Source organism: Streptomyces sp. NPDC005931 (genome assembly GCF_042871235.1).
Taxonomy (GTDB): Bacteria; Actinomycetota; Actinomycetes; order Streptomycetales; family Streptomycetaceae; genus Streptomyces.
The window spans coordinates 1-113032 of sequence record NZ_JBIAIG010000017.1; the positions used below are offsets into that span (position 1 = coordinate 1).

The window sequence follows — 113032 nt, forward strand, 5'->3', positions numbered from 1 at the left end:
AGCCGAGACCCGCGAGGTGCTGATCAGGTCCCTGGCCATGCTCCAGACCAAGCACGCCGACCTGCCCTCCCGCAAGCACGGCAACCCCCCGCAGTAACCCGGCGGACCCATCGCGGCAACCCCGCGGACCTTTCTTCCAGGGAGACTGACAGCCATGAGCACACCTGACATCCGCGTCGAGAAGGGGCACGCCGAGCCCGAGGAAGTCGCCGCCATCACGGCCATCCTCCTGGCGCGCGCCGCCTCCCGGCCGAACGAGGCTCCGGCCCACCGAGGCCGGGCCCGCGCGGGCTGGCGCCGCCTGGAACGCGAGCCGGGCTTCCGCGCCCCGCACAGCTGGCGCTGACCCGACCATGCGAAGAGGCCCCTCCGGGAAGGAGGGGCCTCTTCGCGCGTGGGCCGACGCGGCACCGCCGGGGGCGCGGGGGCGCCGGCCGGCACCCGCACCGCCGCGCGGGGCGAGGATCCGCGACCCACCAGGACCCGGGCACGCAGCAGCCCCCGGGCACGCAGCAGCCCCCGGGCAGGCAACAGCCCCCGGGCACACAACGGCCCCCGGCAGCCGATGGCCGCCGGGGGCGTCGCGCAACCCGGATGAGCGGTCCTACCGCAGCCGCGCCATCAGCGCGTGCTCGACGAGGGTGATCAGCGTCGACTTCGCGTCCGCGCGGTGGCGGGCGTCGGTGGTGATGATCGGGGTGTCGGGGCCGATCTGGAGCGCCTCGCGCACCTCTTCCGGAGCGTAGGGCTGCTGTCCGTCGAAGCCGTTGAGGGCGATCACGAACGGCAGGCCGCTGTTCTCGAAGTAGTCGACGGCGGGGAAGCAGTCGGCGAGCCTCCTCGTGTCGACGAGGACCACCGCGCCGATGGCGCCCCGCACCAGGTCGTCCCACATGAACCAGAAGCGGTCCTGACCCGGCGTACCGAAGAGGTACAGGATGAGGTCCTGGTCGAGCGTGATACGGCCGAAGTCCATGGCGACCGTCGTGGTCGTCTTGTCTCCGGTGTGGGTGAGGTCGTCGATGCCCGCCGAAGCAGACGTCATGACGGCCTCCGTGCGCAGCGGGTTGATCTCCGAGACGGCGCCGACGAACGTGGTCTTGCCCACGCCGAAGCCGCCCGCCACCACGATCTTCGCGGAGGTGGTGGAGCGGGAAGGACCGCCGCTAGAGCTTGCGAAGTCCACTGAGCACCCTTTCGAGCAGTGTCACGTCTGGCTGGCCGCCGGCGTTCTCGTCGCCGCCGGGCTGATGGATGGCGACCAGGCCCGCCTCCGCCAAGTCGGCGACGAGGATCCTGGCCACGCCGAGGGGGATCGTGAGCAGCGCCGAGATTTCGGCCACCGACTTGATCTCACGGCACAGGTTGCAGATCCGCTGATGCTCGGGCAGCTGGCCCTGCATCTGGTGCGGCTGCGCGGTGGTGTGCACCAGCGCCTCGATGGCGAGCTGGTAGCGCGGGCGGGTCCGGCCGCCGGTCATGGCGTACGGACGCACCAAGGGGTTGTTCGACGACCCGGCGGGCGCCGGCTCGGGGGTGCGCCGCTGCGGCTGCGCGGGCTGGATGCGCGGTGAGTGCGGCTGGTCGTACGGCGACGGGCCGGGGCCCTGCGGTGCGTACGGCTGCCGGTGGTGGGGCGCGGAGGGGTAGCCGTATCCGCTCTGGACACCGTCGTTCTGGCCCTGGCCAGGGCCGTACGACCAATTGCCCGAAGACGAACCGCCTGGGGGTGTTGCCACTTTCTCCTCCTCCGACTGTGCCGGGGCACCCATCACTGTGGAGCCGCGTCCCGAAACCTTACGGGCACGGGACGCCAAAACGCACCGTTCGTCTGTCAGTTGAGAAGGCTCCCTTGGAGCTCCGCACGAAGATCCGGCGTCAGGACCGTACCGGCCCGGTCCACCAGAAGGGCCATCTCGTACCCAATGAGGCCGATGTCGGCCTCCGGATGTGCAAGGACCGCGAGCGACGAACCGTCGGAAATGGACATGATGAAGAGGAATCCCCGCTCCATCTCCACAACCGTCTGGTTCACGCTGCCGCCCTCGAAGATCCGGGAGGCGCCTGCCGTCAGAGACGTCAGACCGGAGGCGACGGCCGCGAGCTGGTCGGCGCGGTCGCGGGGAAAGCCTTCGGACATCGCCAGAAGGAGTCCGTCGGCGGAGACCACCACCGTGTGGGACACCCCCGGGGTGTTGTCCACGAAGTTGGTGATCAACCAGTTCAGGTTCTGTGCCGCCTGGCTCATCGGGCTCACACTAACGCTCCTGGTTGTAGGTGCTGTCAGGACCGAAGCCCTGGCCGTTCGTTTCACTGCCTGCGTTGCGGCCTCGCTGGACGCCGCGCCGCAGGTTGCTCAGCCTGCCCCGGACGTCCTCCGGGGCGCGGGAGACCTGTGGGCCTCCCTGAGGTGTGGTTTCGGCGGAACCCTCGACCAGATTGGCCCTGGGTACCCGCCGCGGCAGGCCGGAGGAGGTGACCCCGCCCGCCTTGGGCTTCCGGAGCGCGGAGGCCTGCTGCCAGCGCTCGTCGTTCGCCGAACGCCAGTGGCTGTCGCCGTTGTTCTCCGGAGTGGAGGCCGGCGGCTCCTGCTGCGTGGTCCGCGCACCGCCCGAGCCGTTCACACCGCTCGCGGTGGATCCGCGGCGGGGAAGCCCGGCGTCGGTCAGCTCGTGGCCGGCGGAGTGGGCCGGTTCCGGACGGTCGAAGCCTACGCTGTCCTGCTCACCTGCGTCAGCGGCCTGCGCAGATTCCGCTTCCGGGGCATCCGCAGGGTACTGGGCGGGGTAGCCGTTGCGGTAGCCGTCCTGCTGCGGCCAGTCGTCCTGCTGGCGCCGCTCGGCGAAGGAGGGGAAGCTCTCGGTGGCGGAGGAACCCGCCGTCGAGTGCTCCTCCCGGGCCTGCTCCGCATAGGAGGGGTCCGGGTAGCCGCCGTGCGACGAGAAGGTGTCGCTCCGGGGCGGGGTGCCGTTCGGCGCGTAGTACTGCTCCTCGTACGCCTGCTGCTGCCGCTCCTCGTAGCCGGCCTGCTGCCCGTTGTCGTACGCCTGCCGGTCGTACCCGCCGGTCTGCTGCTCCTGGTAGCCGCTGCGGCCGTCGTCGTAGCCCTGGCCGCCGTTGTCGTAGCCCTGGTCCCCGTTGTCGTAGCCCTGGCCGCCCGCGTAGCCCTGCGGGGCGGCGAACTCGTCGGGGTACGCGGGTGCCTCGGGGTTCTCCCGGTCGTCCGGTGAGGAGGCGCCGGGCTGGTGGTGCGCCTGGGCCTCCAGGGCCGCGCGGCGCCCCTCGCGCATCAGGGAACGGCCGACCGGATCCAGCCCGCGGGCGTCGTCGGGCACCTCCGAGTAGCGGCTGTCGTCGAAGCCGAGCTCGGCCGCGGTGCGCAGCGGCTGCTGGTTGAAGTCCTCACCCTGGAAGTTCTGCTGCGGGATGATCTGCGAGACGGTGAACTCGTCGCGTTCCATCTGCTGCTCGCCGCCACCGCCGTGGGTGATCGCGTCCGGCAGCATGACCAGCGAGGTGGTTCCGGCCTGCTCGCCCGAGGGGCGCAGCTGGACACGGATGCCGTGCCGGTCGGACAGCCGGCCGACCACGAACAGGCCCATGCGCTGCGAGATCGCCGCGTCCACGGTGGGCGGGTTGGCCAGCTTGTGGTTGATGTCCGCGAAGTCCTCGGCGGTCAGGCCGATGCCCTTGTCGTGGATCTCGATCATCACGCGGCCGTCGGGGAGACGTGTCGCGGTGACGCGGACCTTGGTCTGGGGAGAGGAGAACGTGGTGGCGTTCTCGAGCAGCTCGGCCAGCAGGTGCACGAGGTCGGTCACGGAGCGGCCGTGGATGTCCGCCTCCGGCACGCCGGACAGCTCGATGCGCTCGTACTGCTCCACCTCGGAGGAGGCGGCGCGCAGCACGTCGATCAGCGGCACGGGCTGGTCCCAGCGGCGGCCGGGCTCCTCACCGGCGAGGACCAGGAGGTTCTCGCCGTTGCGGCGCATACGGGTCGCCAGGTGGTCCAGCTTGAAGAGGTTCTCCAGCTGGTCCGGGTCGGCCTCGTTGTTCTCCAGGTCGGTGATCAGGGTCAGCTGGCCCTCGATCAGCGACTGGTTGCGGCGCGAGAGGTTGGTGAAGATCGCGTTGATGTTGCCCCGCAGCAGCGCCTGCTCGGCGGCGAGCCGGACGGCCTCGCGGTGGACCTGGTCGAAGGCCCGGGCGACCTCGCCGATCTCGTCCGTGGAGGTGATCGGGATCGGGGCGACGCGGGTGTCGACGCGGCCCGGATCGGTGCGCGAGAGCTGGTCGACCAGCATCGGCAGACGCTGCTCGGCGATGCCGAAGGCGGCGTTGCGCAGCTGGCGCATCGAGCGGCTCATCTGGCGGGCCACCATGCCTGCCAGGATGAACGCGGCGAGCAGGGCGACGACGACGGCGGCACCGGTGATGTAGGCGTCGCGCTGGGCGTCGTCGGCGATGTCGGCGGCCTCGGCCACGGCCTTGTCGGCCATGTCCGACTCGATCTCGCGGTAGCCGTCGAACTTGAGGGTGTTGACCGCCCACCAGTTGGCGGGGCTGACGCCCCGCGCGGCGAGCTGCTGGCGCGCGGCCGGGTCGGTGCTGTCCAGCCGGGCGAGCTCGGAGACCAGCGTGACCGGGTTGGAGGGCGGCGGCACGTAGTCCGGGTCCTGGGCCTTGGCCTCCCTGGCCATGGCCGCGCCCTCGGTCTTGATCCGCGCCTCGGTGTCCTTGAGCTTCTGGGCGTCCGCCGCGGTGCCGCCGCCGATGTACTCCTGGACGGCGATGCCCTCGAGGTAGGCGTAGGAGGAGAGTGCGACGCGCTGGCTGGCGAGCTGGCCGTCGGTGGGGCCGGGCTTCACCAACAGGTGCATGCCGATGGACCGCTCCAGCGACAGGGCCGCCTTGGTCAGGGAGATCGCGTAGACGGTACGGCCGTAACTGGTGATGTTTCCGGTGCCGAGACCGAGCTCGTTGGCGAACTCCATGAGGGGGTGTGCGACGTCGACGTAGCCCTCCTCGGTGTCCACCCCCTTGAGCTTGGAGGTGTACGCGTCGGCGCGCAGCCGGGTCAGCTGGGGCTCGGCGTCGCGGAACAGCTCCAGCCGGCGCTCCAGGCCCGGCTTGGACGGCATCTCCTGCGCCGCCTCGTCGAAGGCGTCGGCGGCCTGGTCGGTGGCGGCGCGGGCCTTGGTGACGGCGGGGTCGTTCTTCTTGCCCTGGAGCAGCGGGGCCGCGGTGACGTCCCGCTCGTTGTAGAGGGCGTTGGCGTAGGTGAGGGAGGCCCGCACCAGACGCGCGGTCTTCTCGGCGTCCTCGGCCTCCTGCCAGGTGTCGATCGAGCTCTTCACCTGGAAGCCGCCCATGACGAGGCCGACCACGACGGGTATGAGCAGGATCGCGTTCAGACGTGTGGTCACCCGCCAGTTGCGCGGGGAGAGGCGGCCGCCGCTCGGGGCGGGCGCGGCCGTGGGCTCGGCACCGGGCACGGGGGTGGGCGCCGCTGTGCGCGGCGGCGGGGTGAAGTTGCCCCGGGCCGACGGCTCGGGACTGTTCTTGCTTCGCCTCACTCGACCAACAACCTCTCGGCGGTCGGCACCTTCGTCGTGCCGCAGTGTCTCAGAGCCCGGCATGCCATCGACTACTGAGTACGTCTTTGACTATTGGGCAGTTCAGGCATTCCAGCATGCCGACCTGCGCTCTTCCAAACAGTGGAGGGTAGGGATTCCGAGTGATGTAAGTCCCGGATAAAACGGTCAAAAAGAGCGAGCCCCGCCAAAATGCGGGGCTTTTGTGCGCGCAGCGATACCGCGTGACCGCGTCGCGTGTCGGCACCACCCGATTCCTCTGCCGAAACGTTATGAACACCTGGGCCGACCGTGTCCAAGGACGCGGCCGGCCCAGGTGCATCTACGACAACTGCCGTATATCGCTGCTGACTTGACGTCTCACACGGCTCTGCGCGGCTACCTGAGACGGGCCATGAGGGCATGCTCGACCAGCGTGATCAGGGCACTCTTCGCGTCCGCGCGGTGGCGGGCGTCGGTGGTGATGATCGGGGTGTCGGGGCCGATCTGGAGCGCCTCGCGCACCTCTTCCGGAGCGTAGGGCTGCTGTCCGTCGAAGCCGTTGAGGGCCACGACGAACGGCAGGCCGCTGTTCTCGAAGTAGTCGACGGCGGGGAAGCAGTCGGCGAGCCGGCGGGTGTCCACGAGGACGACCGCGCCGATGGCGCCCCGCACCAGGTCGTCCCACATGAACCAGAAGCGGTCCTGACCCGGCGTACCGAAGAGGTACAGGATGAGGTCCTGGTCCAGGGTGATACGGCCGAAGTCCATGGCCACCGTGGTGGTGGTCTTGTCCCCGGTGTGGGTGAGGTCGTCGATGCCCGCGCTGGCGGAGGTCATCACGGCCTCGGTACGCAGCGGGTTGATCTCCGAGACGGCGCCGACGAACGTGGTCTTGCCCACGCCGAAGCCGCCCGCCACCACGATCTTCGCGGACGTGGTGGAACGGCTGTCGGAGACCGCCCCGCCGCTAGAGCTTGCGAAGTCCACTGAGCACCCTTTCGAGCAAAGTCACATCAGGCGCGCCGGTCGTCTCGTCGCCGCCCGGCTGGTGGATGGCGACCAGCCCCGCCTCTGCGAGGTCCGCCACCAGGATCCGGGCCACGCCGAGCGGCATGTTCAGCAGCGCGGAGACCTCGGCGACCGACTTCACCTCACGGCACAGGTGGCAGATGCGCTGGTGCTCCGGGAGCAGCCCCATGAGCGCTGCCGGGTCGGCCGTCGTACTGATCAGTGCCTCGATGGCCAGCTGATAGCGCGGCCTCGTCCGGCCACCGGTCATCGCGTACGGACGTACCAGCGGCTGGTCGCCCTCGTCCTCGTACGGCTCCGCGTACGGATCATGAGAGGCGGTGGGCGGGGTCATGAATCCTCCGGGCGGGACAGCAAGTCGGTCAGTCAAGCCGTCTGACGGGGCCGGTGGGGGGAATGTGGCGGCCGGACGGTGATTTGGTGAGACGGGTGGTGCCGGGGCGGATCAGTGGAGCAGACTTCCCTGTAGCTCGGCGCGCAGGTCCGGGGTGAGGACCGCGCCCGCGCGGTCGACCAGGAGCGCCATCTCGTAGCCGACGAGGCCGATGTCGCAGTCCGGGTGCGCCAGGACGGCCAGTGACGAGCCGTCGGAGACGGACATGAGGAAGAGGAACCCCCGTTCCATCTCCACGACCGTCTGGGCGACATCCCCTCCTTCGAAGATCCGCGAGGCGCCGGCCGTCAGGGAGGTGAGCCCCGACGCCACGGCCGCCAGCTGGTCCGCGCGGTCGCGCGGGAAACCCTCCGACAGTGCCAGGAGGAGGCCGTCGGCGGACACGACGACCGTGTGGGACACCCCGGGGGTGTTGTCCACGAAGTTGGTGATCAACCAGTTGAGGTTCTGTGCCGCCTGGCTCATCGGGCTCAACTAACGCTCCTGCTGGTGAGTGGGGTGCGGGAAGCTGCCGGTCTGGGTGGACCCGGCCTGACGACCCTGTGCGATACCCCGGCGGAGATTGGTCAGCCGGCCGCGCACGTCATCGGGGGCGCGCGAGACCTGAGGACCGCTCTGGTGCGATTGCTGCTGAGCCGTGCCCGGGACGAGGTTCGCCCGGGGCACCCGGCGCGGCAGGCCGGAGGTGGTGACGCCGCCCGCGGCCGGCTGGCGGACGCGTTCGGCCTGCTTGACCAGCTCGTCGTTGGGCGAGCTGCGCCAGGCGGTGGAAGCGGACCGCTGGGGGCCGGTGGGCGCCTGCGGCTGCTGCTGCGGAGCGGGGACCGGAGCGGCGCCGTTCGCCTGCTCCTCCTGCCGGCCGCGGAACCAGTTGGTCTCCAGTGTGTCGTACAGCGGCGTACGGCCGTCACCGGGCCCGGAGGCAGGCGGCAGCGCCTCGGGCTCGTGACGGGCGGGTCGCTGCTGCGGGGCCGACGGACGGGGGGCGCCCAGGTCGGCTCCGCGCGTGCCGTTCGCCTGCGGCCGCTCGAACTGGCCGGTGGCGGCCGCATCGGCGGCGTCGCGGCGACCCGGGAGGGCGTGCCGGCCCGTGGCGCCGCTGTCCTGGCCCGGCACCGGGTACTGGCCGGTGGAGCCGTTGCCGTAACCCTGCGGGACGGAGAACTGGCCGGTGGCGGCCGGGTTCTGCGCGCCCTGCCGGTCCTCCTGGCCGCCGTAGACGTCCCCGCGGGCGAACTGACCCGTGTTCTGGGCACCGTTCACGCCGGGCCCGGCGTACTGGCCCGTGCCCGGCGAGACGCCGTAGGCGGGAGAGCCGGGGTTCTGGCGCTCGTCGTAGCGGGGGATCTCCGCCGTCGAGCCGGGACCCTGCCGGTCGTCGTACACCGGCGCGGCGCCCGTGCGGGAGGCGTCCGGCTCCTCGTGGCCGCGCGGGGCGTCCACCGAGGCACGCGGCACCTGCGGCTGGGCGTTCTCGTCGCTCCAGCTCGGCCCGCGCTGCTGGTCACCGCCGGGCAGCTCGGCCCGGGCGCCGCCGCGCGGCGGGAGCTGCGGGCGGCGGCCCCGCCCGGAGTCGCCGTTGCCGCGCTGCGGCGGCACCGGGGCCCGGCCGCCGGGGAAGGCGTCCTGGCCCTGCGGTCCGCCCGCCCCCTGCGTGCCGTGCGGGGCACCGGGCGCCTGGCCGAAGCCGGCGCCGGCAGCACCCTGGTCGTACGAGGCGGAGGGGGCGGGAGCCGGACGGCCCTGCGCCGGACCGGCGGGGGCACCCTGCTCGAACAGCGGCGCGGCGCTCTTGCCCTGCGGCCCGCGCGCCCCACCCGGGGCGCCAGGCCTGCCGCTGCCGTCCCGTCCGGGCAGCGCGGCCCGCGGACCCTGTCCGGCGCCGAGCCGGCCACCGCCGGGCGCACCGGCGCCGAGGGCACCGCCGCCGCCCTGGCCGGCACCGGCGGCACGCCGGGCGGCCGCGGCACCCGCGGCAGCCTGCGCGGCGGCGGGACCGCCGCCGGCACCGGGCTGACCGGGCTTGGGCTGGGGCTTCTTACCGCCCTGCGCGACGTCGACGGGCAGCATGACCAGCGCGGTCGTGCCGCCGGAGTCGGACGGGCGCAGCTGGATGCGGATGCCGTGGCGCTGCGACAGACGGCCGACCACGAACAGACCCATGCGGCGGGAGACGGAGACGTCCACGGTGGGCGGCGAGGCGAGCCGCTCGTTGATCGCCGCCAGGTCCTCCGGCGACAGACCGATACCGGTGTCGTGGATCTCGATCAGCACGCGGCCGTCGGGCAGCGCGTGACCGGTGACCTTGACCTTGGTCTGCGGCGAGGAGAACGAGGTCGCGTTCTCCAGCAGCTCGGCGAGCAGGTGCACGAGGTCGTTGACGACCCGGCCGGCCACCTCGGTGGTCGGCACGGAGGCCAGCTCGATGCGCTCGTACTGCTCCACCTCGGACGCGGCGGCACGCAGCACGTCGACCAGCGGAACGGGGCGGGTCCACCGTCGGCCGGGCTCCTCACCCGCGAGAACCAGCAGGTTCTCACCGTTACGGCGCATGCGCGTGGCGAGGTGGTCCAGCTTGAACAGCGACGACAGCTGGTCCGGGTCGGCCTCGCGGGACTCCAGCTCGGAGATCAGCGACAGCTGGCGCTGGATCAGGCCCTGGGAGCGGCGCGAGAGGTTGGTGAACATCGCGTTGACGTTGCCCCGCAGCAGGGCCTGCTCGGCGGCGAGGCGGACCGCCTCGCGGTGCACGTCGTCGAAGGCCGCGGCCACACGGCCGATCTCGTCCCGGGAGTGCACACCGACCGACTCCACGGACGTGTCGACGTCCTGCGGGTCGGACTCGGACAGCTGCTTGACCAGCTCGGGCAGGCGTTCCTGGGCGACCCGGGTGGCGGTGTCCTCCAGGCGGCGCAGCGAGCGGATCATGGAGCGGGCCACGACGAAGGCACCGACCAGCGAGACACCGAGCACGATGAGGATCAGCGCACCGGAGATGATCGCGTCGCGCTCGGTGGCGTTGCGCAGCTCGCGGGCCTTCTGCTCCATCTGCTCGAGCAGTGTGTGCTCGATGCTCTTCATCTGCTGGATCTTGACGGAGCTGTCGTCCAGCCAGTCCCGGTAGGAGCGCTTGCCCATCGAGGTGAGACCGCCGGACGACACCAGGGCGCGCCCGGCGTACTTGTCGCTGGCCTTGATCGTGTCGTTGCCGTCCTCGATCGTCACCAGCAGCTCGGCGGCGCTGTCCTCGCCGTAGATGCTCTTGAAGCTGCGCAGCTCGGACTTCTGGCTCTCCAGTGCCGACTGGGCGTAGAGCCGGTCGTTCTCGGAGAGGTCGCCGTAGGTGGTGTTGCTGGCCGGCAGGGCCGCGGCGAGCACCGAGCGCTGGATCGACGCGTACTCCTTGGCGGAGGAGAAGGCCGCCAGGGCACGGGTGCGCTGGATCATGTCCGGGTTGCTGGTCGCCTCCGCCATGTCCTGCGAGAGGTCGATCAGGTTCTCGATCAGACGGTGGTACGCCTCGACGGTCTGCGTGGAGTTGCGCTCCGACGCGTAGGCCGTGTTGCGGATCTTGGCGAGGTCGCCCAGGTCGCCGGCGAGCTGGACCAGGTTGTCGCGGACGCCCTTGAGGTTGCCGTCCTTGGCCGCTTCGTCGATCTCTTCCGAGCTGTCGATGAAGTTGTCCAGCGCGCGGTCGGTCTTCTCGCGGTAGCCCTTGACCGTGAAGTCGGTGGCCTTGCCGTTGTGGGCGAGCGGACCGGCGGACTGGTCGCGCTCCTCCTGGAGCGCGTGGGCCAGCTCGGTGGCCTGCTTGGTCATGTCCGTCAGCAGCTTCATGTTGTCGAGCTGCTGGATGTCGTCCATCGACTCGTTGATGCGCAGCGCGCCGAGCGAGGTGGCCGCGACCACCGGGAGCGCGAGCAGCGACACCAGACGGGTGGAGATCCGCCAGTTGCGCAGGGCTATTCGCGGCCCGGGTCCGGTGGGGCCCTTCGGCGGCTTCACGGCCGGTGCCGGCCCCGCGGGGTTGCCGGCACCGGGGCGCTCGGAGCCGTCGCCGGACGCGGCCTGGCCCGGGTTCTGGGCGTGCTGGGGCGAGGAGCTGACGGCCATCGGGCCAGTCCCGCCGTGCGGCTCCGGCTCCGCCGAAGCGCTGCCATCCCTCTTGAAACGTCCCTGCACTAGCGTCGCAACCTCTGGACCAGGCACCTCTCCGCGTGAACGGCGAGGCACGGTGTCGGCGTCATAGGGGCGCCCTGAATACGCCCCCGTGGTGGTCGTGAGTGACCGGCGCTGGTTCCCCCCATCTCGCCGCCACTCGGCGCGTCTGTGCGCCCCCTGTGCGCCGGCTCGATCCTGCGGCGGTTCCGTGGAATTCCAGCACAGTGCAGGATCTCCAACAAGGCCCGTGGGTCAGGCCGTGACATACGTGACACCGTGTGAGGGTCGAGTCACCGGACGTAGAAAGTGATCTCGTCCATATCGGGCGAATATCCGCGAGTCTCCAGGCAGCGGGAGGTGTCCCAGTCGCGATGATCAGGAGCGGAATGATGGCTTCAGGGGGCCAATGTCCGTTTCGCTGGGTTGGGGGGACGGTCCGAATCGGGCGAAATGTCCATCGATTCGTGAGTAAACTCACACGCGGATCTTGGCCTTCGGGCGCCGTTCGCGGGGAATTGAATGTTTAGCCTGACGCTTTACAGAGATGGCGAAACCGACAACTCGCGCCCCGCGCGGGGGTTCACCTACCCCGCCACGGCGCCCGTGAACAGGACAGGGTCAAGTAAACAGTGAAGACGACGCCGATGTTCCACAAGATCGCCAACCCGCGGCGCACGACGCTGGCTCACCTCGAAGCCGCCGACGAACTGCAGACGCCGGTCCAGCAGGAGCACCCCGTCGAACTCCCGACCCAGACTGCCAACCCCAAGCGCACCGTCCTCATGGATGTCCCGGTCGCGGCCGCCGCCGCGAGCTAGCACCCGGTAGTACGCGCGACGGCCGGAAAATGCTCACGGCCCCGCCGCACCGAGTTCAACGGCAGTCCCCCCGCACCCCAGGGGCGCCCCCCGACACGGAGGCGCCCCTTCTGCGTGCCGGGCCGGTGCACGGGGTCAGAGCACCGGGTTATGCGCAGGGCAGGGGCGCCGCGCCGCGTTAGCCTGGAGCGTCAGACTCCAGCCGACCGAGTCAAGGGGCCAAGCATCCCGTGCGCATCGCCAGATTCTCCATCGACGGGAACGTCGCCTTCGGCGCGGTCGAGGGCAGCCGCCAGGACGAGCTCGTCCTGGACATCATCAAGGGCATCCCGTTCGCGGATTTCGAGCTGTCCGGCACGAAGGTCCCGGTGAGCAAGGTCAGGCTGCTGCCCCCGGTCCTCCCCAACAAGGTGGTGGCCTTCGGCCGCAACTACGCCGAGCACGCGAAGGAACTCGGCAACGACGTGCCCGACGCCCCGTTCGCCTTCTTCAAGCCCGCCACCTCGGTGATCGGCCCCGGCGACGCCATCCAGTACCCCTCCTTCTCCCAGGAGGTGCACCACGAGGCCGAGCTGGCCGTGGTCATCGGCCGGATGTGCCGGGAGGTCCCGCGCGAGCGCGTCGAGGACGTCATCTTCGGTTACACCTGCGCCAACGACGTCACCGCCCGCGATGTGCAGAAGCGCGAGAAGCAGTGGGCCCGGGCCAAGGGCTTCGACACCTCCTGCCCGCTCGGCCCCTGGGTGGAGACGGACCTGGACATCGCCGCCGCGAGCGACCTGACCGTCCAGTGCACGGTCAACGGCGCCCAGCGCCAGCTCGGCCGCACCAGCGAGATGATCCACTCCATCGAGGACCTGATCGTCAACATCTCCGAGGCCATGACGCTGCTCCCCGGCGACGTCGTCCTCACCGGCACCCCGGCTGGGGTCGGCCCCCTCAACGTCGGCGACGAGGTCGCCGTCACCATCGAAGGCATCGGCACTCTCACCAACAAGGTTGTCAAGCGTGGCTAGCGCACCCGGCTCCCCCGTACGCGTCCGTTTCTGCCCGTCGCCCACCGGTAACCCCCACGTGGGCCTGGTGCGCACCGCCCTGTTCAACTGGGCGTACGCCAAGCACCACGGCGGCACCCTGGTCTTCCGCATCGAGGACACCGACGCGGCCCGCGACTCCGAGGAGTCCTACCACCAGCTGCTCGACGCGATGCGCTGGCTGGGCTTCGACTGGGACGAGGGCCCCGAGGTCGGCGGCCCGCACGCGCCGTACCGGCAGTCCGAGCGCATGGACATCTACCGGGACGTCGCCCGGAAGCTTCTCGACGCCGGCCATGCCTACCACTGCTACTGCTCCCAGGAGGAGCTGGACAGCCGCCGCGAGGCGGCCCGCGCCGCCGGAAGGCCCTCCGGCTACGACGGCCACTGCCGCGAGCTGACCGGGGCGCAGATCGAGGAGTACCGGGCGCACGGCCGCGAACCGATCGTCCGCTTCCGCATGCCCGACGAGACGATCACCTTCACCGACCTGGTCCGCGGCGAGCTGACCTTCACCCCGGAGAACGTCCCGGACTACGGCATCGTGCGCGCCAACGGCGCCCCGCTGTACACGCTGGTCAACCCGGTCGACGACGCCCTGATGGAGATCACTCACGTCCTGCGCGGCGAGGACCTGCTCTCTTCCACCCCGCGCCAGATCGCCCTTTACCAGGCGCTGATCGAGCTGGGCGTCGCCAAGTCGGTCCCCGCGTTCGGCCACCTGCCGTACGTGATGGGCGAGGGCAACAAGAAGCTTTCCAAGCGCGACCCGCAGTCGTCGCTGAACCTCTACCGCGAGCGCGGCTTCCTCCCCGAGGGCCTGCTCAACTACCTCTCCCTGCTCGGCTGGTCCCTCTCCGCCGACCGGGACGTCTTCACCGTCGACGAGATGGTGGCGGCCTTCGAGGTCACCGACGTCAACCCCAACCCGGCCCGCTTCGACCTGAAGAAGTGCGAGGCGATCAACGGCGACCACATCCGCCTGCTGGACCCGAAGGACTTCGCCGAGCGCTGCCGCCCCTGGCTCCAGGCCCCGTTCGCGCCCTGGGCCCCGGAGGCGTTCGACGAGACCAAGTGGCAGGCCGTCGCACCGCACGCACAGACCCGCCTGAAGGTCCTGTCGGAGATCACCGACAACGTCGACTTCCTGTTCCTGCCCGAGCCGGTCGAGGACGAGGCGTCCTGGAACAAGGCGATGAAGGAGGGCTCCGACGCCCTGCTGCGCACCGCCCGCGAGAAGCTCGAGGCCGCCGACTGGACCTCGGCCGACTCCCTGAAGGAGGCGGTCCTGGCCGCCGGCGAGGCCCACGGCCTCAAGCTCGGCAAGGCCCAGGCCCCGGTCCGCGTGGCCGTCACCGGCCGCACCGTCGGCCTGCCCCTCTTCGAGTCCCTGGAGATCCTGGGCAGGGAGAAGACCCTGGCCCGCATCGACGCGGCCCTGGCGAAGCTCACCGGCTGACCGCCCGGGACACCTTCCACAGCGCTTCCCGCACGGGGGCGGCGTCCGGTTCGGGCGCCGCCCCCGTCCCGCCCGTCGCGTCACCCGGCCGATCGCGTCCGAGCCGACCGGGTGCCGTACCCGTGGGGGAGCGCCTCCCCCTTGCCGCACCGGCCGCCCGGACGCGACTCGTCCCGGCCGTGCGCATGGACCGCGAAGGCGTCACCCCGTCGGCGGCACCGGCCTGCACCCCCGTGACGGCCGGTGTCCCGATCCGGCCCCGACCGGGGCAACCACCGTGAACCGGCCCCGGGCCGCTCCGTGCCGAGTTACGGTCGGACCATGAGCATTCGGGCCGTGGTCTGGGACGTCGACGACACCCTTTTCGACTACACCACCGCCGACCGCACCGGCCTGCGCGGCCATCTCGCCGCCGAGGGCCTGCTCGACGCCCACGAGAGCGTGGAGCACGCCCTCGCCCGCTGGCGGGAGATCACCGATCAGCAGTGGGCGAGGTTCTCGGCGGGCGAGGTCTCCTTCGAGGACCAGCGGCGGGACCGGATCCGGGTCTTCGTCGGCCGCGAGCTGACCGACGAGCAGGCCGACGCCTGGTTCCAGCGCTACATCCGGCACTACGAGGCGGCCTGGGCCCTCTTCCCGGACGTGCTGCCCGTGCTGGACGCCCTCGCCGCCAGCCACCGCCACGCGGTGCTGTCCAACTCCAGCCTCCACGTCCAGGACCGCAAGCTCCGCGTCCTCGGCGTCCACGACCGATTCGAGGCCATCCTGTGCGCGGCCGAACTGGGCGTGTCCAAGCCGGCGGCCGGCGCCTTCCTGGCGGCCTGCGAGGCGCTGGACCTGCCCCCGCGGCAGGTCGCGTACGTCGGCGACCACCCGGAGATCGACGGCCGGGGCGCGGCGGAGGCCGGGCTGCTGTCGGTGTGGATCGACCGCGGTGGCGCGTACGCGACGGTCGAACCGCCCGTGGGTCCCCGCCGGATCGCGTCCCTGGCCGAACTCCCCGCTGTCCTGGGCTCCGATACTCGTTTTGGAGCCCCGTCCACCTTCGGGTAATGTTCTTCCTGCGCCGCGGGGAGCGGGCCGGAAGGCCGGAACCTCGAAGCGCAGAACTAGAACGAGACCCCTCTGGGGCTTGCGTTCCAGTGGCCTATGGTGTAATTGGCAGCACGACTGATTCTGGTTCAGTTAGTCTTGGTTCGAGTCCAGGTAGGCCAGCTCGCAGAGCTCATCTGCACCCGCGGATCACATCCGCAAAGCCCCCGTTGTGTAGCGGCCTAGCACGCTGCCCTCTCAAGGCAGTAGCGCCGGTTCGAATCCGGTCGGGGGTACAGATCCTTCCCGCGAGGACAGTCGGGTAGCTCCCACTGTCGTCGACGCAGGATCGCTAGGGCCCCCGTTGTGTAGCGGCCTAGCACGCCGCCCTCTCAAGGCGGTAGCGCCGGTTCGAATCCGGTCGGGGGTACTGACTGGTCTAAACCATCATTGGTCTATGGTGTAATTGGCAGCACGACTGATTCTGGTTCAGTTAGTCTTGGTTCGAGTCCAGGTAGACCAGCTCGGACCTGCGGAAACGCAGCGTCCATGCCCCCGTTGTGTAGCGGCCTAGCACGCCGCCCTCTCAAGGCGGTAGCGCCGGTTCGAATCCGGTCGGGGGTACGAGTCCCAAGGGGCCTCCGCTTCGGCGGAGGCCCCTTCGGCGTTGACCCGCGACAGGGCAGGACCCGGACGTGACACGGGGGCGGGCCTGCCGCGGCGTTGAGGCGGGCCCGCCCCCGGTGGGACGGCGAGGAGAGACGGTCAGGAACGGCGCAGCGCCTCGGAGAGGCGGGCGGCGGCGTCGATGACGGCCTGGGCGTGCATCCGCCCGGGGTGGCGGGTCAGGCGCTCGATGGGACCGGAGACCGAGACCGCGGCCACCACGCGGTTGGAGGGGCCGCGCACCGGCGCGGACACGGACGCGACGCCCGGCTCACGCTCACCGATCGACTGGGCCCAGCCGCGGCGCCGTACGCCCGACAGGGCCGTCGCCGTGAAACGGGCGCCCTGGAGGCCCCGGTGCAGCCGCTCCGGCTCCTCCCAGGCCAGCAGGATCTGCGCCGAGGAACCGGCCTTCATCGTGAGCGTGGAGCCCACCGGGACCGTGTCCCTGAGGCCCGACAGGCGCTCCGCCGCGGCGACGCAGATGCGCATGTCGCCCTGGCGGCGGTAGAGCTGCGCGCTCTCGCCCGTGATGTCACGGAGGTGGGTGAGCACCGGTCCGGCCGTGGCCAGCAGACGGTCCTCGCCGGCCGCCGCGGCCAGTTCGGCGAGGCGCGGGCCGAGGATGAACCGGCCCTGCATGTCGCGCGCCACCATGCGGTGGTGTTCCAGGGCCACGGCCAGGCGGTGGGCCGTGGGTCGTGCCAGTCCGGTGGCCCCGACCAGTCCCGCGAGGGTGGCCGGACCGGACTCCAGAGCGCTCAGGACGAGGGCCGCCTTGTCCAGAACGCCGACGCCGCTACTGTTGTCCATGCAACGATACTTGCGTCTCACTCTGTGAAACGCAAGTTCAATTTTCCGTGGAACCCGCCACTCTTGAACCCACGAAGGCACGACGGCCCGTGGAGAGCGGGCCCGGCGGCGGACGCCCGAGGACACAGGCGTGCGGGCGCCGTCTCCACGAGATCTCTAGATGGGCCGGTGCACTCCTCTTGCCGGCCGGAGGGAACGCGATGGGTAGGACACTGGCGGAGAAGGTCTGGGACGACCACGTCGTCCGGCGCGCCGAGGGCGAGCCCGACCTCCTCTTCATCGATCTGCACCTGCTGCACGAGGTGACCAGCCCGCAGGCCTTCGACGGCCTCCGCAAGAGCGGCCGTCGCGTGCGGCGGCTCGACCTGACCATCGCGACCGAGGACCACAACACCCCGACCCTCGACATCGACAAGCCGATCGCCGACCCGGTCTCCCGGGTCCAGCTGGAGACGCTGCGCAACAACTGCGCGGAGTTCGGCGTCCGGCTGCACCCGCTGGGTGACGTGGAACAGGGCGTCGTGCACGTGGTCGGCCCCCAGCTGGGCCTGACCCAGCCGGGCATGACCGTCGTCTGCGGCGACTCGCACACCTCCACCCACGGCGCCTTCGGCGGTCTGGCGTTCGGCATCGGCACCTCCCAGGTCGAGCACGTGCTGGCCACCCAGACGCTGCCGATGGCCCGCCCGAAGACCATGGCGATCACCGTCAACGGTGAACTGCCCGAGGGGGTCACGGCCAAGGACCTGATCCTGGCGATCATCGCGCGGATCGGCACCGGCGGCGGCCAGGGGTACGTCCTGGAGTACCGCGGCGAGGCCATCGAGAGGCTCTCGATGGAGGCCCGCATGACCATCTGCAACATGTCGATCGAGGCCGGCGCCCGAGCGGGCATGATCGCCCCCGACGAGACCACCTTCGAATACCTCGAGGGCCGCCCGCACGCCCCGCAGGGCGAGGACTGGGACGCGGCCGTCGCGTACTGGAAGACGCTCAGGACCGACGACGACGCCGAGTTCGACGCCGAGGTCGTCATCGAGGCCGCCGAGCTGTCGCCGTTCGTCACGTGGGGCACCAACCCGGGCCAGGGCGCGCCGCTTTCGGCGTCCGTCCCCGACCCGGCTTCGTACGAAGACGCTTCGGAGCGCCTGGCCGCCGAAAAGGCCCTGGAGTACATGGGGTTGGAGGCCGGTCAGCCGCTGCGCTCGATCACCGTGGACACCGTCTTCGTAGGTTCCTGCACCAACGGCCGCATCGAGGACCTGCGTGCCGCGGCGGACCTCCTCAAGGGTCGCAAAGTCGCCGACGGCGTACGGATGCTGGTCGTCCCCGGCTCCGCGCGGGTGGGCCTGCAGGCCGTCTCCGAGGGCCTGGACGTGGTCTTCAAGGAGGCCGGTGCCGAGTGGCGGCACGCGGGCTGTTCGATGTGCCTGGGCATGAACCCCGACCAGCTGGCCCCGGGCGAGCGCTCCGCCTCCACCTCCAACCGCAACTTCGAGGGCCGGCAGGGCAAGGGCGGCCGCACCCACCTGGTCTCGCCGCAGGTCGCCGCCGCGACCGCCGTACTGGGCCACCTGGCCTCCCCGGCCGACCTCGCCGCCGCCGACACCCGTACGCCCGCTGGAGTCTGATCTGCCATGGAAGCATTCACCACCCACACCGGCCGGGCCGTCCCGCTGCGCCGCAGCAACGTCGACACCGACCAGATCATCCCCGCCCACTGGCTCAAGAAGGTGACGCGGGACGGATTCGAGGACGGGCTGTTCGAGGCCTGGCGCAAGGACCCGTCGTTCGTCCTCAACCAGCCCGAGCGGCAGGGCGCGACCGTGCTGGTCGCCGGCCCCGACTTCGGCACCGGCTCCTCCCGGGAGCACGCCGTCTGGGCGCTGCAGAACTACGGCTTCAAGGCCGTGATCTCCTCCCGCTTCGCCGACATCTTCCGCGGCAACTCGCTGAAGAACGGCCTGCTCACGGTGGTCCTCGAGCAGAAGATCGTGGACACGCTGTGGGAGCTCACCGAGAACGACCCGCAGGCCGAGATCACGGTCGACCTCGAGGCCCGCGAGGTGCGCGCCGAGGGGATCACCACCTCCTTCGAGCTGGACGAGAACTCCCGCTGGCGGCTGCTGAACGGCCTGGACGACATCTCCATCACGCTCCAGAACGAGTCCGACATCGCCGCGTACGAGGCGAGGCGCCCGTCGTTCAAGCCGCGGACCCTCACGGCCTGACCCGGCCACCCGGCGGCCCCACCGGACCGCCGGGAGGTCGAATTTCGGCCACCGCGACCCCCCTCCCGTACCCCCGATCTCCCCGATCGGGGGTACGGCCGTGTCTACGCCCCTTGCGCCCCGGGCGTCTCCTTCGGTCTCGCAACTTCCCACGTTACGACGGTGGTTGCCGGGGTACACGAGGCATGTACCCGTGACTTCCTCGGGTGTGCGGAAGGCCGTCCGAGGCGGCAGTTGCCCCCTGCGCAGGCGACAACTCGCCCTAGATGGCACAATCTGTGCATGGAACACGACGGCCAACTCGAGCTCTATGCGGCGGTCGCGGTCCGGCTCAAGGAAGCGCACTCGCGGGTGCGCGCACTGCAAGTCCCGGAGGGCGTACGGATGGCGCTGACCCGGAAGCTGCTGGTCATTACGGCCGCGGCCAAGCACGATCTCGCCGATGCGGCAGGGCGTCTGGAGCGGTTCACCGCGGACCTCGACGAGGGTCGATTCCCCGAAGAGGAACGCTGAACCAGTCGGGACAGTCGAGTTCGTTGCGGCACAAGGGTGATAAGCCCGTTTCGTGTTTGATTTGCGGTATATATCTGCCTAACGTGCGAAAAAGCTTGAACACTTTCGTTCTGGCGATGTCTCCGAAGGGGAAGACGTGAACAAGGCGCAGCTCGTAGAAGCGATTGCCGACAAGATGGGCGGCCGCCAGCAGGCCGCCGATGCTGTCGATCATGTCCTGGACGCCATCGTCCGCGCGGTCGTCGCGGGGGAGCGGGTCTCGGTCACCGGCTTCGGTTCCTTCGAGAAGGTCGACCGTCCGGCCCGCTACGCCCGCAACCCCCAGACGGGCGAGCGGGTCCGGGTCAAGAAGACCTCCGTTCCCCGCTTCCGCGCGGGTCAGGGCTTCAAGGACCTGGTCAGCGGCTCGAAGAAGCTGCCGCGCGGCGGCGAGGTCGCCGTCAAGAAGGCACCCAAGGGCAGCCTGTCCGGCGGCGCCGCCGCCACGGTGAAGAAGGCCGCCGCGAAGAAGACCACCGCCAAGAAGGCCGCCGCCAAGAAGGCCCCGGCCAAGAAGGCTGCGACCACCAAGGCCGCGGCGGCGAAGAAGACCACCGCGAAGAAGGCGCCCGCCAAGAAGACCACGGCGACGGCCAAGACCACCGCCGCGAAGAAGACCACGGCCAAGAAGGCCCCCGCGAAGAAGGCGACCGCCACCAGCGCCCCCGCCAAGAAGTCCACCGCGCGCAAGACCACCGCCGCCAAGAAGACCACCACCCGCAAGAAGTAGGCGGACGAAGCGGCGGCAGACGAGCGGTACTCACGCGCCGGGCCGGACTCCCAGACGGAGTCCGGCCCGCGGTGTGTCCGGGGGACCTGACCAGGGGCCCGCCCCCGGGCCGGTCAGAAGGTCTGGAGCGTGACCAGCGTGATCCGCCGGGCCTCGCCCTCGCCCTCGGTCTCGATGCGCACCCGCTGCCCGGGCCGCAGCAGCCGCAGACCCCCCGCGTCGAACGCCGGAGCGTCGAAGGGCACCGGGGTGCCGTCGTCCAGGAGCACCTGCCCGCTGCGGGTGGCGGGGTCGTACGTGTACGCGGTCGCCTGCATGCGGGCAGCCTACTGCTCGGGGATCAGCAGCCGCGCGGCGGCCGCGGCCGTGCGGGGCCCCACCCCGAGCGCCAGCGCCACCCGCAGATCCTCACCGGTGTCCACGTCCTGCCGTACCGAGTCCACCCCGTCCAGGCGGAGCTCCACGGCCCCCGAGGCGCGATGACGGGCCCGGGAATCGGTGCCGAAGGACGGAAGCAATTCCCGGTCCGCGGCGGCGGTCAACAGGGTCGTGCCGATTGCGGCGGCGTCCGGGAGAAAAGCGCGCGGGAATTCCGCCGCGGCCTCCAGAACACGGGCCAATTCCCGGGGGCGAAGGGCCGGGAGATCGGCGTTGAGGGCCGCCACCGCCCCCGCGCGCCCCGACGCCCGTGCCACCGCCGCCGCGTGCGCGAGGGCGGCGTTCAGGCCGCCGCCCGGCTCGTCGGCGACAACCGCGGCGCCCAGCGCCGCCAGCTCACGGCCGGCCAGCGCGTCGTCCGTGACGACCACCACACCCTTCACCGCCCGGCACGCCAGCGCCGCCGCCACCGTGTCCTGGGCGAACGCGAGCGCGAGGCCCGGCCGCAGGCCGTCGCCCGCCGTGTCCGAGAGTCTGCTCTTGGCCCGCGCAAGGGGCTTCAGGGGCACCACCAAGGTCCACTGCACGAGTGTTACGTCCCTCTCTTGTCGCGCTCATTGTCACCCGGGGCATCCGGCGTCCGGGGTACCGGGGCGTACGGTGTTCTCGACAGACCGGCGGCCCGGGGCGACACTTGTGCGGCCCGCCTGGCCTCCGGGTCCAGGCCCTAGAGGAAGGTGTCCTTGTGCCGCGCCGCAGAATCGGCTTCTGGTACCGCTTCGCCGCGGTGATCTGCAAACCGCCGCTGGTGGTTCTGCTCAAGCGGGACTGGCGCGGAATGGAGAACATTCCGGCCGAGGGTGGATTTATCACTGCGGTGAACCACAATTCGCACATCGATCCCTTCGCCTACGCGCACTTTCAGTACAACACCGGACGCGTTCCGCGATTCCTGGCGAAGAGCGGGCTATTCAACAAGGGATTCGTCGGTGCCGCGATGCGCGGAACCGGGCAGATCCCCGTCTACCGGGAGAGCACCGACGCGCTCAGCGCCTTCCGGGCCGCGATCGACGCGGTGCAGCGCGGCGAATGCGTCGCCTTCTACCCGGAGGGCACCCTTACCCGTGACCCCGACGGCTGGCCCATGACCGCCAAGACCGGAGCCGCGCGGGTCGCGCTGCAGACCAAGTGCCCGGTGATCCCGGTCGCCCAGTGGGGCGCCAACGAACTGCTGCCGCCGTACGCCAAGAAGCCCCGGCTCCTCCCGCGCAAGACGCATCACGTCCTGGCCGGGCCGCCGGTGGACCTCGACCGCTTCTACAACCGGGAGATGACCCCGGAACTGTTGAAGGAGGCGACCGAGGCGATCATGGCGGCCATCACCCGGCAGTTGGAGGAGATCCGCGGCGAGAAGGCCCCGGAGACGCCCTACGACCCGCGCCGGGAGCGGATCGAGCAGCGGCGCAGGACCAAGGCGCAGGCGCAGCGGGTGCGGGGCGGGCGGACGCGGGACGGCAAGGCCGCCGTGCGGGAAGAGGGGCTGGGAAAGTGAGCAAGCCGGTCAAGGCGGCCGTCTTCGGCACCGGATCGTGGGGCACGGCGTTCGGCATGGTCCTCGCGGACGCGGGATGCGACGTCGTGCTGTGGGGACGGCGCCCCGAACTCGCCGAGGCAATCAACTCCACGCGGACCAACCCCGACTACCTCCCGGGCGTCGAACTGCCCGCCGGGCTGCGGGCCACCACCGACGCCGCCGAGGCCGCGCGCGACGCCGACTTCACCGTCCTCGCGATCCCCTCCCAGACGCTGCGCGGCAACCTCGCCGCCTGGGCGCCGCTGCTGGCGCCCGAAACGGTCCTGGTGTCGCTGATGAAGGGCGTCGAACTCGGCTCCGCGATGCGGATGAGCGAGGTGATCGAGGATGTCGCCAAGGTGGGCGCCGACCGGATCGCCGTGGTCACCGGGCCGAACCTGGCCCGTGAGATCGCCGCCCGGATGCCGGCCGCCGCCGTGGTCGCCTGCCCCGACGAGTCCGTCGCCCGGCGGCTCCAGGCCGCCTGCCACACGCCGTACTTCCGCCCGTACACCAACACCGACGTCATCGGCTGCGAACTCGGCGGAGCCGTGAAGAACGTGATCGGGCTCGCCGTCGGTATCGCGGACGGCATGGGACTCGGCGACAACGCCAAGGGCTCGCTGATCACCCGCGGTCTCGCCGAGACCACTCGGCTCGGTGTGGCGCTGGGCGCCGACCCGCTGACGTTCTCCGGACTCGCGGGCCTGGGCGACCTGGTGGCCACCTGCTCCTCGCCGCTGTCGCGCAACCACACCTTCGGCACCAACCTCGGCAAGGGCATGACCCTCGAGGAGACCATCGCGGTCACCAAGCAGACCGCCGAGGGCGTCAAGTCCTGCGAGTCGGTGCTGGATCTGGCCCGCCGGCACGACGTCGACATGCCGCTGACCGAGACGGTCGTCGGCATCGTGCACGAGGGCAAGCCCCCGGTGGTCGCCCTCAAGGAGCTGATGTCGCGCAGCGCGAAGCCCGAACGACGCTGAGCGACCCCGCCTGTCGCACGCTGCCTCGGGGCTCCGCCAACGGGTACTCTCATCGCGATATGAGCACCGAGAACCTCCCCCAGAGCCCCGAGCAGCCGTCTCGCAAACCGCGTGTGGCCGTCGTGTTCGGCGGGCGCAGCTCCGAACACGGGATCTCCGTGGTCACCGCAGGCGCGGTCCTCAAGGCCATCGACCGGACGAAGTACGACGTCCTGCCGATCGGCATCACCCAGGACGGCCGCTGGGCCCTCACGGCCGACGAGCCCGAACGCATGGCGATCGTCGACCGGCGGCAGCCCAGCGTCGACCAGCTCGCGGAGTCGGCCGAGGGCGGCGTGGTGCTCCCCGTCGACCCCGCCAGCCGCGAAGTGGTCTACAGCGAGCCCGGTTCGGTGCCCAAGGCGCTCGGCGAGGTCGACGTCGTCTTCCCGATGCTGCACGGTCCCTACGGCGAGGACGGCACCCTCCAGGGCCTCCTGGAGCTCTCCGGCGTCCCGTACGTGGGCTCGGGTGTGCTCGCCTCGGCCGTCGGCCAGGACAAGGAGTACATGAAGCGGGTGTTCACCTCCTTCGGGCTCAAGGTCGGCCCGTACGTGGTGATCCGGCCCCGCGAGTGGGAACGCGACGAGTCGGCGGCCCGCAAGAGGATCGTCGACTTCGCCGGTGAGCACGGCTGGCCGCTCTTCGTGAAGCCCGCCCGCGCGGGTTCGTCGATCGGCATCACCAAGGTGGACGACCTCTCCGGGCTCGACGAGGCGATCGCGGAGGCCCAGCGGCACGACCCGAAGATCCTCGTCGAGGCGGCGCTGCGCGGGCGCGAGATCGAGTGCGGTGTGCTGGAGTTCGAGGACGGCCCACGGGCGTCGCTGCCCGCCGAGATCCCGCCGCCCGAGGCGCACGCGTACTACGACTTCGAGGCCAAGTACATCGACTCCACCCCCGGCATCGTGCCCGCCCCGCTGACCGACGAGCAGACGGCCGAGGTGCGCGAGCTGGCGGTGGCGGCGTTCGACGCGGCCTCCTGCGAGGGGCTGGTGCGCGCGGACTTCTTCCTCACCGAGGACGGCGAGTTCGTCATCAACGAGATCAACACGATGCCCGGCTTCACGCCCATCTCGATGTACCCGCAGATGTGGCAGGCCACCGGCATCGGCTACCCCGAGCTGGTGGACCGGCTGATCCAGGCGGCCCTGCGGCGCTCGACCGGGTTGCGCTGAGCCGGCCGGACCCCACCCCGCGGCGTGCTCCGAGCGAGAGGCACCTAGGAGGCGATCCCCTTCGGAATCGCCTCCTTCACGGCCGGGGCCAGGTCGATCAGCGTGCCCGTGCTGTCCCGCCCGTCGGTCACCCTGACCTCGACGTACGCCTCGCGGTTGGCGGTGGTGAAGCGGTGGACGCCCCCGTCCTGCTTCTCCATGAGCCAGTCGACGCCGTTCACGCCTCCCGGCACCGCGTCCGGGTCGTGGCCGTCGGCCACCCTGGGGTCGACCATCTTCGGCGGTCGCTCGACACCGCACCGCAGTATGATCGCCTCGCCGCCCCAGCCCGCGGTCAGTTCGGAAGCGGGCTCGGGATCGTCGCGACTCTCACCGTCCACCTTCGCCGGCAGGGCCTTGTCCAGGTTCCGGCACAGCTCGGTGACCTTCGCGTCCGGGCTGGGAACCGCCGTGGACGCGTCGTCGTCTGCTGAGGAGCAGCCCGCGGCGGTGATCAGCACAGCGAGTGCGGGCAGGACGGCGTGCCGGTGACGGAAGGAGTTCACCGGCACAGGGTAGACGGGGGCTACAGATGGACGACCGGGCAGGTCAGGGTTCGGGTGATGCCGTCCACCTGCTGAACCTTGGCGACCACCATGCGGCCCAGGTCGTCGACGGTGTCGGCCTGGGCACGCACGATCACGTCGTACGGTCCCGTCACGTCCTCGGCCTGGATGACTCCAGGGATCTTGCCGATCGTCTCGGCGACGGTCGACGCTTTGCCGACCTCTGTCTGGATCAGGATGTACGCCTGTACCACGGAACCTCCAGGGCGGCCACGAGGATCATGTGGGGAAAAGGAACGCCACGGTACCGCGTTGCCGCTCGCCGCGGGGAGACCTGCGGGAACCGGGCCTTGCGCGCCGGGGGTCGGGCACGAGAGAAGTTGACGGTCACTTCGACCGTAGCGAGCACACAGATGACTCGCGACCGGGCACGGACAGGGACAGAAGGGGAGAAAGGGCAATGAAGGGCACTGTTGGTGAGCTCGGGGAGTTCGGGCTCATCAGGGAGCTCACCTCCCGTCTCACCACCACCCCGGCGGTCCGGGTCGGCCCCGGCGACGACGCCGCGGTGGTCGCCGCGCCCGACCGCAGGGTCGTGGCCAGCACCGACATCCTGCTGGAGGGCCGGCACTTCCGCCGTGACTGGTCCACGGCCTACGACGTCGGCCGCAAAGCCGCCGCGCAGAACCTCGCCGACATCGCCGCGATGGGCGCGGTGCCGACCGCGCTGCTGCTCGGCCTGGTCGTCCCGGCGGAGCTGCCGGTGACCTGGCCCTCCGAGCTCATGGACGGGCTGCGCGACGAGTGCCAGGTCGCGGGTGCCGCCGTGGTCGGCGGCGACGTCGTGCGCGGTGACACCATCATGGTGTCGATCACCGCGCTCGGCGACCTGCGCAACCAGGAGCCGGTCACCCGGGCCGGAGCCCAGCCGGGCGACCTCGTCGCCGTGACCGGCTGGCTCGGCTGGTCCGCCGCCGGGCACGCGGTGCTCTCCCGCGGCTTCCGCTCCCCGCGTGCGTTCGTCGAGGCCCACCGGCGCCCGGAGCCGCCGTACCACGCGGGCCCGGCCGCCGCGGGGCTGGGCGCCACCGCGATGTGCGACGTGAGCGACGGACTGATCGCCGACCTCGGGCACATCGCCGAGGCCAGCAAGGTCCGCATCGACATCCGCTCCGGGGCGATCGACATCCCCTCGCAGATGAACGACATCGGGCAGGCCGTCGGCGTCGACCCGATGCAGTGGGTGCTGACCGGGGGAGAGGACCACGCGATCGTGGCCACCTTCCCGCCGGACGTGAAGCTGCCGGCCCGCTGGAAGGTGATCGGCGAGGTGCTCAACCCCTCGGCGCTGCCCCAGGTGACGGTCGACGGGGCGCCCTGGACCAGCAAGGGCGGCTGGGACCATTTCGGGGAGGTGGAGTGACCCCCGCGCCGCCCCGCGTGCTGACCGTCGCCGGTTCCGACTCCGGCGGCGGCGCGGGCATCCAGGCAGATCTGAAGACGATGCTCGCGCTCGGTGTGCACGGCATGAGCGTGATCACGGCGGTCACCGCGCAGAACTCGCTCGGCGTGCAGGGCGCCTGGGAGCTGCCCGTGGAGGCCGTGCGGGCCCAGTACCGCAGCGTCGTCGACGACATCGGCGTCCAGGCGGTCAAGACGGGCATGCTGGCCTCCGCCGAACTGGTCGAGGCGGTGGCCGAGTTGATCTCCGGCACGGATGTGCCGGTGGTCGTCGACCCGGTGGGCGTCTCCAAGCACGGGGACCCGCTGCTGGCGTCCTCCGCCCTGGACTCCGTCCGTACGGCACTGCTGCCGGTCGCGACCGTGGCCACGCCCAACCTGGACGAGGTGACGCAACTCACCGGTGCCCGGGTCGAGTCGGAGGAGGATCTGCGCAGGGCCGCGGAGGCGGTGCTCGGGTTCGGGCCGCGGTGGGTCGTGATCAAGGGCGGGCATCTCACGACCGGGCAGGGCGAGGCGGTGGACCTGCTGACGGACGGCTCCGAGGAGCACTGGCTGCGGGCGCCCCGCCACGACAACCGCCACACCCACGGCACGGGCTGCACCCTCGCCTCGGCGATCGCGTCGCACCTGGCGAAGGGCCGGTCGGTGCCGGAGGCGGTCGAGGAGGCCAAGCAGTACGTCACGGGGGCGATCGCCGCCGGGTTCGCACTGGGGGGCGGGATCGGGCCGGTGGATCACGCCTGGGCGCTGCGGGCCGGCTCCTAGCCACCCCCGTGGGGTGCGCCGGACGCGAAGAGCGGGTGTGCGGGAACGCGAAGAGCCGGCCCACACGAGGTGGACCGGCTCCTGCAGCGAACCAGCAGTGGCCGCGCGCTAGCTGAGCGTCAGCGCGAGACCTTGCCGGCCTTGATGCACGAGGTGCAAGCGTTCACGCGCTTCGGCGTCCCGCCGACCACGGTACGCACACGCTGGATGTTCGGGTTCCAGCGGCGGGACGTACGGCGGTGCGAGTGCGAGATGTTGTTGCCGAAGCCCGGCCCCTTGCCGCAGACGTCGCAGTTGGCAGCCACGGGTCACTCCAAAGACTTCAGATGCACTTACGGTTGATCCCGGCATGCCGGGATCAAGATCCAGACTCCAGGAGCCTTCGGATCTGAGTGGCGTTGCCAGGGGAGAGGCCCGATCGGATCGGGCAACCGGAGCAGCATACAACGGCTGCACCCGTAGAACGAAACTACCATGGCAGCTCAGGGGCCCGCCCCGGCCCTCTTCCGGTGAGTACGCCCCCACGGTCTACGCTGCGTGCCACGTCCAGCAGCTCAGGGAGGCGCAGGTGGCCCAGGTGCCGCAGACATTCTTCGATGCTCTCGCGGTTCGCACCTGGTGCGGTCTCGCGCTGGAGGCGCTGGGGCGGGCGCGGGCGGAGATCGACGCCATCAATGTCTATCCCGTGGCCGACGGGGACACCGGTACGAACCTCTATCTCACGGTCGAGTCGGCCGCGGCTGAGGTGGAAGCGGTCTTCACCGGACACGCGGCGGGGGCCGGTGCCGACGGGGGCGAGGGCGGGGCGGCCGGGCCCACGCTGTCGGAGGCCGCGCGGGCGCTGGCGCACGGAGCGCTGATAGGCGCGCGGGGGAACTCGGGGACGATCCTGGCCCAGCTGCTGCGGGGGATGGCCCAGGTGCTGGCGGGCGACGGGCCCTTCGGCGAGGGCGCGGTCAGCGCGGACGGGCGGGGACTCGGGCTCGCGCTGCGCCATGCCGCCGACTCCGCACGGCAGGCCGTCGCCCACCCCGTGGAGGGCACGGTCCTCACCGTCGCCTCGGCTGCCGCCGACGCGGCGGACAGGGCGACCGGCGACTGCGGCGTGGTGGCACGGGCCGCCCACGACGGGGCGTGTGCGGCCCTCGCGGCGACCCCGGCCCAGCTCCCCGTCCTGCGCCGCGCGGGAGTCGTGGACGCGGGCGGCCGTGGCCTGGTGACGGTGCTCGCGGCGCTGGTGGAGACCCTCACGGGGGAGCGCCCGCGCGCCGCGGCGGACATGGCCGACGGGACGCACGCGAGCGTGGAGGCGCATACGGCCGAAGACGTCCACGCGCGCGTGGAGGCGTGTGCGGCCGGTGGCGAGGGGGGAGCGGCGCGGTCGGGGCCGGCCTTCGAGGTGATCTACCTGCTGGAAGCCGACGACACGGCCGTGGCCCGGCTGCGGGAGCGGCTCGACGGGCTCGGCGACTCCCTCGTGGTGGTCGGCGGCGACGGGCTGTGGAACGTCCACGTGCACGTCGACGACGCGGGCGCGGCCGTGGAGGCGGGCGTCGAGGCTGGGCGGCCCCACCGGATCCGGATCACGCACTTCGGCGTCGGGGACGTCCACACGGCGGGCGGGCAGGAGCCGACGCAGGAGCGGGCGCAGCGGGCCGTGGTGGCCGTCGTGCCCGGTGAGGGGCTGGCCGGGCTGTACAGCGAGGCCGGGGCGACCACGGTGCTCGCCTGCCCCGGGGAGGAGCCCGCGAGCGGAGAGCTGCTGGAGGCCGTTCGGCGGGCCCACGCGCGCGAGGTGGTGCTGCTGCCCAACGACGCCGAGCTGCGCCACACCGCCGCCGCGGCGGCCGAGCAGGCCCGGACCGAGGGCATCCGGGTCGCCCTCATCCCCACCCGCTCGGCGGTCCAGGGCATCGCGGCGCTCGCGGTGCACGAGCCGGAGCGCCGGTTCGACGAGGACGTGGTGGCGATGACGTCGGCGGCGGGCGCCACCCGCTACGCCGAGGTCACGGTCGCCGAACGGCAGTCCTGGACCATGGCCGGCATCTGCCAGGCCGGGGACGTCCTCGGTCTCATCGACGGCGACGTGGCGGTGATCGGCCACGACGTCACCTCCGCCGCCGAGGCCGTCCTCGACCGCATGCTCGCGGCCGGCGGCGAGATGGTCACCCTGGTTCTCGGCGACGAGGCCCCGGACACCATCGCCCGTCACCTGGAGGCGCGGGTGCGTGAGCGCTATCTGGCGGTGGACACGGTGGTCTACCACGGTGGTCGTCAGGGGGCGCTGCTCCTGATAGGGGTGGAGTGAGCCGCTGCCGGGCGGTCTCGGTGGCTGGGGGCCCGGGGCGGGCCGCGGCCGTCGTCCCGGCGTGGTGGCGGTGGGGTGGTCGTGCCGGTTCTCGGCGACGAGGTTCGGGACGCCGGTGCCCGTCACCTGGAGGTGCGGGTGCGTGAGCGCTATCTGGCGGTGGACACGGTGGTCTGCCGTGGTGGTCGTCAGGGGGCGCTGCTCCTGATAGGGGTGGAGTGAGCCGCTGCCGGGCGGTCTCGGTGGCTGGGGGCCCGGGGCGGGCCGCGGCCGTCGTCCCGGCGTGGTGGCGGTGGGGTGGTCGTGCCGGTTCTCGGCGACGGAGCTACGGACACCGCTGCCACTCTTGGGCGCCCGCACGCCCGCACGCCCGCACGCCCGCACGCCCGCACGCCCGCACGTCCAGCCCGCCGCGTCGGCGGGGCGGCACGGCTCGTGTCGGAGCCTGCGCACGCGCGTGTGCGTCGATGCCCCGGCCGCCCCGGCCGCCCCGGCCGCCCCGGCCGCCCCGGCGGCCCCGGCCGCCCCGGCCGCGGGCCCGGCCGGTGTCGGCGCCGGGTGGACCGCGGCCGGGACGGCCGGTGGCTCAGGCGTCCGGGGTCGGCGCCGGGTGGACCGCGGCCGGGGCGGCCGGTGGCTCAGGCGTCCGGGGTCGGCTCCAGGAGCCCCAGCAGGTGCTCCGCCTCCGTGCGGCGGGAGCGGGCCGTCTCGTCGGCCTCCCCGCTCCCGGCCGTGCCGGCGGTCCCGGCCGTCCCGTCCGCGTGCTCGTACGCCGCGAGGACGCCGCGCGCGCGGGCCGTCGCCTCGGTGGCGAGGCCGAGGTCGCGTTCCAGCCAGGCGGCGGCGAGTTCGGCGGCGGTGCGGTCGTGCAGGCCGTCCGGGCCGAGGGCCGCGAAGGCGGCGGCGGCCCGATCCAGCACCGGCACCGCCTCCGCGTGGGCCGCCCGCACCGAGGAGTCGTCCGGGTTCGGCTCGCCGTCCCCCGCATCCTCGGCCCGCCGTGCCGACCGGACGAGCAGCTCCGCCAGCTGCCGGTGGGTGTGGCCCAGTGCGGCGGTGAGGCCGGTGCGGGTCTCCTCGTCGGCGGCCGTCTCCCGGGCCGACTCGCACTCCGCCACCGCCTCGGCCATCAGGGACCGGGCGCCGTCCCGCCCGGCTCCCGTGCGCAGCGCGAGCCACGCGCGGGCGCGGACGGATCGGATCAGGGCGGGGACGTCACCGACACCGCGCCACAGTTCCCCGGCGCGGAGGTACGCCCGCTCCGCCTCGCCGTGCAGGCCCGCCCGCTCCAGACTGGACGCCGCCAGGTGGGCCAGCGTGGCGTGGTCCCGCTGTTCCGGCCAGTGCCGGGCGATCTCGGCGGCCTGCAACCTCCGCTCCGCCGCGGCCCGGTGCTCCCCGAGCTCGTCCAGGCAGTCGCCGAGCCACCACAGCGTCTGGACCACCGCCCCCTCGCCGTGGGTCCCGGCGGTCACGTCGGGCAGCGCCGACTCCAGCACCTCCGCGGCCTCGGCCCACCGCCCCTGCCGCAGCAGCAGCCCGCCGAGCATGTGCCGCGCCCAGGCCCCCAGCGCCGGCCCGTCGTCCGCCGCGTCGGCCCAGTGCGCCGCCTCCAGGGCGTGGTCCGCGGCCTCCGTGACCCGCCCGAGCCCGGCGGTGACCTCCGCGAGCTGGAGGTGCAGCTGGGCCCGCCCGGCCGGCTCGACGTGGGGCCCGCCGTGCTCCAGGGCCGCCCGCAGCGCCCGCTCCGCCCCGGCGACGTCGCCGAGGTGGTGCGCGAGCTGGGCCAGCCGGGCCTCGTACTCCACGGCGTACCACGGCAGTCCGGCCCCGACGAACGCTTCCGCAGCCTCCCGGAACAGCTCCGCCGCCGCCTCCACGTCTCCAGCGAGCCCCGCCAGCTCCCCGAGCATCGCCCGCGACTCGGCCGCCCGCGCCGCCAGCCGCACGTCCTCGCCGGTGTGCTCCTCCACGAGCGCCAGCACGGCCCGTACCGCGCTGTCCGCGTCGGCCGTCAGGGCCCCGGGCGGCTCCCCGTCCACCGCGTGCACCCGCCGCATCAGGATGCGTGCCCGCGCCATCAGCACCGACGCGGTCTGCCGCCGCCCCGTACCGCCCCCGGTGTACAGCGCGAGAACCTCCTCGTACGGTCCGGCCACTGCCGCCAGTGCCTCGTCCACCCGGCCCGCCAGCGCCCGTACGTACGCGCCACGCGCGCGTGCCGCCAACGCCTCCCCGGGATCGCCCGCCTCCGCGTACAGCCCTGCGGCCCGTGCGAAGAGCTCCGCGCCCTCGGGGCCGAGGTCCATCGCGCGGTGGTCGGCGATCTCCGCGCGGTCGCGGGCGCCCAGCTCGGCGCCGGTGTCCTCGGCGGCCCGCGCCACCGCCGCCCACGCCTCCACGGCATGCGGCTGCAAGGTGTCCGAGAGCCGCCGCGCCCTGGCGAGCAGCTCGGGCAGCCCGTCCTCGCCGGCCGGTGTCCCGGACTCGCGTACCGGCGCACCCGCCGGCACCGCGGAACGCGCCGGAACCGCGCCCGGCGTCCGCACCCCGAGCGGCAGCCGCTCCACCAGCGGACGCCGGGCCATACGGGCGCGTGCCCGCTCACCTATGTGCGCCGTGCCGTTGCGCTCGTCGAACCGCGCCGCCAGGGCCAGGGCCCCGGCACGCGCGTGCGCGGCCAGTTCGGCCGCCGTCCACGACCGTCCGGCCGGACCGGGCACCTGCCGGCCGCCCAGCCCGAGTTCCGTCAGTCGGTCCATGAGCAGGGTCACCACACACAGGAAGTCCAGCCTGCTGCGCGGATGCCCGTCGTCGGTGAAATACGCCGGCCGTTCGGCGAGCAGTTCGAGACCGCGCGCCTCGTTGCCGCTGAGCGCGCAGAACTCCACGTGGTCCGCGTAGGCTCCGCGCATGCTCTCCATGGGCCGCACCAGCCGGAACCCGCGCAGATGGTGGGCCCGCGCCTCGTCGGCGCGGCCGAGCCGCAGCAGGGGCACCAGCGAGGACGCGAGGGTGGTGTGCGGTTCGTGGGCGCAGGTGAACTCGCCCTCCAGCACCGGCCGCCACAGCTCCAGGGCGGCCTCGTCCCGGCCGCGCTCCGCTTGCCACCAGCCCTGCCCGTGCAGCTCGCACGCATGGCAGTCGGCCATGGAGTCCCGATCGGATGCCAGCCAGGCCGCGTACGCCCGCTCGGCCCGCGCCGTGTCCCCGATGTGCGTGGCCACGCTGAACTCGGCGCTGCGCACGGCCCGTTCGGAGTGCCCGGCGAGCCGGTAGCGGTGCTCCATCTCGCCGAGCCACTTCTCGATCGAGGCGAGCGGGATGTGCGGCTGGTCGAGCATGCCGGCCGACATCCACTTGAACACCCAGTGCAGCGAGTGCGTCTCGTACTCGTCGAAGTCCTCGGGGCGTTCGTCCCACATGCGCAGCAGCCGTGCGAAGGGAACGAACATCTTCCCTTTCTCGGAGCTGTAGTTGTAGACCTTCAGCTGGTGCCCGAGCGCCTCGATCACGGCGAGCGGGATGTTCAGCCTCTCGGCCTCCAGCAGCAGTTCCTCCGCGCGGGCGTTGCGGGCCGGCCCCTCCGGCTGCTCGGAGTTCTCGGCCATCGCCCGGCGCAGCGAGTCGAAGTCCGTGATGCCGCTCATCGGTCACCGCCTCCCGCGGAGTCGTCCTCGCCATGGGTGGCCCACTCCAGCAGGCCGAGGAACGCCCGGTTCAGCAGCGCCGAGTCGGCCGGCCTGAGCGGGCGTTGCGCCATGAGCAGCGCCTGCCCGTAGAGGGACTCCGTGGCGGTGCCGATCAGCTCCGGGTCGCCCAGCGAGCTGATCCGCCGCACCAGCGGGTTGAGATGGTTCAGCACCAGGCGCGCCCGCGGTGCGCTGCCGCGCAGTGAGCCGAGGATGCCGGCCCACAGGTCGTCGGACCGGGCCTCGGCCTCCGCGCGGGCCTGCTCGTGCCGGGCCTCCCGGTCGTCCAGGTGCAGCGCCGGAACCGACAGCGGATGGAAGGAGCGCAGGACGACGTCGCAGCCCAGCGGGTCCAGCTTCGCCCGTGCGGCGGCCAGGAACCCGGACAGCGCCAGCTCCGCCGCCGGGTCGACGGCGTCCAGATGGGCCGTCACGGTGTCCGGGTCCAGCTCGGCGACCGCCGTCCCGGGGCGCACCGAGGGCAGTGCCTCGACCAGCTCGCTGTCGTAGGTGTAGCCGCCGTTGACCACGCCGATGCCCTGTGCGGAGGCGATCGGGGCGACCTGCCGGTACTCCTCGACCGTCCGCGTGAAGTGCACCACCGGGTGCCGCTGTGCGAACTCCTCCAGGGACAGCCGCCCGTCGGTGGTCTCGAACGGCAGCCACGGCAGCATGGTGCGCAGTATCTCCCGGTCGTGCCGCGCCAGCGACTTCACGCCCAGGTGGTGCACCGACAGGAACGCGGCCAGCCGCTCCGGATCACCGGCGGCCAGCCCGGTCAGCCAGGCGCGGATCCGCTCGCCCAGCGCCTCGCGCACCCCGGCCAGCGTCTCGTCCTCGTACAGCGACTCGCGCGAGGCGGTGGGCCGCAGGCTGTCGGTGTCCAGCACGCACCGCACGAAGAACGCCCAGTCGGGCAGCAGTTGCTCCGCCCGCTCGGTCAGCAGCATGCCCTTCAGGTGCACCCGGTGTCCCGCGCGCTGCGCCGGGCTGACCGCCGACGGCAGTACGTAGGCCGCCCCGCGGATGCCGGCCAGCGGCACGTCCAGGTCGATCGTGTCGAGCGGGCTGAAGCCGAACAGCTCGTGGCAGTGCCGGGCCAGGGCGACCCTGCGCGCGGCCGGTCCGGGGTACGGCCGGTCCCAGGGCGCGGGCAGATCCGTGACCGCCTCCTCGCCCACCCGCACGTCGTAGGGCAGCAGCGAACCGAAGTCACGGGCCAGCGACAGCACCCGCTCCTCGGTCAGCCACTCGTCGGCCCCGGCCCGCGCCACCAGGTGCACGGTGGTGCCCGGTTCGGGCCGCTCCGCGTCCGGCAGGGTCCGCACCGTGTACGAGCCGTCGTCGCGCGCCGTCCACTCCACGGGCGGCGCGTGCGGCGTACGGGCGCTGCGGCTGACGACCCGGATCCGCTCGGCGACCACGAAACAGGCCAGCAGGCCGATGCCGAACTGGCCGAGGAAGTCGGAGCGGGCCTCCTGGAGCCCCTCGGCCCGCTTGGAGCTGCGCCCGATGGTGGCCAGCAGGTCGTGCACGTCCGCCTCGGTGAGCCCCACGCCGGTGTCCTCGACGCTGAGCGAACCCCCCTCGGCGCGCAGCCGCACCCGGGCCGGGGCCCCGGGCTCCTCGGCACGCCGGGCGGTGATGGCGTCCACGGCGTTCTGGAGCAGCTCGCGCAGATACACCTTGGGGCTGGAATAGAGGTGATGGGAGAGCAGGTCCACCAGACCGCGCAGGTCGACCTGGAAGCTGTGGGGTGACTGGGGCCGCCGGGGGCCTTGGGATTCGTGGGATGCCTGTGAGGTCTGAGAGTCCATCGTCACGGCGCCGGTGGGGGGACCTGGTGACGGCGCGGGGTCGGGCGGCCCCGGTGGGGCGGTGACCGCGGAAGGATGGCCGGAGCGCGCCATCCTAGGGCCCACGCCAGCAGCCTGACCAGGGATTTCCCAAGACGTATACGGCACTTTGCACCCCGGTGTCCCCGCATTGTCAGTGCCGTGGTGTGCAATGGATCTCGTGCCCGCACTGCGAGAACCCCTGCGCCAACCGCTGAAGTCGGTGCTCGGCCCCGCCACCGCGAAGGTGATGGCCGAGCACCTCGGCCTGCACACCGTCGGCGACCTGCTCCACCACTACCCGCGCAGGTACGAGGAGCGCGGCCAGCTCACCCACCTCGCCGACCTCCCCATGGACGAGCACGTCACGGTGGTCGCCCAGGTCGCCGACGCCCGGCTGCACACCTTCGCCTCCAGCAGGGCGCCGCGCGGCAAGGGACAGCGCCTGGAGGTGACCATCACGGACGGCAGCGGCCGCCTCCAGCTGGTCTTCTTCGGCGCCGGTGTCCACAAGCCCCACAAGGAGCTGCTGCCGGGCACCCGCGCGATGTTCGCGGGCAAGGTCTCCGTGTTCAACCGGCGTCTGCAGCTCGCCCACCCCGCCTACGAGTTGCTGCGGGGTGACGGCGACGGGGCGCTGGAGACGGTGGAGAGCTGGGCGGGCGCGCTGATCCCGCTCTACCCGGCCACCGCCAAGCTGGAGTCCTGGAAGATCGCCAAGGCGATCCAGACGGTGCTGCCCAGTGCCCGGGAAGCCGTCGACCCCCTTCCTCCGTCCCTGCGCGAGGGCCGCGGCCTGGTCTCCCTCCCGGAGGCGCTGCTCAAGATCCACCGCCCGCACACCAAGGCGGACATCGAGGACGCCCGCGCCCGCCTGAAGTGGGACGAGGCGTTCGTCCTCCAGGTCGCCCTCGCCCGTCGTCGGCGGGCCGACGCCCAACTCCCCGCCGTCGCCCGGCGGCCGGGTCCGGACGGCATCCTCGCCGCCTTCGACGAGCGCCTTCCCTTCACCCTCACGGAGGGCCAGCGCAAGGTCTCCAAGGAGATCTTCGACGACCTCGCCACCGAACACCCGATGCACCGGCTGCTCCAGGGCGAGGTCGGCAGCGGCAAGACGCTGGTCGCCCTGCGCGCCATGCTCGCCGTCGTCGACGCCGGGGGGCAGGCCGCCCTGCTCGCGCCCACCGAGGTGCTCGCCCAGCAGCACCACCGCTCCATCACCGAGATGATGGGCGAGCTGGCCGAGGGTGGCATGCTCTCGGGTGCGGAGAACGCCACCAAGGTGGTGCTGCTCACCGGCTCCATGGGCGCCGCCGCCCGCCGCCACGCCCTCCTCGACCTGGCCACCGGCGAGGCCGGCATCGTCATCGGCACCCACGCGCTCATCGAGGACAAGGTCCGGTTCCACGACCTCGGCCTGGTCGTCGTGGACGAACAGCACCGCTTCGGCGTCGAGCAGCGCGACGCCCTGCGCGGCAAGGGGAAGCAGCCCCCGCACCTGCTGGTCATGACGGCCACGCCCATCCCGCGCACCGTCGCCATGACCGTCTTCGGCGACCTGGAGACCTCCGTCCTGGACCAGCTCCCGGCCGGCCGCTCACCCATCGCCAGCCATGTCGTCCCGGCCGCCGACAAGCCCCACTTCCTGGCCCGCGCCTGGGAACGGGTCCGCGAGGAGGTCGAGAACGGCCACCAGGCGTACGTGGTCTGCCCGCGCATCGGCGACGAGGAGGACGACCCCAAGGCGGCGAACCGGAAGAAGTCCGCCCCGGCCGAGGACGAGGCCGACCGGCGCCCGCCCCTCGCGGTGCTCGACGTCGCGGACCAGCTCGCCAAGGGGCCGCTCGGCGGCCTGCGGGTCGAGGTGCTGCACGGGCGGATGCAGCCCGACGACAAGGACGCCGTCATGCGCCGCTTCGCCGCCGGCGAGACCGACGTCCTGGTCGCCACGACCGTCATCGAGGTCGGCGTCAACGTGCCCAACGCCACCGCCGTGGTGGTCATGGACGCCGACCGCTTCGGTGTCTCCCAGCTCCACCAGCTGCGCGGCCGCGTCGGTCGCGGCTCGGCCCCCGGCCTGTGTCTGCTGGTCACCGAGTTGCCCGAGGCGAGCGCGGCCCGCCAGCGGCTCGACGCGGTCGCCTCCACCCTGGACGGCTTCGAGCTGTCCCGCATCGACCTCGAACAGCGCCGGGAGGGCGACGTGCTGGGGCAGGCCCAGTCCGGCACCCGCTCCAGCCTGCGCATGCTCGCCGTCATCGACGACGAGGAGATCATCGCCCAGGCCCGTGAGGAGGCGGCGGCCGTGGTCGCCGCCGACCCGGAGCTGGAGCGCCTGCCCGGACTGCGCACCGCCCTGGAGGCCCTGCTGGACGAGGAGCGGGAGCAGTACCTGGACAAGGGGTGAGCAGGGGGTGAGAGGGCGCGGCGACCGCCGCTGCTGCCAGACTGGAACCGTCACCACCCGAGCACACAGCGACAAGGACCCGAAGGACATGACCCGCGTGATCGCCGGCCGGGCCGGCGGACGCCGCCTGGCCGTTCCGCCGGGCAACGGCACCCGCCCCACGTCGGACCGGGCGCGCGAGGGCCTGTTCTCCACCTGGCAGGCCCTCCTCGGCGGCCCGCTCGACGGAGAGCGCGTGCTCGACCTGTATGCCGGTTCCGGAGCCGTCGGCCTGGAGGCCCTGTCCCGGGGCGCCGGGCACACCCTGCTCGTGGAGGCCGACCACCGGGCCGTGCGCACGGTCCGCGACAACGTCCGGGCGCTCGGCCTGCCCGGCGCCGAGGTGAGGTCGGGCAAAGCGGAGCAGATCATCCGCGCGGCCGCACCGCAACAGCCGTACGACATCGTCTTCCTGGATCCCCCGTACGCCGTCTCCGACGACGATCTTCGCGAGATTCTGCTCACACTCCGCTCGGAAGGCTGGCTCGCTGAGCAAGCGCTCGTCACCGTGGAGCGCAGCACCAGAGGCGGGGAGTTCGGGTGGCCACCCGGTTTCGAACCGATCCGGGCCCGCCGCTACGGCGAGGGAACGTTTTGGTACGGTCGCGCCGCCTCAACGTGCGAAGACGCACGATGACCGGACCGGAGAGCGAGGGATCACTAGTGCGCCGCGCCGTCTGTCCCGGGTCGTTCGACCCGATCACCAACGGACACCTCGACATCATCGCCCGCGCCTCCAGGCTGTACGACGAGGTGTACGTCGCGGTGATGATCAACCAGGCCAAGAAGGGCCTGTTCGAGATCGAGGAGCGGATCGACCTGATCCGCCGGGTCACCGCCGAGTACGCCAACGTCCGCGTCGAGGCCTTCCACGGCCTGCTCGTCGACTTCTGCAAGGAACGCGACATCCCGGCCATCGTCAAGGGCCTGCGCGCGGTCAGCGACTTCGACTACGAGCTGCAGATGGCGCAGATGAACAACGGCCTGACCGGCGTCGAAACGCTCTTCGTGCCGACCAACCCCACCTACAGCTTCCTGTCCTCCTCCCTGGTGAAGGAGGTCGCGGCCTGGGGCGGCGACGTCTCCCACCTGGTGCCGGCCGAGGTCCTGACGGCCCTCACCGAGCGGCTGCGCCGGGACTGAGGGGACCGGGCGGCATCCCCGGGCGGCCCGGCAGCGGTACCGGGGCCGGCGATCCACCCGTCGGTGTCCCCCCGGCCGCCCCAGGGCCGTACAGTCGTCACGTCCGTCTCCAACACAGCTGTAGAGAGTGGCGAGCACACGGTGGACGTGCAGAAGAAGCTCGACGAGATCGTCGCAGCGGTCTCCAGTGCCCGGGCCATGCCCATGTCGGCCTCGTGCGTGATCAACCGCGCCGAACTGCTCGCGATGCTCGAAGAGGTGCGCGCGGCGCTGCCCGATTCCCTGGCGCAGGCACGCGAACTCATCGGCGACCGTGAGCAGATGGTCGAGGAGGCCCGCCGGGAGGCCGAACGGATCATCGAGAGCGCGCACGCCGAGCGCGGCTCCCTGATCTCCGGCACCGAGATCGCCCGCCGCTCCCAGGCCGAGGCCGACCGGATCCTCGCCGAGGCCCGCAAGGAGGCCGAGGAGATCCGCGCCGAGGCCGACGACTACGTCGACTCCAAGCTCGCCAACTTCGAGGTCGTCCTCACCAAGACCCTCGGCTCCGTCGGCCGCGGCCGCGAGAAGCTGCTCGGCACCGGACCCGGCGTCGACGAGCAGGGCTACGAGGACGAGGACGCCCCCGAGCGCAGCCACGACCCGGAGACCCTGCGCCGCACCGCCGACGAGTACGTCGACGTCAAGCTGGGCGCCTTCGAGGCGGTCCTCGCCAAGACCCTGGAGGCCGTCGGCCGGGGCCGCCAGAAGCTGCACGGCCGCATCGCCACCGACGACCTCGGCGCCCTCGCCGACGATCTCACCACCCTCCAGCACTCCAGCGACGCCGACTACCTCGCCGACCTGGCCTCCATCGCGGACACCCCGGCCCAGCAGCCCGCACAGCCGCCCCGGTCGCAGCCGGACTACGCCCCGCAGCAGCCGGCCTACGGCTATGCCCAGCAGGCCGGGCCGTCCGACCCCTACGGCGGCTACCAGCAGCAGTACGGCGGTCAGCAGGACCCTTACGGCTACCAGCAGACCGCCGACGCGTACGCCGCGTACCAGGGCTACGAGGCGCAGCAGCCGTCGTACGACCGGACCGACCAGGGCACGGCACAGGCCGGGCAGCAGGGTTACGTCCCGCAGCAGGCCCCGCCCGCCCTGGACGAGACCAGCCTCTTCGACACCAGCATGATCAGCGCCGAGCAGCTGCGGGCCTACGAACAGGGCCGCGGCAACGGCTGACCCCGGGCCGGGGCACCGGGCGGGGGAGCCGATTGGGCCGACGGTGAAAGGTCCAGTATCCTGGCTCTTCGGTCGTGTGTACCTCCGCGATCAGCGCTGCCCTGGAACACCGGTGGGCGGCGTCCCCTCAAGCTCAAGGACCGACAGCAGGAATGGCACCGAACGCCCGCCTCGACCACCGCAACCCTCTCGTGTTCGACACACACGAGCTGGGGCGGCGTCCGGGCGCGCTCCAGCGCCTGAACCGCACGGTCGACGCCCCGAGGGACCTCGGTCTCAAGGACGTCATCGGAGTGCCGGAAGGCGCCCCGGTGGAGCTCGAACTCCGGCTCGAGTCGGTCATGGAGGGTGTGCTCGTCACCGGCACCGCCCGTGCGCGGGCCGAGGGGGAGTGCGTAAGGTGTCTGGAGCCGCTCGAGCTGGATCTCGAAGCGGACTTCCAGGAGATGTTCTCGTACCCTGACGCCGACGACCGGGGCCGCCCCAAGGCGGAACCGGCCGACGACGCCGAGGAAGACGAGGACAGGCTCTTCGTCGAGGACGGCCTGTTCGACCTCGAGCCCGTGCTGCGCGATGCGGTGGTGCTCGCACTGCCGATGCAGCCGGTGTGCCAGGAAGACTGCCCGGGTCTGTGCTCCGAGTGCGGAGTGCGGCTGGCGGACGACCCGGACCACCACCACGACGCCGTCGACATCCGTTGGGCGGCACTGCAGGGAATCGCCGGTTCGCTCGAACCCGGTGATAAGGACGAGATGAGCGGCGCCGAACCGGGCGTCGACGAGAAGCAGGAGAAGTAGCCGTGGCTGTTCCGAAGCGGAAGATGTCGCGCAGCAACACGCGCCACCGCCGGTCGCAGTGGAAGGCTGCGGTCCCCACCCTGGTTGCGTGCGAGCGCTGCCACGAGCCCAAGCTGCAGCACATCGCGTGCCCGTCTTGCGGCACCTACAACAAGCGCCAGGTCCTCGAGGTCTGAGCGGCTGGTGAGAGGCACTGTGTCCACGCCGAAGAAAAACTCTGCGGACCAGCAGGCCTCGTCCCACACGCTTCTGGAAGGGCGGCTCGGCTACAAGGTCGAGTCCGCCCTTCTGGTGCGAGCGCTGACCCACCGTTCCTACGCGTACGAGAACGGCGGTCTGCCGACGAACGAGCGGCTGGAGTTCCTCGGGGACTCCGTGCTCGGCCTCGTCGTCACGGACACGCTGTACCGCACCCACCCCGACCTGCCCGAGGGCCAGCTGGCCAAGCTGCGGGCCGCGGTGGTCAACTCTCGTGCGCTGGCGGAGGTGGGCCGCGGGCTCGACCTGGGTTCCTTCATCCGGCTGGGCCGCGGTGAAGAAGGCACGGGCGGCCGGGACAAGGCATCCATCCTCGCCGACACCCTCGAAGCGGTGATCGGCGCGGTCTATCTCGACCAGGGCCTGGACTCGGCGGCGGAGCTGGTGCACCGCCTGTTCGACCCGCTCATCGAGAAGTCCTCCAACCTCGGTGCCGGCCTGGACTGGAAGACCAGCCTCCAGGAGCTCACCGCGACCGAAGGACTCGGCGTCCCCGAGTACCTGGTCACGGAGACCGGCCCCGACCACGAGAAGACCTTCACTGCTGCCGCCCGCGTCGGAGGCGTCTCGTACGGCACCGGCACCGGCCGCAGCAAGAAGGAGGCGGAGCAGCAGGCCGCGGAATCCGCGTGGCGGTCCATCAGGGCCGCGGCGGACGAGCGGGCCAAGGCGGCGGCGGAGGCCGAGCAGGTCGTCCAGGCGGCCGAGTCCGCCCATGCCGCGGGACCCGCCGTATCCGCCGAACGGAGCGCCGACGCACCGACGGCCTCGGCCTGAGGAGCGCAGCGAAGGCCGCGCACGCGTCGGCGTGTGCGCCCGGCGCGCGAGCACGAACAGCGTGACCGAGCGTCCGCCCCCGCACCAGGGGGCGGGCGCTCGACGCGCGTACCACGGTCGTCAGCGGTCCCCAGGGGGAGCCCATGCCCGAACTGCCCGAGGTCGAGGTCGTACGGCGCGGACTCGAACGGTGGGTCGCCCACCGCACGGTCGCCGAGGCCGAGGTGCTGCACCCGCGCGCGGTGCGCCGCCACCTCGCCGGTGCCGACGACTTCGCCCACCGCCTCAAGGACCACCGCATCGGCGTCCCGCGCCGCCGCGGCAAGTACCTGTGGCTCCCCCTGGAGGACACCGGCCAGTCGATCCTGGCCCACCTCGGCATGAGCGGTCAGCTGCTGGTACAGCCCCACTCGGCACCGGACGAGAGGCACCTGCGCATCCGGATCCGCTTCACCGACGACCTGGCCACGGAACTGCGCTTCGTCGACCAGCGCACGTTCGGCGGCCTCTCGCTGCACGACACCACCCCCGAGGGCCTGCCCGACGTCATCGCGCACATCGCCCGGGACCCGCTCGACCCGCTGTTCGACGAGGACGCCTTCCACCGGGCGCTGCGCCGCAAGCGCACCACCATCAAGCGGGCGCTGCTGGACCAGTCCCTGATCAGCGGGGTCGGCAACATCTACGCGGACGAGGCGCTGTGGCGCGCCCGCATCCACTACGAGCGCCCGACGGCCGGCTTCACCCGGCCACGCACCCTGCTCCTGCTGGGCCACGTCCGGGACGTGATGAACGCCGCCCTCGCGGTGGGTGGCACCAGCTTCGACAGCCTGTACGTCAACGTCAACGGCGAGTCGGGCTACTTCGACCGCTCCCTGGACGCCTACGGCCGCGAGGGACTGCCCTGCCGCCGCTGCGGCACGCCGATGCGCCGCCGGCCGTGGATGAACCGCTCCAGCTACTTCTGCCCGAGGTGTCAGCGGGCGCCGCGGGTGTCGTAGCGCCCACGCGCCTCGAGCACGGCGTCCATGCTGCCCTCCAGGAAGTGGATGAGGGACAGCAGCCGCCGCGCGACCTCGTGGCCGAGCGGGGTGAGCTCGTAGTCGACGCGGGGCGGGTTGGTGGGCTGCGCCTCGCGGTGCACCAGACCGTCCCGCTCCAGCGCGTGCAGGGTCTGGGAGAGCATCTTCTCGCTTACTCCGTCGACGCGGCGGCGCAGCTCGTTGAACCGCAGCGAACCCTCGTACAGGGCGCCGAGCGTGAGCGAGCCCCAGCGGCCCGTGACGTGCTCCAGCGTGCCGCGTGAGGGACACGCCTTGGCGAACACGTTGTAGGGGAGGACGTCCTTCTCCTCCGGCCGCCGCTGCGTGGTCGTCATGGACCCAGCCTACGCCGACGCAGCGCTTACCGGCAGAGGGCGCTAACGGAAAGTTAGCGCCCTTGGTCGTCGTTCGAGGTCAGTAACCGAAGTTCTGCGTCCACCACGGGCCGCCCGACCCGAAGTGCACACCGACGCCCAGCGTCTTGAAGTCGCAGTTCAGTATGTTCGCCCGGTGGCCCGGGCTGTTCATCCAGGCCTGAACGACGGCCTCGGCGTCGGCCTGCCCGCGGGCGATGTTCTCGCCGCCGAGGCCGGTTATCCCGGCCCGCTTCGCCCGGTCCCACGGCGTGTCGCCGTCGGGGTCGGTGTGGTCGAAGAAGCCGCGCCGGGCCATGTCCTCGCTGAAGGATGCGGCCAGATCGGTCAGCGCGCTGTTGGCGGCGACGGGACTGCAGCCCGCCTTGGCCCGCTCCTCGTTGACGAGCCTGAGCACCTGGGCGCCGGCCGCCGCCTCCGCCGACACCGTGACGGGCGCCTCGGGCTGCTCGGCCTTCTCCGGCTTCTCCGGCGCGGCCTTGCGGGGCGGCGCCTGCCGCTCCGGCTCCTTCTCGCTCGGGGGCGCCGTCGGCTCCTTCTGCTCCGGTGTCGTGGTGGGCGCCGCGGAGGAGGCCGAGGGGGAGGGCTCGGGCGAGGTGGAGCGCTCGGCGTCGCGGCTGGCCGGGGCACCGGCGTCCCGGCCCGGGCTCTCCAGGCTGCCGGAGGTGCCGCCCTGCTCGCTCGCCGAGTTGGTCGGCGTGTCGGCGGCCTCCACCGTGTCGCCGGCGCCGCTGCCGCCGCCCAGCCTGTAGTTCTCGAGGCCGGGCACGGTGCCCGTGGCCACCGCGACCGTACCGAGGGCCACCGCGGCGGAGACGCCGAGCAGACCCGTGCGGACCGGAGTGGCGGCCTTCTTCTTCCGGCGCCGGTGCCCGCCGGAGCGCGGGGCCCCGCCGTCGGGGGAGTAGCCGTCGTCCGCAGGGCCGGCGCCGAACCCCGCGTCACGGAAGCCGACGTCCTTGAAACCGCTGTCCCGGAACCCGCTGTCCCGGAACCCGCCGAATCCGCTGTCGAACCCGGTGTCCCGGAAACCGTCCCCGGCGGGCACGGCGGTCTCGCCGGCCTCGGAGCGGTCGCCGTCCGTGGCGTAGAGGTACGCCTCGCTCCGGGCGTACGTCTCGGCGTACGCCTCCGGGTTCAGATACGGTGCGATGCCCATCGTGGGCCTGTCTCCCGTGTGGGCGCCCAGCGGGTCGCGGCCGCCTGCGGAGAAGCCGTCGTGTTGAGTGACCCCCGTGGCGCGGCCCGTGGCGGCGCGGCCGGCGGCGGAGCGTCGGTGGCGTCCCATGTCCTGGCCTTCCTCGTTCCTTGCGGTCGACTCGTCCTCACCATCAACACGAAACTCACACGATCGAGTGAGTTTCATATGAGATTCATGGGTGGGGACGGTACCGCATGGCGCCAGGGGAGGAAGTGTCCCGAGTGACATTGTCCGGTTAGGTTGCAGTCATGAGCGACGATGTACGACTGGTCGCCTGGGTGCGCGGACGCGTCCAGGGCGTGGGTTTCCGCTGGTTCACGCGAGCCAAGGCACTGGAGATCGGCGGCCTGCGTGGCTTTGCTCTCAATCTGGGCGACGGACGGGTCCAAGTCGTCGCCGAGGGCTCCCGGGAACGCTGCGAAGGGCTCCTGGAGTGGCTCCAGGGCGGCGACACGCCCGGACACGTGGACGGGGTCACCGAGATCTGGGACACACCCCGGGGCGGCTACGAGGGCTTCGCCGTCCGCTGATCCCGCGGCCCCGAGACGTCCCGCCGACCCCCGACGGGCCGCCGCCGGGTACCCCTGTCGCGGAAAAACTCCTGGTGATTGACGAGAGGGGCTTGCCCCCGCATGCTCCACCCGCAAAGATGATCGCCACGTCCCGAGGACCCGCGGAAGTCGCGGCACCGCCGTTTCCTGGCCGTGCGCAACCGGTTGTCCCCCAATACGGGGCGTGATCGTGTTGACCCTCAAACTTTTTGGTGAGACGCTGAAAGCCCCGCGCACCTTAGCTGTTTGGCATGGCTGAACGGCAGCACAACTCCAGGCCTGCCAAGCAACCGCGGGTGCGAATCCCTCACGACCCACACCGCATCGGTCGGTCACTCAGTGTGGAGGACCATCCATCATGGCAAAGGCGCTTCTCGGTTACGTCGGCGGCTCCGACCCTCGACTCCTCGCCGAGATGCGACGGCTCCAGCAGCGCGTCCAGGACCTGGAATCCGAGCTCGTACGGATCCAGGCGGAGAACGAAGCGCTCACGGCTGCCGCTTCTCAGGACAGGATCATGGAGAGCGTTGACGCACACCAGGCGGAGCCTGCGCTGACCTGATCACTGCACCGCTCCACAACAGCACAGCAGTGGTTGGGCCGCCCGTCACAACCGCCAAGTGGTCAGAAGTGCAAGGGACGCCTCGGCGTCCCTTCTTTCTTGCTTCCTCTCGTCGGCCCGCCCCGCGCCCCCGCGCGCTCCCTGCCCCGCGCATCCTTTCACCGTCTTCAACGTCTGGTCTGCCCTTCGCGTTCACCGGCGAAACCGCACGTTCATGGAGTGAGACATCCCCGGCGGGTAGAGTCCGGCGGCGTGCACCTCAAGGCCCTGACCCTCCGCGGCTTCAAGTCGTTCGCCTCCGCGACCACGCTCCGGTTCGAGCCCGGCATCACGTGCGTCGTCGGTCCGAACGGCTCGGGCAAGTCCAATGTCGTGGACGCGCTGAGCTGGGTCATGGGCGAGCAGGGCGCCAAGTCCCTGCGCGGCGGCAAGATGGAGGACGTCATCTTCGCCGGCACCACCGGACGCCCGCCGCTGGGCCGCGCCGAGGTGTCACTGACCATCGACAACTCCGACGGGGCGCTGCCCATCGAGTACTCCGAGGTCACCATCACGCGGATCATGTTCCGCAACGGCGGCAGCGAGTACCAGATCAACGGCGACACCTGCCGTCTGCTCGACATCCAGGAACTGCTCTCCGACTCCGGCATCGGCCGCGAGATGCACGTCATCGTCGGCCAGGGCCAGCTCGACTCCGTGCTGCACGCCGACCCCATGGGCCGCCGCGCCTTCATCGAGGAGGCGGCCGGTGTCCTCAAGCACCGCAAGCGCAAGGAGAAGGCGCTGCGGAAGCTGGACGCGATGCAGGCCAACCTCGCGCGTGTGCAGGACCTCACCGACGAGCTGCGCCGCCAGCTCAAGCCGCTCGGGCGGCAGGCCGCGGTGGCCCGCCGCGCCGCAGTCATCCAGGCCGACCTGCGCGACGCCCGGCTGCGCCTGCTCGCCGACGACCTGGTACGCCTGAAGGAGGCGCTCCAGGCCGAGATCGCCGACGAGGCCGCCCTGAAGGAACGCAAGGAGGCCGCCGAGCAGGAACTGCGCAAGGCCCTCCAGCGCGAGGCCCTGCTCGAGGACGACGTGCGCCGGCTCACCCCGCGCCTGCAGGGCGCCCAGCAGACCTGGTACGAGCTCTCCCAGCTCGCCGAGCGGGTGCGCGGCACGATCTCGCTGGCCGACGCGCGCGTGAAGAGCGCCACCTCGACGCCGGTGGACGAGCGGCGCGGCCGGGACCCCGAGGACCTGGAGCGCGAGGCCGCGCGCATCCGCGAGCAGGAGGCAGAGCTCGAGGCGGCCCTGGAGGCGGCCGAGCGTGCCCTGGAGGACACGGTCGCCCACCGCGCGGAACTCGAACGCGAACTCGCCCAGGAGGAACGGCGCCTGAGGGACGCCGCCCGTGCCATCGCCCACCGGCGCGAGGAACTGGCCCGGCTCAAGGGGCAGGTGGGCGCCGCCCGTTCCCGCGCGTCCGCCGCCCAGGCCGAGATCGAGCGCCTGGCCGCCGCCCGCGACGAGGCCCGGGAGCGGGCCGTCGCCGCCCAGGAGGAGTACGAGGCGCTCAAGGCGGAGGTCGACGGGCTCGACGCCGGGGACGCGGAACTCGCCGAGCGGCACGAGGACGCCAGACGGCGGCTCGCCGAGGCCGAGGCCGACCTCACCGCCGCGCGTGAGGCCGTCACCGCCGCCGAGCGCGAACGCGCCGCGACACAGGCCCGCCACGACGCCCTCGCCCTGGGCCTGCGCCGCAAGGACGGCACCGGAGCGCTGCTCTCCGCGAAGGACCGGCTCACCGGGCTGCTCGGCCCCGCCGCCGAACTGCTCGGCGTGGCCCCGGGCCACGAGGTCGCCGTCGCCGCGGCCTTCGGTGCCGCCGCCGACGCCCTCGCCGTGACCAGCCCGTCGGCCGCCGCCGACGCCATCCGCCTCCTGCGCAAACAGGACGCGGGCCGCGCGGCCGTGCTCCTGGCGGGCGCCCCCGACGACACCGCCGCCGACGGTCCGCGCGGGCCGCACGACCCCCCGTACGCCGCCGACCTCGTGCGTGGACCCGCCGAACTGATGCCCGCCGTGCGGCGGCTGCTGCGCGGGATCGTCGTCGTCGGCACCCTGGAGGACGCCGAGGAGCTGGTGTACGCGCGGCCCGAGCTGACCGCCGTGACCGCGGAGGGCGATCTGCTGGGCGCGCACTTCGCGCAGGGCGGGTCGGCCGGGGCACCGAGTCTGCTGGAGGTGCAGGCGTCCGTGGACGAGGCGGCCGCCGAACTGGAGGAGCTGGCCGCCCGCTGCGAGGTGCTGGCACAGCGGCAGCGCACGGCGGCGGAACGGCGCGGGGAAGCCGCCGCCCTCGTGGAGGAACTCGGAGAGCGGCGCCGGGCCGCCGACCGGGAGAAGTCCGCCGTCGCCCAGCAGCTCGGTCGGCTCGCCGGGCAGGCGCGCGGAGCCGCCGGGGAGGCCGAGCGGGCCGGTGCCGCCGCGACCCGTGCCCAGGAGGCCCTCGACCAGGCGCTCGCCGACGTCGAGGAACTGGCGGAACGCCTGGCCGTCGCCGAGGAGAGTGCCCTTTTCGGAGAGGGTGGGGCGGAGGAGCCCGACACCTCCGTGCGCGACCGGCTCGCCGCCGACGGGGCCAACGCGCGGCAGACCGAGATGGAGGCCCGGCTCCAGGTGCGCACGCACGAGGAGCGGGTCAAGGGGCTCGCCGGACGGGCCGACTCCCTGGACCGGGCCGCCCGCGCGGAACGGGAGGCACGCGCGCGTGCCGAGCAGCGGCGGGCCCGGCTGCGCCACGAGGCCGCCGTCGCCGAGGCCGTCGCCTCCGGCGCCCGGCAACTGCTCGCGCACGTGGAGGTCTCTCTGGCCCGCGCCGACGAGGAGCGCACCGCCGCCGATGCGGCCAAGGCCCACAGCGAGCGGGAACTCGCCCGGGCCCGTACCGAGGGGCGCGATCTCAAGGCGGAACTCGACAAGTTGACGGATTCGGTCCACCGCGGCGAGGTACTCGGCGCCGAGAAGCGGCTGCGGATCGAGCAGCTGGAGACCAAGGCGCTGGAGGAACTGGGTGTCGAACCGGCCGGGCTGGTGGCGGAGTACGGCCCGCACCAGCTCGTGCCGCCCTCGCCCCCCGCCGAGGGCGAGCAGCTGCCGGAGGATCCGGAGCACCCGCGCAACCGGCCCCGTCCCTTCGTGCGGGCCGACCAGGAGAAGCGGCTGAAGGCCGCCGAGCGCGCGTACCAGCAGCTCGGCAAGGTGAACCCGCTGGCGCTGGAGGAGTTCGCCGCGCTGGAGGAACGCCACCAGTTCCTCAGCGAGCAGCTCGAAGACCTGAAGAAGACCCGCGCGGACCTGCTCCAGGTCGTCAAGGAGGTCGACGAGCGGGTCGAGCAGGTCTTCACCGAGGCCTACCGGGACACGGCCCGGGAGTTCGAGGGCGTCTTCTCCCGCCTCTTCCCCGGCGGTGAGGGACGCCTCGTGCTGACCGACCCCGACAACATGCTCACCACGGGCGTGGACGTCGAGGCCCGCCCGCCGGGCAAGAAGGTCAAGCGACTGTCGCTGCTGTCGGGCGGGGAGCGCTCGCTGACCGCCGTGGCGCTGCTTGTGTCGATCTTCAAGGCGCGGCCCAGTCCGTTCTACGTCATGGACGAGGTCGAGGCCGCCCTCGACGACACCAACCTCCAGCGGCTCATCCGGATCATGCAGGAGCTGCAGGAGGCCTCCCAGCTGATCGTGATCACCCACCAGAAGCGCACCATGGAGGTCGCCGACGCGCTCTACGGCGTCTCCATGCAGGGCGACGGTGTGTCGAAGGTCATCAGTCAGCGTCTGCGCTAGTACGCCACAGAATCTTCAAGTCCTGAACGATCCGTGTCCTCACGTGCCCTCGTGCGGTGCGAAAGTCACACACGTCGGCCTATTGACTTCAAGAATTGAAGGAATAGTCTCTGCAGCGTTGCTTTTACCTTCAGGTACCTTCAGGTGGACCTCGAAGGGCTGACCCCCCGTCCGGCGACGTTGCCGGTGGCCCGAGGAGTACACGTGACCAGCACAGCGCAGGCACAGAAGTCCGGAGCCGGGACGGCTCGTCCCGATCATCTCGGGCACGTCGTCTTCATCGCGGCCGCGGCCGCGATGGGCGGTTTCCTGTTCGGCTACGACAGTTCCGTGATCAACGGCGCCGTCGAGGCAGTCCGCGACCGCTACGACATCGGCTCCGCAGCCCTGGCGCAGGTCATCGCCATCGCCCTGATCGGCTGCGCCGTCGGCGCCGCCACCGCCGGCCGCATAGCCGACCGCATCGGCCGTATCCGGTGCATGCAGATCGCCGCGGTCCTCTTCACCGTCAGCGCCGTCGGCTCCGCGCTCCCCTTCTCCCTGTACGACCTCGCCTTCTGGCGCGTCGTCGGCGGCTTCGCCATCGGCATGGCCTCCGTCATCGGCCCCGCCTACATCGCCGAGGTGGCCCCGCCCGCCTACCGCGGCCGGCTCGGCGCCTTCCAGCAGGCGGCGATCGTCGTCGGCATCGCCGTCTCGCAGCTGGTCAACTGGGGCATCCTCAACGCCGCCGACGGCGACCAGCGTGGCGAGGTGATGGGCCTGGAGGCCTGGCAGCTGATGCTCGGCGTCATGGTGGTCCCCGCCGTCCTCTACGGCCTGCTCTCCTTCGCCATCCCCGAGTCCCCCCGCTACCTCATCTCCGTCGGCAAGCACGAGCGTGCCCGGCAGATCCTCGCGGAGGTCGAGGGCAAGGACACCGACCTGGACGCCCGCGTCACCGAGATCGAGTCGGCGATGCACCGCGAGGAGAAGTCCAGCTTCAAGGACCTGCTCGGCGGCAGCTTCTTCTTCAAGCCGATCGTCTGGATCGGTATCGGCCTGTCGGTGTTCCAGCAGTTCGTCGGCATCAACGTCGCGTTCTACTACTCCTCGACGCTGTGGCAGTCCGTCGGTGTCGACCCGACCGACTCGTTCTTCTACTCCTTCACCACGTCGATCATCAACATCGTCGGCACCGTCATTGCGATGATCTTCGTCGACCGCATCGGCCGCAGGCCGCTGGCCATCATCGGCTCCGTCGGCATGGTGATCGGCCTCGCGCTGGAGGCCTGGGCGTTCTCCTTCGACCTCGTCGACGGCAAGCTCCCCGAGACCCAGGGCTGGGTCGCCCTGGTCGCCGCCCACGTGTTCGTCCTCTTCTTCGCCCTGTCCTGGGGCGTGGTCGTCTGGGTCATGCTCGGCGAGATGTTCCCCAACCGGATCCGTGCCGCCGCCCTGGGCGTGGCCGCCGCCGCGCAATGGATCGCCAACTGGGCCATCACCGCGAGCTTCCCCTCGCTGGCCGACTGGAACCTGTCCGTCACCTACGTGATCTACACGGTCTCCGCCGCGCTCTCGATCCCGTTCGTCCTCAGGTTCGTCAAGGAGACGAAGGGCAAGGCGCTGGAGGAGATGGGCTGACCACCCGCACCGGCCCGGGGGGAGGGGCCAAGTCCCCGCTGCCCCTCCCCCCGTGACACCACCGCCGCCCCGACCTGGCCACCGCCCGGGCCGGGGCGGCGGTGTCCCGGCGCCACCGGTCCGCCGCCGGCCCTCCTCGCCCCGGGCGCGCCCGAAGCCGGCCCTCCTCGCCGGGCGCGCCCGCCGCCGGCCCCGGACCGGTACGACGTCGGCCCGCCGGCCCCGGACCGGTGAGACGCCGGCCGGCCGGACTCCCGACCGGTGGGACGCCGGCCCGCCGGACTCCCGGCGCCGCGCGCCACGGTCCGCGCCGCGGCGTCACCACCGGGGCCACGGGGGTGCCCATGGCCGATACTGGACGCGTTATGGACATCGTCATCCTTGCTGTAGTCATCGCCGTGGTCGTGCTTGGCGCGCTCGGCGGGCTCATCGTCGGCAGCCGGCGCAAGAAGCCGCTGCCTCCGCCGCCGCCCGCCGCGCCCGACATCACCGCCCCTCCGGCCGAGCCGCACGTCGGCGACGAGGCCGAGACGCCGCGGGAGGAACCGCGGCGCACCATCGAGGAGGTTGATCTTCCAGGCGGCGGGCCCCCCGTCGTCATCGAGGAGCCCCCCACCGTCGAGGCTCCTCCGATCGAGATTCCGGAGCCCACCGCCGGCCGCCTGGTCCGGCTGCGCGCCCGGCTCTCCCGCTCGCAGAACGCCCTGGGCAAGGGCCTGCTCACCCTGCTCTCCCGCGAGCACCTCGACGAGGACACCTGGGAGGAGATCGAGGACACGCTGCTCACCGCCGACGTAGGTGTCCAGCCCACCCAGGAGCTGGTCGAGCGGCTGCGCGAGCGTGTGAAGGTGCTCGGCACCCGCACCCCCGAGGAACTGCGCGGGCTGCTCCGCGAGGAGCTGGTCACCCTGGTCGGCCCGACGATGGACCGCACCGTGCGCACCGATAACGCCACCGGCGGTCCCGGCATCGTGATGGTCGTCGGCGTCAACGGCACCGGCAAGACCACCACCACCGGCAAGCTCGCCCGGGTCCTGGTGGCCGACGGCAACACCGTCGTCCTCGGTGCCGCCGACACCTTCCGGGCGGCCGCCGCCGACCAGCTCCAGACCTGGGGCGAGCGGGTCGGCGCCCACACCGTGCGCGGACCCGAGGGCGGCGACCCGGCCTCCGTCGCGTTCGACGCGGTCAAGGAGGGCAAGGAGATGGCCGCGGACGTCGTGCTCATCGACACCGCCGGCCGGCTGCACACCAAGACCGGGCTCATGGACGAGCTCGGCAAGGTCAAGCGCGTGGTGGAGAAGCACGCCCCGCTGGACGAGGTGCTCCTCGTGCTCGACGCCACCACCGGTCAGAACGGCCTCGTCCAGGCCCGGGTCTTCGCCGAGGTCGTCGACATCACCGGCATCGTGCTGACCAAGCTGGACGGCACGGCCAAGGGCGGCATCGTCATCGCCGTCCAGCGTGAGCTGGGCGTCCCGGTCAAGCTGATCGGTCTCGGAGAGGGTGCCGACGACCTGGCGCCGTTCGAGCCCGAGGCGTTCGTGGACGCGCTCATCGGGGAGTGACACCCGAGGCTCGGGGACTGACACCCCGAGGCGCACGGCCGGCCGATCCGACCGACGCCCCGGCCGCACGCGAGGAAGCGCCCGCCCCCGACCGACCGGGGGACGGGCGCTTCGCCGTGTCCGGGTCCCGCGGTGCGGGAGCGGTCGACCGGACGCGTAGGCACGGTGGGTGAAGGGCGCCGCGCGGGGGCGGGACCTCCCGCGGGCTACACCCGCGTCCGGCGCTCGGCCCGGATCCGGGACCGGTGGGCCACGTATGCCAGGGTGCCCAGCAGCAGGCGCGCCTCCGGCAGCCAGGACGCGGAGTCGAGGGCGGGGGAGCGCAGCCACCGCACGGGGCCGAGTCCGCCCCGGTCGGACGGGGGCGCCGTGATGTACGCACCCGGGCCGAGGCCGCGCAGGTCGAGGGCGGCCGGGTCGTCCCACCCCATGCGGTAGAGCAGCTCGGGCAGGGCGGTCGCGGCGCCGGGGGCGACGAGGAAGTGGGCGCGGCCGTCCGGAGTGGCGGTGACGGGGCCGACGGGCAGGCCCATGCGCTCCAGCCGGGCCAGCGCGTGGCACCCGGCGGGCTCGGTCACCTCGATCACGTCGAACGCCCGCCCGACCGGCAGCATCATGGTGGCTCCGGGGAACTCGCCCCAGATCTCGGTCACCTCGTCCAGCGGCGCCCCCGCGCGGATCTCCGGTGCGAAGTCCAGCTGATGCGCGCCCGGAGCCCGACAGTCGGCCAGACCGCAGGAGCAGACGCCCCCGGCGGCCCGGGCACCCGGCACCACGTCCCAGCCCCACAGCCCGGTGTACTCCGCCACGGCGGTGCCCTCCGGCGAGCGGCCCCGGCGACGGGAGCCGGACCGGATGTCGCGCATGCCCCGACTGTTGCCGATCGTGAAGCCCATGCCCCCTCCAACGGGTCCGACGCACCGGTGGTTACGCAACGAACGCACAACGTGACTCTCTGCTTCCGGGCTTCCCCCGTGTCGCTCCCGTCAGTTCAGCGCGTGGAAGCGCCCAAGGTGGTGTGCCTGGCGCAGTGCGCCCCTGCGTGCATCGCCGCACCCACTCTTGGCTGTCCCGTGTCAAGTGAATCGTGCGGAGGCCACCGTGAGTTCATTCGAAGGGGTGGCGAATGGTGGCGATTGCGCATTCGCCATGGCTGGACGGGTGATCGTAGGATTACGGTGTGTGCACGACCTCTTGAGGCGCGTGCACTTGTGGGTATGCCGGAGGCAACCCGGCTTTCCGTTCGAAGGGTGGCAACCGCCGGACGGGCGGCCTCGAGGACCGGCATTCTGATAGGGCTTGGCGCACTCGGCGGCAAGTGGTCTTCAGGGATGGGGGCGTTCCAGTGAGCGGCAACGGCGGTGGCGGGACGAGCGCTGCGAGTGCGGAGAAACGCCCGAACGAGCTGCTCGCCTCCTGGTTCGTCCGCAGCGGCTGGTCCAAGGGCGAGCTCGCCCGCCAAGTCAACCGCAGAGCACGCCAGTTGGGCGCCAATCACATCTCCACGGACACCTCGCGCGTCCGTCGCTGGCTGGACGGCGAGAACCCCCGCGAGCCGATCCCCCGGATCCTGTCCGAGCTGTTCTCCGAACGCTTCGGCGTCGTCGTCTCCATCGAGGACCTCGGACTGCGCACCGCCCGTCCGTCACCCTCCGCGACCGGCGTCGACCTGCCCTGGACGGGTCCGCAGACCGTGGCCCTGCTCAGCGAGTTCTCGCGCAGCGACCTGATGCTGGCGCGGCGCGGCTTCCTCGGGAGCTCGCTGGCCCTCTCCGCGGGCCCGTCCCTCATCGAGCCCATGCAGCGCTGGCTCGTCCCCACCCCGTCCGCCCCGCAGACCGCCTCCGAGCCGGAGCCCTCGACCGGGCACGCCCGCGGCCGGCTGTCCAAGCCGGAGCTGGACCTGCTGGAGACCACCACCGTGATGTTCCGGCAGTGGGACGCCCAGTGCGGCGGCGGCCTGCGCCGCAAGGCGGTCGTCGGCCAGCTCCACGAGGTGACCGACCTGCTCCAGGAACCCCAGCCCGAGGCCACCACCCGGCGGCTGTTCAAGGTCGCCGCCGAACTGGCCGAGCTGGCCGGCTGGATGTCGTACGACGTCGGGCTCCAGCCCACCGCGCAGAAGTACTTCGTACTGGCCCTGCACGCCGCCAAGGAGGCCGGTGACCGGCCGCTCGGGTCGTACGTCCTCTCCAGCATGAGCCGGCAGATGATCCACCTCGGACGGCCCGAGGACGCCCTGGAACTGATCCACCTCGCCCAGTACGGAAGCCGGGACTGCGCGAGCCCGCGCACCCAGTCGATGCTGTATGCGATGGAGGCCCGCGCCTACGCCAACATGGGCCAGCCCGGCCGGTGCAAGCGGGCGGTCCGGATGGCCGAGGACACCTTCGCCGAGGCCGACGAGTGGGACGAGCCGGACCCCGACTGGATCCGGTTCTTCTCCGAGGCCGAGCTGTACGGCGAGAACTCCCACTCCTTCCGCGACCTGGCCTACGTCGCCGGCCGCAGCCCCACCTACGCCTCCCTCGCCGAGCCGTTGATGAACCGGGCCGTGGAGCTGTTCGCCGAGGAGGCCGGCCGGCACCAGCGCTCGTACGCGCTCAACCTGATCGGCATGGCCACCGTGCATCTGCTCCAGCGGGAGCCGGAACAGGGCGCTGTCTTCGCCATCGACGCCATCAAGGCGGCCAAGAAGGTCCGCTCGGAGCGTGTGAACACTCGTATCCGAAAGACGGTCGACACGGCCGTGCGCGAGTTCGGGGACCTCGCCGAGATCGTGGACCTCACCGAGCGGCTCGCCGTCGAGCTCCCCGAGAGCGCGGAGGCGGTCTGACACCCCCGCCCCACCGGTAGACCCCGGCCGCGGCCGGCCCTCCCGAACTGCCCGACTCGGCTCCCCCATGCCAGGTCATCGGAAGGCCGACCGCGGCCGGCTCCTTGTCTCCCCCGGCGGCGGCCGCAGGGCCGTACCACCGAAGGTTGCGCCACGATAACGATCGGCGCGGCCCGCATCCGGCAGTTCATCGACCCGTAACACGCCGGGTCCCTTCGTCACGGCGGCGAAACAACGAGGGGCTTCCACCGAAACGGCGCTGCGCCAATCTCATGGCGCATAACCGGCCCACCCCTCAATCCGCTCAAGGCTTCGCCCGCACGGGGCCGTACCAACGACGAGGAGACGCCGATGGCACCAGCCATCACCCTGGCCGCAGAGGCGCCCACGCTGTCTGCCGCCAACACAGGGTTCATGCTCATCTGTTCCGCCCTGGTGATGCTCATGACCCCGGGCCTGGCCTTCTTCTACGGAGGCATGGTCCGCGTCAAGAGCACCCTGAACATGCTGATGATGAGTTTCATCAGTCTGGGGATCGTCACCGTCCTGTGGGTGCTGTACGGCTTCTCCATGGCGTTCGGCGACGACTCCGGCAGTGTCGTCGGCTGGAACTCCGACTGGGTCGGACTCGGCGACATCGGGCTGACCGAACTGTGGCCCGGCTACACCATCCCGGTCTTCGTCTTCCTGGTGTTCCAGCTGATGTTCGCGATCATCACGCCCGCCCTGATCAGCGGCGCGCTCGCGGACCGCGTGAAGTTCACCGCGTGGGCGCTGTTCGTCGCCCTGTGGGCCACCGTCGTGTACTTCCCGGTCGCGCACTGGGTCTGGGGCACCGGCGGCTGGGCCTTCGAGATGGGCGTCATCGACTTCGCCGGCGGTACGGCCGTCCACATCAACGCGGGCGCCGCGGCACTCGGCGTGATCCTGGTCATCGGCAAGCGCATCGGGTTCAAGAAGGACCCGATGCGCCCGCACAGCCTCCCGCTGGTCATGCTCGGCGCCGGGCTGCTGTGGTTCGGCTGGTTCGGCTTCAACGCCGGATCGTGGCTGGGCAACGACGACGGCGTCGGCGCGCTGATGTTCGTCAACACCCAGGTCGCCACCGCCGCCGCCGTCCTCGGCTGGCTCGCCTACGAGAAGATCCGTCACGGCGCGTTCACCACGCTGGGCGCCGCCTCCGGCGCGGTCGCGGGTCTGGTCGCCATCACCCCGGCGGGCGGCGCGGTCTCCCCGCTCGGCGCGATCGCCCTCGGCCTCATCGCCGGCGTGGTGTGCGCCATGGCCGTCGGCCTCAAGTACAAGCTCGGCTACGACGACTCCCTCGACGTCGTCGGCGTCCACCTCGTGGGCGGCATCCTCGGCTCCCTGCTCGTCGGCCTCCTCGCCACCGGCAAGGGTCAGTCGAAGGTCGAGGGCCTCTTCTACGGCGGCGGCCTGGAGCAGTTCTGGAAGCAGTGCGCCGGTGTCTTCGGTGTCCTCGCCTACTCCCTGGTCGTCTCCGCGATCCTCGCCTTCCTCCTCGACAAGACGATCGGTATGCGAGTCTCCGAGGACGACGAGGTCGCCGGCATCGACCAGGCCGAGCACGCCGAGACCGCATACGACTTCAGCGGTGCCGGCGGCGGCGCGGCCCGCACCGCCGTCACCGCCCCCGTCGCCCCGGCCGAGAGCAAGAAGGTGGACGCATGAAGCTCATCACCGCCGTCGTGAAGCCGCACCGGCTGGACGAGATCAAGGAGGCCCTCCAGGCCTTCGGAGTACACGGTCTGACCGTCACCGAGGCCAGCGGCTACGGCCGCCAGCGCGGCCACACCGAGGTCTACCGCGGTGCCGAGTACACCGTCGACCTGGTGCCCAAGATCCGCATCGAGGTGCTGGTCGAGGACGACGACGCCGAGCAGCTGATCGAGGTCGTCGTCAAGGCGGCCCGCACCGGCAAGATCGGTGACGGAAAGGTCTGGTCGATCCCGGTCGACACGGCCGTACGGGTCCGCACCGGCGAGCGCGGCCCGGACGCGCTCTGACCACAGGCCAACGGAACAGGAGTCGCTGGGTGACGGGTACGGACATGCACGACGAGGCGAAGGACTCGGGACCCGGCGGCTACGCGGCGGCCCGGCTGCACCTCCTCACCGAGGAGGCGCGGTCCGGGCCGCCGCGCCGTGCCGCGCTCGCGGACCTCACCGACGACTGGCTCACCGGTCTCTTCGCCGCCGGCGCGGAGCACCTGCGCGGGGTCTCCCTGGTCGCCGTCGGCGGCTACGGGCGCGGCGAACTCTCCCCACGCAGCGACCTCGACCTCCTGCTGCTGCACGACGGCACCGACCCCCGGGCCGTCGCGGCCCTCGCCGACCGGCTCTGGTACCCGGTGTGGGACCTGGGCCTCGCGCTCGACCACTCCGTGCGCACCCCCGCCGAGGCCCGCAGGACAGCGGGCGAGGACCTCAAGGTCCAGCTCGGGCTGCTCGACGCCCGGCACATCGTCGGCGACCTCGGACTCACCGCCTCCCTGCGCACCACCGTCCTCGCCGACTGGCGCAACCAGGCACCCAGACGCCTCCCCGAACTCCAGGAACTGTGCGCCGAACGCGCCGAACGCCAGGGCGAGTTGCAGTACCTCCTGGAACCCGACCTCAAGGAGGCCCGCGGCGGACTGCGCGACGCCACCGCCCTGCGCGCCGTCGCCGCCTCCTGGCTCGCCGACGCCCCGCGCGAGGGCCTCGCCGACGCCCGCCGCCGACTCCTCGACGTGCGGGACGCCCTGCACCTGACCACCGGCCGAGCGACCGACCGCCTCGCCCTCCAGGAACAGGACCAGGTCGCGGCCGAACTGGGCCTGCTCGACGCGGACGCGCTGCTGCGGCAGGTGTACGAGGCAGCCCGGGTCATCGCCTACGCCGGTGACGTCACCTGGCGGGAGGTGGGGCGCGTCCTGCGGTCGCGAGCCGTGCGGCCGAGGCTGCGCGCCATGCTCGGGGGCGGCAGGCCGGCCGCCGAGCGCTCCCCGCTCGCCGAGGGCGTCGTGGAACAGGAGGGCGAGGTGGTGCTCGCCCGCGCCGCGCGCCCCGAACGCGACCCCGTGCTTCCCCTGCGCGCCGCGGCCGCCGCCGCCCAGGCCGGGCTGCCGCTCTCGCTGCACGCCGTACGCCGCCTGGCCGCCACCGCGCGCCCGCTGCCCACCCCCTGGCCCGCCGAGGCCCGCGAACAGCTCGTCACCCTGCTGGGCTCGGGGCGCCCCACCGTCGAGGTGTGGGAGGCGCTGGAGGCCGAGGGCCTGGTCACCCGGCTGCTGCCCGACTGGGAGCGGGTGCGCTGCCGGCCGCAGCGCAACGCCGTGCACATCTGGACCGTCGACCGGCACCTCATCGAGACCGCCGTGCGCGCCTCCGAGTTCACCCGCCGGGTCAGCCGCCCCGACCTGCTGCTGGTCGCCGCGCTGCTGCACGACATCGGCAAGGGCTGGCCCGGCGACCACTCGGTGGCCGGGGAGGTCATCGCCGAGGACGTGGCCACCCGGATCGGCTTCGACCGCCACGACGTCACCGTGATCGCCACCCTCGTACGCCACCACCTGCTGCTCGTCGACACCGCCACCCGGCGTGACCTGGAGGACCCGGCCACCGTGCGTGCGGTCGCCGACGCCGTCGGCTCCCAGGGCACCCTGGAACTCCTGCACGCCCTCACCGAGGCGGACGCCCTCGCCACCGGTCCGGCCGCATGGTCGTCCTGGCGTGCCTCGCTGGTCGCCGACCTGGTCAAACGCGTTGGTGCGGTCCTCTCCGGGGACATGCCCGCCGACCCCGAGGACGCCGCGCCCACCGCCGAGCAGGAACGGCTCGCCCTCGAGGCGGTCGCCACGGGCGGCCCGGTGCTGGCGCTGCGGGCCCAGACCGAGCCGCCCGCCGACCGGGAACCGGCCGGCGACCCCGAGCCGCTGGGCGTGGAACTGCTGATCGCCGTCCCCGACCAGCCGGGCGTACTGCCCGCGGTGGCCGGGGTGCTCGCCATGCACCGGCTCACCGTGCGCACCGCCGAGCTGCGGGCCATGACCCTCCCCGACGGCGTCGACGGCTCCGTGCTGCTGCTCGACTGGCGCGTCGCCGCCGAGTACGGCTCCCTGCCGCAGGCCGCCCGGCTGCGCGCCGACCTCGTCCGGGCACTCGACGGCACGCTGGACGTCGCCGGGCGCCTCGCCGAGCGCGACGCCGCCTATCCCCGGCGGCGCGGCGTGGTCGCGCCCCCGCCCCGGGTGACCGTCGCCCCGGCCGCCTCCCGCCTCGCCACGGTCATCGAGGTCCGTGCCCAGGACGCCCCCGGCCTGCTCTTCCGCATCGGCCGGGCACTGGAGGACGCCGGCGTGCGGATGCGCAGCGCCCACGTGAGCACCCTCGGCGCCAACGCCGTGGACGCCTTCTACGTCACCGGTCCGCAGGGCGCGCCGCTGCCCGCGGAGGAGGCGGTCGCGGTGGCGCGGAAACTGGAGGAGACCCTGCGTGGGTGAGGACACCCCCGGCGACCTGTGGAGCCGGGATACCCTGGAGGGCGATTCCCAGCCCGCCACCGACTCCGAGGACCGACGCCGCCGTGTTCGATACTCTTTCCGATCGCCTTTCAGCGACCTTCAAGAACTTGCGCGGCAAGGGGCGCTTGAGCGAAGCGGACATCGACGCCACGGCGCGCGAGATCCGTATCGCGCTCCTCGAGGCCGACGTGGCCCTGCCGGTGGTCCGCGCGTTCATCAAGAACGTCAAGGAGCGCGCCCTCGGCGCCGAGGTCTCCAAGGCGTTGAACCCGGCCCAGCAGGTCCTGAAGATCGTCAACGACGAGCTGGTCACCATCCTCGGTGGCGAGACCCGGCGCCTGCGCTTCGCCAAGCAGCCCCCGACCGTGATCATGCTCGCGGGTCTCCAGGGTGCCGGCAAGACCACCCTCGCGGGCAAGCTCGGCAAGTGGCTCAAGGACCAGGGCCACTCCCCGCTGCTGGTCGCCTGCGACCTCCAGCGCCCGAACGCCGTCAACCAGCTGAGCGTCGTCGCCGAGCGCGCCGGTGTCGCGGTCTACGCCCCCGAGCCGGGCAACGGCGTAGGCGACCCGGTCAAGGTCGCCAAGGACTCCCTCGACTTCGCCCGGTCCAAGGTCCACGACATCGTGATCGTGGACACCGCCGGCCGCCTCGGCATCGACCAGGAGATGATGCAGCAGGCCGCGGACATCCGTGACGCGGTCTCCCCGGACGAGATCCTGTTCGTCGTCGACGCCATGATCGGCCAGGACGCGGTCAACACCGCCGAGGCCTTCCGCGACGGCGTCGGCTTCGACGGCGTGGTGCTCTCCAAGCTCGACGGCGACGCCCGTGGCGGTGCCGCCCTGTCGATCCGGCAGATCACCGGCAAGCCGATCATGTTCGCCTCGAACGGCGAGAAGCTCGACGACTTCGACGCCTTCCACCCGGACCGGATGGCATCCCGCATCCTCGACATGGGTGACCTGCTCACCCTGATCGAGCAGGCGGAGAAGACGTTCAGCCAGGAAGAGGCCGAGAAGATGGCCTCCAAGCTGGCGTCCAAGAAGGGCCAGGACTTCACCCTGGACGACTTCCTGGCTCAGATGGAGCAGGTCCGGAAGATGGGCAGCATCTCCAAGCTGCTCGGCATGCTCCCGGGCATGGGCCAGATCAAGGACCAGATCAACAACATCGACGAGCGCGACGTGGACCGCACCGCCGCGATCATCAAGTCGATGACCCCGGCCGAGCGGCAGGACCCCACGCTCATCAACGGCTCGCGCCGAGCCCGTATCGCCAGGGGCTCCGGCGTCGAGGTCAGCGCGGTGAAGAACCTGGTCGAGCGGTTCTTCGAGGCCCGCAAGATGATGTCCCGCATGGCTCAGGGCGGCGGCATGCCGGGGATGCCCGGGATGCCGGGCATGGGCGGCGGCCCGGGCCGCGCCAAGAAGAAGCAGAAGCAGGCCAAGGGCAAGCAGCGCTCCGGCAACCCGATGAAGCGCAAGCAGCAGGAGCAGGAGGCCGCCGCGCGCCGCGCCGCCGCCCCCGAGGGCGGCAGCGCCTTCGGGCTGCCGCAGCAGGGCGGCAAGGACTTCGAGCTCCCCGAGGAGTTCAAGAAGTTCATGGGCTGACCGGCCCGTACGCAGCGCACCGGGGCACCCCGCGGGTCAGCGGGGTGCCCCGGTCGGCGTGTACGGGGCGTCGCTTCAGGGCGTCCGCGCGATCAGGTACCGGAACACGTTCGGCATCCACACCGTCCCGTCCGGCCGCTGGTACGGGTGCAGCGCCTCCGCGAGCTCCTTGTCGACCTGCACCTGGTCCGTGGCGGAGATCGCCGGGTCGAACATCCCGGTCGACAGCAGGCCGCGCACCGCGCTGTCCACGTCGGCGTACCCGAAGGGGCAGGCCACCCGCCCCGAACCGTCGGGCCTGAGCCCCGCCCGCTGGGCGACCTCCTCCAGGTCGTCGCGGTGGGTCGGGCGCCAGCTGCCCGCGCCGCGCAGCGGCTCCGCCAGCTTGCTCGCCACCCGCAGCACGGACGCCGTGGTGCACCGCTCCGGCGGCCCCCAGCCGGCCAGCACCACGGCCGCTCCGCGCTCGGCGAGCGGCGTCGACTCGGCGAGCAGCTCACCCAGCCCCTCCGCGTCCCCCGCGAGACAGCCGATCGGTTCGAAGGCGGTCACGACGCTGTACGGGGGCGCGTCCGCGCCGGCCGCGTCCCCGGGCGAGCCGTCCACGATCCGGGTGCCGCTCCGCGCGCACGGGTCCCGCCCGTCGGGCAGCAGCCGCTCGCGTGCGAGGGCCAGCCGGTCGGACGAGCGGTCGACACCGGTGATCGTGGCGCCGCGGGAGGCCGCCATCAGCAGGGCGAGACCGGAGCCGCAGCCGAGGCCGAGCAGCCGCGTCGCGGGCCCGACGTCCAGGCGTTCGTAGACGGCCTCGTAGAGCGGTACGAGCATGCGCTCCTGGATCTCGGACCAGTCACGCGCGCGTGCACGCAGGTCCACGCGGGGGGCCGCCCCCGCGCGAGGCGGGTGCTGCCGCACGAGCGTAGGTGTCATAGGTAAGCGCCCCAATCAGCCGAGAGTTGCCGCCGTGCCCGATCCATGGCCCCCGTCCAGTGCGCTCGGCACTCCCCCCGTATGCCAGGAAACTCCGCCCTCGACCCGACGTCCAGTGGAATGCGGCGCATGCTTGGTACTTGCTCGTGCCAGTGGCAAGAATTCACATTCCGGTAATCCGCCACCGCCCCGCGGCGCCACGGCGGGTTCCGGCCAAGGTCCGGGGCGGGTGTGGGGGGCGCGTGACGAGCCCGGTAACGTCGGCGGCGTCGCGTGCGCTTGTCCAAGCAACGCCACTGCGCCGCGAGGGCGACCGAAACGCCTCTTGCGCACTCCCTGTCCGCAGCCGCACCGGCGCGGGGCCTCCCTACGCGCCGGGGCGTACGTCAGGCTACGCACCAGCTTGAGGTGAGCTGCGAGGCTTCTCCGCAGATCAGCGCACCCGCCCTCGTCGGGACGCATCAGCCGCAACTGACCAGTACGTGCAAATTATTTGGGATGCCCCGGAATCGGAACACGCGGGCACCCCGGCTCGTTGTCATTACGTGAGCACGACACAGACACCACCTGTACTCGCCGCAGAGCTGGCGCAGGCGTGGGCCGACATTCAGCGGTACCACCCCGAGCTGCCCGATCTTGCCGCGCCCGAGTCACTGATCGGGGAGTCGTCGTCCGCGTGCGGTCACGAACTCTCCTTCGAGCGACTGCTTCACGAGGCAGTCCACGGCATCGCCGCCGCGCGTGGCGTACGCGACACCTCCCGCGCCGGCCGCTACCACAACCGCCGATTCCTCGCGATCGCCGAGGAACTGGGCCTGGACCATCCCGAGGAGCCGCATCCCAGCAGCGGGTTCTCCCTGGTCACGCTCACTCCCGAGGCGAAGCGCCGCTACCGTGCGACGACGGAGCGCCTGCAGCGTGCGCTGAAGGCACACTCCGCCGCGACCGCGGGCGACACCGCGCGCAGCTTCCGCGGCCCGGCCGCCCGGCACGGCTCCTCCGGTGGAGGCGTGCGCGTGAAGGCGGTCTGCGACTGCGGGCGCAACGTCCGGGTCGTCCCCTCCGTCCTGGCCCAGGCCCCGATCGTGTGCGGCGGCTGCGGCAAGCCGTTCCGCATCCCGGAGGCGGTGGCCGCGGCGGCGAGCTGACGCCCACCGGCATCTCGTGGGTGCCGGACGGCGACAGGCGCCGCCGACGGGGAGCGCACCCGACGTCCGTCCCGTGGACGCCGGGTGCCGCTCGGGCATGCCCGCCCCCGGTCCGAGGCGACCGGCCGGGTGTGGCACAATGGCTAGCTGTACTCGACAGCCGCACAGGACCCCTCTCTCCTCCGGCTGACGCGTCCATCGGGCACTCGGGTACCGCAACCCCACGCGGCTTCTTCCGCCGTGCCCAACCACGTCAATTCCAGGAGAATCCACTCCCGTGGCAGTCAAGATCAAGCTGAAGCGTCTGGGCAAGATCCGTTCGCCTCACTACCGCATCGTCGTCGCCGACTCCCGTACCCGCCGTGACGGCCGGGCCATCGAGGAGATCGGCAAGTACCACCCGACGTACAACCCGTCGGTGATCGAGGTCGACGCCGAGCGTGTGGCGTACTGGCTCGGTGTCGGCGCGCAGCCGACCGAGCCCGTGCTCGCCATCCTGAAGAAGACCGGCGACTGGCAGAAGTTCAAGGGCGAGCCCGCCCCGGCCCCACTGCTCCAGCAGGCCGAGAAGCCGGCCCGTCCGTCCTTCGAGGCGCTCGGCGGGGACGACGAGGGCAAGGGTGAGGCCATCACCCAGAAGAAGAAGGCGGAGAAGAAGGACGAGGCCGCCGCTGAATCCTCGGCGTCTGCTTCGACCGAGGCCTGAGCATGCTCGAGGAGGCTCTCGAGCACCTCGTGAAGGGCATCGTCGACAACCCTGACGATGTGCAGGTCGCCTCGCGCAACCTGCGCCGCGGACGTGTGCTCGAGGTCCGGGTCCACCCGGACGACCTCGGAAAGGTGATCGGTCGCAACGGCCGCACCGCACGCGCTCTGCGCACCGTCGTGGGCGCCATCGGCGGTCGCGGTGTCCGCGTCGACCTCGTCGACGTGGACCACGTCCGCTGACGCTTGAAGCAACCGGCTCGGGCCGGGGAGGGCCGTGAGGGCCGTCCCCGGCCCGTGGTCGTAGATCAGGAGAAACAAGCACCGTGCAGCTGGTAGTCGCTCGCATCGGCCGCGCCCACGGCATCAAGGGCGAGGTCACCGTCGAGGTCCGTACCGACGAGCCCGAACTGCGGCTCGCCCCCGGCGCCGTCCTGGCCACCGAACCGGCCTCCGCCGGTCCGCTGACCATCGAGACGGGCCGTGTCCACAGTGGCCGCCTGCTGCTGCGCTTCGAGGGCGTACGCGACCGGACCGCCGCCGAGGCCCTGCGCAACACCCTCCTGATCGCCGAGATCGACCCGGAGGAACTGCCCGAGGGCGAGGACGAGTACTACGACCACCAGCTGATCGACCTCGACGTCGTCACCCGGGACGGGCAGCAGGTCGGCCGGATCACCGAGATCTCCCACCTGCCCACCCAGGACCTGTTCGTGGTCGAACGCCCCGACGGAAGCGAGGTGTTCGTGCCGTTCGTGCAGGAGATCGTCACCGAGATCGACCTGGAGGAGCAGCGCGCGGTCATCGACCCGCCACCCGGCCTCATCGACGACCGCGCGGAGATCGCCTCCACGCGGGACCAGGAGGAGGGGGCGTAATGCGGCTCGACGTCGTCACGATCTTCCCCGAGTACCTCGAACCGCTGAACGTCTCCCTCGTCGGCAAGGCACGCGCACGCGGCCGACTGAACGTACACGTCCACGACCTGCGCTCGTGGACCTACGACCGGCACCACACCGTCGACGACACCCCCTACGGCGGCGGCCCCGGCATGGTCATGAAGACCGAGCCCTGGGGCGAGGCGCTCGACACGGTCCTGGCGGACGGCTACGAGACCGGCTCCCGCGAGCCCGCGCTCATCGTGCCCACACCCAGCGGCCGTCCCTTCACCCAGGAACTCGCCGTCGAACTCTCCGAGCGGCCGTGGCTGGTCTTCACGCCCGCCCGCTACGAGGGCATCGACCGCCGCGTCATCGACGAGTACGCGACCCGGATGCCCGTGTACGAGGTCTCCATCGGCGACTACGTCCTGGCCGGCGGCGAGGCGGCCGTCCTCGTCGTCACCGAGGCCGTGGCCCGCCTGCTCCCCGGCGTCCTGGGCAACGCCGAGTCCCACCGGGACGACTCCTTCGCCCCCGGCGCCATGGCGAGCCTGCTGGAGGGCCCCGTCTACACCAAGCCGCCCGAGTGGCGCGGGCGCGGCATACCCGACGTCCTGCTCAGCGGCCACCACGGGAAGATCGCCCGGTGGCGGCGCGACGAGGCGCTGCGCCGCACCACGGCCCACCGGCGCGACCTCATCGAGCGCTGCGAGCCGAAGGCCTTCGACAAGAAGGACCGCGAGATGCTGTCCATCCTGGGCTGGGAACCGGACCCGGCGGGCGAGCCGTACGGCCGATTTTGGCGCAGGACCGACGGCGTGGAAGAATAGGCCGCTGTTGTGCGCCGTCCGGCGTGCGCCCCTGCCGCAGGGGGACACGACGCCCGCCCCGACGCGCACGGCATCGATCCGAACCTCTTAGTTGCCGTTGATGACCTGCGGCATCAGCGAAGAAAGCAGACGAAATGTCTCACCTGCTCGACTCCGTCGACTCCGCCTCGCTGCGCAGCGACGTCCCGGCCTTCCGTCCCGGTGACACCGTCAACGTCCACGTGCGCGTCATCGAGGGCAACCGCTCCCGTGTGCAGCAGTTCAAGGGCGTCGTGATCCGCCGCCAGGGTGCCGGCGTGCGCGAGACCTTCACGGTCCGCAAGGTCTCCTTCTCCGTCGGCGTCGAGCGCACCTTCCCGGTGCACACCCCGATCGTGGAGAAGATCGAGCTCGTCACCAGGGGCGACGTCCGCCGCGCCAAGCTGTACTACCTGCGCGAGCTCCGCGGCAAGGCCGCGAAGATCAAGGAGAAGCGCGAGAGCTGAGCGCTTCCCCGGAGTCACAGCGGAGCCGGATAGCATCTGGCTCCGATGGACACCGAAGCACAGCCGACGGAGCGCGACCGCTCCTCCCGCCCAGCCGACTCCGAGAACACCTCGGAGTCACCGGGGCCGGAGGCGCGGTCGCGTTCCGCATTGGTGCCTCGCATCGCGCACTGGCTCCCCGGCGGGCGGATCAGCCTGACCCTGCTGCTCTGTCTGCTGTTCCTGCTCACCCTCAACACGTTCGTGGCGCGGCCCTTCCAGATCCCCAGCGGATCCATGAAACAGGGATTGAGGATCGGGGACCGTGTACTCGTAAATAAGTTGGCCTACCGTTTCGGTGCCGGGCCCCGCCGCGGCGACGTGGTGGTGTTCGACGGCACCGGGTATTTCGGGGAGGCCGACTACATCAAACGCGTCGTCGGCGTGGGCGGAGACCATGTCGTCTGCTGCGACAAGAACGGGAGGATCCGTGTGAACGGCCGGTCGGTCGACGAGTCGGGCTTCCTGTTCCCCGGTGACAGCCCCTCCGCGGTGCCCTTCGACGTCGTCGTGCCCCAGGGACGCCTGTTCGTGCTCGGTGACCACCGCAGCGCCTCCAGCGACTCCCGCGACCGCCTCGGCTCGCCCGGCGGCGGCATGGTCCCGGAGGACGACGTCATCGGCCGCGCCGACCTCGTCGTCTGGCCGCTCGGCCACGCCGCCCGGCTGCACCGGCCCGACGCCTACAAGCGCGTGCCGGCCTCGGACGGCCGCCCCGCGCGCGGGCCGGCCGCGGAAGGCGCCCGCCCGCGCGTGTCCGCCCCGCGGGCGGCGACGGCACACTCGCCGGAGGGCGCCCATGGGTAACCGCGGCAAACCCCGCGGCGCCACGGGCAGCGCCGCGGACAACCTGCTGCCCACCGGCTCCCGCCGCGCGGCGAGCCCGGCCGGCGGACGCACGCGGGCCGAGCGGCGCAAGCTCCAGCGCAGGGTCAAGCGGCGGCGCAGGCGCAGCGCGGTCAAGGAGATTCCCCTCCTCGTCGGTGTGGCCGTCCTGATAGCGCTGGTGCTCAAGACGTTCCTCGTCCAGGCGTTCGTCATCCCGTCCGGTTCCATGGAGCAGACCATCCAGGTCGGCGACCGCGTCCTGGTCGACAAGCTCACCCCGTGGTTCGGCTCGCGGCCGCAGCGCGGGGACGTCGTGGTCTTCAAGGACCCCGGCGGCTGGCTCCTGAACGAGCAGACCGCGCCCAAGAAGGAGGACCCCGTCGGCATCAAGCAGATCAAGGAGGGCCTCACCTTCATCGGCCTGCTGCCGTCCGACAACGAGAAGGACCTCATCAAACGCGTCGTGGGCGTCGGTGGCGACCGCGTCCGGTGCTGTGACACGCAGGGGCGGGTCACCGTCAACGGCATTCCCCTGAACGAGGACTACCTCTTCCCGGGCAACACGCCGTCCACCACTCCGTTCGACATCACCGTGCCCGAGGGGCGCCTGTGGGTGATGGGCGACCACCGGTCCGACTCCGCGGACTCGCGCGCCCACCAGAACACCGACTACAAGGGCACCGTCTCCGAGGACCAGGTGGTCGGACGCGCCATGGTCATCGCCTGGCCGCTCGGCCACTGGAGCACCCTGGACGAACCGGAGACCTACGCCTCCGTGGGGGACTCGACGGCCGGGGCGACCGCTGCTCCCCGGCTGTCGCATAGGGTTGCCCCGGACGATCCGAACGAGATGATCCAGCTCCCGACTCCTGCGGAACTCCCGCTCGTTATGGGAGTGGTGGGCCTGCGCCGTGGATGGGGCAGGCGGCGGCAGAGAGTAAGGAGTTGGCGTGGGGGATGTGGCGGTAGGCGCACGGTCCGGGCACGACGGCGAGGAGCACCGCAAACGTTCCGCACAGTCGTCCGTCCCGGCCACGGACGGCGCCGTGACCTCCGGGAATGACTCCCAGGCGGCTGAGGACGGCAGGGTGAGTGGCGAGCGCAGGCACACCGGGGACCAGGGGGCGGGCGACCCGCCCGCTCAGCAGAAGAAGCCTCGTTCCTTCTGGAAGGAACTGCCCATCCTGATCGGCATCGCGCTGGTACTCGCGCTGCTGATCAAGACCTTCCTGGTGCAGGCGTTCTCGATTCCCTCCGACTCCATGCAGAACACGCTCCAGCGGGGCGACCGCGTCCTGGTCGACAAGCTCACCCCCTGGTTCGGCTCCGAGCCCGAGCGCGGCGAGGTCGTCGTCTTCCACGACCCCGGCCAGTGGCTGGCGGGCGAGCCGACGCCCACGCCGAACCCGCTCCAGCGGGTCCTCAGCTGGGTCGGCCTCATGCCGTCCGCGGACGAGAAGGACCTGATCAAGCGGGTCATCGGGGTCGGCGGCGACACGGTCGAGTGCAAGGGCACGGGCCCGCTGAAGGTCAACGGCAAGGCGCTGAACGAGCCGTACGTCTACCCCGGCAACACGCCGTGCAGCCAGGACGACAGCGGCGGCCAGTTCAAGGTCAAGGTGCCCGAGGGGCACATCTGGGTCATGGGCGACCACCGGCAGAACTCCCGGGACTCCCGGTACAACCGTGGTGACAACCGCGGCTTCGTCCCGGTGGACGAGGTCGTCGGCCGTGCCGTCGTCGTCGCCTGGCCGATCAACCGCTGGGACAACCTGCCAGTGCCCGAGACCTTCGACCAGCCCAACCTGAACCCCACCTCCCCGTCGGCGGCCTCCGCCCTGTCCGTCGCCCCCCAGGGACTCGCCCTCGTGGGCGCGGTGCCGCTGGTGCTGTGGCGGCGCGGGCGCAGGAGTGACGGCGAGGGCCGCTGACGGACCACCCCCGGTCCACCACCCCGGTCCACCTCGGTCCACGCCGGTCGCCCCAATCCGCTCCGGCGCGCCTCCGTACCCCCTCCGGCTCCCCCCGGGGACCGCCGAGGAAGTGCTGACCCGGCCTGGTACTGCCGGGTAGGGTGCCGCCCATGAGTGGTCAGAGCACGACACGTACGGCCCCGGCCGGGGGCACGGGCAGGGCCCGAACGGGCGAGCGGTTGTCCGGGCTTGCCGTGGCGCTGGGCCTGGTGCTGTTCCTCGGCGGGTTCGCCTGGGGAGCGGTGGTGTACCGCCCGTACACCGTGCCCACCACCTCCATGGCGCCGACGATCGACGCCGGTGAGCGGGTGCTCGGGCAGCGCGTGGACGGCGGCGAGGTCCGGCGCGGTGACGTCGTCGTCTTCAAGGACGCGACGTGGGCGGATGTGCCCGTGCTCAAGCGGGTGGTGGCCGTCGGCGGCGACACCGTCTCCTGCTGCGCGAACGGCAAGCTGAAGGTCAACGGCAAGGAGATCGACGAACCGTATCTCGCCCGGGACCCGGCGACCCCGCCCGGCGACTTCCCGACGGTGACCGTGCCGAAGGGGCGTCTGTTCCTGCTCGGCGACGAGCGCTCCGGCTCGGTGGACTCCACCGCCCATCTGACCGACGCGGCGAGCGGCACCGTGTCCCGCGGCGCGGTCCAGGCGCGGGTCGACGCGGTGGTCTGGCCGATGAACGGCATGCTGAAGGCCCCGACCGGCTTCGAGGAACTCGGTGCGCTCTCCTCGCCCGGCCCGCTGCGGACGATGGTCGCGTTGATCGCCGCCGGTGCCGTGCTGATCCTCGGCGGCGCCGCCTACGGACCCCTCGCCAAGCGGATCGGCGGGGCCCGGTCCCGGGCGAACGCGGAGCCGACCGGTGCGCGCTGAGACGTCCCGGGCGGCGGGGGAGCCGTGCGACGGCGGACCCGAGGATTCCCGCGAGCCGCGGGCGCGTGGTGACGGCGGGCCGGAGCACTCCGACCACGGCGGACCGCGCAGGGTGGCCCGGGTGGTGCTGCTCGATCCGCAGGACCGCATCCTGCTGCTGCACGGCCACGAGCCGGACGACCCGGCCGACGACTGGTGGTTCACACCCGGCGGCGGCGTCGAGGGCGACGAGACCCGGGAACAGGCCGCGCTGCGGGAACTCGCCGAGGAGACCGGCATCACCGAGGTGGAACTGGGCCCCGTCCTGTGGCGGCGCAGGTGCTCTTTCCCGTTCGCCGGCCGGCGCTGGGACCAGGACGAGTGGTACTACCTGGCCCGTACGGCACAGACGGCGACCGCGGCCACGGCGCTGACGGAGCTGGAGCGGCGCAGTGTCGCCGGAGCGCGCTGGTGGTCGTGCCGGGAACTGACCCGGTCGCATGAGACGGTGTATCCGACCAGACTCGCCGAGCTGCTCCGCACGCTGCTCGACGAAGGTCCTCCGGCCGGACCCGTGACCCTGGACACCGAAATCGTCTAGGGGCTCGGCGGGACTGGCGCACAATGGGTGGATCGCACGGCTGAAGGGGAACATGCCATGAGCGCCGAGGACCTCGAGAAGTACGAGACCGAGATGGAGCTCAAGCTCTACCGGGAGTACCGCGATGTCGTCGGTCTGTTCAAATACGTGATCGAAACCGAGCGGCGCTTCTATCTGACCAACGACTACGAGATGCAGGTGCACTCGGTCCAGGGTGAGGTGTTCTTCGAAGTGTCCATGGCCGACGCCTGGGTCTGGGACATGTACCGGCCGGCCCGCTTCGTGAAGCAGGTCCGCGTCCTGACGTTCAAGGACGTGAACATCGAGGAGCTCAACAAGAGCGATCTGGAACTCCCGAGCGGGTGACGGAGATGTCCACAACCGCCGAGTAACCCACCAAGATCCACTTCTTCGGGCGGGATGCGTGACGGTTGGCGCCGGAGGTGGTGCCGACATGAACGCACAACGGGCACGCAGCGCACTCGGCAGGTACGGCGAGACACTGGCCGCACGGCGGCTGACACAGGCGGGCATGACGGTCCTCGAGCGCAACTGGCGCTGCGGCAGGACCGGCGAGATCGACATCGTGGCCAGGGACGGGGACGTCCTGGTCGTCTGCGAGGTCAAGACCCGCAGGGCGGGGCCCTTCCAGCACCCCATGGCGGCCCTCACCCCCGCCAAGGCCGGCCGCCTGCGAACCCTCGCCCAGCGCTGGCTCCAGCAACACGGGGGAGCACCACCCGGCGGCGTCCGCATCGACCTGGTCGGCATCCAGCTGCCGGCCCGCGGCGCGCCCGTCGTCGAACACGTCCGGGGGGTGGCCTGACATGGGATTCGCCCGTACGTGCTCGGTCGCACTGGTGGGCGTCGAGGGCGTCGTCGTGGAGGTCCAGGCAGACCTGGAACCCGGGGTCGCGGCCTTCACCCTGGTCGGCCTGCCCGACAAGAGCCTGACGGAGAGCCGGGACCGGGTCCGCGCCGCGGTCGTCAACTCGGGCGCGGAATGGCCCCAGAGGAAACTCACCGTCGGCCTCAGCCCGGCCTCGGTACCGAAAGCCGGCAGCGGCTTCGACCTCGCCGTCGCCTGCGCCGTACTCGGCGCCGCCGAACGCATCGACCCCCGGGTGCTCGCCGACATCGTCATGATCGGCGAGCTGGGCCTCGACGGCAGGGTGCGACCGGTCCGCGGCATCCTCCCCGCAGTCCTGGCCGCGGCCGACGCCGGCTACGAACAGGTGGTCGTGCCCGAGTGCGCCGCAACCGAGGCGGCACTCGTACCAGGGGTCTCCGTCCTCGGCATCCGCAGCCTGCGCCAGCTCATCGCGGTGCTCGCCGACGAACCCGTGCCCGAGGAGGAACCCACGGACCCGGGACGACCCGATCCCCTCCTGGCCGGCCTGCGCGTGCCCGGCACCGGCGCGGCCACGGGCATGCGCAGCGAGGGCGCCGCCCAGCACGATTACGGCCACGACCTCGCGGACGTCGTCGGCCAGATCACCGCGCGCACCGCCGCGGAGGTCGCCGCCGCCGGCGGACACCACCTGTTCCTCGAAGGACCACCCGGCGCCGGCAAGACCATGCTCGCCGAACGGCTGCCCACCATCCTCCCGCCCCTCGACCGGCAGGAGTCACTGGAAGTCACCGCCGTGCACTCGGTGGCGGGCCTGCTGCCCCCCGGCAAACCCCTCGTCGACGCGGCCCCCTACTGCGCCCCGCACCACTCCGCCACCATGCAGGCCCTCGTGGGCGGCGGCCCCGGCGTCGCGCGGCCCGGAGCGGTCTCGCTCTCGCACCGGGGCGTCCTCTTCCTCGACGAGGCACCCGAATTCAGCAGCCGGGCCCTGGACGCCCTGCGCCAGCCGCTGGAGTCAGGGCACGTCGTGATCGCCCGCAGCGCCGGCGTGGTGCGCTTCCCCGCCAGGTTCCTCATGGTGCTCGCCGCCAACCCCTGCCCGTGCGGCCGCTTCTCGCTCAAGGACGACCTGTGCGAGTGCCCGCCCTCCACCGTCCGCCGCTACCAGGCCAGACTGTCCGGCCCCCTGCTGGACCGCGTCGACCTGCGTGTCGAGGTCGACCGGGTGACACGCACGGAGCTGACCGCCAACGGCGCCCGGGGCGAATCCACCGCCACCGTCGCCGACCGGGTACGAACCGCCCGGGAACGCGCCGCGGCACGGCTCACCGGAACCCCGTGGCGCACCAACAGCGACATCCCCGGGCGGGAGCTGCGCACCCGCTGGCACGCCGCACCCGGCGCCATGGACGAGGCCGAGCGCCACCTGGAGCGGGGCGGGCTCACCGCGCGCGGACTCGACCGCGTCCTGCGGGTCGCCTGGACCGTCGCCGACCTGGTCGGCCACGACCGGCCCGACCCCACCGACGTCGCCCTCGCCCTGCAGCTGCGCACCGGAGTGCCACGGGGCGTGCCCATGGCGATCGGAGCGCTGACATGAACCCCACCGGTTCACCCGACCACGACGAACTCCTCGCCCGGGTCCTCCTCACCCGCGTCATCGAACCCGGGGACGAAGCCGGCGGATGGTGGGTGCGCGAATACGGGGTGAAGGACGTCGCGCGGCGGTTGCGCACGGGGAACCCACCGCTGCCCGGGGTGAGCGCGAAGCGGTGGGCCGGGATGAGGGCGCGGGCCGAGCGCGCCGAACCCCGTGCGGACCTCGCCGCCGCCCGGGACGCCGGCGTGCGGTTCGTGTCCCCAGGCAACGCCGAGTGGCCCCGCCAACTCGACGACCTCGGCCACACCCGGCCCCTCGGCCTGTGGGTGCGCGGCGCAGCCGACCTGCGGTTGTGGGCGCTGCGGTCCGTCGCCGTCGTCGGCGCCCGCGCCTGCACCGAGTACGGCGCCCACATGGCCGCCACCCTCGCCGCCGGCCTAGCCGAACGCGGCTGGGTCGTCGTATCCGGCGGCGCCTACGGAGTCGACGGCGCCGCCCACCGCGGAGCACTCGGGGCGGGCGGCGCCACCGTCGCCGTCCTCGCCTGCGGAGTCGACCGCCCTTACCCGCGCGGACACGCCGGCCTGATCCACAGGATCGCGGAACAAGGCGTGGTGATCGGCGAGTTGGCTCCCGGCGAACACCCGACGCCGAGCCGCTTCATCCTCCGCAACCGGGTCATCGCCGCACTCACCCGGGGCACCGTGGTCGTCGAGGCCGCCCTGCGCAGCGGTTCGCTGGTCACGGCCCGCGCCGCACGGCGGCTGGGACGCCACACGATGGGCGTACCCGGCCCCGCCACCAGCGGACTCTCCACCGGGGTGCACGAGCTGCTGCGCCAGGACGCGGTACTGGTCACCGACGCCGCAGAGGTCGTCGAACTCGTCGGTGGCATGGGGGAACTGGCACCTGACCGGAGCGGGCCCGTGCTTCCCCGCGACCTCCTGGAACCGGCCACCCGCCAGGTCCTCGCCGCACTGCCGGCCCGCACGGTCGCCCCGGTCGACGAGATCGCCCGCGGCGCGCAGACCACGCCGGACGACGCGATCGCGAGACTGTACGAACTGCGGGCACTCGGTTACGTCGAACGACATGGCGACGGCTGGAAGTTGACACGCCACGCCGTGATCCCGGTCCACGACCGCCCCGGTACGACGTGAACGCAGCGTGTTCGGCCGTCCGGGGGAACAGCGACACGCCCTGGAAAATACGTCGGTTGGGACACCCGGGTGATCACGCAGAGCGACGACCGTGACCCGGCGGGGCGGTACACGGAACGAATCTGCGCACGGCCCGACCTCCCGTCTTCGCGCACCGCGACGCCACAGTCACGCTACGCTCACGGGAATCCGGCACGGACCGTCCATGTGGCACGGACAGTCCACCCGTACGAACAGGCAACCGGCACCGGACAGACGGCTCACCAGACGACAGCACTCCACGGAAGACCAGACAGCAGCCCTCCCACGGCAGAACGGCACAAGGCGACGAATGCCCCAGCACACCTCCGGGTCCGACCGGGCGGCGATCCCCCCAGCCGCCCGTGACGGTGGCAGCGTGCGGCCGCCCGCTCCCTCGACGCTCGACGAGCTGTGGCGGTCGTACAAGGCGACGGGGGACGAGCGGCTTCGGGAACAGCTGATCCTGCACTACTCGCCGCTGGTGAAGTACGTCGCGGGCCGCGTCGGTGTGGGGCTGCCGTCCAACGTGGACCAGGCGGACTTCGTCTCCTCAGGCGTGTTCGGCCTGATCGACGCGATCGAGAAGTTCGACCTCGACCGGGAGATCAAGTTCGAGACGTACGCGATCACCCGCATTCGCGGCGCGATGATCGACGAACTCCGGGCGCTGGACTGGATCCCCCGCTCGGTGCGGCAGAAGGCGCGCAACGTCGAGCGGGCGTACGCGACGCTGGAGGCGCGGCTCAGGCGCACTCCGACCGAGAGCGAGGTGGCAGGCGAGCTCGGCATCGCGGTCGACGATCTGCACGCGGTTTTCAGCCAGTTGTCACTCGCGAACGTCGTCGCCCTGGAGGAGCTCCTGCATGTCGGGGGTGAGGGCGGGGACCGGCTGAGCCTCATGGACACACTGGAGGACACCGCCGCCGACAACCCGGTGGAAGTGGCCGAGGATCGGGAACTGCGCCGCTTCCTGGCGCGGGCGATCAACACGCTGCCCGAGCGGGAGAAGACCGTCGTCACGCTGTACTACTACGAGGGGCTCACCCTGGCCGAGATCGGCAACGTGCTGGGCGTGACGGAGAGCCGGGTCAGCCAGATCCACACCAAGTCGGTGCTCCAGCTGCGCGCGAAACTGGCGAGCTTCGGCCGCTGACCCCGAGGGGCCCTTCGCGGCGGCCGACGGCTCGTTGTCGCCGGGGTGTCGGAGTGCCGGCCGGGGTGTCGGGCGTGTCAGGTCTATTGGGAGGGTGCGTTACGTGCGGGTGCGGCCGAGCGGCTCCCGCCGGGGGTGGGCCGTCCGTAGAGTGGTGACGTGCCAAGGATTCGAGCGGCCTCCGTGGCCGAGCACCGGTCGATGCAGCGAGCCGCCCTGCTGGACGCGGCCCGCTCCCTGCTGTCCGAGGGCGGTACGGAGGCGCTGACCTTCCCGGCCCTCGCCGAGCGGACGGGCCTCGCGCGGTCCTCCGTCTACGAGTACTTCCGGTCACGGGCCGCCGTGGTGGAGGAACTGTGCGAGGTCGACTTCCCGGTCTGGGCCGCGGAGGTCGAGGCGGCGATGGCGGCGGCCGACGGAGCCGAGGCCAAGGTCGAGGCGTACGTCCGCACCCAGCTGGCGCTGGTCGGGGACCGGCGGCACCGGGCCGTGGTGGCCATCTCCGCCGGTGAGCTCGACGCCGGAGCCCGGGAGAAGATCCGCGCCGCGCACGGCGGCCTCATCGCGATGATCGTCGAGGCACTGGGGGAGCTGGGCCACGAGCAGCCGCGGCTCGCGGCGATGCTGCTCCAGGGCGTGGTCGACGCGGCCGTCCGCCGTATCGAGCTGGGCGCGGCGGAGCGCCCCGAGGCGATCACGGAGGCGGCCGTCTCGATGGCGCTCCGGGGCGTGAGGGGCTGACCCGCCGGCCCCTCCCCCTTCCCCCGGCCCCCCGCCCCTCCCCCTCCCCACCGCACACCTCCCCACCCGCCGCGTCCTCCCTCACTCCGGTACCGGCACCCCCAGGACCGGCAGCAGTCTCGACGGCCTCCTCTGCAGCAGCCAGGGGGGCAGCAGGGTGAGCGGGTCCAGGTAGGCGGCGGCCCTCCGCAGGCCCCAGTGGACGCAGGGGGCCGTGCAGTGCGAGCCGTTGGGCTCCACCGTGCCGATCACCTCGCCCGCCGTCACCTCGTCGCCCTTGCGCATGGTCGGCGTGACCGGTTCGTAGGTGGTCCGCAGCGGGGGATTCCCCGTGCCGGTCAGCTCCACCGAGACGACGCCCCGGCCGGCCACCCGGCCCGCGAACGAGACGCGGCCTGCCGCCACGGCCCGTACCGGTGTGCCTGGTGCCGCCGCCAGGTCCACGCCCCGGTGGCCGCGCCCGTACACCGTCGCCGGGGGCTCCCAGCCGCGCAGGACCCGCGGACGCACTCCGACGGGCCACGTGCGCCCGACGGCCGGCACCCCCGTACCGTGGGCCGGTGGGTCCGCGCCCCGTGGGGCCGACGCCAGGAGTTGTCCCGGTGGGGGCAGCAGCAGGGCCGCCGCGGTCAGGAGCAGCAGCAGGGCCAGTCGCGCGCACGTCCTCGGAATTCGTCTCGCTCGCATGCGCAACAGCGTCGCGGAAAATGGTGATCATGGCCGGGACCTGTGGACGAGCGCCCGATTGTGGACAGTGGCGTCACCCGGGGCCCCGCGGGTCCCGTACACTTCTCGTGGCGACCCGGGCCACCGGGTCGACTTCGCACGCCCCGACATCGGGACCGGTCACGGCCGGAACCTCGGTGTCAGCGCCCCTCGGTCCTTCGTGGCACGGCGCGTCGCGGGCGTCAGGCGCGGGAGCCGTCCGGCATCCGCGGCACAACCGAGCAATTCAAGGAGTTACGGCCATGGCCGTCGTCACGATGCGGGAGCTGCTGGAGAGCGGCGTCCACTTCGGTCACCAGACCCGCCGTTGGAACCCGAAGATGAAGCGCTTCATCTTCACCGAGCGCAACGGCATCTACATCATCGACCTGCTCCAGTCGCTGTCGTACATCGACCGCGCCTACGAGTTCGTCAAGGAGACCGTCGCCCACGGCGGCACGGTCATGTTCGTCGGCACGAAGAAGCAGGCGCAGGAGGCCATCGCCGAGCAGGCCACCCGCGTCGGCATGCCCTACGTGAACCAGCGCTGGCTGGGCGGCATGCTCACCAACTTCTCGACCGTCTACAAGCGTCTGCAGCGCCTCAAGGAGCTCGAGCAGATCGACTTCGAGGACGTGGCCTCCTCCGGCCTCACCAAGAAGGAGCTGCTGGTCCTCTCCCGCGAGAAGGCCAAGCTGGAGAAGACCCTCGGCGGTATCCGCGAGATGCAGAAGGTGCCCAGCGCCGTCTGGATCGTGGACACCAAGAAGGAGCACATCGCGGTCGGCGAGGCCCGGAAGCTCAACATCCCGGTCGTCGCCATCCTCGACACCAACTGCGACCCCGACGAGGTCGACTACAAGATCCCGGGCAACGACGACGCCATCCGCTCGGTCACCCTGCTGACCCGCGTGATCGCCGACGCCGTGGCCGAGGGCCTCATCGCCCGCTCCGGTGTCGCCACCGAGGGCAAGGGCGAGAAGGCCGCCGGCGAGCCGCTCGCCGAGTGGGAGCGCGACCTGCTCGAGGGCGAGAAGAAGGGCGAGGAGGCCGCTCCGGCCGCCGTCGAGGGCGAGAAGCCGGCCGAGGCTCCGGCTGCCGAGGCTCCGGCTGCAGAGGCCGAGCAGGCCGCCGAGGCCGCCGAGGCCGCCCCGGCCGCCGAGGCCGAGCAGGCCTGACCGACCCGTCCGTGCTGATGACGGCGGGAGCGGTGACATCACCTCCGCTCCCGCCGTTCACCCGTAGGTCAGCGGTGAGTCGGGGACCTGTCGTGAGGTAGGTCCCGACCCGCGGATCTTGGATCCTCCAGACTTCGAGAAAGATTCACAGACTCATGGCGAACTACACCGCCGCCGACGTCAAGAAGCTCCGGGAGCTCACCGGCGCCGGCATGATGGACTGCAAGAAGGCGCTGGACGAGGCCGAGGGCAACGTCGAGAAGGCCGTCGAGGCGCTCCGCATCAAGGGCCAGAAGGGCGTCGCCAAGCGCGAGGGCCGCTCCGCCGAGAACGGCGCCGTGGTCTCGATCATCGCCGACGACAACTCCTCCGGTGTCCTCGTCGAGCTGAAGTGCGAGACGGACTTCGTCGCCAAGGGTGAGAAGTTCCAGGCCGTGGCCACCGCCATCGCCGAGCACGTCGCCGGGACCTCCCCGGCCGACCTCGAGGCCCTGCTCGCCTCCGAGATCGAGGCCGGCAAGACCGTCCAGGCGTTCGTGGACGAGGCCAACGCCAACCTGGGTGAGAAGATCGTGCTGGACCGCTTCGCGCAGTTCACCGGCGGCTACGTGGCGGCGTACATGCACCGCACGATGCCCGACCTGCCCCCGCAGATCGGTGTCCTGGTCGAGCTCGACAAGCCGAACGCCGAGGTCGCCAAGGGCGTCGCCCAGCACATCGCCGCCTTCGCGCCGAAGTACCTCTCCAAGGAGGAGGTGCCGGCCGAGGTCGTCGAGTCCGAGCGCCGCATCGCCGAGGAGACCACCCGCGCCGAGGGCAAGCCCGAGGCCGCGATCGCCAAGATCGTCGAGGGTCGTCTGAACGGCTTCTTCAAGGACGCCACCCTGCTCGGCCAGCCCTACGCGCTGGACAACAAGAAGTCCGTCCAGAAGGTCCTGGACGAGGCCGGTGTCACCCTGAAGCGCTTCACGCGCATCAAGGTCGGCATCTGAGTCCGTACCGCGACGGGCGCGCGGCCCCGATAGGGTCGCAAGCAGTCGTCCCGGTACGCCGTCACGCAGGTGGGCGTGCCGGACGACAGCAGATCTGACGAGGAGGCCATTGCCGTATGGGATGCGAAACACGCCCCACCGGCAATGGCCTTCTTCGTATGTGCAACACGTGAAAGAGGCGGGATCCCCGATGACCAAGGCTGAGAAGAGCGACGACGGCAAAGTGCGCGGCCGGTTTCTGCTGAAGCTGTCCGGAGAGGCCTTCTCCGGGGGTGGGGGCCTGGGCGTCGACCCCGACGTGGTGCACGCCATCGCGCGCGAGATCGCGGCGGTCGTCCGCGACGGCGCGCAGATCGCCGTCGTCATCGGCGGCGGCAACTTCTTCCGCGGCGCGGAACTCCAGCAGCGCGGCATGGACCGGGCCCGCTCCGACTACATGGGCATGCTCGGCACCGTGATGAACTGCCTCGCCCTCCAGGACTTCCTGGAGAAGGAGGGCGTCGACTGCCGCGTGCAGACCGCCATCACCATGGGGCAGGTCGCCGAGCCGTACATCCCGCTGCGGGCCGTACGGCACCTGGAGAAGGGCCGCGTGGTCATCTTCGGCGCCGGTATGGGCATGCCGTACTTCTCCACGGACACCACCGCCGCCCAGCGTGCCCTGGAGATCGACGCCGAGGCGCTGCTCATGGGCAAGAACGGCGTGGACGGGGTCTACGACTCCGACCCGAAGACCAACCCCGACGCCGTGAAGTTCGACCACCTCGGCTACGGCGAGGTCATCACCCGCGACCTGAGGGTCGCCGACGCCACGGCCGTCACGCTGTGCCGCGACAACAAGCTCCCGATCGTCGTCTTCGAGCTTCTGGCGGCGGGAAATATCGCCCGCGCCGTCAAGGGTGAGAAGATCGGCACGCTTGTGGGTGACCAAGGCAGCCGGGACTGACCGGAGAACCACCCGTCCGAAGGACGACACCCCCAGGGGGGACGGACGGGACGGAGCCGGGCCGGGGGATGGACAATGTCCTGCCGGTCGGGAACCGTGCAGGAAGAAGACGCGACGCAGCCGGCCGCCGCCCCGACAAGGAACCGCAGCCGGGCCTACTCAAGACACGCAGGAGCAAGTGGTGATCGAAGAGACCCTCCTCGAGGCCGAGGAGAAGATGGAGAAGGCCGTCGTGGTCGCCAAGGAGGACTTCGCCGCGATCCGCACCGGCCGTGCGCACCCGGCGATGTTCAACAAGATCGTGGCCGACTACTACGGCGCACCGACGCCGATCAACCAGCTGGCCTCGTTCTCCGTGCCCGAGCCGCGCATGGCCGTGGTGACGCCGTTCGACAAGAGCGCGCTGCGCAACATCGAGCAGGCGATCCGCGACTCCGACCTGGGCGTCAACCCCAGCAACGACGGCAACATCATCCGCGTGGTGTTCCCCGAGCTGACCGAGGAGCGCCGCCGCGAGTACATCAAGGTCGCCAAGGGCAAGGGTGAGGACGCCAAGGTCTCCATCCGCTCGGTGCGCCGCAAGGCCAAGGACGCGATCGACAAGCTGATCAAGGACGGCGAGGTCGGCGAGGACGAGGGCCGCCGTGCCGAGAAGGAGCTCGACGACACCACCGCGAAGTACGTCGCGCAGGTGGACGAGCTCCTGAAGCACAAGGAAGCGGAGCTGCTCGAGGTCTGATGAACGACTCTTCCTGGGGGGCGCCGCCGCAGGCCGGGTACTGGGGGCCGTCCGACCAGGGGCCCGTCCAGGGGGCTGCCCCGGCGGGTCCCGCGTACGATGCGCATGACGCGCAGCAGACTCGCCCCATGCCCATCGTGCCCGACGTGCCCGAACACGGCGGAGACCAGGATGGTGACCGGGGGGCCGCTCGGCTGAGCGGCCCCCTGTTCCGAGACGAGACGACGCGGGCACGTCCCCATCCGGGGGAGGTGCCGCAGAATCCGGAGCCCATGCCCGACGCCCCGCAGCCGGCGCGCCAGCCGCAGAGCAAGAGCGCCGGGCGTGATCTGAGCGCCGCGATAGGCGTCGGCGTCGGTCTCGGTGCGGTGATCGTCGCCTCGCTGTTCGTCGTCAAGGCCGTCTTCGTCGGCGTCATCGCCGTCGCCGTCGTGGTCGGCCTGTGGGAGCTGACCAAGCGGCTGGAGGAGCGCAAGGGCATCAAGGCGCCCCTCGTGCCGCTCGCGCTCGGCGGGGCGGCCATGGTCGTCTCCGGCTACGTGCGCGGCGCCGAGGGCGCGTGGGTCGCCATGGCGCTCACCGCGCTGGCGGTGCTGGTCTGGCGGATGACCGCACCGCCCGAGAACTACCTCAAGGACGTCACGGCGGGGCTCTTCGCCGCCTTCTACGTGCCGTTCCTGGCGACCTTCGTCGCGATGATGCTGACGTCGGACGACGGTGCCTGGCGCGTGCTGACCTTCCTTCTGCTGACGGTCGTCAGCGACACCGGCGCGTACGCCGTCGGCTGGCGCTTCGGCAAGCGCAAGCTCGCCCCGCGGATCAGCCCCGGCAAGACCCGCGAGGGCCTGCTCGGCGCGATCGGGTTCGCCATGGTGGCGGGCGCGCTGTGCATGCAGTTCCTGATCGACGGCGGCAGCTGGTGGCAGGGTCTGCTGCTCGGCCTCGCGGTCGCGGCCAGCGCCACGCTCGGCGACCTGGGCGAGTCCATGATCAAGCGGGACCTGGGCATCAAGGACATGGGCACCCTGCTCCCGGGCCACGGCGGCATCATGGACCGACTGGACTCCCTGCTGCCGACGGCGCCGGTGGTGTGGCTGCTTCTGGTGCTGTTCGTCGGGAGCTGACGGACACCACACGCATGCGCGTGCGAGCCCCCGTTCCGTGCAGGGACGGGGGCTCGCACGTGCCCGGACCACGACTCGGGCCGCCCGGCGGAAGAACCGGGCACGCCCGTGGCATCGTGGTGCCATGACCATCGACGTGCGCCCGGCTTCGGTCTTCGAGGACGTCCGCACCCTGCTCGGCCCGAGGAAGCCCGAGTCCACTGTCTGCTGGTGCCTGAGCTACCGGATCCCCTCCGGGCTCAACAATGAGCTGCGAGGATCGGCTCGCGGCGAGTACGTGGCCGGACTGTGCCGCAGCGATCCGCCTCCGGGAGTGCTCGCCTACGACGGCGACGAGCCGGTCGGCTGGGCCGCCGTGGCGCCCCGCGCGGACACCTCCTTTGCCCGTAGCCGCAGGATCCCGCACGTCGACGACCTGCCCGTCTGGTCCCTGTGGTGCGTCCGCGTACGCCCCGGCCACCGCAGGAAGGGCATCTCGCACGCCCTGATCGCCGGCGCGGTGGACTTCGCCCGCTTCCACGGCGCTCCGGCGATCGAGGCATACCCCCTCGACAACGGCGACGCGAAGGTCGACCTCACGATGGCCTATCCCGGCCTCCGCAAGAACTTCGAACGCGCCGGCTTCGTCCATGCGGCCGACACCGCCTCCGTGCTGGCCGGTCACCCCCGCGTCCTGATGCGCCTCGACCTGCGCTGACGTCGCCGGCGCGGTCACCGGACCGCATCCGCGCGCTGACATCGACCATGCGGTGGCAGCACCGAGTCCGCGCCGTGCTCCCTCGTCCTCCGCGCCAGCGGCCGTGCCGGTCGTCCTCCCCGGCCGTTCGGGGGACAGGCGGGCGGCAGCCCGCGAGTTTCCCGCCTCGCGGGGGATCCCTTGAAGGACGAAAGGGAGAGACGATGCCGCTCTATCTGTCGAGGTTCAGCTACACGCCGGAGACCTGGGCGAGACTCATCAAGCACCCCGAGGACCGCGCCAAGGCCGCCCAGTCGTACATCGAGTCCGTCGGAGGCAGGCTCCACGGCTTCTGGTACGCGTTCGGCACCCGCGACGGCTACAACCTGTGGGAGGCCCCCGACAACGTCTCCATGGCCGCAGTCGCTCTGGCCATCAGCGGAGGCGGTGCACTGAGTTCGTTCGAGACGACCGTTCTCCTGACCATCGACGAAACGCTGGAGGCCCTGGGGAAGGCCGGGCAGGTGCAGTACCGGGCTCCCGGCGCCTAGGGCCGTAGGGCGCCGCAGGGCCGCCCCCCGGTGCCACCGTCCGCGAGCCCCGCCGGCCCCGTGGTCCCCGCCTTGTGCGCGCGGGCTCCCTTGTCGGCCCCGCCACCTGGGCCCGCCGTGGGCCGTCCGACAGGAGCCGGGAAGGCACGACGGCCGCCGCCGCAGGCGTCCGGACCGCCGCGGTCACGGGGCCGCCCGGTCCCGGCGGGCGCGAACCCGGTCCCCGGGTTGGATCTGCGACACTGGACGAGCCATGCCTAAGCCCGGAGAACTCACTTTCGTCGCGCCGCGCGGAGCCAAGAAGCCGCCGCGGCACCTTGCCGATCTCACGCCCGCCGAGCGCAAGGAGGCGGTCGTCGCGGTCGGTGAGAAGCCGTTTCGCGCCAAGCAGCTCTCGCAGCACTACTTCGCGCGGTACGCGCACGATCCGGAGCAGTGGACCGACATCCCCGCCGGCTCCCGCGCCAAGCTCGGGGAGGCGCTGCTCCCCGAGCTGATGACCGTCGTGCGGCACCTGTCGACCGACCAGGGCACCACCCGCAAGACGCTGTGGAAGCTCTTCGACGGGACGCTCGTGGAGTCGGTGCTCATGCGCTACCCCGACCGGGTGACCATGTGCATCAGCTCCCAGGCCGGCTGCGGCATGAACTGCCCGTTCTGCGCCACCGGGCAGGCGGGCCTCGACCGCAACCTGTCCGCTGCGGAGATCGTGCACCAGATCGTGGACGGCATGCGGGCGCTCAGGGACGGCGAGGTGCCGGGTGGGCCGGCGCGGCTGTCCAACATCGTGTTCATGGGCATGGGCGAGCCGCTCGCCAACTACAACCGGGTCGTCGGCGCCATCCGCCGCCTCACCGACCCCGAGCCGGACGGGCTCGGGCTGTCGCAGCGCGGGATCACCGTGTCGACCGTCGGCCTGGTGCCGGCCATCCACCGGTTCTCCGACGAGGGCTTCAAGTGCCGCCTTGCCATCTCCCTGCACGCGCCCGACGACGAGCTGCGCGACACCCTCGTCCCCGTGAACACGCGGTGGAAGGTGCGCGAGGTGCTCGACGCCGGGTTCGAGTACGCGGCCAAGTCCGGGCGACGGCTGTCCATCGAGTACGCGCTGATCCGGGACATCAACGACCAGGCGTGGCGCGGTGACCGGCTCGGGCGGCTGCTCAAGGGTCGGCCGGTGCACGTCAACCTCATCCCGCTGAACCCCACGCCCGGCTCGAAGTGGACCGCCTCGCGGCCCGAGGACGAGAAGGCGTTCGTCGAGGCGATCGCCGCGCACGGTGTGCCGGTGACGATCCGGGACACCCGGGGGCAGGAGATCGACGGGGCGTGTGGTCAGCTCGCCGCGAGCGAGAGGTAACCTGACCGGCGTACGACCTGTACAGCAGGAAATCAGCCACACACATCTTCATATTCCGACAGGGGAGCGCCACAGCGCTGAGAGTGCGGCACCGGCCGCAGACCCTCCGAACCTCGCCCAGGTCATTCTGGGTAGGGAGATCGGTCATCACTCGAGCTGTTGCGCCCTGCCCGGGCACCCTGCGAGGGGTCCCGGGCAGGGCCGCGTCTCTTCCTGGTCACTCCAGGAGGAATCCAGTGAGCATCACCAAGAAGGTCACGATCCTGGCCGTCGGGCTGGGCATGGTCTCCGTGTCCGCGTGCGGTTCGTCGGACGGCGGCGACCAGGGCTCCGGCTCCGGGTCCGGTGGGTCGAAGACCGTGACCCTGGTCAGCCACAACTCGTGGGCCGTCTCGAAGGACGTCATCGCCTCCTTCGAGAAGAAGTCCGGCTACCAGGTCAAGGTCCTCGAGGACGGCGACGCCGGGCAGGCCGTGAACAAGGCGATCCTGACCAAGGACAATCCCCAGGGCGACGTCTTCTTCGGCGTCGACAACACCCTGCTGTCCCGAGCCCTCGACAACGGGCTGTTCCAGCCGTACGAGGCGAAGGGATCCGATCTGGTCCTTCCCCAGTACCGGGCCGACGAGGACAAGCACCGGGTGACGCCCGTCGACACCGGTGACATCTGTGTCAACTACGACAAGAAGTACTTCGCCGACCGCAAGCTCGACCCGCCGCGCACGTTCGACGACCTGGTCGAACCCGAGTACAAGAACCTGCTCGTCACCGAGAACGCGTCCACGTCCTCGCCCGGCCTCGGCTTCCTGCTCGGCACCGCCGCCGCGTACGGCGACGACGGCTGGCAGGACTACTGGAAGAAGCTCAAGGCCAACGGCGTGAAGGTGGTCGACGGCTGGGAGCAGGCCTACAACGAGGAGTTCTCCGGCTCGGCCGGCGGCAAGAAGGCCAAGGCGGACCGGCCGCTGGTGGTGTCCTACTCCTCCTCGCCGCCCGCCGAGGTGATCTACGCCGACCCCAGGCCCGACACCGCGCCCACGGGCGTCGCCGAGGGCACCTGCTTCCGCCAGGTCGAGTACGCGGGCCTGCTGAGCAACGCCAGGAACCCCGAGGGCGGCAAGGCGCTGCTCGACTTCCTGCTCACCAAGGAGTTCCAGGACGACATGCCGCTCAACATGTTCGTCTACCCGGTGCGCGAGGCCGCCCAGGTGCCCAAGGAGTTCACCCAGTACGGGCCGGCGGCGAAGGACCCCGAGACGATGGACCCGGCGAAGATCGCCGAACACCGTGACCAGTGGGTCAAGTCGTGGACCTCGCTCGTCCTGAAGTGAGCAAGTCCGCGGCAGCGGCCGAGGCGGCGGAGGACCGTGCCGCCGCCTCGGGCCACGCCGCGGCCAGGTGGCGCGGGGGCGCGGCCCGGCTCGGGCTGATGGCCGTGCCCGTGGCGTTCTTCGCGGTCTTCTTCGCCTACCCGGTGGCCGCGATCGTCGCCCGCGGGCTGAAGTCCGACGGGACCTGGCACCTCGGGCGGATCGGGGACGTCCTGGCGCAGTCCGACGTCCGGCAGGTCCTGTGGTTCACCACCTGGCAGGCCCTCGTCTCCACTGCCCTCACCCTGCTGATCGCCCTGCCCGGCGCGTATGTCCTCGCACGCTTCGCCTTCCCCGGCAAGCAACTGCTGCGGGCCGTGGTCACCGTGCCGTTCGTGCTGCCCACGGTCGTGGTCGGGACGGCGTTCATGGCGCTGGTGGGGCGCGGCGGGCTCCTCGACGAGCTGTGGGGCCTGCGGCTGGACACCACCGTGTGGGCGATCCTGCTCGCGCACGTCTTCTTCAACTACGCCGTCGTCGTCCGGACCGTCGGCGGGCTCTGGGCGCAGCTCGATCCCCGGCAGGAGGAGGCCGCGCGGATGCTCGGTGCCTCCCGGTTCGCGGCCTGGCGGACCGTCACCCTGCCCGCCCTTGCGCCCGCGGTGGCGGCCGCCGCGCTGATGGTCTTCCTGTTCACCTTCACCTCCTTCGGAGTGGTGCAGATCCTCGGCGGACCCACGTTCTCCACCCTCGAGGTGGAGATCTACCGGCAGACCTCCGAGATCTTCGACCTGTCCACCGCCGCCGTCCTGACGATGATCCAGTTCGTCGCCGTGGGCACCATCCTGGCCCTGCACGCGTGGACGGTGCGGCGGCGCGAGACCGCGTTGCGGCTGGTGGACGCCTCGGTGACCGCGCGCCGGCCGCGCGGGTCCGGGCAGTGGGCGCTGCTCGGCGTCGTCGTCGCCACCGTCGCCGTGCTGCTCCTGCTGCCGCTCGCGGTGCTGGTGGAACGGTCCTTCGCCGGCGCCGGCCTCGGCTACTACCGGGCGCTGACCGAGGAGGACGGGGGCGTGTTCCTCGTGCCGCCGATCGAAGCGGTCGGCAACTCGCTGCGCTATGCGGTGGCCGCCACCGCCATGGCGGTGGTGATCGGTGGTCTCGCGTCCGTGGCGCTCACCCGCAGGGACGCGGGGCGGCTGGTGCGCGGCTTCGACGCGCTGCTGATGCTGCCGCTCGGCGTGTCCGCGGTGACCGTCGGCTTCGGGTTCCTGATCGCCCTCGACGAGCCGCCGTTCGACCTGAGGGCCTCGTGGATCCTGGTGCCGCTGGCGCAGGCGCTGGTCGGTGTGCCCTTCGTCGTACGGACCATGCTGCCGGTACTGCGGGCCGTGGACGTGCGGCTGCGGGAGGCGGCGGCGGTGCTCGGGGCGTCGCCGTGGCGGGCGTGGCGGGAGGTGGACCTGCCGATGGCGCGGCGGGCGCTGCTGATCGCCGCGGGGTTCGCCTTCGCGGTGTCGCTGGGCGAGTTCGGGGCGACCGTGTTCATCGCGCGGCCGGACCGTCCGACCCTGCCGGTGGCCGTGGCGCGGCTGCTCGGGCGACCCGGTGACCTCAACTACGGCCAGGCGATGGCCCTGTCGACGATCCTGATGATCGTGTGCGCGGTGGCGCTGCTGGTGCTGGAGCGGCTGCGGACCGACCGAACGGGGGAGTTCTAGATGCTGCCGGGGAGTGCGCGATGCTGCTGAGTCTTGACGGGGCGACCGTCCGTTTCGGCGGGCGGGCGGTGCTGGACGCCGTCGATCTGGACGTGGCCGAGCACGAGATCGTGTGCGTGCTGGGGCCCAGCGGAAGCGGCAAGTCCACGCTGCTGCGCGCGGTGGCGGGGCTGCAGCCCCTCGACGCCGGACGGGTGCTGCTCGACGGCCGGGACCAGGGCGGGGTGCCGGCGCACCGGCGCGGGGTCGGGCTGATGTTCCAGGACCACCAGCTCTTCCCGCAGCGGGACGTGGGCGGCAACGTGGCCTTCGGACTGCGGATGCACGGGGCGCCGCGCGCCGAACGGACCGAACGGGTACAGGGGTTGCTGGAACTGGTCGGTCTGCCCGGGGCGGCCGGGCGGGCGGTCGCCGCGCTGTCCGGCGGCGAGCAGCAGCGGGTGGCGCTGGCCCGGGCCCTCGCCCCCAGCCCCCGGCTGCTGATGCTGGACGAGCCGCTCGGTCAGCTCGACCGGTCGCTGAGGGAACGGCTGGTCGTCGAACTGCGGGAGCTGTTCGGCCGGTTGGGCACCACCGTGCTCGCCGTGACCCACGACCAGGGCGAGGCGTTCGCGCTGGCCGACCGGGTGGTGGTGATGCGGGACGGACGCATCGCCCAGTCCGGCACACCGCTCGAGGTCTGGCAGCGACCGGCGGACGCCTTCGTGGCCCGGTTCCTCGGCTTCGAGAACGTGGTCGACGCGACGGTCGGTGCCGACGTCGCGGTGACCCCGTGGGGCAAGGTCCCCGTCCCCGGTGACGCCCCGCAGGGTGCCCGGACCCTCCTCGTCCGGCCTGCCGGGGTCCGTCTCGTCCCGGCCGACGCCGGTCTGCGCTGCACCGTGGCCGCCCGCACCTTCCGCGGCACCCATGTCGCCGTCCACCTCCAGCCCCAGGACGCGCCACGCCTGGAGGCGGCGTGCGCGCTGCGGTCGGCACCGGAGGTCGGCGAGGAGGTCGGGGTGGAGTTCGACGTGGCGGAAATCGTGGTGTTGGGATGATCGTCACGCGCCTACGGTGAGCCGCATGACGGACCTCACCCACGCACGCCACTGCGACGAAATCGCCCACTGGGCAAGCAGGTTCGGCACCCTGCTGACCTCCGGCGCCGACCTGTCCGCCACCGTGCCGACCTGCCCCGCGTGGACCCTGGAGGAGCTGGTACGCCACGTCGGGCAGGCCCTGCGCTGGGTGGAGCTGCTCGTCCGCACCCGGGCCACGGAGGATGTCCCGATCGACCGCGTGCCCGGGAGCGAAGGCCCCGAGGCCCGGGGTGACGCCACCGCGCTGGACGCGTGGCTGGCCGATTCCGCGGCGTCGGCGGTCGCCGCACTGCGGGAGGCCGGGCCGGGCACGCGGGTGTGGTCGTGGTCCGGCGACCTCACCGCCGGCTTCTGGGCGCGCCGGATGACCCACGAACTCGTCGTGCACCACGCCGACGCCGTCCTCGCCGCCGGCCGCCCCGTCGAGCCGGTCGCCGCCGATCTGGCCGCCGACGCGGTGGACGAGTGGCTGGAGATCGTGCGGTTCGTGCAGCGTGCCCTGCCGGACGGACCGGCGAAGGAGCTGCGCGTGCCCGGCACCTCCCTGCACCTGCACGCCACCGACACCGATCCCGGCCTGAACGCCGAGTGGCTGATCGAGCTGGGCGACGAGGGCGTCACCTGGCGCCGCGGTCACGAGAAGGCGACCGTCGCCCTGCGCGGCCCGCTCACCGTCCTCCTCCTCGCCTTCTACCGGCGTATGCCGCTCGACGGGCCAGGGCTGGAGGTGCTGGGCGACCGCGAGGTGCTGGAGTTCTGGCTGGAGCGGACGGCCTTCGGCTGAGGCGGGCAGGCCGGTGGCCCGGCACCTGTGGGGTCGGGCAGGTGGCCGGGCCCCGCGGGGACGGGCCGATTGGCTCGGCCCCAGGTCGGAACAGGCCGGTGGCCCGCCCCCGCGGGGACGGGCCACCTCGGGGCCGTACCGCCTCAGCGCCCCCGGTGCGAGCTCCTGCGGCGCATGCCGAGGAAGACCGCGACGCCTCCGAGGGCGACCAGGGCGGCGGCGATCCCGGCGATCAGGCCGGTGCCGGAGTTGGCGCCGGTCTCGGCGAGGTGGGACTCGCCGACGGCGGGCGACGGTGCGTTGTCCGACGTGTCCGCGGGAGCGGTGCTCTGGCTCTCCGGCTGCGAGGGGGCGGGGGTGCCGGGTTCCTCGGCCGGGGACGAGGCGGACTCCGTCGGTGTCGGCGTCGGCGTCGGTGTCGGTGTCGGGGCCGGGCTCGGGGTCTGCTCCCGCTGCTTCTTGCAGGCCGTGGCCGGGGTGGTCAGGTTCGGTTCGATGTCCTCGCTCACGTACGGCTCGGCCTCGACGTGGACGCGGTACTCGGCGTTCGGCTTCCAGTTCTCCTCGAAGGTGATGGTCACGCCTTCCCGGGAGCCCTTGACCACCTGCTCGCCGATCTTCTTCACATCGGCGCCGTTGTTCTCGAGGAACACGGACACGGTGGCCGGAGTGCCGGCGGCGTCGACATCGGTCACGATGATGACACCGTTGTCGCCGACGCACTTCGCCTCGGCCGAGAAGTCGCCGATGGTGCGGGCCGCCGCGTTGCCCGCGGCACCGAGAGCGAGCGCCGCCGAGGCGGTGACGACCCCGAGGGCGCGCACGGTACGTGCTGCAGTACGACCCGCGGCCGTACGGCGGGTTACGGGCAGAACTGTCACGTTTGTCCTCTTCTTTGATGTGCAAATGCGGGGGGTGGTGGGAGGGTTGACGAGACATCAGCTCTCCCGGACGGCACCCAGGTCTATAAGCGCCGCATAAGTAGTGTCAACGCATATGCCGACCGCGGACCCCGGCTTTGCCGTCTTGTTAAGCCCCCAGACGTTTCAACGCCTCCGGAGCCTCCTCGATCCGGTCCACCAGGGCGATGCGCGTCTCCATCGCCCGTCCCTCGGCGAGCGACCGCAGCAGCGGCCAGGCCGGGAGCCTCTCCGTCCAGTGGGCGCGGTCCACCAGCACCATCGGCGTGGGCTCGCCGCGCGACTGGTAGTAGTTCGGTGTCGCGTTGTCGAAGACCTCCTGCACGGTCCCGGCGGCACCCGGCAGGTACACCACACCCGCGTTGCAGCGGGCCAGCAGGCCGTCCTCGCGGGTGGCGTTGGCGAAGTACTTGGCGAGGTGGGACGCGAAGGGGTTCGGCGGCTCGTGACCGTAGAACCAGGTCGGGATGCCGACGGAGGTGCCGCCCCCGGGCCAGCGGGTGCGCACCTCGAAGGCGGCGCGGGCCCAGTCGGTGATCGACGGGGTGAACGAGGGGGCTGCGGACAGGAGTTCGCTCGCCTCGACGAGCACGGCGTCGTCGTAGGAGGCCGCGTAGGCGCCGAGGTTGGCCGCCTCCATCGCGCCGGGGCCACCGCCCGTGGCCACGGTGAGGCCGGCCCGGGCCAGCGCCCGTCCGAGCCGGGCCGCGCCCAGGTACTCCCGCGTGCCGCGGGCCATCGCGTGACCGCCCATCACCCCCACCACCCGCGTCCCGCGCAGGAGTTCGTCCAGGGCGTCGGAGACGGCGTCGTCGTGGACGGCGCGCAGCATCGACGCGTGGATGTCGCCGTCGGCCCGGGTTCGCTGGAACCAGGCGTAGGTGAGGGCGTCCGGCGTGGCCTCGTAGCCCTTGTCGAGCGAGGCGAACAGTTCGCCGGGGGTGTAGAGATGGCCGCGGTAGGGGTCGAACGGCAGGCCCGGTACGGGCGGCAGGACCAGGGCGCCGTCGGCGCGGGTCTTGGCTTCGGCCTCGGGGCGCATGCGGCAGCCGAGGAACACCGCCTCCGAGGTGTCCGTGGTGAGCAACTCCCGTGTCCGGTCGGTCAGGTCGACGGCCTGGACGCGGAATCCACTGAGCGTGCCGCGGGCCGAGACGACGGCGTCGAACTCCTCGAGCGTCTCGATCTCGCAGTCCCCGTGATGGGCGGCATGGGCGGGACTCGTCTGCACCCGCCCATGCTAGGCCGGGCCGTCCCTCAGCCCTCCACCGCGGCCGGGTCCATCCACACGACCTCCCAGGTGTGCCCGTCGAGGTCGTCGAAGGCGCGGCCGTACATGAAGCCCTGGTCCTGCGTCTCGCCGCTGATCGAGCCGCCGGCCGCCACCGCCTTGTCCACCAGTTCGTCGACCTTCTCGCGGCTCTCGGAGCTCAGCGCCAGCAGGACCTCGCTGGTCCTCGTGGCGTCGGCGATCTCCTTCTTGGTGAACTCCGCGTAGCGCTGCCTGGTGTGCAGCATGGCGACGATGGTGTCGCTGATCATGACGGAGGCGGTGTTCTCGTCGCTGAACTGCGCGTTGATGGAGTAGCCGAGCTCCGTGAAGAACCGCTTCGATGCGTCGAGGTCGTCGACGGCCAGGTTCACGAAGATCATCTGCTGGTACATGGCGTGCTGTCTCCCATCGGTTCGTCGTGCTCGGAAAGGTGGACCGGCGGCCGGCGGGAAACTCATCGGGCGGTGTCGACTTTTCCCGGCGGATCTTCCGTACGGGTCGGGTCCGCGGCTCAGCGGGCCGGCGGCAGTGCGGCCAGCTCGGCGACGAGCAGGGTCAGCGGGCCGAACAGGGCGAGCAGCACGCCGGTGCGCAGGACGGCGGCGCGGCGCAGCGTGGAGCCGGGCGCGCCGAGGCGCAGCAGGGCGGCCGTGGCGTCGGCGCGGGCGTGCTTGGCCTCGACGGCGGCGGTCAGCAGCGTCCCCACGGTGCAGCCGGTGACCACCAGCACCCCGAGCGTGGTGAGCGGTCCGACGGGCGTGCCGCCGGGCCCGTACAGCGACGACATGGCGTACGCGGCCGACGTGACCGCGCAGACCACGCCCAGCGGACGGCCGACACGGGTGGCCTCCGCCATCAGGACCCGGCCCGCCAGCAGGCGCAGCGCGCCGGGCCGGACCGCCTGGAGCAGCCGGCCGCACAGGTGGGTGAGCCCGGGGGCGGCCAGCGCGAGCCCGAGGGCGGCCAGGGCCAGCCCGAGCAGCACGCCGGGCCGGTCCCCGGGCGCGGTGCCGGCCCCACCGGTGCGACCCGCGTACGCGCCCACGGTCAGCCCGACGGCGAGCACGGCGATGCCCCAGGGAAGGCCGGAGGGCGCGGAGTGCGGTGCGTCGGCCGGGCGGCGGGCGAGGTCCGTGAGCGCCTCGGGGGCGTCCCCGGCGGACACCGGCGCGGTGCCGGTGTGCGGCGGTGTGTCCTCGGCGGGCTCCGGGGCGGCGCCGGTCCGTCCCGGCACGGTGACGCCGGGCGCGCGCACCGCACCGGTCAGCTCCGGCCCGGTGCCGGTCGTGCCCCGTGCGGTGTCCCGCCCGTGCTCCGAGCCGCTGACGGGCCTGCGCGCGGATCCGCTTCCCGGCTGCCGGTCTGTGCCGTCCGCCGGGTCCGGCGCGGTGACGGCGAGCTCGTGCGCGAAAGCGATCGGTGTGCGCGCGGTGCTTGCCGGCCTGGGCGTTGTTCCGGTGGACCGCCTCGTGGGGTGTCCCGGCCGCTGCCCGGAGGTGTCGGCCGGTCCCTGAGCGAGCGCCCCCCGCTCCCGCCCGTCGGCGCCCGGGTCCCGCGACGCGGAAGCTCCCGGCGTCTGTTCGGCCGGGCCGGGCCGGTGCGGGACGCCGGACAGGCCGTCCGCGGCGATCTCCGGCCCGCGGGCGGTGTCGGGGCGACGCCGTCCCCGGCCGGTCGCGACCTCGAGGTGCTTGCCGTAACGGCCGTACGCGCCGAAGGTCTCCCGGCCCGCCGTGCGGCGGTAGGCGCCGAAGCGGCCGTACGTCCGTGCCGCGGGCGGCGGGCCCGACGGCGCCTCGCGCGGGCGCAGGGCCACCGCCACCGCACCCGACGCCATCAGGGGCACCAGGGCGAGCAGGGTGAGGGCCGCCGGGAGCGGCAGGGGCCGGTCCACGGCGAGGAAGTCCGGCGGGGCGGCCCCGAGGGGCAGGCCCGTGACGTCGGCGCGCAGGAGGAGGAAGACCAGCAGTGCCAGGAACGAGCCCAGGACGCCGGACAGGGCCGTGGTCGTCGCGGAGACGGCCATCAGGCCGAGCGGGCCGAGCCCGATCGCCGAGAGACCCGGCCGGGGCCGGGTGCCCGGGTCGGTGCGGGCCACCGCGACCGCGAAGTACACCGTGGCGGCCAGCGGCGCCCCGCACCAGGCGAGGCGCAGCAGTGAGGCGGTGGACGCCTCCGGGTTGCCCAGCGCGTGACCGAGGGCGCTCAGCAGCAGGAAGCCCGTGCCCGCCGACGCCGCCGCGACCAGCAGGCGGCGCAGCCGGACGGTGGGCCGGGAACCTCGGGTCAGACGGAGAGCGAGCACGTGGCCCGGCCTTCCGTCTCGGTGGTCCCGGAGACCGGGGGCAGGTGCACGGTGCGCACGCGCCGGCCGTCGAGCAGGGACACCGTGCGGTCGGCCAGCGCCGCGGTGTCCGGGTCCGCGGTGGCGAGGACGACCGTGACGCCGTGCGACCGGGCGGCCGTGGTCATGGTGCGCAGCACGTGCCGCCGGTCGGCGCGGTGCAGCGGCGCGGTCGGCTCGTCGGCGAACAGCACCGACGGGGCCGGGGCCAGGGCGCGGGCGATGCAGACCCGCTGGCGCTCCGCCTGGACCAGCTCGTGCGGGTGCTTGCGGGCCTTGTCCCCTACGTCGAGGCGCTCCAGCCACTCCATGGCGGCCGTTCTGGCCCGGCGACGGCCCGCGCCGCGCAGCATCAGGGGCAGGGCGGTGTTCTCCCAGACGCTCAGCTCGGGGACCAGGACCGGGGCCGGGTCGACCCAGCAGAAGCGGTCGCGGCGCAGCCGCTCCCGGGCGGCGGGGGTCATGGTGTGCACGGGGACGCTGTTGAACCAGACCTCGCCGCTGCGGACCGGAACCAGGCCCGACAGACAACGCAGCAGTGTCGTTTTGCCACTGCCGCGCGGGCCGCCCAGGGCGAGGATCTCGCCCTCCCGGACACCGAGCGAGACCCCGCTCAGCCCGGGTGAGCCGTCGTCGTGCCGGAAGTGCAGGGCACGTGCCCAGAGCACGTCGTTGTCCGGTGGGGCCACCATGGCGTACACCTCGGTTCGGATCGGAAATGCCGTGCGCGGTTCGATGAAGTCCCCCGTGCGGGGGAACGAAGGCAGGGCCGATCGGTCACTGGCACGCTAGGCAGGAGGCGGCGGGAGGCCGGACAGGCACGCGGCCCCGGGCCGCCGTTTATCACTCGAACGGGCGGCTCCGGGGCCGTAATGATCATTCCAGCGGACGATCACAGGGGACGGCCGCGGGGGACGGCCACAGCCGAGGCCGGCGGACGCTCACTTGCGGTCGCGGCGGGCGGTCACGTCACAGCTTGGTCCACGCCTCCGACAGCGTCGCGCGCAGGATCTGCTCGATCTCGTCGAAGGTCTCCTGGTGGGAGATCAGCGGCGGGGCGAGCTGGATCACCGGGTCGCCGCGGTCGTCGGCCCGGCAGTACAGGCCGTTCTCGAAGAGCTTCTTGGACAGGAAGCCGTACAGCACGCGCTCGGTCTCGTCTGCGTCGAAGGACTCCTTGGTGTCCTTGTCCTTGACCAGCTCGATGCCGTAGAAGAAGCCGTTGCCGCGGACGTCGCCGACGATCGGCAGGTCGTGCAGCTTCTCCAGCGTGGCGCGGAAGGCGCCCTCGTTGTCCAGCACGTGCTGGTTGAGGCCCTCGCGCTCGAAGAGGTCGAGGTTGGCGACACCGACCGCGGCGGAGACGGGGTGCCCGCCGAAGGTGTAGCCGTGCAGGAAGGTGTTGTCGCCCTTGTAGAACGGCTCGGCGAGCCGGTCGGAGACGATGCACGCGCCGATCGGGGAGTAGCCCGAGGTCATGCCCTTGGCGCAGGTGATCATGTCCGGGACGTAGCCGAACTTGTCACAGGCGAACGTCGTGCCCAGTCGGCCGAAGGCGCAGATGACCTCGTCGGAGACGAGCAGCACGTCGTACCGGTCGCATATCTCGCGCACCCGCTGGAAGTAGCCGGGCGGGGGCGGGAAGCAGCCGCCGGCGTTCTGCACCGGCTCCAGGAAGACCGCGGCGACGGTGTCCGGGCCCTCGAAGAGGATCTGCTGCTCGATCTGGTCGGCGGCCCAGCGGCCGAACGCCTCCGGGTCGTCGCCGTGGATCGGCGCCCGGTAGATGTTGGTGTTCGGCACCTTGTGCGCGCCCGGCACCAGCGGCTCGAACGGGGCCTTCAGGCTCGGCAGTCCGGTGATGGCCAGGGCGCCCTGCGGGGTGCCGTGGTAGGCGACCGCGCGGGAGATGACCTTGTACTTGGTCGGCTTGCCGACGAGCTTGAAGTACTGCTTGGCGAGCTTCCAGGCGGTCTCCACCGCCTCGCCGCCGCCGGTGGTGAAGAAGACCTTGTTCAGGTCGCCCGGTGCCTCGTGGGCCAGCCGCTCCGCCAGTTCCACGGCCTTGGGGTGGGCGTAGGACCACACCGGGAAGAACGCCAGCTCCTGCGCCTGCTTGAGCGCGGTCTCGGCGAGCTCCACCCGGCCGTGTCCGGCCTGGACCACGAACAGCCCCGCGAGACCGTCGAGGTAGCGCCTGCCCTTGTCGTCGTAGATGTGGGTGCCCTCGCCCCGGACGATCGTGGGGACGGGGGAGTTCTCGTACGAGGACATGCGGGTGAAGTGCATCCACAAGTGGTCGTACGCGGACCTGCTGAGGTCCTTGGGGCTGTCGGTGCTCACGATTATCGGGTTCCCCACATGTAGGTCTGCTTCTTGAGCTTGAGGTAGACGAAGCTCTCGGTGGAGCGCACGCCGGGCACGGCCCGGATGCGTTTGTTGATGACCTCCAGAAGGTGGTCGTCGTCCTCGCAGACGATCTCGACCATCAGGTCGAAGGAGCCTGCGGTCATCACCACGTACTCGCATTCGGCCATGGCGGTCAGCGCGTCGGCGACGGACTCCACATCGCCCTCGACGTTGACGCCGACCATTGCCTGGCGGCGGAAGCCCACGGTGAGGGGGTCCGTCACGGCGACGATCTGCATGACGCCCTGGTCGAGCAGTTTCTGGACGCGCTGGCGCACGGCCGCTTCCGACAGGCCCACGGCCTTGCCGATGGCGGCGTACGGCCGGCGGCCGTCCTCCTGGAGCTGCTCGATGATGGCGAGGGAGAGGGCGTCCAACTGGGGACCGCCGCCGTTCCTGGACTCGCGGGAGTCCTTCGGGTCTGCGCTTCGACTGGCCACGGGATCACTCTGCACGACGTCTCGGTAGTTTCGCAAGGCACGATCGATGAAATTCGTTGTCTGTGGGCTTTCAGCTTGCGGATTTCGCAGATGCGGGGTGGGCGGGGGTGTTGAAAACGTCAGGCGTCGGTTTAGGGTGGGTGTCTCAGAGGTTGGACACCTCGGACACCCACAAGGAACACCAGGAGGGCCTGCAGTGAGCACCGAGCTGCGTCGTCTGCGCAACTACATCGGCGGGGAGTTCCGGGACGCCGCCGACGGACGGACCACCGAGGTGGTCAACCCCGCCACCGGCGAGGCGTACGCGACCGCTCCGCTGTCCGGGCAGGTGGACGTGGACGCCGCGATGGCGGCCGCCGCCGAGGCGTTCCCCGGCTGGCGCGACACCACCCCGGCCGAGCGCCAGAAGGCCCTGCTGAAGATCGCGGACGCCTTCGAGGAGCGCGCCGAGGACCTCATCGCCGCCGAGGTGGAGAACACGGGCAAGCCCGTCGGGCTGACCCGCACCGAGGAGATCCCGCCGATGGTGGACCAGATCCGCTTCTTCGCGGGCGCGGCGCGGATGCTCGAGGGCCGCTCGGCCGGTGAGTACATGGAGGGCCTGACCTCCATCGTGCGGCGCGAGCCGGTCGGAGTCTGCGCCCAGGTCGCCCCCTGGAACTACCCGATGATGATGGCCGTGTGGAAGTTCGCCCCGGCCATCGCCGCGGGCAACACGGTCGTCCTCAAGCCCTCGGACACCACCCCGGCCTCCACCGTGCTGATCGCGGAGATCCTCGGCTCGATCCTGCCCAAGGGCGTCTTCAACGTCATCTGCGGCGACCGCGAGACCGGCCGGATGATGGTCGAGCACCCCACCCCGGCGATGGCCTCCATCACCGGCTCCGTACGGGCCGGCATGCAGGTCGCCGAGTCCGCGTCCAAGGACCTCAAGCGGGTCCACCTGGAGCTCGGCGGCAAGGCCCCGGTCGTCGTCTTCGAGGACACCGACATCGCCAAGGCCGTCGAGGACATCTCGGTGGCGGGCTTCTTCAACGCCGGCCAGGACTGCACGGCCGCCACGCGCGTCCTTGTCCACGAGTCCATCCACGACGAGTTCGTCGCCGTGCTGGCCAAGGCCGCCGCCGAGACCAGGACCGGCATGCCGGACGACGAGGACGTGCTCTTCGGCCCGCTCAACAACCCCAACCAGCTCAAGCAGGTCGAGGGCTTCATCGAGCGGCTTCCGGCCCACGCGCGCGTGGAGGCTGGCGGCAAGCGCGTCGGCGAGCAGGGCTTCTTCTACGCGCCCACCGTGGTCTCCGGCCTCAAGCAGGACGACGAGATCATCCAGAAGGAGGTCTTCGGGCCGGTCATCACCGTCCAGTCCTTCACCGACGAGGACCAGGCGGTCGAGTACGCCAACGGCGTCGAGTACGCGCTGGCCTCCTCGGTGTGGACCAAGGACCACTCCCGCGCCATGCGGATGTCCAAGAAGCTGGACTTCGGCTGCGTGTGGATCAACACGCACATCCCGCTGGTCGCCGAGATGCCGCACGGCGGCTTCAAGAAGTCCGGCTACGGCAAGGACCTCTCCGGCTACGGCTTCGAGGACTACACGCGCATCAAGCACGTGATGACGTCGCTGGACGCGTAGGCGTTCCGCCCGCACTGCCGGACGCACACCCGAGCTCCCCGCGCCCCCAGGGGCGTGGGGAGCCTTTCGTGCCGGGTGGCTTGGCGCCATGGACGATGCGGCGGGTGAAGAACTCGTGGGCGCGGCCGTCACCTTGGGGCTGTTCGCGGCCTGGGCGGTGCACGATGCGGAAGATCTGGCGACGCTTGCGGGCTGGTTGCGGCGGACCGTACCCGAACTCCGTGAGCGGTTCCCCGGAGTGCCAAAGCGGGTCTGGAGGGAGGCCGAGAACTGCGACCGGCGCGACTTCACCGCGGCCATGGGCGTGATGGCGGTGATCGTCGCGGCCGCGTCGGCCGCCGGGCGGTGGAGCCGGGGCCGCTCGGCCTTCCACCAGTGCGCCCTGGAGGGTTCCGGGCTGCACGGCCTGGTCCACGTCGCCCAGGCGGTGGCCGTGCGCGGACACACCCCGGGCTCGGCGACGTCGCCGTTGCTGGTCGTGCCGTTCGCCCTCCGGGCGCGCGGCCGGCTGCGCCGGGCCGGCGTGCTGCGCCCCACCCGCCCCCGCGACCTGGCCGTGGCCCCGGCGGCGGGAGCGGCCACGGTGGCCGCCCACGCGGTGGCGCGGCGCCCGGTGTCCGCAGCACATGCCGTCCGCTGAATCCCGGCCTGGTTTTTGAACATGTTCAACGAGGGCGTACGCTGCCGCCATGAGCGACAGAGCCGCCCTGCTCAAGGGCATCCGCGTCTGGCTGGCCCTCTTCGTCGTCTGCCTGGTGCTCAGCGGCGCCACCGCCTTCCCCCTGGTGCACGAACTGCGCTGGGCCGAGGAGGCGTTGCGCTCCCTCGGGGCGCCCGAGCACCTGCCCGCCCTCATGGAGTGGATCGAGCGCGTACGCCAGGGCCTGGACACCGCCGACGCCGAGTACCCCTTCCTGCTCTACGGCACCGACTGGCTGGCCTTCGCCCACCTGGTCATCGCGGTCGCCTTCTACGGCCCCTACCGCGACCCGGTCCGCAACATCTGGGTCGTCGAGTTCGGCATGATCGCCTGCGTCGGCATCATCCCGCTCGCCCTCGTCTGCGGGCCCGTCCGCGGCATCCCCTTCTGGTGGAGCGTCATCGACATGGCGTTCGGGGTGTTCGGCGTGATCCCGCTGTACGTCGTGCGCAAGCGGATCAAGCGGCTCGAGGCGCTCACCCCGCACACCGCGAACGCCGTCGTCGCGCAGGCCGGTTGAGGGCGCGTGCGGGCCCGTCCCGTCAGGTGCTCTCCCGCCGTGCCCCTCCCGTCAGGTGCTCTCCCGCCGTGCCCCTCCCGCCCGGTCGCGCAGCGCGCACAGGACGTCGATGCGGTTGGTGGTGATGGAGTCGACGCCGAGGGAGAGCAGGCGTCGCATCGAGCGGCGGGTGTCCGGGGTCCAGACGGACAGCAGGTGGCCGTCGCGGTGGACCCGCTCGGCGAGGGCGCGGTCCACCAGGCCGAAGCGGTAGTTCAGCCAGCGCGGACGGATCGCCTCCAGCAGGGCGGGGCGCGGCGGGGCCGACGTGCTCCGGGTGAGGGCGATCTCGGCGGAGGGGTCCGCCGCGCGGACGGCGAGCATGGCGGCGGCGCCCGCGCAGTAGTACACGCGGTCCCGCGCGCCCCGCTCCCGCACGACGTCCGTGATCCGGCGGACCGCGCCGCTGTCCGGGGCGCCGGGCAGGTCGATCATCAAGCGGGCGCCGTCCGTCGCCCCCAGGGCCTCCGCCAGGGTCGGCACCCCGCCCTCGGTCAGCTCACGCACCTCCTCCCACGACAGTGCGAGCAGGGGCCGGTCCCGCTCCCAGAGCCGCTTCAGGGTGCCGTCGTGCAGCAGGACCGGCACGCCGTCCCGGGTGAGGCGCACGTCGATCTCGACGGCGTCCGCGCCCCGCCGCAGCGCGGAGCGCAGCGAGGCCAGGGTGTTCTCGCGGACGCGGTAAGGGTCGCCGCGGTGGGCGACGGCGGTCACGTTCTCCATGGCGGCCACGTCCTCGGTGGGGGTACGGTCCCGGCGGTCAGGGGGCGAGCCAGGTGGCGGTGTAGGTGTCGATCTCGGCGGCCAGCCTCTCCTTGCCCGCCGCGTCCATGAACGACGCCTCGACCGCGTTCTTCGCCAGCGCGGCCAGGCCCCGCTCGTCGAGGTCCAGCAGCCGCGCGGCGACGGCGTACTCGTTGTTGAGGTCGGTGCCGAACATCGGCGGGTCGTCGGAGTTGACGGTGACCAGGACCCCGGCCCGCACGAACTCCCCGATCGGGTGCTCGTCGAGCGTGCGGACCGCGCGGGTGGCGATGTTGGAGGTCGGGCACACCTCCAGCGCGATGCGGTGCTCGGCGAGGTGCGCGAGCAGCTTCGGGTCCCGCACGGAGCTGGTGCCGTGCCCGATGCGCTCCGCACGCAGGTCGTTGAGCGCGTCCCACACCGTCTCGGGACCGGTGGTCTCGCCGGCGTGCGGCACGGAGCGCAGTCCGGCGGCGATCGCGCGGTCGAAGTACGGCTTGAACTGGGGCCGCGGCACGCCGATCTCTGGTCCGCCCAGCCCGAAGGAGATCAGGCCCTCCGGACGCAGCCGGTCGTCCGTGGCGAGCCGCACGGTCTCCTCGGCGGACTCGAGTCCCGCCTCGCCGGGGATGTCGAAGCACCAGCGCAGCACCGTCCCGAACTCGGTCTCGGCCGCCTTGCGGGCGTCCTCGATCGCGTCCATGAAGGCCCGCTCGTCGATGCCGCGGCGGGTGGAGGAGAACGGGGTGATGGTCAGCTCGGCGTAACGCACCTGCTGGCGGGCCAGCTCCCGGGCCACCTCGTAGGTCAGCAGCCGGACGTCGTCGGGGGTGCGGATCAGGTCGACGACGGACAGGTACACCTCGATGAAGTGGGCGAAATCCGTGAAGGTGAAGTAATCGGCCAGGGCCTCCGGGTCGGTGGGGACCCTGGAGTCGGGGTGGCGGGCGGCCAGCTCCGCGACGATGCGGGGGGAGGCGGAGCCGACGTGGTGCACGTGCAGTTCGGCCTTGGGCAGCCCGGCGATGAAGGCGTGCAGGTCGCGGGCCTGTCCGGTGGCCGCGTCCAGGCGGTCGGTCAAGGTTCCTCCCCGGGAACGGCGTCCCCGGCCGGTGTGCGGCGGGACGCGGGTGATCGGCTGATCGGTGGATCGAGGATCATCGTAGGCCGAGGGCACACGGCGAGCGGGCGGGTCGTAGCATGGCGGGACGTTCGACGGAGGGGGGCCCAGCGCATGTCCGACGACGCGCAGACGCCGCAGGCAGGCGGCAACCCGGAGAACGGCACCTCCTCCCCGCCGGGCACCGCCCCCGACCCGTGGGCACCGCCGACCGCGGGTGGGGCCGGGGGAGCGGTGCCGGGGGCGAGCGCCGCGACCGGCGGTTCGGCGGGAGGCGGCGGTGCCGTGTCCGGTGGTGCCGGTGGCCCTTGGGGAGATGCCGGCGGCTCCCGGGGAGCCGCGTCTGCCGGGGCCGGGGGAGCCGTTCCCGGCGGGGCCGGTGATCCGTGGGGAGCCGGTGGCCCCGGAGAGACCGTGGCATCCGGTGAGCCGCCGCCCTGGTCCGCACCCTCCGCACCTTCCGTTCCCTCTGTGCACGACCAGCAGACGGTCACCTCTCTGCCGGCGATGGGCGCCCCGACACCGCCGCAACAGCCGGCGCCCCCGCGGCCGTCCCAGCCCTGGGCCGGGCCCTCCACCCCGCCGGCACCCGCTGCCCCGCACGCCCCGGCCAACCCTTTCGCGCCTCCGGCCGACCCTTTCGCGCCTCCGGCCGACCCCTTCGCGCCTCCGGCCGCCGGACCCGCTCCGTATCCCGGGGGCGAGCCCGTCCCTCCGCCGCCCATCGCCCCCGACGGCCCCGGACAGATGCCCTACGGCTATCCGGGCGGCACCTACGGGCCTTCGGCCGGCGCGGCGCCCTCGTACGGCGGTTACCACGACTGGACCGGCGCGGCACAGCCGAACAACGGGATGGGCGTCGCCGGACTGGTGCTCGGCATCATCGCGGCCGCCGTCTTCTGCCTGTGGCCGGTGGCCATCATGCTCGGCGCGCTCGGCGTGATCTTCGGCGGGATCGGCCGGGTCAAGGCGAACCGAGGGGAGGCGACCAACCCGGGCCAGGCGCTGGCCGGCATCATCTGCGGCTCGGTCGGCATCGCCCTGGGCACCGTCTTCGGGATCGTCGTCCTGGCCACCTGACGGCTCCACGGGGCCACCGGGCACGCCCCGGCCGCACGGCAATCCTTCCGGCTCGGTGGCGGTGCCCGGTCGCGTGGCGGCCGCGCACCGCAACGCCCGCACTCGCAGCGCTTCGACCGGCGTCGACTCCGAACGACCCCGGTTCGTGCGCCCGGCCCGGCCCGGCGCGTGCGCCGTGCGCCGCGGAGCCGATCCCGCCTGACCCGCGGGCACCGCCGCGCAGCGGACGGCCGCGATCCCGGCCGCACCCCGTCCGGCGTGGCCGTCCCGGCGGGGACGGTCCCGGTGGGGACGGTCCCGGTGGGGACGGTCCCGGTGGGGACGGTCCCGGTGGGCACTGCGGGCGCGGCCCCCTGGGCCCGGCCCCGGCCGGGCGAGCCCGGCCGGCACCCGGCGGACCCGCACCGGCGCCGGGCCGGACGGCCGCGTCGCGGGAGGTCGATGCCGTGCGGGAGGTCCGCGTCACCGTGCCGGACTCCGCGTCACCGGGAACGCGAGGGGTGCGGTGGCCCGGCGCCGCCCGCTCCCCCTACCCGCCGCGCAGCCGCCGCCGTGCCTCCATCAGGGCGAAGCCCAGCAGGTTGGGCCCCCTCCAGCGCTCGGGGTCCGTCGCGGCCCGGTCGTCCGCCGCGAGGCCGATGCCCCATATGCGGTCGACCGGGCTGGCCTCGACCAGGACCCGCTCGCCCGTGCCCAGCAGGAAGCTCCTGAGACCGTCGTCGGCCGCGAACTTGTGGACGCTGCCCTCGACCACGATGCCGAACCGCTCCCGGCGCCACGTCGCCTCGTCGAAGCCGCGTACCAGGCGCCCCGCCTTCTTCGCCCGCGAGGGATGGTCCGCGGCGAGCACCTCGCGCTCCGCCTCCGCATCCTCGAACAGCCGCGCCTTGGCCGCCATCATCCAGTGTTCGGCCGTCGCGTACCGCACGCCGTCCACCGTGAACGGCGCCGGCCACCACTGGCTCAGACAGCTCGCCCCGATCCGCCCGTCGGGCAGCGGGCGGTGTCCCCAGAAGTGCAGGTACCTCACCTTCGCCCCGGAGCGCAGCGCCTCGACCAGCGCCTCCCGCGAATCGATTCGCCCGACCGGCCCGACCACCCCTGCCGTCCCACTCACCGCGACCCCCGTCGTCCGTGCACGTCACGCCCGCCCGGCGTGATCCTTTCCCTCGCACGCGAGTCTGGCACGCGCCACGGACACTCCGTCCTGCCTTTTCCGTGACCGCTCGACACCTGGTCGACAGATTCCGTCGCGTAACCAAAAGGCAACAACGGAATCACTTGTTGGAGTCCCGTTGCTCTGTCAGGATCGGCACTCAATTCGAGCTGGAGCCACGCCGCCCCTCGGGGACACGGAGGAGAGCGACATGCACAACCCGGGCCAACCGACCTCGGAAGCCCCGCAACGATTCCCGGCCCAGGACCGGTTCGCGGACCGGGCGCAGTTCATCGCCGGATGCCCGGCGAAGGGCACCTCGGGGCGCACCCACGCCGTCGTCGACCCGGCTACCGGAGCGCAGGTGTACACCTACGACCTCGCCGGCCCCGACGACGTGGACGCGGCCGTCGCCGCCGCCCGGGAGGCGTTCCCGGCGTGGGCCGGGGCCACTCCCGGCGAGCGGTCCGACGCCCTGCACCGGTTCGCCGCCGTCGTCGCGGACCGCGCGGAGGAGTTCGCCCGGGCCGAGTCCCTGCAGTGCGGAAAGCCGCTGAAGCTGAGCCGCGAGTTCGACGTGCCGGGCACGATCGACAACATCGCGTTCTTCGCCGGTGCCGCCCGGCACCTCCAGGGACAGTCGGCCGGGGAGTACTCCGCCGACCACACGTCCTACGTGCGCCGCGAGCCCATCGGCGTCGTCGGCTCCATCGCCCCCTGGAACTACCCCCTCCAGATGGCCGCCTGGAAGATCCTCCCGGCGGTCGCCGCGGGCAACACCATCGTGCTCAAGCCCGCCGAGCTCACCCCGCTCACCTCACTCCTCTTCGCGCAGGCGGCCACCGACGCCGGCCTCCCCGACGGGGTCATCAACATCGTCACCGGCACCGGCAAGGAGGCGGGCGAGCAGCTCGTCGGCCACCCCGACGTGGCCATGACCTCCTTCACCGGCTCCACCGCCGTCGGCCGGCGGGTCGCCGAGATCGCCACCGCCACCGTCAAGCGCCTCCACCTCGAGCTCGGCGGCAAGGCACCCTTCGTGGTCTTCGACGACGCCGACCTCGACGCCGCCGTCAACGGCGCGGTCGCCGGGGCGCTCATCAACACCGGGCAGGACTGCACGGCCGCCACCCGCGCGTATGTGCAGCGGCCGCTCTACGAGGCGTTCGTCGAGCGGACCGCCGCCCTCATGGAGACGGTCCGGGTCGGCGACCCCTTCGCCCCGGGCACCGACCTCGGCCCGCTGATCTCCCACGCGCAGCGCGACCGGGTGGCCGGCTTCGTCGACCGGGCACGTGCCTACGCGCGGGTCGTCACCGGCGGCGAGGCCCCGCAGGGTGAGCTGAAGGACGGCGCGTACTATCGCCCCACCCTCATCGCCGGCGCGCCGCAGGACAGCGAGGCCGTGCAGTCCGAGATCTTCGGGCCGGTGCTGGTCGTCCTCCCCTTCGACGCCGACGACGAGGGCATCGCGCTGGCCAACGACACCCCGTACGGGCTCGCCGCCTCCGCATGGAGCCGGGACGTCTACCGGACGGGCCGGGCCACGCGCGAGATCAAGGCGGGGTGCGTGTGGATCAACGACCACATCCCGATCATCAGCGAGATGCCGCACGGCGGCTACCGGGCGTCCGGCTTCGGCAAGGACATGTCCGTGTACTCGTTCGAGGAGTACACCCAGATCAAGCACGTCATGTTCGACAACACCGCGGTGGTCCGCAAGGACTGGCACCGCACCATCTTCGGGGACCGATAGCAGCCAGGCCGCCCGACCCGCGGCAACCCTCCCGAAAGGGCACCACGCGCATGGAGCAGTACGAGCCCGACCGCCTTTCACCGGCCCAGGTGGCCGCCATGCGGCGCAGCCTCCGCAACGGCCGGGCGTCCCTCACCCGGCGTTCCCTGCTGCGCGCCTCCGCGGGCGGCGCGCTCGCGGCCGGCGGACTCGGGGCGCTGAGCGCCTGCGGGATCCCCGCGGCCGGCACGTCGCAGGGCGGGGTCTCCGCAGAGGACCGCTCCAAGGAGGAGAAGACCGTCAACTTCTCCAACTGGACCGAGTACATGGACGTCGACGACAGCGGGCGCAGGCACCCCACACTGGAGGCGTTCACCGAGCGGACCGGCATCAAGGTCAAGTACACCGAGGACATCAACGACAACACCGAGTTCTTCGGCAAGATCAAGCCGCAGCTCGCCGCCGGCCAGGACACCGGCCGCGACATCATCGTGCTCACCGACTGGCTGGCCGCCCGTCTGATCCGGCTCGGCTGGGTGCAGAAGCTTGACCCGGCCAACCTCCCGAACGCCTTCGCCAACCTCTCCGCCCAGTTCCGCAGCCCCGACTGGGACCCGGGCCGCGCCTACTCCTACCCCTGGCAGGGCATCTCCACGGTCATCGCCTACAACAAGAAGGCGCTCGACGGCGTCGAGGTGCGGACGCTGTCCGACCTGCTCGACAACGCCAAGCTCAAGGGCCGCGTCGGTCTGCTCACCGAGATGCGCGACACCGTCGGCATGACGCTGCTCGACATGGGCAAGGACCCGGGAAAGTTCACCGCCGACGACTACGACGCGGCCATCGACCGCCTCCAGAAGGCGGTCGACAAGGGGCAGGTCCGCCGCTTCACCGGCAACGACTACACCGCCGACCTCACCAAGGGCGACTTCGCCGCCTGTCTGGCCTGGGCGGGGGACGTCGTCCAGCTCAAGGCGGACAACCCGGACATCGACTTCCTGATCCCCGACAGCGGCTACATGACGTCGACCGACGCCATGCTGATCCCCAACAAGGCCCGGCACAAGACGAACGCCGAGCGGCTGATCGACTACTACTTCGAGCCCGGGCCGGCCGCCCGGCTCGCCGCCTACATCAACTTCGTCTGCCCGGTCGACGGCGTGAAGGACGAACTGGCGAAGATCGACGAGGACGCGGCGAACAACCCGCTGATCCTCCCGGACAAGGCCATGCAGGCCAAGTCCCGTGCCTTCCGCTCCCTGAGCTCGAAGGAAGAGACCGCATTTGAAGAGAAGTTCGCGAAGCTCACTGGGGCGTGACGAGATGAAGACGACGAAAGACACCGCGGACCACGGCGGCGACCTCCGCCTCACCGGGATCGGCAAGGCCTACGGCTCCTTCACCGCCGTGCACCCGCTCGACCTGACCGTGCCCCAGGGCTCCTTCTTCGCCCTGCTCGGCGCCTCGGGCTGCGGAAAGACCACCACCCTGCGCATGATCGCCGGCCTGGAGGAGCCCACCTCCGGCACCGTCCACCTCGGCGACCAGGACGTCACCGCCCTCCCGCCGTACAAACGGCCGGTGAACACGGTCTTCCAGTCCTATGCCCTCTTCCCGCACCTCGACATCTTCGAGAACGTCGCCTTCGGCCTGCGCCGGCGCGGCATCAAGAGCGTGAAGAAGCAGGTCGAGGAGATGCTGGAGCTGGTCCAGCTCGGCGAGCAGGCACGCAAGAAGCCGCACCAGCTCTCCGGCGGCCAGCAGCAGCGTGTCGCGGTCGCCCGCGCCCTGATCAACCACCCCAAGGTGCTCCTGCTCGACGAGCCGCTCGGCGCCCTGGACCTGAAACTGCGCCGCCAGATGCAGCTGGAGCTCAAACGCATCCAGACCGAGGTCGGCATCACCTTCGTGCACGTCACGCACGACCAGGAGGAGGCCATGACCATGGCCGACACGGTCGCCGTGATGAACGCCGGCCGGGTCGAGCAGCTCGGCTCGCCCACCGACCTGTACGAGAACCCGCGGACCACCTTCGTCGCCAACTTCCTCGGCACCTCCAACTTCATCGAGGCCGAGGTGGACTCCACGTCCGGGGACGAGCTCGTGCTCAGGGCGGGCGGCGGCAAGCTGCTGCTGCCCCGGGCCCGCAGCGGCGCGCCCGCGACGACCGGTGGCAGGGTGCTGGTCGGGGTGCGCCCGGAGAAGATCTCCCTGACGCACGCCGACGACGCCGGCGAGATCACCGAGGGCCGCAACCGGATCACCGGCCGGATCGCCGACTCCAGCTTCATCGGCGTCTCCACGCAGTTCGTCGTCGACAGCCCCGTCTGCTCCGACTTCGAGGTCTACGTCCAGAACATCGACCGCGACCCGCGGCTGGTGCCCGGCGCCGAGGTCGTCCTGCACTGGAACCCGGCGCACACCTTCGGGCTCGACGCGGCGCAGGACATCGACGCGGGCGTCGAGACCGTGGAGTCCCGCGAGTCCGTCGAGACCGTCGAGGAAGAGGTCGTCTGATGGCCGCGGTCACCGAGGCGCCACCCCTGGCGCCGGCCCCGGAGCGCAAACCCCCGCGCAAACGCGGCCGCTGGACGCCGTACCTGCTTCTGCTGCCCGGCATCCTGTGGCTGCTGGTGTTCTTCGCGATGCCGGTGATCTACCAGGCCTCCACGTCGGTGCAGACGGGCTCCCTGGAGGAGGGCTACGAGGTCACCTGGCACTTCGCCACCTACTGGGACGCGCTGTCCGAGTGCTGGCCTCAGTTCGCCCGCTCGGTGCTCTACGCCGCCTCCGCGACCGTGCTGTGCCTGCTGCTCGGCTACCCGCTGGCCTATCTGATCGCGTTCCGCGCGGGACGCTGGCGGAACCTGATCATGATCCTGGTGATCGCGCCGTTCTTCACCAGCTTCCTGATCCGCACTCTCGCCTGGAAGACGATCCTCGCGGACGGCAGCCCCGTGGTCGGTGTCCTGGACACCCTGCACGTCCTGGACGTCACGGCCTGGCTCGGCTGGACGGCCGGCGACCGGGTGCTGGCCACGCCGCTCGCGGTGGTCTGCGGTCTGACGTACAACTTCCTGCCCTTCATGATCCTGCCGCTCTACACCTCCCTGGAGCGCATCGATCCCCGGCTCCACGAGGCGGCGAACGACCTGTACGCCAAGCCGTCGACCACGTTCCGCAAGGTCACCTTCCCGCTGTCGATGCCGGGCGTGGTCTCCGGAACACTGCTGACCTTCATCCCCGCCACCGGCGACTACGTCAACGCGGACCTGCTCGGCTCGACCGACACCCGCATGGTCGGCAACGTGATCCAGTCGCAGTTCCTGCGGATCCTCGACTATCCGACGGCGGCGGCACTCTCGTTCATCCTGATGGCCGCGATCCTCATCATGGTCACGCTCTACATCCGCAAGTCCGGCACGGAGGATCTGGTTTAAATGACCTTCGTCAACTGGCTCAGGCGCCGTCTCGTCGTCATCGCGGGACTGCTGACGCTCGCCTATCTGCTGCTGCCCAACGTCGTCGTCACCGTGTTCTCCTTCAACGATCCGAAGGGCCGCTTCAACTACGAGTGGCAGGAGTTCTCCACGGCCGCCTGGAAGGATCCGTGCGGGGTCTCCGGGCTGTGCGGATCGCTGTCGCTCAGCCTCCAGATCGCGCTGTGGGCGACGCTCGGCGCCACCCTCCTCGGCACGATGATCGCCTTCGCCCTGGTCCGCTACCGCTTCCGGGCGCGCGGCGCGGTGAACTCGCTGATCTTCCTGCCGATGGCGATGCCCGAGGTGGTCATGGCGGCCTCACTGCTCACCCTGTTCCTCAACATGGGCGCGGAGCTGGGCTTCTGGACGGTCCTGATCGCCCACATCATGTTCTGCCTCAGCTTCGTCGTGGTCGCCGTCAAGGCCCGTGTGATGTCCATGGACCCGCGACTGGAACAGGCCGCGCAGGACCTGTACGCCGGCCCGTTCCAGACGTTCCTCAGGGTCACGCTGCCGATCGCCGCCCCCGGCATCGCGGCGGGCGCGCTGCTCGCCTTCGCCCTCTCGTTCGACGACTTCATCATCACCAACTTCAACGCCGGCTCGACCGTCACCTTCCCGATGTTCGTCTGGGGCTCCGCGCAGCGCGGAACGCCCGTGCAGATCAATGTCGTCGGTACGGCCATGTTCGTCGTCGCCGTCGTGCTGGTGCTGGTGTCCATGGCCGTCGGCAACCGCCGCAACCGGCAGAAGGCATAGAAAACCCACATCCCAGACCCCTGTAGGGAGTTGACATCATGGCCCCGAGCGCCATGAGCCGCTGGACGAAATCCCTTTCCGAGGCCCGGCCGGTGCCGTACTGGCTGGACGACCCCGGCAGGCCCGGACCGGAGCCCGCCCTCACCGGCGCCGAGACCTGCGACCTGCTGGTCGTCGGCGGTGGCTACAGCGGTCTGTGGACCGCGCTGATCGCCAAGGAACGCGATCCCGGGCGCGACGTGGTGCTGGTGGAGGGCCGCGAGGTGGGCTGGGCCGCCTCCGGGCGCAACGGCGGATTCTGCGCCGCCTCCCTCACCCACGGCCTGCCCAACGGCCTGACCCGCTGGCCGCGGGAGATCCACCGACTGGAGGAACTGGGCGCCCGCAACCTCGACGCCATCGAGGAGGCGGTCGCCCGCCACTCCATCGACTGCGACTTCGAACGCACCGGCGAGATCGACGTCGCCACCGAGCCGTACCAGGCCCGGGAACTCCGGGACCGGTACGAGGAGGTGGAACGCAGGGGACTCGCCGACGGCATGGAGTTCCTGGACGCCGACGCGGTGCGCGAGCAGGTGAACTCCCCGACCTTCCGGGCGGGCGTGTGGGACCGCCGGGGGGTGGCCATGTTGCACCCCGCCAAGCTGGCCTGGGGCCTGAAGCGGGCCTGCCTGCGGCTCGGCGTCCGCGTGTACGAGCACACCCCCGCCCTCGCGCTGAAGCCCTTCGGCGCCGGCATGGCCGTCCGCACCCCCTACGGGGCGGTCCGCGCCCGCACGGTGGCCCTCGGCACCAACGTCTTCCCCAGCCTGGTCAGGCGGGTCCGCTCCTACACGGTCCCGGTCTACGACTACGCCCTGATGACCGAGCCGCTGACCGAGGCGCAACTGGCCTCCGTCGGCTGGAAGAACCGTCAGGGACTCGGGGACAGCGCCAACCAGTTCCACTACTTCCGGCTGTCCGCCGACCACCGCATCCTGTGGGGCGGCTACGACGCGGTCTACCCGTACGGCGGGCGGGTGCGCGCCGAGTACGACGACCGCCCGGAGACCTACGCCAAGCTCGCCGAGCACTTCTTCACCTGCTTCCCGCAGCTGGAGGGGGTCCGCTTCAGCCACGCCTGGGGCGGCGCGATCGACACCTGCTCCCGCTTCTCGGCGTTCTTCGGCACGGCACACGCGGGGAAGGTGGCGTACGCGGCGGGGTACACGGGGCTCGGCGTGGGCGCCACCCGGTTCGGCGCCGAGGTGATGCTGGACCTGCTGACGGGGGAGCGCACCGAGCGCACGGAGCTGGAGATGGTGCGCAGGAAGCCGCTGCCGTTCCCGCCGGAGCCGTTCGCCTGGACCGGCATCGCGTTCACCAAGTGGTCGCTGGCCCGCGCCGACGCGCACGGCGGGCGCCGCAACCTGTGGCTGCGGACCATGGACCGGCTGGGGCTGGGCTTCGACAGCTGAGGTCCGCCCGCGGGCGGTGCGGCCGGCGGAAGCCTGTGAGCCTGGCGGGCGGTGGGTCGGTGCGGGCGGTGGCCTGTGAGCCTGGCGGGCGGTGGGTCGGTGCGGGCGGTGGGTCGGTTCACTCCGGCCGGGGGCCGGAACCCGCGTCGGCACGCCACCGGCCTCACTCTCTCCCTCCCGTGGGCGCGCTCCGCGTCCGCGGCGAGGAGGGAGGTCTTCCCGAACCCGCGGCAGGGGTCTTGACAACCTGATTGGTCTGGACCAACTTGAAGGCGCTCCACCCTCCATCTCCCCCATGCCCGGAGGTACTTGTGGACCGCTCCAGACCACTCAGGCCGTTCAGGCCGTTCAGGCCCTTGGGATCGTCCGGATCATCCGGATCGTCACGGCGCTCGCGCCCCACCGTCCGGCACGGAACCCTCGCCACGCTCGTCACCGTGGCCCTGGCCGCGTCCGGCGTCACGTCGGCCGCGCGTGCGGCCGACGCCGATCTCGTCAGGAACGGCGGTTTCGAGTCCGGCCTGGACGGCTGGACGTGCACCGCCGCCACGACCGTCGACTCACCGGTCCGCAGCGGCAGTTCCGCGCTCAGGGCCACCCCGGCCGGTGCCGACAACGCCCGCTGCTCGCAGACCGTGACGGTGAAACCGGACTCCACGTACACGCTCACCGGTCACGTCCGTGGCTCCCACGTGTACCTCGGCGCGAGCGGTACCGGCGCCACCGACGTCTCCGTCTGGACCCAGTCCGCCCCCGACTGGCAGCGGCTCACCACCACCTTCCGCACCGGCCCCGCCACCACCCGCGTCACCCTCTACACCCACGGCTGGTACGGCACCGGTGCCTATCACGCCGACGACCTCTCCCTCGTCGGACCGGGCGGGGAGACGGGGCAGCCGCCCGCTCCGCCCACCGGCCTCAGGACCGGAACGGTCACCTCGACGAGCGTCGCGCTGTCCTGGTCACCGGTCGCGGGCGCCACGGGCTACGCGGTCTACCGCGACGGCGACAAGGTGCAGACGGTGAGCGGGACCTCGGCCACCGTGTCCGGCCTGACCCCGTCGACGGCGTACGCCTTCCAGGTCACCGCGCTCAACGATGCGGGCGAGTCGGCCCGTTCGGCCACGGTGACGGCGACGACGGGCGGCTCGGGCCCCGGCGGCCCCTCCGACCTGCCGGCCCACGCGCTCGTCGGCTACCTCCACGCCACCTTCGCCAACGGCTCCGGCTACACCCGTCTGGCCGACGTCCCCGACAGCTGGGACGTCATCGACCTCGCCTTCGGCGAGCCGACCTCGGTCACCTCGGGGGACATCCGGTTCGACCGCTGCCCCGTGACCGAGTGCCCGAACGTGGAGAGCGACGCCGAGTTCAAGGCGGCGATCAAGGCCAAGCAGGCGGCCGGCAAGAAGGTGCTCATCTCCATCGGCGGCCAGAACGGGCAGGTGCAGCTGACCACGGCGGCGGCGCGGGACACCTTCGTGTCGTCCGTCTCGAGGATCATCGACGAGTACGGACTCGACGGTCTGGACATCGATTTCGAGGGCCACTCCCTGTCCCTGAACGCCGACGACACGGACTTCAGGAACCCGAGGACACCGGTGATCGTCAACCTCGTCTC

105 protein-coding genes, 5 tRNA genes and 1 riboswitch (1 of these 111 cut by a window edge) are annotated in these 113032 nt (G+C 71.8%); of the genes, 79 read left to right on the forward strand and 31 right to left on the reverse strand.

The features are described from left to right. Nucleotides 1-154 precede the first annotated feature (154 nt). Nucleotides 155-346: an acyl-CoA carboxylase subunit epsilon gene (locus ACFYOV_RS28975; protein WP_389092574.1), complete on the forward strand. Its 192-nt coding sequence runs from the start codon at nt 155-157 to the stop codon at nt 344-346. 258 nt (nt 347-604) lie between these two features. Here ACFYOV_RS28975 and ACFYOV_RS28980 read toward each other — a convergent pair whose 3' ends face one another. The 8 genes from ACFYOV_RS28980 to ACFYOV_RS29015 all read right to left on the reverse strand — a co-directional run bounded on the left by ACFYOV_RS28980 (nt 605) and on the right by ACFYOV_RS29015 (nt 11181). Next, nucleotides 605-1186, reverse strand: coding sequence for an ATP/GTP-binding protein (locus ACFYOV_RS28980; protein ID WP_110630992.1), 582 nt, complete (start codon nt 1184-1186; stop codon nt 605-607). Beyond that, nucleotides 1167-1739 (reverse strand): DUF742 domain-containing protein, encoded by a 573-nt coding sequence (locus ACFYOV_RS28985; RefSeq protein WP_389092577.1) that lies wholly within the window; start codon nt 1737-1739, stop codon nt 1167-1169. The genes ACFYOV_RS28980 and ACFYOV_RS28985 overlap by 20 nt, the downstream gene beginning before the upstream one ends. A gap of 95 nt (nt 1740-1834) precedes the next feature. Beyond that, the gene (locus ACFYOV_RS28990) at nt 1835-2248 is read right to left on the reverse strand and encodes a roadblock/LC7 domain-containing protein (protein ID WP_004983065.1); all 414 of its coding nucleotides are present in this window, start codon (nt 2246-2248) and stop codon (nt 1835-1837) included. 10 nt (nt 2249-2258) lie between these two features. After that, nucleotides 2259-5576 carry a nitrate- and nitrite sensing domain-containing protein gene (locus ACFYOV_RS28995; RefSeq protein ID WP_389092578.1) on the reverse strand — a complete coding sequence of 1106 codons (3318 nt, stop codon included), beginning with the start codon at nt 5574-5576 and terminating at the stop codon, nt 2259-2261. A gap of 396 nt (nt 5577-5972) precedes the next feature. After that, entirely contained in the window at nt 5973-6563 is a 591-nt protein-coding gene (locus ACFYOV_RS29000) for an ATP/GTP-binding protein (protein ID WP_389092581.1), read from the reverse strand. Then, a complete protein-coding gene (locus ACFYOV_RS29005; protein WP_159535968.1) occupies nt 6544-6939 on the reverse strand; it encodes a DUF742 domain-containing protein in 396 nt (131 codons plus the stop codon). The genes ACFYOV_RS29000 and ACFYOV_RS29005 overlap by 20 nt, the downstream gene beginning before the upstream one ends. 111 nt (nt 6940-7050) lie before the next feature. Continuing rightward, nucleotides 7051-7464, reverse strand: coding sequence for a roadblock/LC7 domain-containing protein (locus tag ACFYOV_RS29010; RefSeq protein WP_257850117.1), 414 nt, complete (start codon nt 7462-7464; stop codon nt 7051-7053). Between the two features lie 9 nt (nt 7465-7473). Further along, a complete protein-coding gene (locus ACFYOV_RS29015; RefSeq protein WP_389092582.1) occupies nt 7474-11181 on the reverse strand; it encodes a nitrate- and nitrite sensing domain-containing protein in 3708 nt (1235 codons plus the stop codon). A 623-nt stretch (nt 11182-11804) separates the two neighbouring features. Between ACFYOV_RS29015 and ACFYOV_RS29020 the strand changes: the two genes are divergently transcribed. The 9 genes from ACFYOV_RS29020 to ACFYOV_RS29060 all read left to right on the forward strand — a co-directional run bounded on the left by ACFYOV_RS29020 (nt 11805) and on the right by ACFYOV_RS29060 (nt 16127). Continuing rightward, nucleotides 11805-11978 (forward strand): hypothetical protein, encoded by a 174-nt coding sequence (locus ACFYOV_RS29020; RefSeq protein ID WP_389092585.1) that lies wholly within the window; start codon nt 11805-11807, stop codon nt 11976-11978. 230 nt (nt 11979-12208) lie between these two features. Further along, on the forward strand, nt 12209-12994 hold the full coding sequence (locus ACFYOV_RS29025) for a fumarylacetoacetate hydrolase family protein (RefSeq protein WP_389092587.1): 786 nt from the start codon (nt 12209-12211) through the stop codon (nt 12992-12994). Continuing rightward, nucleotides 12987-14471, forward strand: coding sequence for a glutamate--tRNA ligase (gene gltX, locus ACFYOV_RS29030; protein WP_389092590.1), 1485 nt, complete (start codon nt 12987-12989; stop codon nt 14469-14471). Before ACFYOV_RS29025 ends, gltX begins: the two co-directional genes overlap by 8 nt. Nucleotides 14472-14792: 321 nt before the next feature. Next, nucleotides 14793-15524, forward strand: coding sequence for an HAD family hydrolase (locus ACFYOV_RS29035; RefSeq protein WP_389092592.1), 732 nt, complete (start codon nt 14793-14795; stop codon nt 15522-15524). 90 nt (nt 15525-15614) lie between these two features. Next, nucleotides 15615-15686: transfer RNA gene (locus ACFYOV_RS29040), tRNA-Gln, on the forward strand. A 40-nt stretch (nt 15687-15726) separates the two neighbouring features. After that, a tRNA-Glu gene (locus tag ACFYOV_RS29045) sits at nt 15727-15799 on the forward strand. A 61-nt stretch (nt 15800-15860) separates the two neighbouring features. After that, nucleotides 15861-15933, forward strand: a tRNA-Glu gene (locus ACFYOV_RS29050). A 21-nt stretch (nt 15934-15954) separates the two neighbouring features. Further along, nucleotides 15955-16026 (forward strand) — tRNA-Gln (locus ACFYOV_RS29055). 28 nt (nt 16027-16054) lie between these two features. Further along, nucleotides 16055-16127, forward strand: a tRNA-Glu gene (locus tag ACFYOV_RS29060). A gap of 141 nt (nt 16128-16268) precedes the next feature. On the opposite strand, the gene ndgR is transcribed toward ACFYOV_RS29060, so the two are convergent. Further along, nucleotides 16269-16982, reverse strand: coding sequence for an IclR family transcriptional regulator NdgR (ndgR, locus tag ACFYOV_RS29065; protein WP_389092594.1), 714 nt, complete (start codon nt 16980-16982; stop codon nt 16269-16271). Between the two features lie 200 nt (nt 16983-17182). Between ndgR and leuC the strand changes: the two genes are divergently transcribed. From leuC to ACFYOV_RS29085, 4 genes are all read left to right on the forward strand, one after another. Then, nucleotides 17183-18613, forward strand: a complete 1431-nt coding sequence (leuC, locus tag ACFYOV_RS29070) for a 3-isopropylmalate dehydratase large subunit (protein WP_389092596.1) — start codon at nt 17183-17185, stop codon at nt 18611-18613. Nucleotides 18614-18619: 6 nt separating this feature from the next. Next, nucleotides 18620-19213 (forward strand): 3-isopropylmalate dehydratase small subunit, encoded by a 594-nt coding sequence (gene leuD, locus ACFYOV_RS29075; RefSeq protein ID WP_389092598.1) that lies wholly within the window; start codon nt 18620-18622, stop codon nt 19211-19213. A gap of 282 nt (nt 19214-19495) precedes the next feature. Then, the gene (locus tag ACFYOV_RS29080) at nt 19496-19726 is read left to right on the forward strand and encodes a hypothetical protein (RefSeq protein WP_389092599.1); all 231 of its coding nucleotides are present in this window, start codon (nt 19496-19498) and stop codon (nt 19724-19726) included. Nucleotides 19727-19862: 136 nt separating this feature from the next. Continuing rightward, on the forward strand, nt 19863-20495 hold the full coding sequence (locus ACFYOV_RS29085; RefSeq protein WP_389092602.1) for an HU family DNA-binding protein: 633 nt from the start codon (nt 19863-19865) through the stop codon (nt 20493-20495). Between the two features lie 113 nt (nt 20496-20608). Here the strand turns inward: ACFYOV_RS29085 and ACFYOV_RS29090 are convergent, their stop codons facing one another. Beyond that, a complete protein-coding gene (locus tag ACFYOV_RS29090; protein ID WP_389092604.1) occupies nt 20609-20812 on the reverse strand; it encodes a hypothetical protein in 204 nt (67 codons plus the stop codon). A gap of 9 nt (nt 20813-20821) precedes the next feature. Then, on the reverse strand, nt 20822-21460 hold the full coding sequence (gene cofC, locus ACFYOV_RS29095; protein WP_389092606.1) for a 2-phospho-L-lactate guanylyltransferase: 639 nt from the start codon (nt 21458-21460) through the stop codon (nt 20822-20824). Nucleotides 21461-21618: 158 nt separating this feature from the next. On the opposite strand from cofC, the gene ACFYOV_RS29100 reads away from it, so the two are divergent. From ACFYOV_RS29100 to ACFYOV_RS29110, 3 genes are read left to right on the forward strand one after another with little or no spacing between them, the layout of a single operon-like run. Further along, on the forward strand, nt 21619-22425 hold the full coding sequence (locus ACFYOV_RS29100; RefSeq protein WP_389092609.1) for a lysophospholipid acyltransferase family protein: 807 nt from the start codon (nt 21619-21621) through the stop codon (nt 22423-22425). Then, on the forward strand, nt 22422-23432 hold the full coding sequence (locus tag ACFYOV_RS29105) for an NAD(P)H-dependent glycerol-3-phosphate dehydrogenase (RefSeq protein WP_389092611.1): 1011 nt from the start codon (nt 22422-22424) through the stop codon (nt 23430-23432). Before ACFYOV_RS29100 ends, ACFYOV_RS29105 begins: the two co-directional genes overlap by 4 nt. Before the next feature lie 59 nt (nt 23433-23491). Then, complete coding sequence (locus tag ACFYOV_RS29110) at nt 23492-24649, forward strand: D-alanine--D-alanine ligase family protein (protein ID WP_389092614.1); 1158 nt, start codon at nt 23492-23494, stop codon at nt 24647-24649. Nucleotides 24650-24693: 44 nt separating this feature from the next. Here the strand turns inward: ACFYOV_RS29110 and ACFYOV_RS29115 are convergent, their stop codons facing one another. Both ACFYOV_RS29115 and ACFYOV_RS29120 read right to left on the reverse strand, forming a co-directional pair. Beyond that, a complete protein-coding gene (locus ACFYOV_RS29115; RefSeq protein ID WP_389092616.1) occupies nt 24694-25194 on the reverse strand; it encodes a DUF3515 domain-containing protein in 501 nt (166 codons plus the stop codon). Between the two features lie 20 nt (nt 25195-25214). Continuing rightward, complete coding sequence (locus ACFYOV_RS29120; RefSeq protein WP_029384521.1) at nt 25215-25448, reverse strand: Lrp/AsnC family transcriptional regulator; 234 nt, start codon at nt 25446-25448, stop codon at nt 25215-25217. Nucleotides 25449-25654: 206 nt separating this feature from the next. Here ACFYOV_RS29120 and ACFYOV_RS29125 point away from each other — a divergent pair, with 206 nt between their 5' ends. Together ACFYOV_RS29125 and thiD are read left to right on the forward strand one after the other, a co-directional pair. Then, nucleotides 25655-26617, forward strand: a complete 963-nt coding sequence (locus ACFYOV_RS29125; RefSeq protein ID WP_389092619.1) for a thiamine-phosphate kinase — start codon at nt 25655-25657, stop codon at nt 26615-26617. Beyond that, the gene (thiD, locus tag ACFYOV_RS29130; protein WP_389092621.1) at nt 26614-27423 is read left to right on the forward strand and encodes a bifunctional hydroxymethylpyrimidine kinase/phosphomethylpyrimidine kinase; all 810 of its coding nucleotides are present in this window, start codon (nt 26614-26616) and stop codon (nt 27421-27423) included. Before ACFYOV_RS29125 ends, thiD begins: the two co-directional genes overlap by 4 nt. A 119-nt stretch (nt 27424-27542) precedes the next feature. On the opposite strand, the gene rpmB is transcribed toward thiD, so the two are convergent. After that, on the reverse strand, nt 27543-27728 hold the full coding sequence (gene rpmB, locus ACFYOV_RS29135; RefSeq protein WP_003993230.1) for a 50S ribosomal protein L28: 186 nt from the start codon (nt 27726-27728) through the stop codon (nt 27543-27545). A gap of 263 nt (nt 27729-27991) precedes the next feature. Between rpmB and ACFYOV_RS29140 the strand changes: the two genes are divergently transcribed. Both ACFYOV_RS29140 and ACFYOV_RS29145 read left to right on the forward strand, forming a co-directional pair. Continuing rightward, a complete protein-coding gene (locus ACFYOV_RS29140; RefSeq protein ID WP_389092623.1) occupies nt 27992-29731 on the forward strand; it encodes a DAK2 domain-containing protein in 1740 nt (579 codons plus the stop codon). A 75-nt stretch (nt 29732-29806) separates the two neighbouring features. Then, a complete protein-coding gene (locus ACFYOV_RS29145; RefSeq protein WP_389092625.1) occupies nt 29807-29953 on the forward strand; it encodes a hypothetical protein in 147 nt (48 codons plus the stop codon). 416 nt (nt 29954-30369) lie between these two features. On the opposite strand, the gene ACFYOV_RS29150 is transcribed toward ACFYOV_RS29145, so the two are convergent. Next, nucleotides 30370-33381 carry a tetratricopeptide repeat protein gene (locus ACFYOV_RS29150; RefSeq protein ID WP_389092627.1) on the reverse strand — a complete coding sequence of 1004 codons (3012 nt, stop codon included), beginning with the start codon at nt 33379-33381 and terminating at the stop codon, nt 30370-30372. Next, a complete protein-coding gene (locus ACFYOV_RS29155) occupies nt 33378-35240 on the reverse strand; it encodes an HSP90 family protein (protein WP_389092797.1) in 1863 nt (620 codons plus the stop codon). The genes ACFYOV_RS29150 and ACFYOV_RS29155 overlap by 4 nt, the downstream gene beginning before the upstream one ends. A gap of 190 nt (nt 35241-35430) precedes the next feature. Here ACFYOV_RS29155 and recG point away from each other — a divergent pair, with 190 nt between their 5' ends. The 8 genes from recG (at nt 35431) to mutM (ending at nt 42907) form a co-directional block, all read left to right on the forward strand. After that, a complete protein-coding gene (recG, locus tag ACFYOV_RS29160) occupies nt 35431-37665 on the forward strand; it encodes an ATP-dependent DNA helicase RecG (RefSeq protein ID WP_389092630.1) in 2235 nt (744 codons plus the stop codon). Nucleotides 37666-37753: 88 nt separating this feature from the next. Beyond that, nucleotides 37754-38341, forward strand: a complete 588-nt coding sequence (gene rsmD, locus ACFYOV_RS29165) for a 16S rRNA (guanine(966)-N(2))-methyltransferase RsmD (RefSeq protein ID WP_389092632.1) — start codon at nt 37754-37756, stop codon at nt 38339-38341. 26 nt (nt 38342-38367) lie between these two features. Then, nucleotides 38368-38847, forward strand: coding sequence for a pantetheine-phosphate adenylyltransferase (coaD, locus tag ACFYOV_RS29170; RefSeq protein WP_389092800.1), 480 nt, complete (start codon nt 38368-38370; stop codon nt 38845-38847). Nucleotides 38848-38988: 141 nt separating this feature from the next. Further along, nucleotides 38989-40074, forward strand: a complete 1086-nt coding sequence (locus tag ACFYOV_RS29175; RefSeq protein WP_389092635.1) for a cell division initiation protein — start codon at nt 38989-38991, stop codon at nt 40072-40074. A gap of 152 nt (nt 40075-40226) precedes the next feature. Continuing rightward, complete coding sequence (locus ACFYOV_RS29180) at nt 40227-40871, forward strand: YceD family protein (RefSeq protein ID WP_389092636.1); 645 nt, start codon at nt 40227-40229, stop codon at nt 40869-40871. A 2-nt stretch (nt 40872-40873) separates the two neighbouring features. Continuing rightward, complete coding sequence (gene rpmF / locus ACFYOV_RS29185) at nt 40874-41047, forward strand: 50S ribosomal protein L32 (RefSeq protein WP_007493396.1); 174 nt, start codon at nt 40874-40876, stop codon at nt 41045-41047. Nucleotides 41048-41066: 19 nt separating this feature from the next. Continuing rightward, entirely contained in the window at nt 41067-41906 is an 840-nt protein-coding gene (gene rnc / locus ACFYOV_RS29190; protein ID WP_389092803.1) for a ribonuclease III, read from the forward strand. Nucleotides 41907-42049: 143 nt separating this feature from the next. Beyond that, a complete protein-coding gene (gene mutM / locus ACFYOV_RS29195) occupies nt 42050-42907 on the forward strand; it encodes a bifunctional DNA-formamidopyrimidine glycosylase/DNA-(apurinic or apyrimidinic site) lyase (protein ID WP_389092639.1) in 858 nt (285 codons plus the stop codon). On the opposite strand, the gene ACFYOV_RS29200 is transcribed toward mutM, so the two are convergent. Next, complete coding sequence (locus ACFYOV_RS29200) at nt 42883-43284, reverse strand: winged helix-turn-helix transcriptional regulator (protein ID WP_389092641.1); 402 nt, start codon at nt 43282-43284, stop codon at nt 42883-42885. The genes mutM and ACFYOV_RS29200 overlap by 25 nt on opposite strands. Before the next feature lie 79 nt (nt 43285-43363). After that, a complete protein-coding gene (locus ACFYOV_RS29205) occupies nt 43364-44611 on the reverse strand; it encodes a CAP domain-containing protein (protein WP_389092644.1) in 1248 nt (415 codons plus the stop codon). A 161-nt stretch (nt 44612-44772) separates the two neighbouring features. Between ACFYOV_RS29205 and ACFYOV_RS29210 the strand changes: the two genes are divergently transcribed. From ACFYOV_RS29210 to ftsY, 5 genes are all read left to right on the forward strand, one after another. Next, entirely contained in the window at nt 44773-45054 is a 282-nt protein-coding gene (locus tag ACFYOV_RS29210; protein WP_389092646.1) for an acylphosphatase, read from the forward strand. Nucleotides 45055-45433: 379 nt separating this feature from the next. Next, nucleotides 45434-45637: a hypothetical protein gene (locus tag ACFYOV_RS29215; protein WP_345583587.1), complete on the forward strand. Its 204-nt coding sequence runs from the start codon at nt 45434-45436 to the stop codon at nt 45635-45637. A gap of 252 nt (nt 45638-45889) precedes the next feature. Continuing rightward, nucleotides 45890-49465: a chromosome segregation protein SMC gene (smc, locus tag ACFYOV_RS29220; protein WP_389092649.1), complete on the forward strand. Its 3576-nt coding sequence runs from the start codon at nt 45890-45892 to the stop codon at nt 49463-49465. Between the two features lie 204 nt (nt 49466-49669). Further along, complete coding sequence (locus ACFYOV_RS29225; protein ID WP_389092652.1) at nt 49670-51088, forward strand: sugar porter family MFS transporter; 1419 nt, start codon at nt 49670-49672, stop codon at nt 51086-51088. 365 nt (nt 51089-51453) lie between these two features. Beyond that, nucleotides 51454-52656: a signal recognition particle-docking protein FtsY gene (gene ftsY, locus ACFYOV_RS29230; RefSeq protein ID WP_389092654.1), complete on the forward strand. Its 1203-nt coding sequence runs from the start codon at nt 51454-51456 to the stop codon at nt 52654-52656. A gap of 206 nt (nt 52657-52862) precedes the next feature. Here ftsY and ACFYOV_RS29235 read toward each other — a convergent pair whose 3' ends face one another. After that, the gene (locus ACFYOV_RS29235) at nt 52863-53552 is read right to left on the reverse strand and encodes a bifunctional DNA primase/polymerase (RefSeq protein ID WP_389092657.1); all 690 of its coding nucleotides are present in this window, start codon (nt 53550-53552) and stop codon (nt 52863-52865) included. Nucleotides 53553-54001: 449 nt separating this feature from the next. Here ACFYOV_RS29235 and ACFYOV_RS29240 point away from each other — a divergent pair, with 449 nt between their 5' ends. The 5 genes from ACFYOV_RS29240 to ffh all read left to right on the forward strand — a co-directional run bounded on the left by ACFYOV_RS29240 (nt 54002) and on the right by ffh (nt 61630). Then, nucleotides 54002-55492: a hypothetical protein gene (locus ACFYOV_RS29240; RefSeq protein ID WP_389092659.1), complete on the forward strand. Its 1491-nt coding sequence runs from the start codon at nt 54002-54004 to the stop codon at nt 55490-55492. A 351-nt stretch (nt 55493-55843) separates the two neighbouring features. Beyond that, nucleotides 55844-57184, forward strand: coding sequence for an ammonium transporter (locus tag ACFYOV_RS29245; RefSeq protein ID WP_389092662.1), 1341 nt, complete (start codon nt 55844-55846; stop codon nt 57182-57184). After that, nucleotides 57181-57519 carry a P-II family nitrogen regulator gene (locus tag ACFYOV_RS29250; protein WP_102907163.1) on the forward strand — a complete coding sequence of 113 codons (339 nt, stop codon included), beginning with the start codon at nt 57181-57183 and terminating at the stop codon, nt 57517-57519. The genes ACFYOV_RS29245 and ACFYOV_RS29250 overlap by 4 nt, the downstream gene beginning before the upstream one ends. 44 nt (nt 57520-57563) lie before the next feature. Beyond that, complete coding sequence (locus tag ACFYOV_RS29255) at nt 57564-59996, forward strand: [protein-PII] uridylyltransferase (protein ID WP_389092805.1); 2433 nt, start codon at nt 57564-57566, stop codon at nt 59994-59996. An 83-nt stretch (nt 59997-60079) separates the two neighbouring features. Next, on the forward strand, nt 60080-61630 hold the full coding sequence (gene ffh, locus ACFYOV_RS29260) for a signal recognition particle protein (protein ID WP_389092664.1): 1551 nt from the start codon (nt 60080-60082) through the stop codon (nt 61628-61630). 75 nt (nt 61631-61705) lie between these two features. On the opposite strand, the gene ACFYOV_RS29265 is transcribed toward ffh, so the two are convergent. After that, nucleotides 61706-62560: a methyltransferase domain-containing protein gene (locus ACFYOV_RS29265; RefSeq protein WP_389092667.1), complete on the reverse strand. Its 855-nt coding sequence runs from the start codon at nt 62558-62560 to the stop codon at nt 61706-61708. 545 nt (nt 62561-63105) lie between these two features. Here ACFYOV_RS29265 and ACFYOV_RS29270 point away from each other — a divergent pair. The 17 genes from ACFYOV_RS29270 to ACFYOV_RS29350 all read left to right on the forward strand — a co-directional run bounded on the left by ACFYOV_RS29270 (nt 63106) and on the right by ACFYOV_RS29350 (nt 76429). Continuing rightward, nucleotides 63106-63708 carry a hypothetical protein gene (locus ACFYOV_RS29270; RefSeq protein ID WP_389092668.1) on the forward strand — a complete coding sequence of 201 codons (603 nt, stop codon included), beginning with the start codon at nt 63106-63108 and terminating at the stop codon, nt 63706-63708. A 277-nt stretch (nt 63709-63985) separates the two neighbouring features. Further along, on the forward strand, nt 63986-64414 hold the full coding sequence (gene rpsP, locus ACFYOV_RS29275) for a 30S ribosomal protein S16 (RefSeq protein WP_389092670.1): 429 nt from the start codon (nt 63986-63988) through the stop codon (nt 64412-64414). A gap of 2 nt (nt 64415-64416) precedes the next feature. Beyond that, complete coding sequence (locus ACFYOV_RS29280; RefSeq protein ID WP_003973401.1) at nt 64417-64656, forward strand: RNA-binding protein; 240 nt, start codon at nt 64417-64419, stop codon at nt 64654-64656. 83 nt (nt 64657-64739) lie between these two features. Next, nucleotides 64740-65291, forward strand: a complete 552-nt coding sequence (gene rimM / locus ACFYOV_RS29285; protein WP_389092672.1) for a ribosome maturation factor RimM — start codon at nt 64740-64742, stop codon at nt 65289-65291. Further along, complete coding sequence (gene trmD, locus ACFYOV_RS29290; RefSeq protein ID WP_389092675.1) at nt 65291-66124, forward strand: tRNA (guanosine(37)-N1)-methyltransferase TrmD; 834 nt, start codon at nt 65291-65293, stop codon at nt 66122-66124. Before rimM ends, trmD begins: the two co-directional genes overlap by 1 nt. A 134-nt stretch (nt 66125-66258) precedes the next feature. Further along, on the forward strand, nt 66259-66609 hold the full coding sequence (gene rplS, locus ACFYOV_RS29295; RefSeq protein ID WP_389092677.1) for a 50S ribosomal protein L19: 351 nt from the start codon (nt 66259-66261) through the stop codon (nt 66607-66609). Nucleotides 66610-66654: 45 nt separating this feature from the next. Then, a complete protein-coding gene (gene lepB, locus ACFYOV_RS29300; RefSeq protein WP_389092679.1) occupies nt 66655-67455 on the forward strand; it encodes a signal peptidase I in 801 nt (266 codons plus the stop codon). Then, nucleotides 67448-68539 (forward strand): signal peptidase I, encoded by a 1092-nt coding sequence (gene lepB, locus ACFYOV_RS29305; protein WP_389092681.1) that lies wholly within the window; start codon nt 67448-67450, stop codon nt 68537-68539. Before lepB (ACFYOV_RS29300) ends, lepB (ACFYOV_RS29305) begins: the two co-directional genes overlap by 8 nt. Beyond that, entirely contained in the window at nt 68427-69407 is a 981-nt protein-coding gene (gene lepB, locus ACFYOV_RS29310) for a signal peptidase I (protein WP_389092684.1), read from the forward strand. Before lepB (ACFYOV_RS29305) ends, lepB (ACFYOV_RS29310) begins: the two co-directional genes overlap by 113 nt. Nucleotides 69408-69559: 152 nt before the next feature. After that, nucleotides 69560-70321, forward strand: a complete 762-nt coding sequence (gene lepB / locus ACFYOV_RS29315) for a signal peptidase I (protein WP_389092686.1) — start codon at nt 69560-69562, stop codon at nt 70319-70321. Nucleotides 70322-70433: 112 nt separating this feature from the next. Beyond that, nucleotides 70434-70901, forward strand: a complete 468-nt coding sequence (locus ACFYOV_RS29320) for an NUDIX hydrolase (protein ID WP_389092808.1) — start codon at nt 70434-70436, stop codon at nt 70899-70901. A gap of 57 nt (nt 70902-70958) precedes the next feature. Further along, nucleotides 70959-71267 carry a DUF2469 domain-containing protein gene (locus tag ACFYOV_RS29325; protein WP_003993268.1) on the forward strand — a complete coding sequence of 103 codons (309 nt, stop codon included), beginning with the start codon at nt 70959-70961 and terminating at the stop codon, nt 71265-71267. Nucleotides 71268-71325: 58 nt separating this feature from the next. Then, a complete protein-coding gene (locus tag ACFYOV_RS29330) occupies nt 71326-71727 on the forward strand; it encodes a YraN family protein (protein ID WP_389092689.1) in 402 nt (133 codons plus the stop codon). A gap of 1 nt (nt 71728) precedes the next feature. Next, nucleotides 71729-73354: a YifB family Mg chelatase-like AAA ATPase gene (locus ACFYOV_RS29335; protein ID WP_389092691.1), complete on the forward strand. Its 1626-nt coding sequence runs from the start codon at nt 71729-71731 to the stop codon at nt 73352-73354. Next, nucleotides 73351-74514 carry a DNA-processing protein DprA gene (gene dprA, locus ACFYOV_RS29340; RefSeq protein WP_389092694.1) on the forward strand — a complete coding sequence of 388 codons (1164 nt, stop codon included), beginning with the start codon at nt 73351-73353 and terminating at the stop codon, nt 74512-74514. The genes ACFYOV_RS29335 and dprA overlap by 4 nt, the downstream gene beginning before the upstream one ends. 331 nt (nt 74515-74845) lie before the next feature. Continuing rightward, complete coding sequence (gene whiG, locus ACFYOV_RS29345) at nt 74846-75688, forward strand: RNA polymerase sigma factor WhiG (RefSeq protein WP_389092697.1); 843 nt, start codon at nt 74846-74848, stop codon at nt 75686-75688. 183 nt (nt 75689-75871) lie between these two features. Then, a complete protein-coding gene (locus tag ACFYOV_RS29350; protein ID WP_389092810.1) occupies nt 75872-76429 on the forward strand; it encodes a TetR/AcrR family transcriptional regulator in 558 nt (185 codons plus the stop codon). 81 nt (nt 76430-76510) lie between these two features. Here ACFYOV_RS29350 and ACFYOV_RS29355 read toward each other — a convergent pair whose 3' ends face one another. After that, on the reverse strand, nt 76511-77116 hold the full coding sequence (locus ACFYOV_RS29355; protein ID WP_389092698.1) for a murein hydrolase activator EnvC family protein: 606 nt from the start codon (nt 77114-77116) through the stop codon (nt 76511-76513). 281 nt (nt 77117-77397) lie between these two features. Here ACFYOV_RS29355 and rpsB point away from each other — a divergent pair, with 281 nt between their 5' ends. The 12 genes from rpsB (at nt 77398) to ACFYOV_RS29415 (ending at nt 89597) form a co-directional block, all read left to right on the forward strand. Continuing rightward, on the forward strand, nt 77398-78312 hold the full coding sequence (rpsB, locus tag ACFYOV_RS29360; protein WP_389092700.1) for a 30S ribosomal protein S2: 915 nt from the start codon (nt 77398-77400) through the stop codon (nt 78310-78312). A 155-nt stretch (nt 78313-78467) separates the two neighbouring features. Beyond that, the gene (gene tsf / locus ACFYOV_RS29365; RefSeq protein WP_389092702.1) at nt 78468-79304 is read left to right on the forward strand and encodes a translation elongation factor Ts; all 837 of its coding nucleotides are present in this window, start codon (nt 78468-78470) and stop codon (nt 79302-79304) included. A 190-nt stretch (nt 79305-79494) separates the two neighbouring features. Further along, nucleotides 79495-80250, forward strand: coding sequence for a UMP kinase (gene pyrH / locus ACFYOV_RS29370; protein ID WP_389092704.1), 756 nt, complete (start codon nt 79495-79497; stop codon nt 80248-80250). Between the two features lie 181 nt (nt 80251-80431). Then, complete coding sequence (gene frr, locus ACFYOV_RS29375; RefSeq protein WP_014675285.1) at nt 80432-80989, forward strand: ribosome recycling factor; 558 nt, start codon at nt 80432-80434, stop codon at nt 80987-80989. After that, nucleotides 80989-82113, forward strand: a complete 1125-nt coding sequence (locus ACFYOV_RS29380) for a phosphatidate cytidylyltransferase (protein WP_389092707.1) — start codon at nt 80989-80991, stop codon at nt 82111-82113. Before frr ends, ACFYOV_RS29380 begins: the two co-directional genes overlap by 1 nt. A gap of 124 nt (nt 82114-82237) precedes the next feature. After that, nucleotides 82238-82810 (forward strand): GNAT family N-acetyltransferase, encoded by a 573-nt coding sequence (locus ACFYOV_RS29385; RefSeq protein WP_389092710.1) that lies wholly within the window; start codon nt 82238-82240, stop codon nt 82808-82810. A gap of 203 nt (nt 82811-83013) precedes the next feature. Next, on the forward strand, nt 83014-83340 hold the full coding sequence (locus tag ACFYOV_RS29390; RefSeq protein ID WP_389092713.1) for a GYD domain-containing protein: 327 nt from the start codon (nt 83014-83016) through the stop codon (nt 83338-83340). 253 nt (nt 83341-83593) lie between these two features. Further along, nucleotides 83594-84700, forward strand: a complete 1107-nt coding sequence (gene rlmN / locus ACFYOV_RS29395; RefSeq protein ID WP_389092715.1) for a 23S rRNA (adenine(2503)-C(2))-methyltransferase RlmN — start codon at nt 83594-83596, stop codon at nt 84698-84700. 50 nt (nt 84701-84750) lie between these two features. After that, nucleotides 84751-84856, forward strand: a riboswitch (TPP riboswitch). Between the two features lie 80 nt (nt 84857-84936). Then, on the forward strand, nt 84937-86031 hold the full coding sequence (locus ACFYOV_RS29400; protein WP_389092718.1) for a thiamine ABC transporter substrate binding subunit: 1095 nt from the start codon (nt 84937-84939) through the stop codon (nt 86029-86031). A gap of 98 nt (nt 86032-86129) precedes the next feature. Further along, nucleotides 86130-87731 (forward strand): ABC transporter permease, encoded by a 1602-nt coding sequence (locus ACFYOV_RS29405; RefSeq protein ID WP_389092813.1) that lies wholly within the window; start codon nt 86130-86132, stop codon nt 87729-87731. Nucleotides 87732-87751: 20 nt separating this feature from the next. Beyond that, nucleotides 87752-88771, forward strand: a complete 1020-nt coding sequence (locus ACFYOV_RS29410; protein ID WP_389092720.1) for an ABC transporter ATP-binding protein — start codon at nt 87752-87754, stop codon at nt 88769-88771. 25 nt (nt 88772-88796) lie between these two features. Beyond that, entirely contained in the window at nt 88797-89597 is an 801-nt protein-coding gene (locus ACFYOV_RS29415; protein WP_389092723.1) for a maleylpyruvate isomerase family mycothiol-dependent enzyme, read from the forward strand. A gap of 143 nt (nt 89598-89740) precedes the next feature. Here the strand turns inward: ACFYOV_RS29415 and ACFYOV_RS29420 are convergent, their stop codons facing one another. The 7 genes from ACFYOV_RS29420 to ACFYOV_RS29450 all read right to left on the reverse strand — a co-directional run bounded on the left by ACFYOV_RS29420 (nt 89741) and on the right by ACFYOV_RS29450 (nt 96998). Then, complete coding sequence (locus ACFYOV_RS29420) at nt 89741-90421, reverse strand: LAETG motif-containing sortase-dependent surface protein (protein ID WP_389092724.1); 681 nt, start codon at nt 90419-90421, stop codon at nt 89741-89743. Nucleotides 90422-90626: 205 nt separating this feature from the next. Further along, nucleotides 90627-91748, reverse strand: coding sequence for an LOG family protein (locus tag ACFYOV_RS29425; protein WP_389092727.1), 1122 nt, complete (start codon nt 91746-91748; stop codon nt 90627-90629). A 26-nt stretch (nt 91749-91774) separates the two neighbouring features. Beyond that, nucleotides 91775-92182 carry a VOC family protein gene (locus tag ACFYOV_RS29430; protein ID WP_389092729.1) on the reverse strand — a complete coding sequence of 136 codons (408 nt, stop codon included), beginning with the start codon at nt 92180-92182 and terminating at the stop codon, nt 91775-91777. A gap of 119 nt (nt 92183-92301) precedes the next feature. Next, complete coding sequence (locus ACFYOV_RS29435; protein WP_389092732.1) at nt 92302-94095, reverse strand: hypothetical protein; 1794 nt, start codon at nt 94093-94095, stop codon at nt 92302-92304. Beyond that, nucleotides 94077-94826, reverse strand: a complete 750-nt coding sequence (locus ACFYOV_RS29440) for an ABC transporter ATP-binding protein (protein WP_389092734.1) — start codon at nt 94824-94826, stop codon at nt 94077-94079. The genes ACFYOV_RS29435 and ACFYOV_RS29440 overlap by 19 nt, the downstream gene beginning before the upstream one ends. Nucleotides 94827-95103: 277 nt before the next feature. Next, nucleotides 95104-96477, reverse strand: coding sequence for an aspartate aminotransferase family protein (locus tag ACFYOV_RS29445; protein ID WP_389092737.1), 1374 nt, complete (start codon nt 96475-96477; stop codon nt 95104-95106). A 2-nt stretch (nt 96478-96479) separates the two neighbouring features. Beyond that, nucleotides 96480-96998, reverse strand: coding sequence for an Lrp/AsnC family transcriptional regulator (locus ACFYOV_RS29450; RefSeq protein ID WP_389092738.1), 519 nt, complete (start codon nt 96996-96998; stop codon nt 96480-96482). 181 nt (nt 96999-97179) lie between these two features. Here ACFYOV_RS29450 and ACFYOV_RS29455 point away from each other — a divergent pair, with 181 nt between their 5' ends. From ACFYOV_RS29455 to ACFYOV_RS29465, 3 genes are all read left to right on the forward strand, one after another. Continuing rightward, nucleotides 97180-98619 carry a gamma-aminobutyraldehyde dehydrogenase gene (locus tag ACFYOV_RS29455; protein ID WP_389092741.1) on the forward strand — a complete coding sequence of 480 codons (1440 nt, stop codon included), beginning with the start codon at nt 97180-97182 and terminating at the stop codon, nt 98617-98619. An 88-nt stretch (nt 98620-98707) separates the two neighbouring features. Continuing rightward, complete coding sequence (locus tag ACFYOV_RS29460) at nt 98708-99259, forward strand: HXXEE domain-containing protein (protein ID WP_389092743.1); 552 nt, start codon at nt 98708-98710, stop codon at nt 99257-99259. Nucleotides 99260-99308: 49 nt separating this feature from the next. Further along, nucleotides 99309-99839 (forward strand): hypothetical protein, encoded by a 531-nt coding sequence (locus tag ACFYOV_RS29465; RefSeq protein ID WP_389092746.1) that lies wholly within the window; start codon nt 99309-99311, stop codon nt 99837-99839. A gap of 51 nt (nt 99840-99890) precedes the next feature. Here ACFYOV_RS29465 and ACFYOV_RS29470 read toward each other — a convergent pair whose 3' ends face one another. Together ACFYOV_RS29470 and ACFYOV_RS29475 are read right to left on the reverse strand one after the other, a co-directional pair. Further along, entirely contained in the window at nt 99891-100601 is a 711-nt protein-coding gene (locus tag ACFYOV_RS29470; protein ID WP_389092748.1) for a glycerophosphodiester phosphodiesterase, read from the reverse strand. 37 nt (nt 100602-100638) lie between these two features. Next, nucleotides 100639-101799 carry an adenosine deaminase gene (locus ACFYOV_RS29475; RefSeq protein WP_389092750.1) on the reverse strand — a complete coding sequence of 387 codons (1161 nt, stop codon included), beginning with the start codon at nt 101797-101799 and terminating at the stop codon, nt 100639-100641. Between the two features lie 690 nt (nt 101800-102489). On the opposite strand from ACFYOV_RS29475, the gene ACFYOV_RS29480 reads away from it, so the two are divergent. After that, nucleotides 102490-102822 (forward strand): DUF4190 domain-containing protein, encoded by a 333-nt coding sequence (locus tag ACFYOV_RS29480; protein ID WP_389092752.1) that lies wholly within the window; start codon nt 102490-102492, stop codon nt 102820-102822. 529 nt (nt 102823-103351) lie between these two features. Here the strand turns inward: ACFYOV_RS29480 and ACFYOV_RS29485 are convergent. Continuing rightward, on the reverse strand, nt 103352-103939 hold the full coding sequence (locus tag ACFYOV_RS29485) for an NADAR family protein (RefSeq protein ID WP_389092754.1): 588 nt from the start codon (nt 103937-103939) through the stop codon (nt 103352-103354). A 250-nt stretch (nt 103940-104189) separates the two neighbouring features. Between ACFYOV_RS29485 and ACFYOV_RS29490 the strand changes: the two genes are divergently transcribed. The 7 genes from ACFYOV_RS29490 to ACFYOV_RS29520 all read left to right on the forward strand — a co-directional run. Next, nucleotides 104190-105734, forward strand: a complete 1545-nt coding sequence (locus ACFYOV_RS29490; RefSeq protein WP_389092757.1) for a gamma-aminobutyraldehyde dehydrogenase — start codon at nt 104190-104192, stop codon at nt 105732-105734. A gap of 50 nt (nt 105735-105784) precedes the next feature. Beyond that, entirely contained in the window at nt 105785-107032 is a 1248-nt protein-coding gene (locus ACFYOV_RS29495) for a spermidine/putrescine ABC transporter substrate-binding protein (protein ID WP_389092759.1), read from the forward strand. A 4-nt stretch (nt 107033-107036) separates the two neighbouring features. Further along, nucleotides 107037-108230 (forward strand): ABC transporter ATP-binding protein, encoded by a 1194-nt coding sequence (locus tag ACFYOV_RS29500; RefSeq protein ID WP_389092762.1) that lies wholly within the window; start codon nt 107037-107039, stop codon nt 108228-108230. Further along, nucleotides 108230-109153: an ABC transporter permease gene (locus ACFYOV_RS29505; RefSeq protein WP_389092764.1), complete on the forward strand. Its 924-nt coding sequence runs from the start codon at nt 108230-108232 to the stop codon at nt 109151-109153. Before ACFYOV_RS29500 ends, ACFYOV_RS29505 begins: the two co-directional genes overlap by 1 nt. Beyond that, nucleotides 109154-109954, forward strand: a complete 801-nt coding sequence (locus tag ACFYOV_RS29510; RefSeq protein ID WP_389092767.1) for an ABC transporter permease — start codon at nt 109154-109156, stop codon at nt 109952-109954. Between the two features lie 38 nt (nt 109955-109992). Beyond that, a complete protein-coding gene (locus ACFYOV_RS29515; RefSeq protein WP_389092769.1) occupies nt 109993-111411 on the forward strand; it encodes an NAD(P)/FAD-dependent oxidoreductase in 1419 nt (472 codons plus the stop codon). A 437-nt stretch (nt 111412-111848) separates the two neighbouring features. Next, nucleotides 111849-113032, forward strand: partial view of a chitinase gene (locus tag ACFYOV_RS29520; protein WP_389092772.1) — the 5' portion only. Its footprint extends 565 nt past the window's final position; only the first 1184 of its 1749 coding nucleotides appear in the window; its start codon is at nt 111849-111851; its stop codon lies off the right edge, out of view.

Bases quoted from the DNA above. Each gene is read 5' to 3' on its own strand.
- ACFYOV_RS29125 (WP_389092619.1), top strand. From the start codon at position 25,655: ATGAAGGGCACTGTTGGTGAGCTCGGGGAGTTCGGGCTCATCAGGGAG.
- leuC (WP_389092596.1), top strand. From the start codon at position 17,183: ATGGGTAGGACACTGGCGGAGAAGGTCTGGGACGACCACGTCGTCCGG.
- ACFYOV_RS29255 (WP_389092805.1), top strand. From the start codon at position 57,564: ATGCACGACGAGGCGAAGGACTCGGGACCCGGCGGCTACGCGGCGGCC.
- ACFYOV_RS29465 (WP_389092746.1), top strand. From the start codon at position 99,309: ATGAGCGACAGAGCCGCCCTGCTCAAGGGCATCCGCGTCTGGCTGGCC.
- ACFYOV_RS29110 (WP_389092614.1), top strand. From the start codon at position 23,492: ATGAGCACCGAGAACCTCCCCCAGAGCCCCGAGCAGCCGTCTCGCAAA.
- ACFYOV_RS29090 (WP_389092604.1), bottom strand. From the start codon at position 20,812: ATGCAGGCGACCGCGTACACGTACGACCCCGCCACCCGCAGCGGGCAG.
- ACFYOV_RS29180 (WP_389092636.1), top strand. From the start codon at position 40,227: ATGGCACCGAACGCCCGCCTCGACCACCGCAACCCTCTCGTGTTCGAC.
- ACFYOV_RS29470 (WP_389092748.1), bottom strand. From the start codon at position 100,601: ATGGAGAACGTGACCGCCGTCGCCCACCGCGGCGACCCTTACCGCGTC.
- ACFYOV_RS29355 (WP_389092698.1), bottom strand. From the start codon at position 77,116: ATGCGAGCGAGACGAATTCCGAGGACGTGCGCGCGACTGGCCCTGCTG.
- ACFYOV_RS29205 (WP_389092644.1), bottom strand. From the start codon at position 44,611: ATGGGACGCCACCGACGCTCCGCCGCCGGCCGCGCCGCCACGGGCCGC.
- ACFYOV_RS29150 (WP_389092627.1), bottom strand. From the start codon at position 33,381: ATGAGCGGCATCACGGACTTCGACTCGCTGCGCCGGGCGATGGCCGAG.
- ACFYOV_RS29020 (WP_389092585.1), top strand. From the start codon at position 11,805: ATGTTCCACAAGATCGCCAACCCGCGGCGCACGACGCTGGCTCACCTC.
- tsf (WP_389092702.1), top strand. From the start codon at position 78,468: ATGGCGAACTACACCGCCGCCGACGTCAAGAAGCTCCGGGAGCTCACC.
- ACFYOV_RS29080 (WP_389092599.1), top strand. From the start codon at position 19,496: ATGGAACACGACGGCCAACTCGAGCTCTATGCGGCGGTCGCGGTCCGG.
- ACFYOV_RS29005 (WP_159535968.1), bottom strand. From the start codon at position 6,939: ATGACCCCGCCCACCGCCTCTCATGATCCGTACGCGGAGCCGTACGAG.
- ACFYOV_RS29215 (WP_345583587.1), top strand. From the start codon at position 45,434: ATGGCAAAGGCGCTTCTCGGTTACGTCGGCGGCTCCGACCCTCGACTC.
- ndgR (WP_389092594.1), bottom strand. From the start codon at position 16,982: ATGGACAACAGTAGCGGCGTCGGCGTTCTGGACAAGGCGGCCCTCGTC.
- rpsB (WP_389092700.1), top strand. From the start codon at position 77,398: ATGGCCGTCGTCACGATGCGGGAGCTGCTGGAGAGCGGCGTCCACTTC.
- ACFYOV_RS29385 (WP_389092710.1), top strand. From the start codon at position 82,238: ATGACCATCGACGTGCGCCCGGCTTCGGTCTTCGAGGACGTCCGCACC.
- ACFYOV_RS29235 (WP_389092657.1), bottom strand. From the start codon at position 53,552: ATGGGCTTCACGATCGGCAACAGTCGGGGCATGCGCGACATCCGGTCC.
- ACFYOV_RS29325 (WP_003993268.1), top strand. From the start codon at position 70,959: ATGAGCGCCGAGGACCTCGAGAAGTACGAGACCGAGATGGAGCTCAAG.
- mutM (WP_389092639.1), top strand. From the start codon at position 42,050: ATGCCCGAACTGCCCGAGGTCGAGGTCGTACGGCGCGGACTCGAACGG.
- ACFYOV_RS29250 (WP_102907163.1), top strand. From the start codon at position 57,181: ATGAAGCTCATCACCGCCGTCGTGAAGCCGCACCGGCTGGACGAGATC.
- ACFYOV_RS29515 (WP_389092769.1), top strand. From the start codon at position 109,993: ATGGCCCCGAGCGCCATGAGCCGCTGGACGAAATCCCTTTCCGAGGCC.
- pyrH (WP_389092704.1), top strand. From the start codon at position 79,495: ATGACCAAGGCTGAGAAGAGCGACGACGGCAAAGTGCGCGGCCGGTTT.
- ACFYOV_RS29035 (WP_389092592.1), top strand. From the start codon at position 14,793: ATGAGCATTCGGGCCGTGGTCTGGGACGTCGACGACACCCTTTTCGAC.
- ACFYOV_RS29155 (WP_389092797.1), bottom strand. From the start codon at position 35,240: ATGGACTCTCAGACCTCACAGGCATCCCACGAATCCCAAGGCCCCCGG.
- ACFYOV_RS29510 (WP_389092767.1), top strand. From the start codon at position 109,154: ATGACCTTCGTCAACTGGCTCAGGCGCCGTCTCGTCGTCATCGCGGGA.
- ACFYOV_RS29010 (WP_257850117.1), bottom strand. From the start codon at position 7,464: ATGAGCCAGGCGGCACAGAACCTCAACTGGTTGATCACCAACTTCGTG.
- ftsY (WP_389092654.1), top strand. From the start codon at position 51,454: ATGGACATCGTCATCCTTGCTGTAGTCATCGCCGTGGTCGTGCTTGGC.
- ACFYOV_RS29410 (WP_389092720.1), top strand. From the start codon at position 87,752: ATGCTGCTGAGTCTTGACGGGGCGACCGTCCGTTTCGGCGGGCGGGCG.
- ACFYOV_RS29500 (WP_389092762.1), top strand. From the start codon at position 107,037: ATGAAGACGACGAAAGACACCGCGGACCACGGCGGCGACCTCCGCCTC.
- rplS (WP_389092677.1), top strand. From the start codon at position 66,259: ATGTCTCACCTGCTCGACTCCGTCGACTCCGCCTCGCTGCGCAGCGAC.
- trmD (WP_389092675.1), top strand. From the start codon at position 65,291: ATGCGGCTCGACGTCGTCACGATCTTCCCCGAGTACCTCGAACCGCTG.
- ACFYOV_RS29480 (WP_389092752.1), top strand. From the start codon at position 102,490: ATGCCCTACGGCTATCCGGGCGGCACCTACGGGCCTTCGGCCGGCGCG.
- ACFYOV_RS29200 (WP_389092641.1), bottom strand. From the start codon at position 43,284: ATGACGACCACGCAGCGGCGGCCGGAGGAGAAGGACGTCCTCCCCTAC.
- whiG (WP_389092697.1), top strand. From the start codon at position 74,846: ATGCCCCAGCACACCTCCGGGTCCGACCGGGCGGCGATCCCCCCAGCC.
- ACFYOV_RS29505 (WP_389092764.1), top strand. From the start codon at position 108,230: ATGGCCGCGGTCACCGAGGCGCCACCCCTGGCGCCGGCCCCGGAGCGC.
- ACFYOV_RS28990 (WP_004983065.1), bottom strand. From the start codon at position 2,248: ATGAGCCAGGCGGCACAGAACCTGAACTGGTTGATCACCAACTTCGTG.
- lepB (WP_389092679.1), top strand. From the start codon at position 66,655: ATGGACACCGAAGCACAGCCGACGGAGCGCGACCGCTCCTCCCGCCCA.
- ACFYOV_RS29460 (WP_389092743.1), top strand. From the start codon at position 98,708: ATGGACGATGCGGCGGGTGAAGAACTCGTGGGCGCGGCCGTCACCTTG.
- lepB (WP_389092681.1), top strand. From the start codon at position 67,448: ATGGGTAACCGCGGCAAACCCCGCGGCGCCACGGGCAGCGCCGCGGAC.
- ACFYOV_RS29280 (WP_003973401.1), top strand. From the start codon at position 64,417: ATGCTCGAGGAGGCTCTCGAGCACCTCGTGAAGGGCATCGTCGACAAC.
- ACFYOV_RS29245 (WP_389092662.1), top strand. From the start codon at position 55,844: ATGGCACCAGCCATCACCCTGGCCGCAGAGGCGCCCACGCTGTCTGCC.
- ACFYOV_RS29430 (WP_389092729.1), bottom strand. From the start codon at position 92,182: ATGTACCAGCAGATGATCTTCGTGAACCTGGCCGTCGACGACCTCGAC.
- dprA (WP_389092694.1), top strand. From the start codon at position 73,351: ATGAACCCCACCGGTTCACCCGACCACGACGAACTCCTCGCCCGGGTC.
- ACFYOV_RS29440 (WP_389092734.1), bottom strand. From the start codon at position 94,826: ATGGTGGCCCCACCGGACAACGACGTGCTCTGGGCACGTGCCCTGCAC.
- ACFYOV_RS28975 (WP_389092574.1), top strand. From the start codon at position 155: ATGAGCACACCTGACATCCGCGTCGAGAAGGGGCACGCCGAGCCCGAG.
- ACFYOV_RS29335 (WP_389092691.1), top strand. From the start codon at position 71,729: ATGGGATTCGCCCGTACGTGCTCGGTCGCACTGGTGGGCGTCGAGGGC.
- ACFYOV_RS29210 (WP_389092646.1), top strand. From the start codon at position 44,773: ATGAGCGACGATGTACGACTGGTCGCCTGGGTGCGCGGACGCGTCCAG.
- lepB (WP_389092686.1), top strand. From the start codon at position 69,560: ATGAGTGGTCAGAGCACGACACGTACGGCCCCGGCCGGGGGCACGGGC.
- leuD (WP_389092598.1), top strand. From the start codon at position 18,620: ATGGAAGCATTCACCACCCACACCGGCCGGGCCGTCCCGCTGCGCCGC.
- rsmD (WP_389092632.1), top strand. From the start codon at position 37,754: ATGACCCGCGTGATCGCCGGCCGGGCCGGCGGACGCCGCCTGGCCGTT.
- ACFYOV_RS29490 (WP_389092757.1), top strand. From the start codon at position 104,190: ATGCACAACCCGGGCCAACCGACCTCGGAAGCCCCGCAACGATTCCCG.
- recG (WP_389092630.1), top strand. From the start codon at position 35,431: ATGGATCTCGTGCCCGCACTGCGAGAACCCCTGCGCCAACCGCTGAAG.
- ACFYOV_RS29390 (WP_389092713.1), top strand. From the start codon at position 83,014: ATGCCGCTCTATCTGTCGAGGTTCAGCTACACGCCGGAGACCTGGGCG.
- ACFYOV_RS29495 (WP_389092759.1), top strand. From the start codon at position 105,785: ATGGAGCAGTACGAGCCCGACCGCCTTTCACCGGCCCAGGTGGCCGCC.
- ACFYOV_RS29415 (WP_389092723.1), top strand. From the start codon at position 88,797: ATGACGGACCTCACCCACGCACGCCACTGCGACGAAATCGCCCACTGG.
- ACFYOV_RS29265 (WP_389092667.1), bottom strand. From the start codon at position 62,560: ATGACACCTACGCTCGTGCGGCAGCACCCGCCTCGCGCGGGGGCGGCC.
- ACFYOV_RS29405 (WP_389092813.1), top strand. From the start codon at position 86,130: ATGGCCGTGCCCGTGGCGTTCTTCGCGGTCTTCTTCGCCTACCCGGTG.
- rlmN (WP_389092715.1), top strand. From the start codon at position 83,594: ATGCCTAAGCCCGGAGAACTCACTTTCGTCGCGCCGCGCGGAGCCAAG.
- ACFYOV_RS29380 (WP_389092707.1), top strand. From the start codon at position 80,989: ATGAACGACTCTTCCTGGGGGGCGCCGCCGCAGGCCGGGTACTGGGGG.